The sequence below is a fragment of the Enterobacter sp. WCHEn045836 genome (assembly GCF_003965585.1).
GTDB lineage: Bacteria > Pseudomonadota > Gammaproteobacteria > Enterobacterales > Enterobacteriaceae > Enterobacter > Enterobacter dissolvens.
This window is the reverse complement of sequence record NZ_RXPT01000011.1, coordinates 56,435-171,777: the sequence shown is the minus strand read 5'-3', so window position 1 is coordinate 171,777 and position 115,343 is coordinate 56,435. Positions and strand designations below refer to the sequence as shown.

The following is a 115,343-nucleotide window of genomic DNA, read 5'->3' as shown; positions in this document are numbered from 1 at the left end:
GATCAGAAGCGGTATTGCAGACCCGCAGTAATGGTATAGTTGCGGTTTGAAATACCGGCAGCGTCTCCGCCAATAGAGCCCGATTCGCCAGTATTGGTATCAATAATCTGCGTACCGCCTTTACCTTCTTCGTAACTGCTATAGGTAAATTCTGCGAACACTTTGGCGTTCGGCGTGACGTAATAACCTGCGTCAACGGACGCACCGTAGTAGCGGGAATCCGAGGTCTTCTCACGGAAGGTCAGATCGCGCATATAGTGCTCATCGTTGTCGTGCGCGCGTACCCAGTCACTGAATTTAAACAGGGCATTGAATTCAAAATCATTGAAACGGTACTGACCCGCCAGGCCAATGTACGGCATGGAGAAGCGCTGGCTGTAACCAATACCGCGTTCACCCGCCGGGAAATTCCCCTGATAGGTGCCGTTGTCGTAATTGTAAGAGCCACCGGTCGCCGTCCAGCTGAAGCGCGTTTCCTGATAACCTGCGGTTACGCCAGCTTTATAGTTATCGCCCTGGAAGATCCAGCCTTTAACGTTGAGATCGTATTCATTGGCGTAATTGACGTTGGTCGAAGGATGGGATGAATGGTCTGTCCAGGAGGATTGTTTTGCATTCATCCAGTCATAGTCATCCATATGACCCGAGCCTGATGCCAGAGACGTCCAGCCGCGGGCGTTCAGTGTCAAAAACGAGTAAGCATCCCAGGAAATATCGCCTTTAAGGATGGCGACATTTTTTATTTTCCAGTCGAGCTGGCTAATTTTTCTTCCTGTGACTTCGTCATAAACCATTTCATGGGATTTTCCGCTCAGCATCCCGGCAGAGGCTGAAACCGATAAACTTTCTGGTGAAAAATCCGGTATGCCTTGTGCGGATCCTGCATATACTGCCCCTGAAAACGCGGCCATCATCATTCCCGCAACAATATTTCTTGTCATTTTTATTTCCCTAAATTAAATTTAATCAATGCCTTGCAGACAAATCTTAAAAGTCATGCAAATAAGAATCAACTGCCAGTTTTGGTATTTTTTTTATTATTTGACCTAGGGAGTGATATTTAACTTTGGGCCGCCTGAAGGAGGCGGCCATTGGTTTAAAAAAAGAATTACTGACCCGATGAAAAATAATAGTCACTGGCGGTTGAGAGCGTAACAAACGGGCCAGCCAGGGTTTTGTTGTGATGGGCAATAATGTCAGTTGCGGATAAAACGTCGTTATCCATGGTGGTATGTGCATCCGAAATTAGCACCGTTGCGAATCCTGACTCCGGCGCTGCCCGGCAGGTCGTATCTACACAAAACTCTGTTTTCATTCCGGCAATCACCAGCAGCTTAACGCCTCGCTGATTGAGCAAAACCTGCAGCCCTGTATCGCGAAAACAGCTGGGATATCTTTTGGTGAAAACGGTATCCACTTCGTTATTGACGTCGAGTTCAGGTATCAGCTGCGTTAACGGGCTCTGCTCTGAGAAGGGGGTGTTGTCAGGGCCGATATGGCGAGCAAAAAAGATGGGCGCCTGAGCCTGCCGAGCACGTGCTATCAACAAACAAATATTGCTCAGAACGGTGTCTGCGGAACAGGGTGAGGCCGGGCCCCTGAAAAGACCCTGCTGCATATCGATAATTAATAGTGCATTCTCAGATAAAACCATGATGAGTCTCCATTCAGCATGTTATGAACGGAGAATTATTCCCCGTCCGATTTGGCGGGGAATGAGGTTCTGTTTTGTCAGATGCCGGTTACAGATACGCTCACGCCGCCGCAGATGCCGGTGGTGGTGAGGGTGGTTGTAGGCTGGGCTGACATAAACATATTTTGACCTATGCGTATTCGTAAGAAAAGACTCATCTTTAATAACACCGGCTCAACATGACCGTCAACATAAGTTATGAGCTGAATGAATACTGGCTGCAGGCGCGACGGATAAGCCGGATATTCAAACCGGCGCCAGTCGCGAGGCATATGTTACCTCGCAGGACGGATCCTGAACCAGATCGCATACATCGCCGGCAGGAACACCAGGGTGATGATCGTTCCGCCCAGCGTCCCGCCAATCAGCGTATAGGCCAGCGTCCCCCAGAATACGGAATGGGTCAGCGGTATGAATGCCAGCACGGCGGCCAGGGCTGTCAGTAACACTGGTCGTGCCCGCTGGACGGTTGCTTCGACCACCGCATCGAACGGGGCGAGACCTGCCTTCTGGTTATGCGTAATCTGGCCGATAAGGATCAACGTATTTCGCATAAGAATGCCCGAAAGCGCAATCAACCCGACAAGCGCATTGATACCAAAAGGCTGATTGAACAGCAGCAGTGTGGGGACCACGCCGACAAGGCCCAGCGGGGCAGTCAGAAAGACCATCACCATCGCCGAGAGAGATCGCACCTGCACAATGATGATCAGTAACGTCAGGGCAATCATTATCGGGAACAACGGCACCATGGCCCGTGTGGCTTTACCGGATTCCTCAATCGATCCTGCCATCTCAATGCGGTATCCTGGCGGGAGCGTATCAATGATCGGTTTTAGCTGTTTCATGATCGCCACCGATACATCCGGTGGCTGAAGATTGTCGGCGATATCTCCGCGCACGGTAATGGTGGGCGTGCGGTCGCGACGACGCAGGAGCGGGTCTTCCATTTTGACCTCAATCTGACCGATTTGTGACAGCGGAACGCGCTGTCCCGTGCTGCCAACCAGGGTAAATCCTTCGATCTTCGCCGGATCCAGACGAATATCACCCGCAGCGCGTCCTGTAACCTGTACTGCACGAATATCTTCGCGCACGGCGGTAATCGGTACACCCGATAACAGGAACTGGAGCTGCTGAGCCACGCTATTTGAGGTCAAGCCGGTTGCCTGCAGACGGTTCTGATCGAGGGTAAAATGGAGTGTGGGAACCCGTGACCCCCAGTCGGTGTTGACGGTTCTCATCATCGGGCTGGCCTGCAGAACGCCTTTAACCTTATCGGCGATGTCGCGAAGCTTATCGACATCGGGCCCCATCACACGCCAGGCAACCGGGAAGGGGGAGTAGGGGCCAAACACCAGTTGCGTTACGCGCACGCGCGCTTCCGGCGCAAGTCCACCGGCGACCGCTTCCCGGAGTCGGAACTTGAGCGCCTCGCGTGACGTCTGGCTGTCCGTCATCACCACGATTTTTGCAAAAGAGGGATCGGGTAATTCAGGTGCCATGGCCAGGTAAAAACGTGGTGAACCCTGCCCGACGTAGGCGGTCACGATGCTGGCCTCCGGCTGCTGTTTTAACCACGCTTCGATTTTCGCCGTTGCGGCGCTGGTCTGCTCAATGGAGGTGCCATAAGGCATCTGCACTTCCACCAGCACTTCCGGGCGGTCGGACGTAGGGAAAAATTGTTTTTTTACCAGTCCCATACCCAACACGGCCAGGGTAAAAATGAAGACCACGGAACCGGCCACGATCCACTTTCTGGCAATCACTCGGGCCAGCAGCTGGCGAAAACGGTTATAGCGCGGGGTGTTATAGATGGCGGCATGACCCCCTTCGACTTTGGCGATATCTGGCAGGATCTTAACGCCAAGATAGGGCGTGAACACCACCGCAACCAGCCAGGAGGCAATCAGGGCGATGCCGACAATCCAGAACATATTGCTGGTGTATTCTCCGGCGGTCGACTGGGCGAACCCGTTTGGCATAAAGCCAATCGCCGTCACGAGGGTACCGGCCAGCATGGGGGCGGCGGTATGGCTCCAGGCGTAAGCGGAGGCTTTGATGCGATCGTAGCCTTCCTCCATTTTCACCACCATCATTTCAATGGCAATAATGGCATCGTCAACCAACAAACCCAGAGCAAGGATCAGCGAGCCCAGCGTTACGCGGTCAAAGTTTATCCCCGCCGCCTCCATCACCACGAAGACGACTGCCAGCGTCAGGGGAACCGCCGCCGCGACCACCACGCCCACGCGCCAGCCCATGCTGACAAAGCACACCACCATCACCACAAGCAGGGCGACGAAGAATTTGATCATAAATTCATCCACCGACGAGCGGATATTCACGGACTGATCGGTGACTTTGGTCAGGGTCATTCCCAGCGGCAGATTTTCGTTGATCTTAACCGTTTCGGCATCCAGCGCTTTCCCCAGCGCCAGACCGTTCCAGCCCTCCCGCATCACAATACCTAACAGCAGCGCCGGTTCACGCTGGTTACGGATCTGCAGCGTCGGAGGATCTTCATAACCGCGTTCAACCGTTGCCACATCAGACAGCCTGAGCGTTTTACCCTGAGCGACCAGTGGCGTATCGCGGATTTTCTGCAACGTATCAAAAGCACCATCAAGGCGAATAAAGATCTGTGCACCCTGTGTTTCTATGGAGCCTGCTGGCGTGAGAACGTTCTGATTGTTCAGCGCGTTGAAAATATCCTGCGGCGCCAGCCCCATCGTCGCCAGACGGTCATGAGAAAGGGCGATGTAAATCCGCTCGGCCTGTTCGCCGATGATGTTCACTTTTTTGACGCCAGGCACATGCAGAAGCTGCTGGCGCAGGCTTTCAGCATCACGCACCAGCAGACGCTGTGGTTCGCCCTTTGCCTTCAGCGCAAAGAGGGCAAAGGTGACATCCGCAAACTCGTCATTGATCATCGGGCCCGTCACGCCTGCCGGGAGATTTTTGCTCTCATCGCCAAGCTTTTTGCGCGCCTGATAGAACTCTTCCTGCACCTCGGAGGGGGGCGTCATGTCCTGTAAGGAGAGGGTGATAAATGCCATGCCCGGGCGGGTATAGGTTTCAGTGCGGTCATACCACTTGAGTTCCTGGAGCCGTTTTTCCAGCGGTTCAGCAACCTGATCCTGCATTTCCTGTGCGGTTGCGCCGGGCCAGACGGTAATCACCGTCATTTGCTTTACCGTGAACGGGGGATCTTCAGCCCGTCCTAATCCAAAGAAGGCGTAAATACCGGCAAGCGTCACCAGAATAATCAGAAACAACGTGACTGAGCGCTCGCGCACGGCAAGCGCTGATAGGTTGAAGCGTCCGTCGCTCATGGCTGACTCCCCGCCAGAGCCGTACCGCGTTGTTCAGCCAGACGGACAGCTTCACCGTCATGCAGAAGATGCGCGCCCAACGCCACAATTTTCTCGCCCGGCTTGACGCCGCCCGTCACCTGCGCGGCATCATCGCTCACGCTCAGCACGTTGACGGGCTGCCACATCACTTTTGCGGGCTGCGCGGAGATCCGCCACACGCCGGGCCCTTTGCCTGCATCGTACAGAGATGCCAGAGGAACCTGCATTACCTGACGTTCAGCATTTTGTTCGATATGCAGGGTGACGGTCGCACCCAGCGGCGCGTTAGCCAGCGAGCCTTCCAGTACATAGCGTGCTTCATAGGTGCGGGTGGCGGTATCGGCTGCATCAGAGAGCAGGCGCAGTGTCGCGGTAACAGGCTGTGCCTCGCTGCCATAGCGGGTTGCCAGCGCTTCACTACCGACGGCAGGGCGCAATGTCTCTGGCAACTGGACGAGCGCCTCGCGTTGCCCTGAGCTGGCCAGTCTGATCACCGCCTGACCCGCACTGACCACCTGACCGGGTTCAGCAAGCGTCTCCATGACCACGCCGTCGGAATCGGCCAGCAGCACGGCATAGCCGGTCGCGTTTTGCGCCACGCTGGCCTGCGCACGGGCGGCACTGAGTTCAGCTCTGGCGGCATCCGCTGCCGCTTTTATCTGGTCGTACTCCGAGGCAGAGACAGCACCTGTTGCCACCAGGCCGCGATAGCGCGCCTCATCGCTGGTGGCTTTTCTCGCCCGGGCCTGGGCGGCATCCACCGCCTGCTGTTGTGCTTGGGCCTGTAACTTCAGGTCAACGGGATCGAGGCGCATTAACGGCTGGCCCTGCTTAACGGTCTGCCCCGTATCAACAAGGCGTTCAAGGATTTTGCCCTGAACCCGGAAACCGAGATCGCTTTGCGTTCAGGCAACGACCACACCCGTAAACGCGCGGGACGCGTCGTTCGCCGGTTCAACGGAGGCGGATCTGACAAGCGGTGGCTGGGTGCGCGGATCGTCGGTGGCGGGGTTATCACCGCATGCCACCAGGGCGAAAGGGAGGAGACAAACGGCAAAACGGGCGGAATGAAGCCTGAGCATGGGGAAACCTTATCGTATCCAGAGACGGTTTCCGCATTCTCAGACTAGTGACCAATAAAGTCAATGGTCACAAATCAGGGGGCCAGGCTTCGTAAAATCAGGGAAGGGAGGAGGAGTGCTGCGGTCGGGGCGGTTTCGAGGTTATATTGCAACTGCACGGGGTTGATGAAAGGGCACATCACCATGTATATGGCGTAGGTCACCTCATCCAGGGGCGTTTTTCTTTCGAACTCCCCGCTTTGGCGGCCTTCAACAATGATGCTCTCAATCAGTTTCATCAGGCTCTCGGTATACCGCTCGGTAGACGGCCACTTATCCCGCGCGGCAACGGCGGCGATATCATAAAGTTTACGATCGTGGAAAAAGAGTTCGCTACCAGCCTCGGTTAACGCCCGGAAAAGACGGCGCATTTTTTCACTGGCCGACGGCGCGTCGGCGATAGCTGTTTCCACTGCCGTCATGATCAGCGCCAGGCGGTTAGCGCAGATAACCTCGCCAATTGCCTGTTTGGAATCGAAAAATTTATAGATATAGGCTTTTGAAAAACCGATGGATTTAGCCAGTTCTGCCACGGTGGTTTTTTCATAGCCATAATGGCCGAAGTGCTCAAACGCCGCTTCGACGATTTGCTCGCGGACAGAGTGATCAAGGGGACCACGCGTTGATGGGGTGTTCATATTTTTCGTCATTATTTCAGCTTAGCGCGACGGGCATCAGTTGACAACGGGTGACCATAGTATGATTTGGTCACTCCTTTAATCATGTATTTTTCAGTGCTGTGAGCCAGAGTGTATCACTCTTTACCAAGAGTTATTGCAGGCGACAACCGGTTGATTTATTGCATTTTAAGCCAGTCGATAAAAAACTGGCTAAATGCTGTTACCTGTAGCGGCTGCAGTTTTCGCTGGGGATAGACAAACTGAAGTCCGACATCTTTGCGGTCAAAACGACTGAAGCCGGTGAAGCTATCGGCAAACAGCACCTTTAACCTTCCATTCCCGACATCGTCCTGGACATCCCACCATGATTTGCCCGCTATGCCTGCCCCGTTGAGGGCCCACTGGCGAAGTAACGCGCCGTCGTCACAGACCATAGCTGGCTCCACGCGAATCACGCGTTCCTTACCCTCAACCTCAAACCGCCATTCATTCATCACCACGCCTAAAGACTCCAGCGCCAGGCATCTATGGTCAGCCAGCGCCTCCAGCGAGGAGGGGGTACCATGTTGGTTAAGGTAAGTCTCCGACGCCACCAACACCCGGTGATTCGGGCGGATATGTTTGATGACCAGGCTGCTGTCCGGCAGATTGCCGAAGCGGATACTCATATCCAGCCGGTTAGCCACCAGATCCTCAATATGTTCTCTTAAGTAAACGAAGAAATTGACCTCGGGATGAAGGCGGGAAAACTCAACAATGGCGGGGCTAAGGTACTGCCTGCCAAAGTCTGAGGGCGCGGAAAGGCGAATGTTACCGCTGAGCACACCCTCTTTTTGCGTCAGTAACGACTCGGCGTGGCGCATCTCCTCCAGCACGCGCAGTGCCGCGTGGTAGAACGCCTCGCCAGCTTTAGTCAGCGTGATGGCGCGTGTGGAACGATGAAACAGGCGGGTCTGATAACGTTCTTCGATGGCTTTCAGGCGGGCGGTCATGGTGGCGGGTGAGAGTGACAAGCGACGTCCGGCAGCAGAAAGCCCGCCCGCTTCGGCCACTTCAACCAGCAATGTCATGTCTTCAAGCTTGCCCATTATTCATATTTTCCGAAAAGTGAATCTGATTTCAGTGTAATTATCAAAGACAGATGCCGCCTGTAAAGTGATTTCACCAACACCAGAAGGGACGTCATCATGAGTAATACCTCACTTTTTGCAGGCTATAAAATCGGTCATCTGCATCTGAAGAACAGAATTGTTATGGCGCCGATGACCCGCGCCCGTTCCCTGCAACCGGGAAATATTCCCTCCGCATTAATGGCTGAATATTACCGACAGCGAGCCAGCGCAGGATTAATCATCACCGAAGCGACGCAGATCTCTCCCCAGGGGCAGGGATATTCATGGACACCGGGGATCCATTCGCCCGAGCAGGTTGCCGGATGGCAACTCACTACGGGTGCTGTACATCAGGCCGGAGGCGTGATTTTTTCCCAGCTCTGGCATGTAGGACGCATGTCGCACGCCAGTTTTCATCAGGATGGTAAGCCTGTTGCACCGTCAGCGCTGGCGCCGGACGCGAAGGTGTGGGTGGTTGATGAGACAGGTCGTGGTCAGATGGTGGAGTGTCCGCAGCCACGCGCGCTGTCGCGCAAAGATATTCAGACCATTATTTTGCAGTATCGTCAGGCTGCGTTGAATGCCATCCAGGCAGGGTTTGACGGCGTGGAAGTCCACGGCGCGAATGGTTATCTGATCGACCAGTTCCTGAGAAGCACCTCGAATATTCGCACGGATGAATATGGTGGCACGCTTGCCAACCGCATTCGTTTTGCGCAGGAGGTGCTGGAGACCATCGCTGATGCCATTGGCGGTGAGCGCACGGGGATTCGTCTGTCACCGTTTATCACACAGCGCGGGATGAACGATCCGCAGGTCACTGAGGCCATACTTATGCTGGCGGCCTGGTGCGAAGAGAAAGGCATTGCCTTCATCCACCTGGCAGAAGCCGACTGGGACGACGCTCCACAGGTTCCGGAACCTTTCCGTCAAACGCTGCGTGAAGCATTCAGCGGAACAATTATTGTGGCGGGGAATTACACCCCTGAAAAAACAGAGAAAATACTTGCGGCAGGCTATGCCGATCTCGTTGCATTCGGCCGTCCGTTTATCGCCAACCCTGATTTGCCGCACCGCCTTGCGCATCAGTTACCCCTGGCTGAGGTGAGCGATCCTGGCACGCTGTTTGGTGGTACCGGGGTGGGATATACCGATTACCCGCAATATCGCGCAACCCGTCAGTGAGGTTCAGCACAGTTAAACACCTTGAGGACTCTATGAAATATACACATTGTCTGCGCCCGGCTGTGATGGCGTTAATACTGGCTGGCATAACGGGAACCGCTTTTTCAGCAGAGAACGGACTGGTCAAACCGAATCAGCTTATTTTTGATAAGGCATTGTCAGCGAAGCAAATAGCGGCTAATGAATCTGTCGCCAGAAAATACGCCACATTCTGGGACACCGGAAAAGAGGCTTTAGCGCGGGACGCACTGGCGGAGGATTTTACTGATAAAACGCCTCCGGAAGGGCGAAAGCAGGGCCCCGATGGCGCGATTATGGCCTCCAGGGTGTTTCGCACGGCGGTACCGGATTTACGCTGTGAAGTGGAGCAGATGATTATTACCGGCGACCGCGTCGTTTCGCATCTGCATTTTCGCGGAAGCTTCACAGGCACATTTGGCAAACTGAAAGGACAGGGGCAAAAAATAGATTTTATCGCCACGGATATTTATCAAATCCGTGAAGGAAAAATAGTCGCCAACTGGCATATAGAAGATAACCTGACGCTGATGAAACAGTTGGGGGCGTTATAAATTCATCTCTCCGGGTAACCGACAGAAGCCCGGAGAGATGAAAGATCCTATAACCCCAGATCGCTCAGAGACGGGTGATCGTCCGGGCGTCTGCCCAGCGGCCAGTGAAAGAGCCGTTCAGATTCCTTGATGGGCATATCGTTGATACAGGCAAAACGCCGCTTCATGAGGCCGTCCGGCTCGAACTCCCAGTTTTCATTGCCGTAAGAGCGGAACCAGTTGCCTGAATCATCATGCCATTCATAGGCATAGCGCACGGCGATGCGGTTGTCGGTAAATGCCCAAAGCTCTTTTATCAGGCGATAATCCAGCTCTTTCTTCCATTTCCGCTCAAGGAACGCCTGCGCCTCCGCGCGGTTCGTGGCGAACTCCGCACGGTTGCGCCACTGCGTGTCCAGCGAATAGGCCAGGGCGATTTTTGCCGGGTCGCGGCTGTTCCAGCCATCTTCTGCCAGCCTGACTTTTTCAATGGCACTTTCACGGGTGAACGGCGGTAAAGGGGGGCGTGTATTCATCTCGGCTACCTCGGGTTGATAGTATGTAGACAGGTCTGTCTACTTGCGTTAATCTATGCCTGTAAAAATCGTCTGTCAACACACAGTTTGAGGCCTGATAAACGTGAATACGCTCATCATGAATAACGATCAAAAAGTCAGCGTCAGAGATAAAATATTGCTTACCGCGCACGAACTCTTTTATTCCACCGGCTTCAGAGCAACGGGCGTTGATACGCTTATCAGGCAGGCGAAGGTGACCAAAGTGACGTTTTATCGTCATTTCCCGAGTAAGAGTTTGCTTATTCTTGCCTATCTGCACTATCGGCACGAGCTGTGGATTAACTGGTTTGAAACCACACTTCGACACTATCTCGATGAGGGGCGGGCTGCATCGGATGCATTAGCTGCCACGCTGAATGCGTGGTTTATTTCTCCGCTATTCCATGGCTGTGCGTTTATTAACGCCAGCGCAGAAGCGAAATCAGAAGACAATGAAAGTGAAATAAAAGCCATTTGTCGCAATCATAAATCTGAAACCCGGGAAAAAATTGCCACCCTCACCGGTATTGCCGATGAGGCTATTAACACGCAAATTCTGATGCTTATTGACGGCGCCATCATACATGCGCAAATGGGAATGGCGACAGAGGAGGTGGTCAGCCAGTTGAGAAGAGGGCTTGAGACGCTGATGCCGCGCTAATCCCGGTTTTACGTGGTGCGCAGCCAAACCCGCAGGAATGGCTGCGCCGGATGACTCAGACAAGCTTATTGAGGCTTTGCAGAAAATCGTCCACCTGCTGAGGGGAGGCAGAATCGGCCTCATAGAGGATATCGAGCGTCACGTTCTTCAGACCACAGAAGCCAAACACCCCTTCAACAATCTGGCTCTGAATGGCAGCTGAATAACCGTGTTTATCAAACCCGGCGATATCGCTGCCGGCCGTTGCGACCAGGCGCACGGGCACATCACGTAAATTACCCACAATGCGGCCCTCTTCTCCCACTTTATAGGCCCAGTTCACCGTCAGTACCCGATCAAACCAGCCTTTCAGGAGGGCGGGAACAGACCACCAGTAGAACGGGAAAACGAATATCAGCATATCAGCCCGTTCGACGCGCTGCTGCTCGCGCAGAACATCGTCGGGCAACGCGCTGGCATCACCGTGGTACAGATCAAGATCGGCTCGGATCATCGCGGGAGAGAAGCCTTCAGCATGAAGGTCGGCTATTTCAACCTGCGTACCCTGTTCCTGTAACTTCCCGGCAATTCGCTGTGCAAGGGTATGGGATAACGACGTTTCGATCGGGTGAGCCGTCACGATCAGGGCAGTATTGATGACGTTTGATGCAGACATAGAGACCTCAACAAGGTGAGTGAAGAGGTCTCTATGTTACTATTGGTAACTTAGGTGTCAATCTGGCAGGGCACTCATTTTGTGCTGTCCATATAGGTATTCAGCACGCCAGTCATCGCACCGCTGAGCATCTCCTCGGCGACGTTACGCGCGAGGATCCCATTGCCGGCGGACGTACTGAGCGCATCCGCAGCCCCAATAATGGCCGTCAGGGCCGCTTCACCTGTCACCCCTTGCAGCACAATAAAAGGTGAAAGCGCCATCCGCAGGCAGTCTGCGCAGTCGGCCACGCAGGCCTCGCGGAAAATCTGCAGCGCCCGCGAGCCGGACAGGGCCGCCGCAATGGGGCCCGTTTCGGGGCCCGCAGAGATTGCGCAGTCGATGTACGCGGCGCTGAAAAAACGGATAGTCTGCGCCAGCGTTTTATTGTCTCTGCTCAACGTCTCGCGAAATTTCTTGAGCTGCCTGTCGCTGAAGTCCTGGTAGAGCGCCATCAGCAGCCCTTCACGATCGCCAAAATGATCGTAAGGAATGGGTTTGGTGACGTTGGCGCGCTCGGCCAGGAAACCCAGCGTAAGGGCCTCAGTGCCTTGCTGGCGCACAATTCCGCGCGCGACTTCCAGCAGCTGTGCGCGTCGTTCTTCTTTTCTTAAGCGCTTAACAACCATCTTTTCCTCAAATCAGTTAACTACTAAAGGTAGTTTACACGCCTTGCTGAACGGATGAGAAGCTCATTGCGCGGCGTTTTCCCGCTGAGCCATGTCGAGCACGCTGGCACTTGCCGGGTCGAACAGCGCAAGGCTCTCAATCTGGTTGAGCATAATCACCTTTCTGAAATCCATCGCACTTCTGGGCTCAGAGTCGAGGGTGATGTCATGTCCGTCATACCATTTGCTGTAGTTATTTTCGATGCGAAAATTCATCGTCTGGCGATCGCGATAGCCACTCAGCATGGGGATAAGCACGATATTGGCCGTTTTCTCGTATTCCAGCGTCGCTGTATGGATCATACCGACATAGATACGCCCCGAACGTAGCGTCACCTGCGCCAGCTCGCCTTGCTCCATGCACTGATAAAGCAGCTGTTCAATCCCGCTCGCCTGTGCCAGGCGCTTATAGAGTTTTTTCCTGCCTTCACCGTCCAGCCGGGCGCTGCCTGCCCAGTTTGAGCGGTAGAGACAAAACAGGATGGCGAAGGCCAGCATCACCACTACGGGCGCCTGAATGCCCAAAAAACTCCAGTTCATAAAGTCCATCTGCCAGTCGGCATAACGCTCTGACGTAAAATGGAAGGTATTGTCCGCCGCCGACAGTGCCAGCAGCAGCAGCCAGAGCAATCCGGTGGCGATCACGCCTTGCAGAACGAAGATCGAGCCGTAAAGGGCAACCAGAAAATAGACATCCCAGCCGAAAGATCGCTTGATTTTGAAGCGGGTAGAGAGGTCGCGGCTGGTGTACCAGTATCCGCAGACCATCAACACCATAAATATCGCCGTTCCCATATCACGCCCTCTTTAACGCGTTGACGTGGCGCAGAAAATCCTGACGAACCTCGTTGCTTTTGTAGTTCACCGAGGCGTTGCCATCCTGGTCGATAATAATCCGGTCGCCATCCTCAACGGCTTCAATAATTTCCTGCTGACTCATCACCTGAAGTAACGATTCCGGGCTGGAGAAAAGGGAGAGAAAGAAACGTCTCATCGCATGGCATCCTTATGAATAAAAAGGATAAGCCTGGAAGAGAACGGGGGAATTTACCTTAAGGTTAACCTGAAAAAAAAGCCCGATGGCGGTCAGACCTTATTTCGCCTCAGATCCTTGCAAGAAAGTGACTCGCTAACCTAATGATAATTAACTAAATAAAAATATATTTCTGGACAAACTTGGACAAATAACACGAATTGTGTAAGTTTTAAATATGTGCTTACGCTACGTTGTTTACCGCCAGGATGTGACCCATGAACCTTTTGCCTGACGTCATCAGTCGGTTTGTTGATTACTACACCGCGCTGGATTCGCAGCCGCCCTCGGCGCTGGCGGGGCTTTACCATCCCGATGCCACGCTTATCGATCCGTTTGGCGAGCACAACGGCCTGTTCGCCCTGCAACGCTATTTCACCCATCTGCTGGCGAATGTCGAACACTGCCGTTTCACGCTTGATTCCCCTTTGATCGGCGAGCAACGCTTTGTTGTCACCTGGGTCATGCACTGGTCGCACCCGCGCATTGCCGGTGGCGAGCCCCTCGAACTGCCTGGCTGCTCTGTGGTGGACGTGGAACAGGCTCGGATTATTCGCCAGCGGGACTACTACGATGCCGGAGAGATGATCTACGAACATCTTCCCTTGCTCGGCTGGGCGGTCCGCGGCGTGAAGCGGAGGGTGAAATCATGATGACGGTCTTGATCACCGGCGCCAGTTCAGGCATTGGGGCGGGGCTGGCGCAATCTTTTGCCCGTGACGGTCACCATGTCATCGCCTGCGGGCGGGATCCGGCGCGTCTGGAAGCCCTGCATCAGCACAGCTCAAACATTACGGTACGCCTGTTCGATATGACAGACAGGGACGCCTGTCGCCAGGCGCTGACGGGCTGCGCGGCCGACCTGGTGATCCTCTGCGCCGGAACCTGCGAATATCTTGAGCATGGCGTGGTAGACGCCGCGCTGGTAGAGCGGGTGATGACCACTAACTTTCAGGGGCCAGTCAATTGCCTCGCCGCGCTGCAGCCGCAACTTATGGCCGGTAACCGCGTGGTGCTGGTGAGCTCTATGGCGCACTGGCTGACGTTTCCACGCGCTGAAGCGTACGGCGCGTCGAAAGCCGCACTTACCTGGTTTGCTGACAGTCTGCGTCTCGACTGGGAGCCGAAAGGGGTTGCGGTCACGGTGGTGTCGCCCGGTTTTGTCGATACCCCGCTGACCCGCAAAAATGATTTCGCCATGCCGGGCAGGGTAAGCGTCGATGAGGCGGTAAAGGCCATTCGTCGCGGACTGGAAAAAGGGAAAAACCACATCGCGTTTCCAGCGGGATTCGGTCTGACACTGCGGCTGCTTTCCGGGATGCCTGCGTTTCTACAGCGCGCACTGCTGCGCAGGATGGTGCGCTCATGAATATCGCCATTATCGGCAGCGGCATTGCCGGGCTGACCTGCGCCTGGCGGCTTGCCGGGCATCATGAGGTTACCCTGTTTGAAGCCGGTGCCACCCCCGGCGGCCATACCGCCACGGTTGACGTGCCGACGCCACAGGGTACCTACGCCATCGACACCGGTTTTATCGTCTACAACGACCGCACCTATCCGCGCTTTATGGGGCTGCTCAGTGAGCTGGGCATCAGCGGGCAAAAAACGCAGATGAGCTTCTCGGTACACAACCCGCAGAGCGGGCTCGAGTACAACGGCCACACCCTGACGACGCTCTTTGCACAGCGTCGTAACCTGGTGAACCCGGCGTTCTGGCGTCTGCTTGGGGAGATTGTCCGTTTTAACCGCCTGGCGAAGCAGGCGCTGAAAGAGGACGTGGAGCCCGGCGCGACGCTGCAAACGTTCCTGGAACAGCACCGCTTTACGCCGTTCTTTGCGCGTCATTACATTCTCCCGATGGGGGCGGCCATCTGGTCGTCGTCGCTACAGGAGATGAAACGTTTTCCGCTGCCGCTCTTTTTACGCTTCTTTGAGAATCACGGTCTGCTGGATATCACCCGACGCCCGCAATGGTACGTAGTACCCGGCGGCTCGCGGGAGTACATCCGCGCCATTCTGCACCAGCTTGGCGACCGGTTAACGCTGCGCCTCAACGCGCCGGTGCAACGGGTAAGCCGTGATGCACAGGGGGGCACCCTCCATCTTGAAGAATCGAGTCACCGTTTTGATCAGGTGATTTTTGCCTGTCACTCAGCCCAGGCGCTGGCCATCCTCGACGAACCCACCGCGGCTGAACAGCAGGTTCTGGGGGAGATTGGCTGGCAGCGTAACGAGGTGGTGCTGCACAGCGATCCGCGCTGGCTGCCGGTGCGTCAGCGCGCCTGGGCCAGCTGGAACTACCGCCTGAGCGACCAGGATCAGGCCAGCGCCTGCGTAACGTACAACATGAATATTTTGCAGGGGCTGCCCGCCGGTAGCCCGCTGTTCTGCGTGACCTTAAACCCGGAAACGCCGGTGGACGAACGCTTCGTGCTGCGGCGCTTTGTGTATGAACATCCACTGTTTAACCCGCAAAGCTGGCGGGCACAGGCGCGCCGCAGCGAAATCAACGGTCACCGGCGGAGCTGGTTCTGCGGCGCGTACTGGTACAACGGTTTTCATGAAGATGGCGTGCGCAGCGCGCTGGACGTCGTCAATGCGATAACAGCCGGGGAGGGAAACCGATGAACAGTTGCCTCTATCACGGCGTATTACGCCACCGCCGTCTCCAGCCGAAAACGCATGAGTTCAGCTACGGGGTCTTTATGGCCTGGCTCGATCTCGATGAACTGGAGAAGTTGCCCACCGTTGGCGTGCGGCGCAACCGGTTTGCCGCCGCATCGTTCCATGATGCGGATTATCCGCTGGGTTCGCCGCTTAAAGAGAACGTGCTGAATCGACTGGAAAGCCTCACCGGAGAACGTCCGCAGGGGCGGGTGATGCTCCTGACGCAGCTACGCTACTTCGGCTTTCATTTTAATCCCGTCAATTTTTATTACTGCTATGACCCGGCAGAGACGCTGCGCTGGGTACTGGCCGAAGTGCGCAATACCCCCTGGAACGAACGTCATTATTACGCCGTCAATGGTCAGGATGCGCAGCCCACGAAGAAAGCCTTTCACGTTTCTCCGTTTAACCCCATGGACATGATTTACCACTGGCGCTTCAACAACCCGGATAACACGCTGCATATGCACATTGAAAATCATCAGGCGTCAAAGGTATTTGATGCCACGCTGGCGCTTCGCCGCGCGCCGCTGACCCGTCCGGCGCTGCGTGGACTGCTGCTGCGTATTCCGCTGATGACGCTCAAAACCGTTTTCGCGATTTACTGGCAGGCGCTGCGGCTGTGGCTTAAGCGCGTGCCTCTGTATAACCATCCTGTCAGCAGGAGTGAACGCTCATGACCGATCCCGTCTTTGCGCTTGAACCCGATATCCCGCGCAACGTTCGCGTCGCGCGCTGGCTGCTCTTTCGCGTGCTGAGCGGCCTTCGTGGCGGCTCGCTCACGCTACGTGAAGGGGCGCAGACCTTTCATTTCGGTGAGCTGTCTGCCGCGCTGCATGCCGACGTGCAGATCCTCAGCCAGGGCGTCTACTGGCGCGTCCTGACCGGGGGCAGTCTGGCCGCAGCAGAGGCCTGGATTGACGGCGAGTGGGAAACCACGCAGCTCACGCCCCTTCTGCAACTGCTTGCGCTAAACAGCCAGGTACTGGGGCGGCTTGAAAAAGGGTTCCGCCTGCTCGGCAGACCGCTGGAGCGGCTTCGTCACTGGACGCGGCGCAACTCCCGGGCGCAGGCGCGGGAAAACATTGCGGCGCATTATGATCTGGGTAATGCGTTTTATGCCCAATTTCTGGATAAGGAGTTGCTCTATTCCAGCGCGCTGTTTAGCGGGGAGGAGCAAGATCTTAGCGACGCGCAGCGGGCGAAAATGGCGCGTCTGTGCGAACAGCTGGCGCTGAACCCCAGCGATCATCTGTTGGAGATTGGCACCGGCTGGGGGGCGATGGCGGAATACGCGGCCCGTCACTACGGCTGCCGGGTGACCACTACCACGCTGTCGCAGGAGCAGTATCGCTGGGCGACAGAGCGGATCGTCCGCGCAGGTCTGCAGGATCGCGTTGAGGTACTGCTCTGCGACTATCGCGATTTAACCGGCGAGTACGACAAGCTGGTGTCGATTGAGATGATTGAAGCCGTCGGGCAACGCTATCTGCCAACGTTCTTCCGCACCTGTCAGGCGCGTCTGCGTCCGGGTGGGCGCATGGCGATTCAGGCCATCACTATTCAGGATCAGCGCTATGACGACTACAGCAAAAGCGTGGATTTTATTCAGCGGTATATCTTCCCCGGCGGCTTTTTACCGAGCATTACGGCGATGAATGCGCTGATGACGCGCCATACCGATTTTGTGGTGCGCAACCTGTTTGATATGGGGCCGGACTACGCGCGCACGCTGGCGCACTGGCGTCAGCGCTTTCTCCATGCCTGGCAGGAGATTGAAAAACTGGGATTTGATGAGCGGTTTCGCCGGATGTGGCTCTATTACTTTGGCTACTGCGAAGCCGGGTTTAACGCCCGCACCATTAGCGTGGTGCAGCTGACCGCCGAGCGCGTATGAAACGTTACGTGCAGGTTTTCGCCATGGCTATCGCGTTCGATCTCTACTGGACGCTGGTGGTGCTGTTTCGCGAACGTGGCCTGATTATCTGGTGCGCGCTGGCGATCTTCGCCTGCCTGATGTTGCCGCCTGCACACCGTGTTTATGCCATTCTGCTGGCCGCGGCGGGCAGTCTGCTGGATGCGCTCTGGGCGCTGACGGGGTTGATCGCCTTTAGCGGCGAGTCGCTGATGCCCCTGTGGATGGTTGCGCTGTGGTTGATGTTTGCTTCGGTCTGGACGCAGCTGACGCGCACCACAACGTTACCCGGCTGGCTGCTGATGCTGCTGGCCTCCGTGGGCGGTCCGGTGGCGTACCTGATAGGTGAGCGACTGGGGGCGATCACGTTTCTGGTGCCGACCTTTATCGTCGTCAGCTGGATGGCGCCGGGCTGGCTGGTGCTCATGCTGTTTTATCACCTGCTGATGGGGAGAGAACAATGAGAGCCGCACTCCTGTTCCTCTGGCTCATCACCCTGACGCCTTTGGCCCAGGCAGCCGACTGGCTTGGCTGGCGTAAGGTGGGGGATGCCACGCTGACCTGGGGTCCTTTCACCGTTTATACCTCCCAGTTGCGCACCCCTGAAGGGCGCTACACCGGCAAGATGCAGGATCAGGCGCTCATCATTACCTACGCGCGTGACATCGACAGTGACGATCTGGTCGAGGCAACCCGCGACCAGTGGCAAGCGCAGGGGGTTTTGCAGCAGGAGCCGCAGAGCGAAGCCTGGCTGCGGATGCTTGCCTCGCTGTGGCCGGATGTCCGGCCGGGCGCGCAGCTGGCGTTCGTGCTCAACGACAAGCAGGGACAGTTCTGGTACCGCGCGCCTGCCGCATCGGGCACTTTCAGACCCCTGGGTCCGCCTCAGTCGCAAGCGTTCAGTAGCCGTTTTCTGGGCATCTGGCTGGATCCCCGCACGCAATACCCTGAGCTGCGTCAGCAGTTAATCGGAGGACAACAATGAAACGTTTTTTGATCATGGCGCTGGGTGTGACGATGTTGCTGGCAGGCTGCAGTACGGACGTGACGGAGTACCGCCAGCAGCAGCCGCGGCTTGATATCTTCCACTATTTCCAGGGCAAAACGGAAGCGTGGGGGATGGTGCAGGATCGCAGCGGGAAGCAGATCCGCCGCTTCCACGTGGAGATTGCCGGGGACGTGATTGGCGACACGCTGACGCTGAATGAACATTTTGTCTACGACGATGGCGAAAAACAGCAGCGGGTATGGCATATCCGCCGCGTGGCGACCGATCGTTATGAGGGCACGGCGGGCGACATTGACGGCGTGGCGACGGGGCAGGCGGCGGGCAATGCCTTCAACTGGCGGTACAGCATGAACGTGAAGGCCAACGGCAGCACCTGGCTGCTGCACTTTGACGACTGGATGTACCTGCAGGATGGCACACACCTGTTTAATAAAACCGAGATGAAGAAATTTGGCGTCACCGTCGCCACGGTGACGCTGTTCTTTACCCGCAAGACGTAACGTTACTCGCGGGTTGGGACGGTTCTACTGCCTGAGTAAATGAAAAACAGCGCAATACCCAGGCAGAGGACGGCGGCCAGTCGGCTCATCGAAAACGGAATGGCCGCATTGCCCAGCCAGCCAAAGTTATCAATCAGCATACTCATGGTGAGCTGACCAAAGATCACCGCGACCGTGGCGACGGCGGTGCCGATTCGCTGTACCGCCACGACCATGATCACAATGTACGGCACGCCAAACATCGCCCCGAGAAGCTGCCATTTCGGCACGTCCAGCAGGCTGACCGACTGTTTTGGTTCAAAGAAGAAGATCAGCAGGGCGGTGACCAGCGCGCCAACGGAGAACGTCAGGAACGCGCTTTTGAATACGCCCACGCGGCTGCCAAGTTGTCCGTTGATCGCCGCCTGAATGCTCAGCGTCGCGCCGCCGCACACGGCCAGAATAATCATTATCAGTGTCATCGTCTTACCCCTGTGCAACCAGAATCAGTGCCGCAATAATAAAACCCAGCGCGACGATCCGTTTCGCGTTGATCTTCCTGTAGGGTGTGCCCAGCAGACCGTAATGATCGATCAGCAGGCTTTTAAAAACCTGACCCGCCAGAATGCCAATCATCGTCAGGGCGATGCCGATGGTCGGGGTGGCGAGGGTCAGGATCACCACGTAAACCGGGCCAAGAACCCCGCCGAGCAACTGCCAGCCGGGCTGGGCAAAAAACGACGGGCTGTTGCGCGGGCTGAAGAACAGCATCAGCAGAAACGTCAGTGCGGCGCCGACACCAAAAATGCTGAAGGTGGCCCATAAATCGCCGACTTTTCCACCCAGCGGCCCCAGCAGGCCAGCCTCCACGGAAAGCCCCATACCCCCGGCAATCACCAGTAAAATCAAAACAAACTGCATTGTTATTCCTCCTTTTGCAGGCGGAGAAGATTACGTCGGTCTGGTGGTGAGAAAAATGCCATAATGCAGGAAACACCTTTGCAGGATATGCACGAATGTACGACGCCGGGAGCATGAACCTCCGTTCGCTGAAGATTTTTATCGCGGTTTTTGAAGCCGAAAATTTTTCCGTGGTTGCGCGCCGCGAGGGCCTTTCCGCCTCGCAGGTTTCGCGTATTATCCACCAGCTTGAGGACGCGCTCGGCCAGCAGCTTTTTTACCGTAATACCCGGGCGGTGATCCCCACCGAAAGTGGTCATCTGTTTATCCGCTATGCCAGGGAGATGATGACGAGTTTTGAGGATGCGCGTCGGGAGCTGGATGCACGTTCAACGGAGCCTTCCGGCACGATTCGCATTAATGCTCCGGTCTTTTTCGGCCAGCGGCATATTGCGCCAGGGCTGCCTGGTCTGACGGCGCGCTATCCGCGGCTGAATATCGAGCTGACGCTGACCGATGATTTTATCGACCCGCACAAGAATGCCGCCGACGTGATCTTTCGCATCGGCGTGCTGACGGACTCGACCTTTCACGCGCGTATCTTTGGTCAGCAGCGCTACCATCTGGCCGCTTCGCCGGACTATCTGCGACAGCACGGCGCACCGCAAGGGCCGGACGATCTGGCTCATCATCAATGCCTGGTCTACCGGGGTTCGTCGGGTCCTAACCGCTGGCTGTTGCGCGGTGCGGGGGAGGCGTGGGTGCACTATCCGGTGGTGCCATTAATGACGTCAAATAATGCGGAATCGCTGCTTGCTGCCGCGCTGGGCGGGATGGGGATTGTGCTGTTTCCGGACTGGCTGATTGGGGACCGCGTGCAGCAGGGCGAACTGGTCGCACTCCTGCCACAGCTGGAGTGCGCCATTCATACGGAGCCCCTGAATATTGCGGCGATCTACCCGAACGCGCGTCATCCGCCCCTTAACGTCAGGGCGGTGATTGATCATTACGTCGGGTGTTTCGGTACGCCGCTCTACTGGCAAACGCAGGGCAGGTGATTACGCGCCCAGCTCGTTGCGGATAATCGCGGCTCCGGCGCTCAGCGCCTGCAGCTTACCGTTGGCAACCTGACGGGAAAGCGGCGCCATACCGCAGTTGGTTGACGGGTAAAGCTTGTCGGCATCGACAAACTGCAGCGCTTTACGCAGCGTGTCAGCCACTTCTTCCGCGGTTTCAATGGTGTTGGTTGCCACGTCGATGGCGCCTACCATCACTTTTTTGCCACGGATCAGCTCCAGCAGATCCATCGGCACGCGGGAGTTGTGACACTCCAGCGAGATAATGTCGATATTCGATGTCTGAAGCTTAGGAAACGCCTCTTCATACTGACGCCATTCTGAGCCAAGGGTCTTTTTCCAGTCGGTATTGGCCTTGATGCCGTATCCGTAGCAGATGTGTACCGCCGTTTCGCATTTCAGCCCTTCAATGGCGCGTTCCAGCGCGGCGATACCCCAGTCATTGACCTCATCAAAAAAGACGTTAAACGCCGGTTCATCAAACTGGATGATGTCGACACCCGCGGCCTCTAACTCTCTCGCTTCCTGATTGAGGATTTTGGCGAACTCCCAGGCCAGCTTTTCGCGGCTTTTATAGTGCGCGTCGTAAAGGGTGTCGATCATGGTCATCGGCCCCGGCAGGGCCCACTTGATTGGCTTATCCGTGAGCTGGCGTAAGTATTTTGCGTCGTCCACGAATACCGGTTTTTGACGCGCCACGGCGCTAACCACCGTCGGCACGCTCGCGTCGTAGCGGTTACGAATGCGCACGGTCTGACGGTTTTCAAAATCAACGCCGCTGAGGTGTTCAATAAAGGTGGTCACAAAGTGCTGGCGCGTCTGTTCGCCATCGCTGACGATATCAATCCCCGCACGGATCTGCTCATCAAGCGATAAACGCAGCGCATCCTGTTTGCCCGCCAGTAACTCCTGATCCTGTAATTTCCACGGTGACCACAGCGTTTCAGGTTGTGCAAGCCAGGTTGGCTTAGGCAGGCTGCCAGCCGTTGACGTCGGGAGCAATGTTTTCATATGTATAACCCTTTTAAATTCGATTAATTAACGCGCGTAGTTATCAGACCACTGCTCGAGTACGTGTTTGTAAGGCTTAATAAACTGTTCTTCCGTGAATTTACCCTGCTCAATGGCCAGCTGGCTGCGTTCGACACGGTCGTAAACAATTTTGGTTAATGAGTGATCCTGCTGATTCAGGTCGGGGCGATAGCAGTGTCCTGCCGCCGAGTTAGCGTTATAAATTTCCGGGCGATAGATCTTCTGGAACGTCTCCATCGTGCTGATGGTGGCGATCAGTTCAAGATTGGTGTAATCACTGAGCAAATCGCCGGTGAAGAAGAAGGCAAACGGCGCCACGCTGTTTTCAGGCATGAAATAGCGTACCTTCAGGCCCATTTTCGCGAAGTATTGCTCCGTCAATGACTCGCCATCCGGTGTGTACTCAATGCCCAGCACCGGGTGCTGGTTACCCGTGCGACGATACGTGTCTTTGCTGGACACACTCAGGCAAATCACCGGTGCTTTTTTGAAATTCTCACGGTATTCCGGTGAATTAACAAAATGGCGGAAGATATTGCCGTGCAAGACGCCAAACTTCTCCGGAATGGTGAATTGTGGCTGGTTTTTATTATGCTCCAGCAGCAGGACGCTGAAATCGTAATCGCGCACGTAAGAGGAGAAGTTATTGCCGACAATACCGTCGATGCGTTCGTTGGTTTTTTTATCGACGATTGTGGTTTGCAATATTTCAATGGCCGGGAAGGTTTTCTCGGCACCAATATTCAGATCCACAGAGACGATCTCAAGCTCGACTGCGTACCGATCGGCATTGGGGTTATCCCAGCACGCCAGGGCGTTAAAGCGGTTATTGATCATCACCAGGGTATTACGCAGGTTCTCCTGACGCTTTTCCCCGCGAGCGAGGTTGGCAAAGTTGGTGGTCGTACGCGTACTCTCTGACGGGTTATAATTTTCATCGAAGCAACTGCGCTTAAGGGTAAATGTAAAAGCTTTACTCATCTTGGTTATGCATCCTAAGTTCATGTTGCCAGGAAGTTATCAATGCATAATTTATGCCTGACGCGGTGGCGCAGGGGAAGTGACTTAATTTCACAGCAACATGAGCGAACTTCATGAAGGCTCAAGGGGCACGCGCCCCTTGATGTCAGGCTGAAGGGCGTTCGTTCCAGGCGTCGCTGTGCATGATGTTCCCATCGACGATACGCCAGGTAATTTTTTCATACTGCAGGCTTACGCTTTCAACATGGTTCATTTTATCGTTGGCCGCGATTTTCACGTTCGGCACGATGCAGTTAACACCGGTGACCTTTACATTCTCCATTAATACGGTGTAATAACAGACCTCCTGTCCAGCATCATTAATATGATAGAACTTAATTTCAGCACTTTTTAGCGCTTGCCGGTGATCTTACCGTTAGCACTATCTACCGGGAGATTTAGATCATGACTTAGCCCTATGATCTCAATGCTACCTTCACGGTCCTGAACGTCTACGGATCCTTTAATATGTGCTCCGCCATCGTCTTTTAGCTACATATAGGAGGTAATTGGCACTCTTTATTTCCTTATTTTATTGATTATCAGCATTGTTAATTGGTAAATAACCGTAGTAAGGGTAAATACAGTTAAAATATCGATATACGTATATGTGTCATATAGTGTTTCAGCATTAACATCACCATACATAAAATCACATACGGAAGAAGCCACGTCATGATTAAGATAGAATTCAGCAGGCTCCAGCGTGCGACCTACCATCAGGCTAATGAGTAGAAACCCGATCGTTTTGAATAGCCTGATGCACCATTTACGGGCAGGTATTGGTATAGCCACTTTCAATCACCTCAACCCAGCCGCGTGCCATAAGTGAACGCATACAGGGAACCTGAATAAGTTCGGTACTCATCAGAGCATTGCGGATCAATGCGTAATCAGAATTATGGGCAATCGTGATACATCCTTCTGATTGCGTACCCGGATGCAGACGAAATAATCCACGATGTACGTTATCAATCCAGGTTCCATCGTCGATACCCCAGTCATCCTTGTACAGAGCAAACCACTCATCACGGCCAAACTCTGCACCGGATCGGACTTTGTTCCACTGGTCCTGCAACTTAGCTTTTAACCCTGATATGAAGCCTCCGGTTCCTCTGTCAACTATCCAGTATTTTCCCGGAGGAATGGGTCCCGAGCCTTTAACAGCGCCACATAGTCCATTGTTTCGATAGATTCCCTGCCCGGAATGCGCCATAAACACGCCTACGCCGTGCAGGTTAAAAGGCGCATAGTCAGCACCGTTAAGCAGCATTGTTCCTTTTAAGGCCATATTTTCTACGCACCCTTATAATAAGAGAAAGGCAGCCTACGCCTGTAGAGGATACAGATACTGAACTCACATCATATTTATGAGTTGCTCATTTTTTTTAAGAAAATGACCTGACAATTTTTAATCACTCTTTAGGCGTTAACGTTAATAAATGCTGGATGAATAATGAACCAGCCTCAGGCAACTAAACGCCTGCCTACTTCTCTAACACACGCTCCGCAATTCCCGCTATAATCCCCAAAATTTCCAACCGGTTTAAACACACTCATGACAAAACTCACCTTACAAGAGCAGATGCTGAAAGCGGGCTTAGTCTCCAGCAAAAAAATGGCCAAAGTTCAGCGCACGGCCAAGAAATCCCGCGTGCAGGCGCGTGAGGCCAGAGAGGCGGTAGAAGAGAACAAAAAAGCGCAGCTTGAGCGTGACAAACAGTTGAGCGAGCAGCAAAAACAGGCCGTGCTCGCCAAAGAGTTTAAGGCGCAGGTGAAGCAGCTGATTGAGATGAACCGCATCACGGTGGCAAAAGGCAACATCACCTTTAACTTCACCGACGGCAACTTGATCAAAAAAATCGAGGTGGATAAGGCAACCCAGACCCAGTTGATTAACGGTCGTCTGGCCATCGCACGTCTGGTGATTAACGCTAACGGCGACTGCGAATATGCCATTATCCCGGCGGTGGTGGCGGATAAAATTGCCCAGCGCGATGCCGACAGTATCGTGTTAAACAGCGCCCTGAGTCAGGAAGAGCAGGATGAAGACGATCCGTATGCTGATTTCAAAATCCCTGACGATCTGATGTGGTAAGACGGTTCAGAACGGTGCGGCGTGACGGGCGTTAACCGGCTCGCCGCTCACCGGATGAATAAAATTCAACTGACTGGCATGCAGCATCAGCCTCGGCGTTGTTCCGCTGCCAGGCCACGCCCGTCCCCCATATAAATCGCAGCCTAAAATCGGGTGGCCCAGCAGCTGACAGTGAATGCGCAACTGGTGGGTTCGCCCTGTTTCAGGCGTCAGTTCTACCCGCGTGAGCGGCATCGCCGCGTGTTGATGCAGGCGTTCCACCACCCGATAGCGAGAACGGGCGGGTTTGCCGTTAACGGCACAGATCGACATCAGCGGAAACAGCGCCGGGTCTTTGGCAATCGGCGCATCAATCACCCCTTCATCGTTTTCCACGTGGCCGCAAAGCAGGGCGCTGTAGACTTTCTCCACGCTGCGCTGGCTGAACTGCTGGCACAGCGCGGCGTTGATGGCCTTATTACGCGCAATCACCATCAGGCCGGACGTGCCAAAATCCAGGCGATGCGCCAGGGTACAGCCAGGAAAGCTTTGAACCAGACGATAGTGCACCGAATCGAGATTTTGCGGATTTTTTCCCGAGAGGCTAAGCAGACCGGAAGGTTTATTGATCAGCAGCAGATGTTCATCCTGCCAGAGGATCTCAATGTCGTCGTGACACGGTGGGGCAATAAAAGAATCAATAATCGCAGACATCAGGCCGCCCGGCTGGAGAGTGGGAGCGGATGATAACGAAATGCGGGAGAAAAGAAAAACCCTCTCACCGGGCGGTGAGAGGGGGAAATCTTAGGCTGCCACCAGGCTGTCGATCGCGGCTTTTGCGTCGGTCTGTGCTTTGGTAGCTACTTCAGGACCGTAAGCGATACCTTCTGCGAACACGAAGTTCACGTCAGTGATACCGATGAAGCCAAGGAACAGGCTCAGGTACGGGGCAACCAGGTCGGTTGGGGTATCTTTATGAATACCGCCACGGCTGGTCAGCACGATGGCACGCTTGCCTTTGACCAGACCTTCCGGGCCATTTTCGGTATAACGGAAGGTAACACCAGCGCGAGCCACCAGGTCGAAGTAGTTCTTCAGCTGGGTTGGGATGTTGAAGTTGTACATAGGGGCGTTGATCACGATAACGTCGTGCGCCTGCAGTTCAGCAATCAGCTCATCAGAGAGCGCCAGGGCTTCCTGCTGACGTGGGCTCAGCGGTGCATCGCCTGGACGCAGCGCGCCAACCAGCTCACCATCCAGCACAGGAATTGGGTTTGCAGCCAGGTCACGCACGGTGATTTGATCTGCGGAATGCTGTTCACGCCACTGTTCAACGAAGTAATCAGACAGCTGACCAGACTGAGAGTACCCTGCCAGAATACTGGATTTCAAAACTAATACTTTGCTCATGGGTGATTCCTGTTTTTGCATTTGATTGAAGGGGGTTGCCCCGTTGCTTGTTGACACTCTATTCACAATCCTGCCACAGAGATAGCGCAATATATCGAAGCCTATGTTCGAATTTTTTGAATAAGGCACTGAAAGCGCTGATGTGGTACTCTATAGCAATCATTACAAAGAGATTTTATCCGGCAGTGCACTGCCCGTTAATGCTATGACAGAACAACAAAAATTGACCTTCCCGATGCTCCTGCAACAGCTTGATTCACTGATGCTGCGCGATAAACAGCGCTTTGCTCGCCGCTTGCACGGGGTGAAGAAGGTTAAAAATCCTGATGCACAACAGGCCATTTTCCAGGAGATGGCGAAAGAGATTGAACAGGCGGCAGGGAAGGTTGTGCTGCGCGAAGCGGCACGTCCGGCCATCACCTATCCGGAAAACCTGCCCGTCAGTCAGAAAAAGCAGGAAATCCTCAACGCCGTGCGCGACCACCAGGTGGTGATCGTGGCAGGGGAAACCGGTTCGGGGAAAACCACACAGCTGCCGAAAATCTGTATGGAGCTGGGCCGCGGGGTGAAGGGCCTGATTGGCCACACCCAGCCGCGTCGTCTGGCGGCGCGTACCGTGGCGAACCGTATTGCCGAAGAGTTGCAAACGGAGGCGGGCGGCTGCATCGGTTATAAGGTGCGATTCAGCGATCACGTCAGCGATAACACCATGGTCAAGCTGATGACCGACGGTATCCTGCTGGCGGAAATTCAGCAGGATCGTCTGCTGATGCAGTACGACACCATCATTATCGATGAGGCGCACGAGCGCAGTCTGAACATCGACTTCCTGCTCGGTTACCTGAAAGAGCTGCTGCCGCGTCGCCCGGATCTGAAAATTATCATCACCTCCGCGACCATCGACCCGGAACGCTTCTCAAAGCATTTCAATAACGCACCGATAATCGAAGTTTCCGGCCGTACGTACCCGGTAGAAGTGCGCTATCGCCCGATTGTCGAAGAGGCGGATGATACCGAGCGCGACCAGCTGCAGGCTATTTTTGATGCCGTTGACGAACTGGGCAATGAGAGCGCGGGCGACATTCTGATCTTTATGAGCGGCGAGCGTGAGATCCGCGATACCGCCGATGCGCTCAGCAAGCGCGATCTGCGCCACACAGAGATCCTGCCGCTTTATGCGCGCCTCTCCAACAGCGAACAGAACCGCGTGTTCCAGCCGCACAGCGGGCGACGCATCGTGCTGGCGACCAACGTAGCGGAAACCTCGCTGACCGTGCCGGGCATCAAGTATGTGATTGATCCGGGTACGGCGCGTATCAGCCGCTACAGCTACCGTACCAAGGTACAGCGTCTGCCGATTGAGCCGGTTTCACAGGCCTCGGCCAACCAGCGTAAAGGGCGCTGTGGACGTGTGTCGGAGGGGATCTGTATCCGTCTCTATTCGGAAGACGATTTCCTCTCCCGCCCGGAGTTTACCGACCCGGAGATCCTGCGGACCAACCTGGCCTCCGTCATCCTGCAGATGACCGCCCTGGGGCTGGGTGATATCGCCGCTTTCCCGTTTGTTGAAGCGCCGGACAAACGCAATATTCAGGACGGCGTGCGTCTGCTGGAAGAGCTGGGAGCGATCACCACCGACGAGCAGGCTACCGCGTATAAACTGACGCCGCTGGGGCGTCAGCTCAGCCAGTTACCGGTCGACCCGCGTCTGGCGCGCATGGTGCTGGAAGCGCAAAAACACGGCTGCGTGCGCGAGGCGATGATCATCACCTCGGCGCTCTCCATTCAGGATCCGCGTGAACGGCCAATGGACAAACAGCAGGCGTCGGATGAGAAACACCGTCGCTTCCACGACAAAGAGTCTGATTTCCTCGCCTTTGTGAACCTGTGGAACTACCTCGGCGAGCAGCAGAAGGCGCTCTCCTCGAACCAGTTCCGCCGTCAGTGCCGCGTGGATTTCCTCAACTACCTGCGCGTGCGCGAGTGGCAGGATATTTACACCCAACTGCGTCAGGTGGTGAAAGAGCTGGGTATTCCGGTGAACAGTGAACCGGCGGAGTACCGCGAAATTCACATCGCATTGCTGACCGGACTGCTGTCCCATATCGGCATGAAGGACGCCGAAAAGCAGGAGTATACCGGTGCGCGCAACGCCCGTTTCTCCATCTTCCCCGGCTCCGGGTTGTTCAAGAAACCACCCAAGTGGACCATGGTTGCCGAACTGGTGGAAACCAGCCGCCTGTGGGGGCGTATTGCTGCGCGTATCGATCCGGAATGGGTGGAGCCGGTGGCGCAACACCTGCTGAAGCGTTCGTACAGTGAACCGCACTGGGAGCGCGCGCAGGGGGCGGTGATGGCGACGGAAAAAGTGACCGTCTACGGTCTGCCGGTGGTGGCCGCGCGTAAGGTCAACTACAGCCAGATTGATCCGGCGCTGTGCCGCGAGCTGTTTATCCGCCATGCGCTGGTGGAGGGCGACTGGCAGACGCGTCACGCCTTCTTCCGTGAAAACCTCAAACTGCGTGCCGAAGTGGAAGAGCTGGAGCACAAATCCCGTCGTCGCGACATTCTGGTGGATGACGAGGCGCTGTTCGAGTTTTACGACCAGCGCATCAGCCACGATGTCATTTCCGCCCGTCACTTTGACAGCTGGTGGAAGAAGGCCAGCAAAGAGACGCCGGACCTGCTCAACTTTGAAAAGAGCATGCTGATTAAAGAAGGGGCGGAGTCGGTCAGTAAGCTCGACTACCCGAACTTCTGGCATCAGGGCAACCTTAAGCTGCGGCTGACCTATCAGTTTGAGCCGGGAACGGACGCGGATGGTGTCACCGTTCATATCCCGCTGCCGCTACTAAACCAGGTGGATGAGAGCGGATTTGAGTGGCAAATTCCCGGCCTGCGCCGCGAGCTGGTGATTGCGCTGATCAAATCGCTGCCTAAACCGGTGCGCCGTAACTTTGTTCCGGCCCCTAACTACGCTGAAGCGTTTTTAGGCCGCGTCACGCCGCTGGAGCTGCCGCTGCTGGATGCGCTGGAGCGTGAGTTCCGCCGCATGACCGGCACCACCATTGACCGCGAAGACTGGAACTGGGATCAGGTGCCCGATCACCTGAAAATCACTTTCCGCGTGGTGGACGATAAAAACAAGAAGCTGCAGGAAGGCCGTGCGCTCACCGCACTGAAAGAGGCGCTGAAAGGCAAAGTGCAGGAGACCTTATCCGCGGTGGCGGATGAGGGGATTGAGCAGAGCGGGCTGCACATCTGGAGCTTTGGTCAGCTCCCGGAAAGTTACGAGCAAAAACGCGGCAATTACAAAGTGAAGGCCTGGCCTGCGCTGGTGGATGAGCGCGACAGCGTGGCGATCAAGCTGTTTGATAACCCGCAGGAACAGCAGCAGATGATGTGGCGCGGGCTGCGCCGCCTCCTGCTTCTGAATATCCCGTCGCCGATTAAGTATCTGCACGAGAAGCTGCCGAACAAAGCCAAGCTCGGCCTCTACTTTAACCCGTACGGCAAAGTGCTGGATCTGATCGACGACTGCATCTCCTGCGGCGTGGACAAACTCATCCACGAGGCGGGCGGTCCGGTCTGGTCAGAAGAGGGCTTTGCTCAGCTACATGAAAAGGTGCGCGCGGAGCTCAACGACACCGTGGTGGACATTGCCAAACAGGTCGAGCAGATCCTCACCACCGTGTTCAATATCAATAAACGCCTGAAAGGGCGTGTGGATATGACCATGGCGCTGGGGCTGTCGGATGTCAAAGCGCAGATGGCGGGCCTGGTGTACCGGGGCTTTGTCACCGGCAATGGCTTCAACCGTCTCGGCGACACGCTGCGTTATCTGCAGGCGATTGAAAAACGGCTGGAGAAAATGGCCATCGATCCGCACCGTGACCGTGCGCAGATGCTGAAAGTGGAAAACGTGCAGCAGGCGTGGCAGCAGTGGTTGAACAAACTGCCACCGGCACGTCGTGACGATGAAGACGTTCAGGCGATCCGCTGGATGATCGAAGAGTTACGCGTCAGCTTCTTTGCCCAGCAGCTCGGTACGCCGTATCCGATTTCGGATAAACGTATTTTGCAGGCGATGGAGCAAGTTTCCGCTTAAAACCCTTGCCCGGTTTTCTCCCTCTCCCTGTGGGAGAGGGCCGGGGTTAGGGCACCAGGCCGCACAATTTTCACCCGTTCACAATTGCCAGCGTAAACCCATCCCACCCCTTAACCCCCACCGTTTGCAGCGCGGTGGCGGTTAAGCGCGGATTGTCCCCCATCATCCCGATAAACCGGCGAACACCCTGCACGCGCGCGTCGTCGCTTTGGCCGTTAATCACTTCACCCTCGCGCACCACGTTATCGCCAATAATCACCGTGCCGGGACGAGAATAGTGCAGCGCCCATTCGAGATAGCCGGGATTATTCGGTTTATCAGCATCAATAAAGATCAGGTCAAATGGCGGAATATCGCCGAAATTTTCCAGAGACGTCAGCGCAGGGCCTTCGATGAGTGCAATGCGATTGTTGAGACCGGCAAGCTGAATATTCTGCCGCGCCACGTCGGCATGCGTGGAATCGGCCTCAAGTGTAATCAGCTCTCCGTCCGGCGGCAGGGCGCGCGCCATCCAGATTGAACTGTAGGCACCCAACGTGCCAATCTCAAGAACACGCCGCGCCTGGGTCATGCGGACGAACAGCGCCAGCAGTTGCCCCTGATTGGCCGCAACATCGTGTTCGGGGAGTCCGGCGCGCTTGTTGTTTTCAAGAACCTGCTGGAGTACGTCATCTTCGGGAATAAGCGATGAAATCATGAAATTATCAACTGCAGACCACGGTTGTTGCATAAATTGTCTCCTGAGGGGGAATTGCCGGGTGGCGGCTACGCCTTACCCGGCCTGCGTGACGAAATCCAGGCCCGTTAAGCGCCTTCAGACATTGACCCAACCGCCGCCCAGCGCTTTATACAAATCAATCTGCGCCAGCAGCAGGTTATTTTTCACCTGCACCACATTTGTTTGCACCGAGTAGAGGGTACGCTGTGCGTCGAGCACATCCAGATAAGACGAGTAGCCGTTGCGATAGCGGTTCTGCGCAATGCGCAGGGTCTCCTGGGCCACATCCTGCTGGGCAAGCAACTCTGTCAGCTGTTCCTGATAACGCGTAATGGCGTCAAGGCTGTTGTTCACCTCCGCGAAGGCGTTGCGGACAGTTTTTTCATAGCTGTACAACACCTGATTGCGCTGGGACTGGGAGATATCCACCTGCGCATTTAGCGCCTGGCGGTTCAGCAGCGGGGCGAGAATGCTGCCGCCCACATTCCAGAGCTGTAAGGGGTTGTCCAACAGGCCAGAAAGGGTGCGATCCTGAATTGAACCGGTCGCTGTCAGGTTGATCGACGGCAGCAGGCTGGCGCGCGAGGCGGCCAGGCTGGCATCGGCCGCAATGAGCTGGCGCTCGGCCTGAACGATGTCAGGTCGTCGGTTAAGCAACGATGACGGCAGCTGTGAAGGCAGCCTGAGCGGGGTAAGCGTGCTGAAGCGCTCACTCCGGGTCACCTCGCCGGGGTTGCTTCCCAGCAGCAGACTCAGGGCGTTCTCTTGTTGCGCAATCTGATGCTGCAGCAGCGGCACCTGTGCCCGGGTGGCCCGCAGCTCGGAGTCGGACTGCATAAGCTCCAGGCGCGAACTGTAGCCCGTTTCAAACTGCCGTTTAGCAAGATTAAATGCCTCTTCGCGCGATTTCAGCGTGGATTCGGTGACGCGAAGCTGTTCGTCTAGCGAGAGCAGAGTGACATACCCGGAGGCCACCGACGATGCGACGGTTAAATCCGCGGCAGCGGCGGCGGCTTTTTGCGCTTCCAGCGAGGCCTGCGCGGCATTGGCCGTGCTGCGGTTGACGCCCCAGATATCCACATCATAGCTGGCAGTGAGGCTGCCTTTGTACAGCGTACTGTATACCGGTAAGCCGGTGGCGGCCGATTGCGTCCGGGCGCGGGTGCCGGTTACGCCCGCATCCAGCGACGGAAACAGGCTGCCGTCGGCGGCATACACCCTGGCCTGGTACTCATTAATCCGTTCGCGAGCGATCAGCACGTCGCTGTTATTTTTCAGCGCCTGATCCACGTAGCGGTTGAGGTTGTTGTCGTGAAAATTTCGCCACCAGAGCTGTTCAGGCGCGCTGGTGGGGCCAGTTGCCGCACGCCACTGCGCAGGAATGTGCAGTGACGATTGTGCAGGTTTTACATCCACCGACTGGCATCCGGTAAGCAGAACGGCAACCAGCAGGCTGGCAATCGGACGAAGGGTCATTGCTTCGCCTCCCGCGTATCAATGGTCACCTGTACCGACATGCCAGGACGCAGCAGCGCCGCCTCTTCAGGCTTACCCAGCACTTCGATACGCACCGGAATACGCTGGGCGATTTTAACAAAGTTCCCGGTGGCATTATCCGGCGTGATGGCACTGAATTCGACGCCGGTCGCCGGGGAGATGCTCTCCACGCGGCCCTGATAGGCTTTGTTGTCGAGCGCATCGACGGTAAATTTCACCGGCTGGCCAATGCGCAACTCCGCCAGCTGGGTCTCTTTGATGTTGGCGATTACCCAGTGCTGAGGCGGCACCAGGGTGGTGAGGTGTGTTCCGGCGGTCACATACGCGCCCAGACGCACCGCGATTTGTCCCAGCTGGCCGTCACGCGGCGCCACAATGCGGGTGTTTTGCAGGTCAATCTGCGCCAGTTCCAGCGCCGCTCTGGCATTTTCAACATCGGCCTCCAGCGCACCGCGGTTCACAATCACCGTTTGCAGATCCTGGCGCGACATCTCAAGCGTCGCTTTTGCCTGCTCAATATCGGCGCTGCCCTGGGCCGCGCTGGCCAGCGCCGCGTCGCGTTCGCGGATGGAGAGCGATCCGTCCGCCGTCAGATCTTTTACACGTTTTAAATCCGCCTGGGTTTTCAGATTTTGGGCGCGGGCGTTTTTCAGGGCCGCCTCGTTACGGGCAATCACCGCTTCTGCGCTTTTACGCTGCTGCAGATTGTTATTCAGGGCGGCAATTTTCATCGCCAGCTGCGCCTCGGCCTGATGCACGCGCTGGCGATAGATGCGGTCATCAATTTGCAGCAGCAGGTCGCCTTTTTTCACCTGCACAAAATCCTGCACCTTCACGTCGGTGATATAGCCATTGACCTGCGGACTGATGAACGTGGTCTGGCCGCGTACGTAAGCATTGTCAGTAAACTGCGCGTGGCGGGTGAACGGGGGGAGCTGCCACGCGTAAAGGATCACCAGCACGCCGACAATCCCGATGGCAGCGGCGGTGAAAATTGACACAATGCGTACATTTTTGCGGGTGTTGGCCTGCTCTTTGGCGGCATCCTGCTGACTCATAAACTCTCCAGAAATATCTCAATTATTTGTTGCCGGTGGCGTTCTTAAGCGCCATACGGGCAGTGATGCGCAGACGCAGTAAGCGCCATAAAATCCAGACCAGCGTGGCCGCGGCAATACTCGCGGTCAGCAAATAAGTATCGTTATAAGCCAGAATGTTTGCCTCAAGGGCAGTGACCGTCTGCAACTGGGTGATCGCCTGCGTGCCCAGCAGCGCACTGTCGCCAATCAGGCTCTTGTACATCTGGGTATAAAGCTGAATTCGCTCGTTGACCAGGGGATTGAGCGTCGTGAGCTGGTCCGCCAGCAGGCTGGAGTGGTACTTCTCGCGCCAGGTCTGGAAGGTTCCCAGGATCGCCGAACCCAGCAGGCCGCCGAGGTTCTGGCTCATGCCGAACATCACCGAGAAACTCACCAGATTACGTGGATCGGCAATCACGCCACCAATGGCGGCCAGCATCGCGGGGGCGAGGAAGAAGGCGCTGCCAAAGCCCAGCAGGAACTGGCTGAGCATCAGCTGATCCGGGCGGGTCAGGTTGTTTGACTGGCTGTCCAGCAACGAGGCGATAATCATCAGCACCAGGGAGGTAATAATCGGCCACGCCAGTTTCGTCGGCTTAATGGTCAGACAGCTGGTGACGATCCCGCAGACGATGCCGGCGAAAATGGACCACGCCAGATGTGTCATCTGCTCGTTCTGTAACCCTACATACTGCAGCCACCCGATGACGCCGGTGTTTTGCTCGGCCAGCACAATGCGGATCAGCAGCATGATCAGCCCCAGACGAACGATACTGCCGCTCGACAACCAGCGGGTATTCAGCAGCGGGTTAGTGCGGTTATGTTCAAACACGATGGCGGAAACAATCAGCACCAGCGATAGCGCCAGCGACCAGCCGATCCACGGCGCTTCGAACCACCAGTCCAGACGCCCCAGCGACAGCACCGCGCACAGCAACGCCATCCCCGGTGCCAGTAAAAAGAAGGTCACAAAGTCTTTCTTCTCAAAGACCTTACGCCGATCCCCCGGCGGCAGTTTCAGTGCGATCACACAGGCCAGCGAGATCAGCGCCAGCCCCAGTTCGAAGAAATAGAGTCCGCGCCACTCGTCCAACTGGAGAAGCTCAGTGGAAAACAGACGCGCCAACGGAATGGCGAGTGACGAACCGGTGATGCCAATGGTCAGCGCCTTCAGATGGTGCTTCGCCGGCCAGGCCTGGATCTGATAATAAATGCCCAGCGAACTGAGCGCGGCGGCCACCATTCCGTGCGCGGCGCGCACCATCAGCGCCGAACTGAGATCGTTAACGAACAGGTGGAAGAAGGTGACCAGCACATACAGCACCAGAAAGCCTTCCGTAAAGGCGCGCAGACCATACTGCTGGCGGAATTTCACCAGTAGCAGGTTAATGGAGATATTGGTCATCACATAGACCGCCGGTAGCCAGGCGATCTCGGTTGACCAGGCGCCAAAGGTGCCCTGCAAATTTTGCAGGTTGGCGGTGACCACCGCATTCCCCAGGGCGCCCGTCAGGCAGACCAGCAGACCCACAACGCCATAGGCAATCCGCTTTGGCGTGCTGTGCTCCGGCGTAGAGGGTGAACCCAGCAGGGCGGGTTTCTCGTGTGGCTGCCACTCGCGAGGAGCATAAGGATCGCGTTCGGGCAGGCGCATAACGTCGTTTACCTTTGAAAAAATTAAATAATTAGCGGGCTGGCGATTCTACGTCTGCCGTAAAACATAATACAAGTGAATATGATTTACGCATGTTAATCAAATGTTGAACTAAAGGTTTTAGGAAAAAGAGCGGCCCGCAGGGCGGGCCGGGAAAGGTCAGAGACGTTCGGGCTGTACCTGGAGGTGTGCTGCACGCTTAACGCGGCTGGCGCAGAAGATCGCGATTAAGGAGATGACCACCGTGACGGCAAGATACCAGGCCACCGGAACCCAGTCGCCGTCATATTTTGCCAGCAGGCCGGTAGCAATCAGCGGGGCGGTACCGCCAGCCAGCGCGGCACCCAGTTGGTAGCCGAGCGTAATGCCGGTGTAGCGCACGTTTGCGCTAAAGATTTCAGAGCACAGCGTTCCGAGTACCGCCGTTACCGGTGCCCACAGCACGCCAAAGGCGATGACCGTCGCGATCACAATGCCCCAGGTTGTTCCGGTATTGAGCAACATAAACCATGGCACGATAAACAAACCCAGGATAAAGACGCTCGTGGCATACATACGCTGACGGCCAATTTTATCCGAGAGCAACCCCATTAACGGAATCATTATCGTGGCCACCAGGGCTCCCAGCGTCACGGCTTCCAGCGCCTGCGATTTTTGGTAGGCCAGCGTGCTGGTGGCATAGCTCACCACAAACGTAGAGAAAATATAGAACGGCGCGGTTTCCACGACTTTGAGACCGGCGGCAATCAGCACTTCACGCCAGTGATGTTTCAGCGTATCGCGCAGGGGAGCCTTAGCCACCTGACCGGACGCTTTTACTTTCTGAAAATCAGGCGTTTCATCGATATCTTTTCGGATCCACAGGCCGAGCAACACCAGAACCGAACTCAGCAGGAACGGGATACGCCAGCCCCAGGAGAGAAAATCCTCCTCGCTGAAGAGGGTCATCAGCGAAACGATAAAAGTTGCCATCAGCATGCCGATGGTCACGCCCGCCTGCGGAATGCTGCCGAAGAACCCCTTACGTTTTTCGGGCGCGTATTCATAGGCCAGCAACAGCGCGCCACCCCATTCACCGCCTATGCCCATCCCCTGAATGATACGCATCAGGATCAGCAGAGCAGGCGCCCACAGGCCAATCATCTCATACGTGGGCAGCAGGCCAATCATAACGGTTGCACCTCCCATCAAAGAGAGGGTCAGTACAAGGGTTTTTTTACGGCCAATGCGGTCGCCGATATGGGCGAAAAGTACCCCGCCAATAGGACGTATAAAAAAGGTTAATGAGAAAGAGAGATACGAGAGTATGAGCCCGATCACCGGATCGACCATCGGGAAAAAGATCTTATTAAAGACCAGCGCGGCAGCTGTACCGTAGAGAAAATAGTCAAACCATTCAATGGCACTCCCGGTAAGGCTGGCAATTAGCACCTTCTTATTTTTTCGTAATACCGTCGTCGTACTTTCATGTTCTGTCATGATCTGCAACCCCGCCACGTTGATGATGTATGAGGTGTCACCTGGCGCGCTTCAGGTGCAACCTGTGATGATGAAAAAGGTTATTAAATTGTTAAGCAACTTAGGGTTGGATGGTGTATTTGGCAAGCGCAGGGGGGAGAAAACTGGTCAGATCACGGTGAAATTAGCAGCGTTGGGTGCTTTTTCAAACGGAATCGGCAACAGGATGTTTTGTACGACAGAAACTGGAAAGCATAATATGCAGGTGCAACCTAATTGTTTTTGGATGTTTCTGGTTATTTCAGAATAATGACAAAATCGGCAATAAAATACCGTTTAGTTTTCGGTGCTCACGTCAGCGTTTATAGTCTGAAGCCGCTACCCTGAAGAGAAACCGAGGAGGAGTTCATCATGGTTAAGCCCCATTTAACTGTTCTGCCGGACGCAACCCTGGCGGCCATCAATACCGTTGGCAAATGGCTGGCGCAGGACGACCTGAGCGCAGCCCGTCAGGCTGGGGACGCGGATGTGGTGATTCTGGCTGGCAACGCGGTGATCCCGACCATCGATGCGGCCTGCCGTATTGCCGCCGCGCAGAACGTGCCGCTTCTGATTAGCGGCGGCATCGGCCATTCGACCCCGTTTTTGTATGAAGCCGTTCGTCATCACCCGCAATATCACAGCGTACCGGTCGCCAGCCGGGCGGAAGCGAGCATTCTTGCCGACGTTGCGCGGGAGTTCTGGCAGATCCCCGAGGCGCACCTTTGGATTGAAGATCGCTCAACCAACTGCGGTGAAAACGCGCGTTTTAGCTGGAACATGCTGAAACAGCGTCAGCGGACAAGCGGGCAGATGCTGGTGGTGCAGGACCCGACGATGCAGCGCCGCACGATGGCGACTTTTACCCGCGTGTGCCGGGACGAGCCCGCGTCACCGCAGTGGGTCAGCTTTCCGGGGGTTACGCCGACGCTGCAAAACGGCACAGAGGGCGTGGAGTTTAGGGGGGATAATGCAGGGCTGTGGTCCGTTGAGCGCTACCTTTCGCTGGTTCTGGGGGAGCTGCCGCGGCTGTATGATGACGTTAACGGCTATGGCCCGGCCGGGCGGGATTTTATCGCTCACGTGCCCTTTCCGGAGGCGGTGACCGCCGCATGGAAACAGCTACAGCTGGATCCTGTCCTCAAGGGGGCACGTACAATAATCTAAGCACGGGACCATTCCCTCGCCCCGTTGGGGAGAGGGGGAGGGTGAGGGGAAAATCACAGCGCCGCAAACTTATCCAGCGTGCGCACCAGCTGCGTCACAAACCCATACTCGTTGTCATACCAGGCGACGGCTTTCACCAGCTGCAGATCGCCCGCCTCGGTCACTTCGGTCTGCGTGGCGTCAAACACCGAGCCAAAGTGCGAGCCAATCACATCGGACGACACAATCTCCTCATCCGTATACCCAAACGATTTATTCCCCTGCGTCGCTTTTTTCAGTGCGGCATTGATCTCCTCAACGGTGACCTTTTTACCCAGAATGGCGACCAGTTCGGTTACCGAACCGGTTTTCACCGGCACGCGCTGGGCGTGGCCTTTCAGTTTGCCGCTCAGGGCCGGGATCACCAGACCAATCGCTTTTGCGGCACCCGTGGTATGAGGAATAACATTTTCTGCCGCCGCGCGTGAGGCGCGCAGATCTTTGCCACGCGGACCATCCACCAGCGCCTGGGTACCGGTATAGGCGTGAATGGTGGTCATGGTGCCCACTTTAATTTCAAAGGCATCGTGCAGGGCTTTTGCCAGCGGGGCGAGACAGTTGGTGGTGCAGGAGGCGACAGAGATGATGGTATCACTGGCGTCAATGGTGTCGTCGTTAACGTTAAACACAATGGTTTTCATCTCACCGGCAGGTGCGGAGATCAGCACTTTTTTAGCACCTGCATCCAGATGTGCTCTGGATTTCTCTTCCGACGTATAAAAACCGGTGCATTCCACAACGATATCCACCCCTGCGGCTTTCCACGGAATATGTTTGGCCTCTTTCTCGGCGTACACCGCGATCGTCTTGCCATCCACAATCAGCGCGTCTTCGGTGAAATCCACACTCCACGGGAAACCCCCGTAGTTTGAATCATGCCTGAGCAGATAAGCCAGCACTTTGGGAGAGGTGAGGTCGTTGATGGCGACGACGGTGTTGCTGTCCTGGGTTTCAAGAAGGCGACGAAGTACGAGGCGTCCAATGCGTCCAAATCCGTTAATGCCAATTTTACTCATGGTGTTCTCCTGTAAACGTGTCGATGCGACAGTTTGAACTTATCCAGGCTTAGACCATGAGCGCCGGGGCGGCAATTGAAGATGCTTCATGCGCGAGGAAGTAATTGAAAACCCATACAGAAAAGTTAATGAATTTTTAAGGAAAGGTCGTTATGTTGGCCCGGTAACTGTTTTTTATCGGGAAATCACATGCGCACTAAATATACAAGCCTGCAAATCGGCATCCACTGGCTGGTGTTTCTGTTAGTCATCGTCGCCTACTGCGCCATGGAGTTCAGAGGCTTCTTTCCGCGTACCGACCGACCGGTGATCAATATGATCCACGTTTCATGCGGTATCACGATCCTGGTATTGATGGTGACACGTCTGCGGTGCGCCTGAAGTTCCGCGCGCCGCCGATTGAGCCGAAACCGAAAGCGATGATCACCGGGCTCTCCCATCTGGGGCATCTGGTGATTTATCTGCTGTTTATTGCTTTGCCGCTGATTGGCCTGGTGATGATGTATAACCGTGGAAACGACTGGTTTGCTTTTGGCATCGCCATGCCGCACGCGGCGGAATCCAACTTTGAGCTGGCTGATGGGCTAAAAGAGTGGCACGAGACGCTGGCGAACCTCGGCTATTTTGTCATTGGCCTGCACGCGGCGGCGGCGCTGATGCATCACTATTTCTGGAAAGATAATACGCTGCTGCGCATGATGCCGAAAAAGCGGCAGTAGTCCTCAATACTTTTGCCGCCTTTCTCGCCGGGTGGCGTTGCGCTTACCCGGCCTACAAAACCCGTTTTTTATTGCAGCAGAGCACGCTCATCAGCCGTTAACGCCAGCCCCTGGGTTGACCCGGCCTCTGACGATTTCACCGCCGCTTCCAGCACCGCCATCACCGCTAACGCTTCGACAGGATGAACCGGATTGGCAATCTTCCCGAGCAGAGCATCGCGCACATTCATGTAATACTGACGCTGATCGCCTTTCGGCGTGGAAATCGTCTGCGGCGCGCCGTCAGCCCCGAAGAACACCATACTGTCGCTGTCATCACCCCAGTTTTCGCTGCCCGGAACGACGCCGGCCAGCAGCTGCGCTTCCTGTTGATCGATACGGGCTTTCACTACGCTGCCCTTGTCGCCATGAACGGTAAAGCGCGCGGTGCCACCCGCGACCAGCATGCTGGCGTGCAAGATGACCTTATGCTGAGGGTAATTTAAAACCACATGCGCCCAGTCGTTAACTTCGGCACCGTCGCGCAGCGTCGCGATATTCCCCTGTACCGACTGAGGCAGACCAAAGAGCTGCAGCGTCTGGTCGATCAGATGCGGACCGAGGTCAAACCACAGTCCGCTTCCCGGTACGTTTTGTTCTCTCCAGCGCACGCGCACTTCCGGGCGGAAGCGATCGATGTGCGACTCAAACAGTTTCACCTTGCCGAGGGTGCCCTGCGCAATAACGTCCTTAATGCCGAGGAAATCACTGTCCCAGCGGCGGTTATGGAACACGGAAAGCAGAAGCTGCTTTTCATCCGCCAGGGCGATCAGATCGCGCGCTTCCTGCATATCGAGCGTGAAAGGCTTATCCACCACCACATGTTTTCCTGCGTTCAGGGCCAGCGTGGCCAGCGGCGCATGGGTCGCATTCGGGGAGGCGATCACCACCAGGTCGACGTCCGGATGCGTGATGGCCTCTTCCGGGGTGGCGACCACCTGCACGTCCGGCAGATCGCACGTGACCTTTTCCGCGTCGCGAGAAGAAACCACCGCCAGTTTAAGCCCGTCCACAGCCTGGATCAGCGGGGCATGGAAGGTTTTACCCACAAATCCATACCCGATCAGCGCAATGTTAATTGTCTTCATTTTACTCATGACCTTCTCCACGTTGATGCGCGCAAACCGTGACATGCACTGCGCTCTGGTCCCCAAGCTCAGGCCAGGGACGATCTAAAAACAGTTGATGAATTTCTTCTAACCCGCATACCAGGTACGGTTCACAGCGGTTGACTTTCAGATGGTCCGCGACGATCCAGTGCGCCTGGCTGGCGGCAAGCATCGCCCGTTTTACCTCGGCATCAGCCTCTGTACTGGCACTCAGACCGAGTGATGAATGAAGGGCGCAGGCGCCGAGAATGGCGATATCCGCCCGATACCGCGAAAGAAGGGAGAGGGTAGCACCGCCGGCAAACAGGCGTTGCTTCTGATCCCACTTCCCGCCGAGCAGGATCAGGTCGATATCCTCCCGGTCGCTAAAATAGTGGGCGATATCCAGCGAGGTGGTGATCACCGTCAGCGGCCCCTGAAGGAAAGTGGCCACCGCCATGACCGTGCTGCCCGCATCCAGAAACAACGTTGAACCCGCCGGTACAGACTGTGCCACCTGTTTTCCCAGCCGCTGTTTGGTGTCCGGCAGGAGCGTGTTTCTGCCCTGGCGATTCATGGCCGAGAGATTCAGCGCGATAGCGCCCCCGTGGTTCTTCTGCGCCAGCCCCTGTTTTTCGAGGTCTGTCAGATCCCGGCGAATGGTATCGGCTGAAACCTGCAGCTTTTCCGCCAACTCGGTGATACTGGCCTGTCCCTGCTCGCTGATGATCTCGAGCACATATTTTTGACGGGCGGTTTTGTGCATAGGATGAATTCTGCAAAATGTCGCAATAGTTTGCATAATACAGCATTTTGTCGCAGAGGGAAGGGGAACGTCTTTTTAGTTCAAAGCAGTGATTATTGATTTTATATTGATTAAATATAAGTGTACGGTTGCGAGGGGTAATCAGTATGTTATGACGATGTTTATTCTGACTGTTTGGTTTATGTAACCAGTTAGCAATCGTTTACCGGTGTTTTATTTTATTAGTAAATTAATTTAAGAGATAATGTGCCAAAATATTCCGTCTGTATAGCTTTTGATTCCAAAAGAGATGGGGCAGTTACTTAAATTGACAGTTCTTTGAAAATCTTTGTGTCTGACGCGCCATGAAATTAACGCAAAAATGTACATCCGACGAATTTCTAATTTCACTTAAATAACAAGGACTTTGTTTGTTTCACTTGAAAGGCCATTTTTAAGACTTTGTCCAGAAACCCCATGATTTTTCTTATTTGTAACACCACGATAACATTGTGGGTGTAGTTGCTTATACCACATTTTGTTATGCTGCCAACCAGTTTAAGAAGTAAGTAAATTCTTAATTTTATATAGGACACAGAACGGCTCTCATCTCCAATGGAAATGGGTATAGGGAGCTTTTACCCAAAATTTACGACGGGGGGTGAGTAATATTTGTCTGAATATCTATACCTCTTTTTGGGTAAATGGTTGAACAACACGTAAACTCAGGGAGATATAAATGACGATATGGCGAAATTATAAGTCGTTACGAATATCCGCAACGCTGATATTAATTTCGATAGGCATCAATACAGCCAATGCCAATAGCGGTGTGGTGGGTATTGCCCCGATTCCAAAGACAACGTTAAAAGAAAGTATCCTGTTTGCCATCGATCGCGATCCGTCGGTCAGCCAACAGGCGGCACAATTAGGTATTGGTCAGGCGCAAATAGATGAAGCGCGTAGCGGATGGATGCCGCAAATATCGCTGAACGGCAGTACAGGTCATAGCCAGACCACCGATTCCAGCGGATCGCTGAGAAATTCCGCGGCCTGGGGATTGAGCCTCACGCAGCTTATCTATGATTTTGGAAAGACGAATAACAGTATCAGCCAGTCTTCTGCGCGACGTGATAGCTATCGTTACCAGCTGATGGAGACGCTCTCAGCGGTGGCGGAAAAAACCGCGCTGAGCTATGTGGAAGTCAAACGCTACAGCGATCTGTTAGAGGCGGCTAAAGAGAATGTTCAGGCCCTCAAAAACGTGGAGCAACTGGCGAAACTGCGCGCGGATGCGGGCGTAAGTTCAACCTCCGATGAACTGCAGACTCGCACACGGATCGCCGGAATGCAGGCGACGGTTGAACAGTACAGCGCCGCGTTAAACAGTGCCCGCGCCAGACTGGCGGTATTGACGGGCATGCAGGCTGAATCCTATTCACCGGTGCCTGCGAAGCTCGCCGTTGAACAGGATGCCGTTAACCAGATTGATTATTCACTGATACCGGCGGTGATGGCCGCGCAGAATATGGAACGTTCGGCCCAGTATGGCGTGGAAACCGCAAAATCTCAGCACTGGCCAACCTTAAGCCTGAAAGGAGGACGCACGCGTTATGAGTCCGATAACCGTTCTTACTGGGATGACCAGATACAGCTAAATATCGATGCGCCCCTTTATCAGGGGGGAGCCGTATCCGCTCGCGTCCGTCAGGCTGAAGGGGCCAGGGCGATGGCGTCGTCTCAGGTCGATCAGGCGCGATTCGATGTGTTGCAAAAAGCCTCCGTCGCGCAGGCAGACTGGACCGGCGCGCGCGGAAGAATGGCCGCTGGAGCGTTGCAGCTGGAGAGTGCGTTACGTGCGCGCGAGGTCTACCGAAATGAATATACCCTGAGCAAGCGCAGCATTAATGATTTGCTCAGCGTTGAACAGGACGTCTGGCAGGCCACCTCCGCGAAAATAATCGCGGAATATGATGGCTGGAGTTCGGCAATTAATTACGCTGCCGCTGTTGATAATCTTATGCCGCTTATTGGAATTGAGAAAAACGCTGCCGCAAAATTACCCGATTTGAGTTGAAAAAATACGCGCATTGTTGCGCGAAATAAGTCTGAAAATAATGGGTGAATTTTCCCAGGGATAGCTACATCCATCTGGTGGACATATCCACAGGAATCCGTGCACCTGCAAGGAGAGAAATATGAGTAACATTAAAGTTGTTGATGTCATCATTCGCAAAACGGCGGAGAAAACGAAATTAACCGGCGAAGGTAATCTGTCGGTCTCCATTTCATCGCCGAGCGTGATTGAAATCCAGGGTTCTGCTCAGGACGTGGTGCGTTACGTCCGCCAGGGAAAAGACCTGCTCATTTATATGAAAGATGGCAGCGTTATTCGCTGCAATAACTATTTTGTTGAAGATCCTGAAACCCATAACCAGTCCGAACTGGTATTTAACGATAATCAGGAATTAACACATATTTCTTTTGCCGATGCCGGGGAAGCGTCAGGCGTAGCCGTTACCGAATTGACTGCACAGGCCACACCAATCAGCAGCATTGAACCCTTCTTTGAGCAGGGCAGTTTGCTGAGCGATGCACCGTGGGGCTGGATTGCGGGGGCGGCATTAGGCGGCGGTGCCATCGGTGCACTGCTTGCGCATGGGGGTGACGGCGAAACAAAAACCAAAGTCATTGATAATACGAAAGACGTTGAGAGCGCAACGCCGACCTTTTTGCTCACCGATAATGCGGGTGACAAGCAGGGTGTGTTGAGTGCAAAAGCGATCACTGACGATAACACGCCAACCTTTAGCGGTACCGGCCAGCCGGGTGCGACCATTCAGATCAAAGACAGCAGCGGCAGCACCATTGCCAGCGCCATGGTCAGTAAAGAGGGGACCTGGACAGTACAACTTCCCACCCAGGCTGACGGGGAGCATACCTGGTCAGTGGTGCAAATCGACGGCAGTAAAACCACCTCCGCAGGTAGCATCACGGTGACCGTTGACACTGCCGAGGCGAGCGTAACGCTGGCAACAACGGCGGGCGATAACGTCATCAACGCCAGCGAGCAATCTGCAGGCTTTACGCTCTCGGGTGCCAGCAAAAACCTGGCGCAGGGAACGGAACTGACCGTCACGCTGAACGGCAAAACCTATACCGCGAACGTGGGCACCCATGGCGCATGGAGCGTGAAGGTCCCTGCGGCAGACGCGCAGGCGCTGGGCGACGGCACCTGGACGGTCAACGTGAGCGGCAAAGACGCGGCGGGTAATATCGTGAGCGGCAGTCAGACGATTGGCGTGGATACCACGGCACCGACGATCGCTGTTGATACCGTCGCGCAGGACAACATTATCAATGCGGCTGAACACAATCAGCCGCTGACGCTGAGCGGTAAAACCACGGCGGAAGCCGGTCAGATTGTGACGGTCACGCTGAACGGTAAAAATCACACGGCGACCGTGGGCAGCGACGGCACCTGGTCCGTCACGCTTCCTGCCGGTGAAGTACAGGCGATGGCTAACGGCGAACACACCCTGACGGTGAACGTCAGCGATAAAGCCGGGAACGGTTCATCCACCCACGCTGATTTTACCGTCGATACCACTGCTCCGGTCATCACCATCAACACCGTCGCAGGCGACAATATTCTTAACACCGCCGAGCAGGGGCAGGCGCAGATTATTTCCGGCCAGGCGACCGGCGCGGCGGCAGGCGACGTGGTGACCGTGACCGTTGGCGGCCAGAGCTTTACCGGCGTGGTGCAGGCGAACGGCAGCTGGAGCGTAGGCGTACCGGCGTCAGTCATTGGCGCGCTGGGGGAAGGTAACCACAGCATTTCGGTTTCGGTGACCGATGCGGCGGGCAATACCGGTAACGCCACCCACGGCATTACCCTGAGCGGCAACCCGCCGGAATTCACGATTGACGCCATCAGCCAGGATAACGTCCTGAACGCGCAGGAGGCGATGCAGCCGCTGAGCCTGAGCGGCACCAGCAACCTGCCAGACGGCAGCGCCATCACCGTCACATTAAACAACGTTGACTATCAGGCCACGGTTGAAAACGGTATCTGGACGGTTCAGGTGCCGGTTTCTGACGTGCTGAATCTGGCGAACACCCTTTACACCGTGAGCGTCAGCGGCACCGACAGCGTGGGTAACAGCGGCTCTGCCGAGGCGAATCTGCTGGTGGACACCGTGCTGCCGCAGGTCATTATCAATACGTTTGCGGGCGACAACCTGGTCAATAACGCCGAAGCGGGCGTCGATCAAACCCTCAGCGGACGCGTTACCGGCGCGGCGGCAGGCGATACCGTCTCTGTCACCGTCGGCGGCAAGAACTACACCGCAACGGTTGGCAGCGATCTGACCTGGAGCGTGAAAATCCCGTCAGCGGATCTTCAGGCGTTCGGCGACGGCGATTTGACCTTCAGCGCCTCCGTCACTAACGCGCACGGCAATACCGGCACCGGCGAGCGTGATATCAATATCAACGCGGAGCTGCCGGGCCTGCGTGTGAACACCATTTCCGGCGATGACGTGATCAACGCCATTGAACAGCAGCAGGATCTGAGCGTCACCGGCTCCAGTACCCATCTGGCCGCGGGGACGCAGATTGTCGTCACCATCAACAACGTTGAGTACGTTACCGCGGTTAACGCCAGCGGCAACTGGCAGATCGGCGTTCCGGCGGCGGACCTGCAGGCCTGGGCGGCGGGCGGCATGACGGTTAGCGTCAGCGCGGTAGATGCCTGGGGCAATACCGTTGCGGCTGAACACCCGATTGAACTCGATCTGAACGCCGTGGCGGTCACCATTGATACCGTCTCCGGCGACGACCTGCTGAACGCGGCGGAAAAAGGCGCGGACTTAACCCTTTCCGGCCAGACGCAGGGCGTAGAAGCCGGGCAGACCGTGGTGGTGAAATTCGCCGACCAGACCTTTACCGCGCAGGTGCAGCAGGATGGCTCCTGGAGCCTGACCGTACCGGCCAGCGCCATGGAGACGCTGATCGACGGACGCGCGCAGGTCAGCGTCAGCGTGACGAACGTCAGTGGCAACAGCGCCGACGCGTCGCGCGTGGTGACCGTGGATACCTTACCGCCGTCCATTACGATCGATAACCTGACCGACGACAACATCATTAATGCGGCCGAAGCGCAGCAGGATCTGACCTTAAGCGGCAGCAGCAATGCTGAGGCGGGACAGACGGTTACCGTTACGCTGAATGGCAAGCACTATCAGACCACCGTCCAGAGTGACGGGACCTGGACGGTGAACGTACCGGCTGCGGATGTCGGCGCTCTGACCGACGGCACCGTCACGGTGACGGCAACCGTGAGTGACGTGGCGGGCAACAGCAGCAGCGCAGACCGCGTTGGGCTGGTGGATGCGACCGTCCCGCAGATAACCATCAACGACTTTGTCACCGATACCAATACCGTTAACCAGCTCGCGCATTCACAGGCGCAGATCCTGAGCGGCTCGGTCACCGGTGCGGCAGCGGGCGATCGGGTGACCATCACCATTAACAGCGTCGATTACACCACGGTGGTGGATGCGGCGGGCAACTGGAGCCTTGGCCTGCCCGCGTCCGTTGTGCAGGGTCTGACGGACGGTACCTGGACCATCGATGTCTCCGTGACCGACCGATCCGGCAATACCGGAAGCAGTTCACTGGATGTGGTGGTGAATACCGTGACGCCTGTTATCGCCATCAGCACGCTGGCGGCGGACGACGTGATTAACGCGACCGAGAAGGGTGAAGATCTGCTGCTCTCCGGCACAAGTAACCAGCCAGAAGGGACCAGCATCACCGTTAACCTGAACGGCATCAATTACAACGCCACTACTGACGCCAGCGGTAACTGGAGCGTGACCGTACCGGCCTCGGCCGTTAGCGCGCTGGGAGAAGCCCATTACACCGTGACGGCGAGCGTCACGGATAGCGTAGGCAACAGCGCCTCAACCTCACACAATGTGCTGGTGGACAGCTCGCTGCCGGTGGTGACGATCGACACCCTGGCGGGCGACAATATCGTTAACGCAGCGGAAGTGGCGGCAGGACAAACCCTGACCGGTAAGGTGACGAACGCGGCGTCAGGTGACACTGTCACTATTATCCTTGGCGGCCAGACGTATACCGCTACCGTGCAGGACGATCTCACCTGGAGCCTGCCGTTAAGCGAGAGCCAGCTTACCGCGCTCGGCAACGGCGACCTCACCGTATCCGCCAGCGTGACCAACGCGCACGGCAATACCGGCTCCTCTTCTCTCGACTTCAACATCGACGCCCAGCTCCCGGGATTGCGGATTGATACCGTCGCAGGTGATGACGTGATTAACGTGATTGAACACGCGCAGAACCTGATTGTGTCTGGTACCAGTAGCGATCTGGCGGCGGGCAGCACCGTGACCGTGACCATCAACGGCAAAGCCTATCCAGCAACGGTACTGGCGGACGGCACCTGGCAGGCGGCGGTGCCGGCGGCCGACGTGTCCCAGTGGGCGGACGGTTCGCTGGATATCAAGGCAAGCGCGCAGGATGCCTCCGGCAACCCGGTGGCTATCGGGACCATCGTGGACGTCGATCTCGCGCCTGTCGCCATCACCATCAGCAGCGTGACCGACGATAACGTGCTCAACGCGGCGGAAAAAGGCCAGGACCTGGTGCTTTCCGGCACCACGTCCAACGTTGAGGCGGGTCAGACCGTGACCATCACCTTCGCGGGTAAAACCTATACCACCACGGTGGATGCCAACGGCGACTGGACCTGGACCGTACCGTCAGCTGATTTGAGCAGCCTGAAAGACGGCGACGCCAGCGTGCAGGTCAGCGTCACCAACGTGAACGGCAACGCGGCGTCTTCGGCGCAGGAATTCAGCGTCGATACCACCGCGCCGACGGTGGCCATCAACACTATCAGCAATGACAATATGCTGAACGCGGCAGAGGCGGCGCAGGATCTGACCCTGAGCGGCACCTCTACTGCCGAAGCAGGCCAGACGGTCACCGTGACCTTCAACGGCAATCAGTACACCGCGCAGGTGCAGGCGGACGGCAGCTGGACGCTCGACGTTCCGGCGGCGGATATGGCAGGCATCACCGACGGCAGCGCGGCGGTAACGGCGAGCGTGTCCGATAAGGCAGGCAACCCGGTCAGCGCGGGCTCCTCGGTGCTGGTCGACACCACCGTACCGCAGATTTCGTTCAACATCGTTGCGGGCGACGACGTCGTGAATATTGCCGAGCACGGCCAGGCGCTGATCGTCTCCGGCAAGGTGACGGGTGCGCAGGCGGGCGACGTGATTACCCTGAGCCTGAACGGCAAAGACTACACCGCCATGCTGGATGCGTCCGGCAGCTGGAGCGTGGGCGTTCCGGCGACGGACGTGGGCGCGCTGGCAAACGGCGACCAGACGATTTCCGCGACACTCACCGATAAAGCCGGCAACAGCACCACCGCGACGCACGAGTTTGACGTCTCCCTGACCGCGCCGGTGGTTGCCATCAATACCCTGGCGGTTGACGACGTGATCAACGCGACCGAGAAAGGTCAGGATCTGCTGGTGTCCGGTACCAGCAACCAGCCGGACGGCACCACCATCACGGTGACCCTGAACGGCATCAACTACACCGCCACCACCGACGCCAGCGGCAACTGGAGCGTGACCGTTCCGGCTGCTCACGTGTCGGCTCTGGGGGAAGCGAACTACAGCGTGACGGCGAGCGTAACCGACACCGCAGGCAACAGTGCAAACACCAGCCATAACGTGCTGGTCGACAGCGCGCTGCCGCAGGTCACCATCAACCCTGTCGCCACGGACGATGTCATTAACGCAGCGGAAGTGGCTGCCGGGCAGACCCTGAGCGGCAAAGTGAGCGGCGCGGCGAGCGGTGACACTGTCACTATTTCAGTCGGCGGCAATACCTATACCACGACGGTTCAGGACGATCTGAGCTGGTCGGTCAGCGTGCCGTCCACGGTCTTAACCGCCATCGGTAACGGCGAGCTGACGGTGTCAGCCAGCGTCACCAACGGCCACGGCAACACCGGAACCGGCGAGCGCGACATCACTATTGACGCCAACCTGCCGGGCCTGCGCGTCGATACCGTGGCGGGCGATGATGTGATCAACAGCATCGAACACGCGCAAAACCTGATTATTACCGGCTCCAGCGACGGGCTGGCGAGCGGGTCTGCGCTGACGGTCACCGTCAACGGTAAAACCTACGCGGCTACCGTGCTGGCGGACGGCACCTGGACGGCGGCCATTCCGGCGGCAGACGTCAGCGCGCTGAATGCGGGCACGGTCACCGTGACCGTGGAAGGCCAGAGCGCGGCGGGCAATCCGGTTTCCATCAGCCACGACGTGAAGGTGGATCTGGCGACCGTTGCCATCAGCATCAACGCCATCGCCACCGACGACGTGATTAACGCGGCAGAGAAAGGCGCGGACCTGGTGCTGTCCGGCTCGACCACCAATGTGGAAGAAAACCAGACCGTTACCATCACTTTCGGCGGCAAGTCGTACACCGCGACGGTCGATGCCAGCGGCAACTGGACGGCGACCGTACCGTCTGCCGATTTGGGCAGCCTGAAAGACGGCGATGCCAGCGTGCAGGTGAGCGTCACCAACGTGAACGGCAACAGCGCGTCGGCAGGCCGCGAGTACAGCGTGGACGCCACCGCACCGACGGTGTCTATTGAGATTGTCAGCGATAACAACATCATCAACGCGGCCGAAGCGCAGCAGGATCTGGTCGTTAACGGCGTGACCAACGCCGAAGCGGGCCAGAGCGTCACCGTGACCCTGAACGGCGTGGACTACACCACCACCGTGCAGGCAAACGGCAGCTGGAGCGTGACCGTGCCGTCTGCAGACGTGGGCGCGATTACCGACGGCAACTACACCATCAGTGCCGCCGTCTCCGATAAAGCGGGTAACCCGGCCTCTGCGGATCGCGATGTGCTGGTGGATACCACAGTGCCACAGCTGACCATTAACACCGTGTCCGACGACGACGTGATCAACAGCGCCGAGCATGCACAGGCCCTGATTGTCACCGGCTCCGTAACCGGCGCGGCGGCGGGCGACGTGGTCACCGTTACCCTCAACGGCAAATCCTACACCGCCACCCTGGATGCCTCAGGCAACTGGAGCGTGGGCGTGCCTGCGGCGGACGTCACCGCGCTGGCCGCCGGGGATTACACTATTACCGCAGCGCTGACCGATAAAGCGGGCAACAGCAACAGCGCCACGCACGGCGTGGAGGTGAACCTGACCGCGCCGGTACTGACCATTGACACCGTTTCCGGTGACGATGTGATCAACAACACTGAGAAAACCCAGGATCTGACGATCTCCGGTACGGCTTCCGGCCTGGCGACAGGCGCGGTAGTGACCGTGATGCTGAACGGCAAAGCGTACAGCGCGATGGTCGACAGCAACGGGAAATGGACCACCACCGTTCCGGCGGATCAAGTCGGCGCGTTGGGTGAAGCGTTGTACACCGTTACCGCATCGGCAACGGACAGCGTCGGCAACAGCACCAGCACGTCGCACACCGTGAACGTGGAATCCGTACTGCCGGGGGTGATCATCAACACCATTGCTGGTAACGACGTCATTAACGCAGCGGAAGTGGCTTCAGGCCAGACCATCAGCGGTAAGGTGGTGAATGCCGAAGCGGGCAACACCGTGACCGTGACGATTGGCGGCAACACCTGGACCGCAACGGTGCAGAACGATCTGACCTGGTCCGTCGATGTGCCGGAATCGGTCCTGACGGCGCTGGGTAACGGCGAACTGACGGTGAGCGCCAGCGTGACCAACAATGTGGGCAACAGCGGCTCCGCTGAGCGCGATATTGCCATCGACGCCAGCCTGCCGGGTCTGCGCGTGGACACCGTTGCGGGCGATGATGTGATCAACAGCATCGAACACGGTCAAAACCTGATTGTGACCGGATCCAGCGATGGCCTGACCGCAGGTACCACCTTGACCGTCACCGTAAACGGTAAAACGTATCCGGCGACCGTGCTGGCCGACGGCACCTGGAACGCGGCGATCCCGGCAGCGGATGTCGGCGCACTGGCTGCAGGAACGGTCACCGTGACCGTTGAAGGGCAAAGCAGCGCAGGTAACCCGGTGTCCATCAGTCACAACGTGACGGTGGATCTGGCAAATGTTGCCATCAGCATCGACGCCATTGCCACAGACGATGTGATTAACGCAGTTGAAAAGGGCGCGGATCTGGTGCTCTCCGGCAGCACCAGCAACGTGGAAGAAAACCAGACCGTCACGATCACCTTCGCTGGCAAGCTCTACACTGCAACCGTGGGTGCTGACGGTAAATGGACCGCCACGGTGCCAGCGGCCGATCTGACTGGCCTGAAGGACGGCGGTGCCAGCGTACAGGTGAGCGTCACCAACGACAATGGCAACAGTGCCTCTGCGGGGCGCGAGTACAGCGTGGACACCACCGCGCCGTCCGTGACCATTAATACGATTGCCCTGGACGACATCCTCAACGCCACGGAGGCACAATCTGACCTGGCGATCTCCGGTACCAGCACCGCCGAAGCGGGCCAGACGGTGACCGTGTCGCTGAACGGCAAGGACTACACTGCAACGGTCGGTTCAGACGGTCACTGGACGCTGAACGTCCCGGCAGCGGATCTGGCGGTGCTCAGCGACGGCAGCGTGACCGTCACCGCATCGGTCAGCGACAAGGCGGGTAACCCGGCGTCGGTTGATCATAATCTGACGGTGGACATGACCGTTCCGGTGGTGACCATCAATACCATTGCCGGTGACGACGTGATTAACGTGGCCGAGCACGCGCAGGCGCAGATCGTCAGTGGCTCCGCCACCGGTGCGGCACCGGGTGATAAAGTCACCGTCACGATTGGCGGCCAGACTTACACCACCGTGCTGGACGCGGCGGGCAACTGGAGCGTGGGCGTACCGGCGAGCGTGATTTCCGGCCTCAGCGACGGCACAGTGACCGTCACGGCGTCAGTCACTGACACGGCGGGCAACACCGGTTCCGGCAGCCACAACGTGACCGTTGATACCGGCCTGCCTTCAGTCAATTTCAACGCTATCAGCGATGACAACGTCCTGAACGCGGTGGAGAAAGGTCAGGATCTGAACGTCAGCGGCACCAGCGCCAACCTGGCGGAAGGTACCGTGGTGACCGTGACCCTGAACGGTAAAAACTACACGGCCACCACGGCAGCGGACGGCACCTGGAGCCTGACGGTTCCGGCCGCCGATCTGGCGGGGCTGGGTCAGGCGAACTACACCCTGAATGCGACCGCCACCAACGGCGTGGGCAACAGCGTGAGCAACAGTGCGAACCTGCTGGTCGACACTGCGCTGCCGACCGTCACCATCAACACCGTGGCGGGCGATAACGTGATTAACGCAGCGGAAGTGGCGGCAGGCCAGACGATCAGCGGTACCGTGGCGAATGCCGAAGCGGGTAATACCGTAACCGTGACGATTGGCGGCAACAGCTACACCGCGACGGTGCAGAGCGATCTGAGCTGGTCCGTGAACGTGCCGTCCGACGTCCTGACCGCGCTCGGCAACGGCAGCCTGAGCGTCACCGCGACCGTTACCAACGGCCACGGCAATACCGGCTCTGGCGCACGCGACATCACTATCGACGCCAACCTGCCGGGCCTGCGTGTGGACACCGTGGGGGGCGATGATGTGATCAACACCATCGAGCACAACCAGAACCTGATTATCACCGGCTCCAGCGACGGGCTTACCCCTGGCACCGCGCTGACTGTGACCGTCAACGGGAAAGACTATTCCGCAACGGTGCTGGCGGACGGCACCTGGAGCGCGGCGGTCCCGGCGGCGGATGTGAGCACGTGGCCGGAAGGCACCGTGAAGATCAGCGTCACCGGCGACAGCACGGCGGGTAACCCGATTATCATCAGCCATGATGTCACCGTGGATCTGGCAACGGTTGCCATCAGCATCAACGCCATTGCCACCGACGACGTGATTAACGCGGCGGAGAAGGGCGCGGATCTGGTGCTGTCTGGCGCCACCACCAACGTGGAAGCCGGGCAGACCGTCACCCTGAGCATGGGCGGTAAAATCTATACCGCGCAGGTCGATGCCGACGGCAACTGGACCGCAACCGTGCCAGCGGCGGATCTGGCGGGCCTGAAGGATGGCGACGCCAGCGTGCAGGTGAGCGTCACCAACGTCAACGGCAACAGCGCCTCGGCGGGCCGTGAGTACAGCGTGGATGCCACCGCGCCGTCCGTGACCATCAACACCCTGGCGACGGACGACATTCTGAACGCCGCTGAAGCGCAGTCCGATCTGACCGTGTCCGGCACCACCACCGCAGAAGCGGGCCAGACGGTGACCGTGACGCTGAACGGCAAAGATTACACCACAACCGCAGGCGCGGACGGCAGCTGGACGCTGAGCGTTCCGGCGGCGGATCTGGCGGCACTCGGCGACGGCAGCGTCACCGTCACGGCGAGCGTCAGCGACAAGGCGGGCAACCCGGCATCGGCCGATCACAACCTGACGGTGGACGTGACCGTTCCTGCGGTAACCATCAACACCGTGGCGGGCGATGACGTGATTAACATCACCGAGCACGCTCAGGCACACATCATCAGCGGCAACGCTACCGGCGCGGCAGCGGGCGATAAGGTCACCGTCACCATTGGCGGCCAGACTTACACCACCGTGCTGGACGCGGCGGGCAACTGGAGCGTGGGCGTACCGGCCAGCGTGATTTCTGCTCTGCAGGACGGCACCGTGACCGTCACGGCGTCAGTCACCGACGCGGCGGGCAACACCGGCACCGGCACGCATAACGTGACCGTCGATACCGGTCTGCCGTCCGTGGCGTTCAACGCCATCAGCGGCGATAACGTGCTGAACGCGGTGGAGAAGGGTCAGGATCTGAGCGTCAGCGGCACCAGCGCCAACCTGGCGGAAGGCACCGTGGTGACCGTGACCCTTAACGGTAAAACCTACGCGGCCACGACGGCGGCGGACGGCACCTGGAGCCTGACCGTTCCGGCTGCGGATCTGGCGAGTCTGGGCGAAGCGAACTACACCCTGAACGCCGCCGCAACCAATGGCGTTGGCAATAGCGTCAGCAATACGGCGAACCTGCTGGTCGACACCGCGCTGCCGACTGTCATCATCAGCACCATTGCGGGTGATAACGTCATCAACGCGGCGGAAGTGGCCGCGGGCCAGACCATCAGCGGCAAAGTGGCGAACGCGGAAGCGGGGAATACCGTCACCGTCACCATTGGTGGTAACACGTACACCGCAACGGTGCAGAGCGATCTGACCTGGTCCGTTAGCGTGCCGGAAACGGTCCTCACCGCGCTGGGCAACGGCGAGTTGACCGTGTCGGCGACCGTCACCAACGGCCACGGCAACACCGGCGCGGGCGAGCGCGAAATCGTTATAGACGCCAGCCTGCCGGGTCTGCGCATTGATACCGTGGCGGGCGACGATGTGATCAACAGCATCGAGCATGGGCAGAACCTGATTGTCACCGGCTCCAGCGACGGGCTGGCGGCAGGCACCACGCTCACCGTGACCGTCAATGGCAAAACCTATGCGGCCTCCGTGCTGGCCGACGGCACCTGGAGTGCGGCGATCCCGGCGGCAGACGTCGGGGCCCTGGCGGCCGGTACGGTCACCGTGACCGTGGCAGGCCAGAGTACCGCGGGTAACCCGGTCTCCATTAACCACGATGTGAACGTGGATCTGGCAGCGGTCGCCGTGAGCATTAATGTGATTGCCACCGACGACGTGATTAACGCGGCGGAGAAAGGTGCGGATCTGGTGCTCTCCGGTAGCACCAGCAACGTGGAAGAAAACCAGACCGTTACCATCACCTTTGGCGGCAAGACGTACACCGCGAAAGTGGACGCCGACGGTAACTGGACGGCTACCGTACCGTCTGCAGACCTTGCGGGTCTGAAGGACGGCGATGCCAGCGTGCAGGTGAGCGTCACCAACGTCAACGGCAACAGCGCCTCGGCGGGCCGCGAGTACAGCGTAGATACGACCGCGCCAGGCGTAAGCATTGATACGGTCGCTGGCGATAACGTGATTAACGGCAGCGAAGCCGCTGCGGGCGTGACCATTTCCGGCACCACCACGGCGGAAGTCGGGCAGACCGTCACCGTGACGCTGGGCGGTAAGAGCTATACCGCGCAGGTACAGCAGGGGGGCCTCTGGAGCGTGAACGTACCGGGCACCGACCTGTCCGCACTGGCGGATAACGGCTACACCGTACAGGTTAGCGTGAGCGACGCCGCGGGTAACCCGGGCAGCGCGGGCAAAGCGATTACGCTTGATACCACGCCGCCGACCGTCAGCTTTAACGTCGTGGCGGGCGATAACGTCATCAACAGCGTGGAGCACGGTCAGGCGCAGATCGTCAGCGGCACCGCAACCGGCGCGAGCGTCGGCGATAAGCTGGTTATCACCATCGGTTCGAACCAGTACACCACCACCGTTGACGCCAGCGGCAGCTGGAGCGTGGGCGTTCCGGCCAGCGTGATTTCCGCACTGACCGACGGCACCGTGACCCTCAGCGCAACCATTACCGACAGCGCGGGCAACAGCAGCACCCAGACCCACGATGTGGTGGTGAACACCGCCTCCGTGGCGCTGACGGTGAACACCGTTAGCGGTGACGACGTCATCAACGCGGCGGAAGCCGGTTCGTCTCTGGTGATTAACGGCTCCAGCGCCCAGTTCGCCAGCGGCACGCAGGTTACCGTGACCCTGAACGGCAAGAGCTACACGTCCACTATTCAGAGCGACGGCAGCTGGACGACCACCGTTCCGGCCGCAGACGTGGGCGCCCTGGCCGATGGCGCGAGCTATCAGGTGTCCGTGTCGGCGCAGGACAGCGCGGGCAACAGCGCGTCGGCGACGCACGGCATCAGCGTGGATACCACCTCGCCGGTGGTAAGCATTGCCACGCTGTCCGGCGACGACGTTCTGAACGCGGCGGAAGCGCAGCAGCCGCTTACCGTACACGGCTCTTCCAGCGCGGAAGCGGGCCAGACGGTGACCGTGACGCTGGGCGGCAAAACCTACACGGCCACCGTGGCAAACGACGGTACCTGGACGCTGGACGTTCCGGCCGCCGATCTTGCCAGCCTGAGCGAAGGCGCGCTGACGGTCACCGCGTCGGTGAACGACAAGGCGGGTAATAACGGTCAAACCACGCATACCTTAACGGTAGACACCGTTGCGCCAACCGTGACCATCAGCACCGTGGCCGATGACGATATCGTCAACAACGCGGAACAGCTGGCGGGCCAGACCATTAGCGGCACCACCACGGCGGAACAGGGCCAGACGGTGATCGTCTCCTTCAACGGGCACAGTTATCAGGCGACCGTCGCGGCAGACGGTTCGTGGTCGGTCTTCGTGCCGGGCCGTGATTTCCTCGGCCTGAGCGACGGGGATTACACCATTACGGCTGCGGTGAGCGATAAGGCGGGCAACCCGGGCAGCGCAACGCACGACGTGACGCTGAACGGCGATGTCCCAACCATCACCATTAACACCTTTGCGCAGGACGATATCGTCAACGCCGCCGAGCACGGCACGCCGCTGACTGTCAGCGGCACCACCGACGCCCCGGCGGGCCAGACGGTGACCATTACGCTGAACGGCAAAACCTACAGCGCAACCGTGCAGAATGACGGCAGCTGGAGCTATACGCTCGGCAGCGCAGACGTGAGCGCGCTGGCGGACGGCGGTTCGTACGTGATTAACGCGCAGGTCAGCAATACCATCGGCAACAGCGCCAGCGACAACCACACCGTGACCGTCGATCTGACCGCGCCGTCGATGGGAATTATGATTGATTCCCTGCAAAACGATACCGGCCTGAGCGCGAGCGATTTCATCACCAACGACAGCCACGTTGTGGTCAACGGCTCCCTGACCGCGCAGCTCGGCAATAACGAGAAGGCGCAGATCAGCCTCGACGGCGGCACCACCTGGATTGACCTGACCGTGACCGGCACCACCTGGCGCTACACCGACGGCCGCACCCTGACCGACGGTACGTACCAGTACCAGGTACGTGTTGTCGATAATGCGGGCAACGTGGGGGCAACGGATAGCCAGGACGTGGTGATTGATCTGACCGCGCCTGCGGCCACGACGATCACGGTTGATTCCATCACCCAGGATACCGGCCTGTCCGGCAGTGACTTTATCACCAGCGACAACCAGATCAGCCTGAAAGGGACGCTGGGCGCGGCGCTGGGCAGCGGTGACCATGCACAGATTAGCCTCGACGGCGGCCTGACCTGGACCGACGTCAGCGTCAGCGGTTTGAGCTGGACCTATGTGGATGGCCGTACGCTGGTCGACGGGGATTACAACTACCAGCTGCGCGTCATTGACGATGCGGGGAACATTAGCGCCACCGTAAGCCAGGTGGTGACCATTGATACGGTTGCACCGGATGCCAGCAAAACGATCGCCATCGACAGCATCAGCGATGATACCGGCCTGAGCGGCAGCGACTTTATCACTAACGATACGTCCCTGACGCTGCACGGCTCGCTCGGCGCGACGCTCGCCGACGGCGAATATGCGCAGATCAGCATCGACGGAGGGGTGACCTGGCAGAACGTGAACGTCACCGGCAACACCTGGTACTACGTTGACGGCCGCACGCTGGGCAACGCCACCTATGACTACTATGTTCGCGTGGTCGATGCCGCCGGTAACGTAGGCGCCAGCGCCCATCAGCAGGTGACCGTCGACACGGTGGCCCCGGATGCGGCAATTACGGTGAGCGTGGATAACATCACCGTCGATACCGGCTTCGACAACAACGACTTCCTGACCAGTTCGACCTCGTACACCCTGCACGGCACGCTCGGTGCGGAGCTGGGGGCGGGTGAATTCGTTCAGGTGAGCATGGATGGCGGCACCACCTGGGTCTACGCCACCGTGAGCGGCACGCAGTGGAGCTATAACGATACGCGTACCCTGACTGACGGTAGCTACAACTACCAGGTGCGGGTTGTTGACCAGGCGGGTAACGTCGGAGCAACCACCTCGCAGGCGGTGACGGTGGATACCCAGGCGCCGCAGTACGGCGTCACCATCGACAGCATCAGCGAGGATACCGGGCAGTCCGGCAGTGATTTCATCACCATGGACACCACGCTGACCATCAACGGTTCGCTGGGCAGCGCGCTGGCGAGCGACGAGCGGGTGCAGATCAGCCTCGACGGCGGCAATACGTGGATTGACACCACGGTGACGAACCAGCGCTGGAGCTACACCGATACCCGCGATCTGCCTGACGGGGATTACACCTACCAGGTACGAATTATCGACCAGGCGGGCAACGTTGGCTCCACCGCGTCGCAGGTGGTGACGGTGGATACTACGCCGCCAACCACCGTGGGTAGCGTGGTGAGCTACACCGACGGTGAAGGCGAGCGTCAGGGCACTTACGGCGCGTCGGTGGCGACGGATGATACCTCGCCGCTGATCAACGGTACGCTGAACCGCGCCCCGGACGACGGCGAAATCGTACAGCTCTATCGCGACGGCATTCTGCTCGGTCAGGTGACCATGAACGGCAGCGCGAGCTGGTCCTTCCAGGACAACGGCCTGAGCGATGGCAACCACACCTACATTGTGCGCGTCACCGATAAAGCCGGTAACTACACGGAATCGGACGGGTTTGTGCTGAACGTCGATACCCGTGTGCCGACCACCACGGCGGCAATTACCGCCCAGACCACCTCCGATACCACGCCGATTGTCAGCGGTACGGTCTCCGCAGACCTGGTGAACGGGGAATATCTGGTGGTGATTGTGAACGGTAAAACCTACACCTCCCAGACGGGCGGTGCGGTCGTCGTCGACCCGGATCATAACACCTGGTATCTGCAGATCCCGGACAGCGATGCGCTGGGCGTGGCGAGCTATAGCGTCACAGCACAGGTGAAGAGCAGCGCGGGCAACGGTAACACCACCGGTATTGCCAATGGCAGCCTGGTGATTGATACCACCACCGTGAATACCGACTGGGCGACCACGGCGGGGAACAGCAACAACTCCACCATGACCGTCGGCACGAACAGCAGTGGCCTGTGGAATATCATTGCTAACGGCCAGTCTTACTCCAGTAGCGATAGCTCGACCTATGCTGGCAATACGCTGACCAACACCCGTGGCTATTACGTGGTGAGCCAGACTGCCGCCGACTTTGACCGTAACGGCACGCAGGATATCTTCGCGACGGAGAACACCTACGCGGGCTCTACGCAGGTGATGTGGACCTACGATGGCAGTACCTATAACGCCAGCCAGCTGGCGATGGGCACCACCATCTGGTACGGCGGCGTCATTGCGTACGACAAAACCGGGGATGGCTATCTGGATCTGGCGTATGGCGATGCGGGTATGGACTCATTGACCTATCTGGTGAACAACAACGGTGTCCTGTCGCCAGATGGCACCGGCGGTGAAGGCGGGTTCTACGGTCAGTTTGACTCCGGGCGTGAAATCTCGGGCGTTGACCTGAATAACGACGGTACGGTGGATATTGTTCAGCACACCAACCGCAGCGGCGCGTACTCGTTAACCGTGATCAACAACAACGGCAACGGCACGCTCTCCATTGGCCAGAACCTGACGAACGTGTTTGTGGCAAACGCCTCGAATACCACCACGGCAGCCTCCATGACGTGGGCAGACTTCAACGGCGACGGCTACATGGATCTGTACCTGGGCAGCAGCTACAACAACACCGGTGGGGTGATTTACTACAACAATGGCGCAGGACAGCTGTCCACGACCAAGAGCGCGGTAGAAGCCTCTAACGCCACGGCGGGGTACCTGTCGGTGGAGGTGGACTGGAACGGTGACGGGCAGATGGACATCATCAAGCTCAGCACCTACGGCGGCTCGCAGACGGCGACTCTGTTCACCAACAACGGCTACGGCTCAAGCTGGACATCAGGCCAGCTGGCGTCCGGTATTGCTTACGCGACCGGCGTGGCCGCGGTGGATTACAACTGGGACGGCGCGCAGGATCTACTGGTGTCGCAGCAGAACGGCAAGGTGGTGCTGGTACAAAACAGCAAAACCATTGCCGACGGCACGGCGATGCACCTGCACATTGTCGACAGCGAGGGCATCAACGCCTACTACGGTAACACGGTCAATCTGTACAACGCCGCGGGCGTACTGGTGGCGTCGCAGATCATCAATGCCCAGTCCGGTATTGGCTCGAACGATACTTCTGCCCTGGTGAGCTTCTACGGGCTGGATCCGAATGAAACCTATTCGGCCGAGATCGTCAAGATCACCAACGGCGTGTCGGATAACGTCACCTGGAGCGGTCTGGAAGCGGGTAACGGCAAAGAGGGCTACGTTCTCACGGCCGAAGCGGCGACCGGCGGCCACAGCGGGACGATCACCGGGACCGGGTATAACGACACCTTTATCGCAGAGGATGGCACCTATACCTATAACGGCTCCGGCGGCTGGAATACCCATTCCGACTACGACACCTGGAGCAACACCGGCGGGATGGACGTGGTGGATTATCGCAATGCGACCTCCGGCGTGACCGTTGACCTGCGCCTCTCTACCGCACAGGACACCGGGTTCGGTACGTCACGACTGCTCAACATTGAGGGAATTAACGGCTCGAACTTCGACGACGTCATTACCGGCAACAGCGGTGATAACCAGTTCGAAGGCCGCGGCGGGAACGACACCTTCAACATCGGCAGCGGCGGTCACGATACCTTGCTCTACAAGCTGATCAACGCGACGGATGCGACGGGCGGTAACGGGCACGACGTGGTGAACGGCTTTACGGTCGGTACCTGGGAAGGGACGGCGGACACGGATCGTATTGACCTGCGCGACCTGCTCTCCGGCAGCGGCTATACCGGCACCGGCTCGGCGAGCTACGTGAACGGCGTGGCCACGCTGGACAGCAGCGCGGGCAACATCACCGATTACATCCGCGTGGTGCAAAACGGCAGCAATACCGAGATCCAGGTTGACCTCGACGGGACGGGCGGTCAGTTCTCGCCCACCACGCTGGTGACCCTGAACGGCGTCCAGACGGATCTGGCAACGCTGCTGGCGAACCATCAGCTGTTAATTGCGTAAAACTACGCCGCGGGGAGCGATCCTCGCGGCCTTTTGCGTTTCTTTACATGAATAGCCATAACCCTATATTTCACAAGATTATTTTGCGGGCTCGTTTAGAAAGTGTTCGATTCTTAACCATCCCGTGAAGGTATCATTTCAGTGCGAAATTATCGCCCTGAACAGGACGTAGCATTATGAAGACACATCCACAGTACGAACCCTGGCTGCAGGGCATGCTCACCATCGCGAAGCACTATCGGCTGGACTTTTCGGCGGAGCACGTTCGGGTCACGATTAACCATGAAAGTCAGTCTCCGCGCCAGCTGGTGCTGGAGGAGATGGCGCGCCAGCTTGGGCTCGGGATGCGTGTGGTGGCGGCTGAAGCGGTATCCCTCGACCCGTGGCGTCTGCCGCTGCTGGCGGAGTTCACCGGTGGCCAAATCGCGGTCATTAACCGCATGGACAACGATGGCAACGTCAGCCTGCAATTCAGCGGCGACGGCGGGCTGGAGACAACGCTGACACGGGAAGCGCTCGGTTCGCGGTTGAAAACGCTGCTGGTGTTGCGCCCGCTGGAATCCACACCGGATGCCCGCGTGGATGACTACATCAAACCGTATGAGAAAAACTGGTTCTGGCAGCTGGCACTGAAAGACTGGCGGCGCTACAGCGATATCATGCTGGTGGCGCTGGTCGCCAACGTGCTGGCGCTTTCTGGCATGATCTTTTCCATGCAGGTCTATGACAGAGTGGTCCCGTCGCAGTCTGAAGCCACCCTGTGGGTACTGTTTGGCGGCGTGATGATCGCCATTGTGTTCGAGTTCATTATGCGCATGCTGCGCGTACATATTTCGGATGTGGTGGGAAAACGTGCTGACCTGCGGATCTCAGAGCGGGTGTTTGCCCACGCGCTGCGGATCAAAAACGGGGCCCGCTCCAAATCGACCGGCTCGTTTATCGCCCAGATCCGCGAGCTGGAGTCGGTGCGCGAGCTGATTACCTCCACCACCATCGCGGCGATTTCCGATCTGCCGTTCTTCCTGCTGTTTGTCTTTATTCTCTGGATGATTGGCGGTCCGCTGGTGCTGGTGGTTCTGCTCGCCGTACCGCTTCTGCTGATCCCCGGCCTGCTGGTGCAGCGCCCGCTGGGAAAACTCTCCAGCGAAGGGATGCGTGAATCCGCCATTCGTAACGCCACCCTGGTGGAGGCGGTGCAGGGCATTGAGGACATCAAGCTGATGCGCGCCGAACAGCGTTTTCAGAATCAGTGGAACAACACCAACGATGTGGCGGCCAGCGTCGGGATGAAACAGCGCTGGCTGACAGGGCTGCTCCTGACCTGGACCCAGGAGGTGCAGTCGATTGTCTACGCGGTGGTATTGCTGGTGGGGTGTTATCTGGTCATCAGCGGCGACATGACCACCGGTGCGCTGGTAGGGACCTCGATTCTGGCGTCGCGCACTATCGCGCCGCTGTCGCAGATCTCAGGCGTGCTCTCGCGCTGGCAATCGGCAAAGGTGGCGCGCAAGGGGCTGGACGACCTGATGCAGCGCCCGATTGACGATCCTCAGCAAGGCAAAAAGGTCCATAAAGCCCATCTGCGCGGGGACTATGCGCTTGAGGACGTGGGGTTCTGGTACGACGAAGAGGAAAAACTGACCGTGCTGAACATCAGCAAGCTGCAGATCCGCGCCGGTGAACGGGTGGCGGTGCTGGGGCGCAACGGCTCCGGTAAAAGCACCTTGCTGCAGCTTCTGGCCGGGATGCAGGAGCCGCAGGAGGGGAGCATTCTGCTGGACGATATCGCCTTAAACCATCTCGACACGGCCGACGTGCGCCGGGATATGCAGTTGCTCAGCCAGCAGGCGCGGCTGTTCTTTGGCTCCGTGCGCGACAATATTGTGATGGGCAATCCGCTTGCCACCGACGAGGAGATTCATCAGGCACTGGTCAACAGCGGTGCGCTGGAGTTTGTCCGCAAGCAGAAAATGGGGCTGAACTACATCATCAATGAAGGGGGGGCCGGGTTATCCGGTGGTCAGCGTCAGGCGTTACTGCTGGCGCGCGCCCTGATTACGTCGCCCAACATTCTCCTGCTGGACGAGCCTACCGCCTGGCTGGATGAGATGAGCGAAAAACAGTTTATACAGCACTTACAGCAATGGCTGGGCAAGCGCCGGACGCTGGTGGTGGCAACACACCGGCTGCCGATTCTGGATCTGGTTGACCGTATCATCGTGCTGGAAAACGGGAAAGTGGTCATGGACGGTCCGCGAGACGCGATCCTGCGTCAGCATGGGATGGCACCGCAAAAGGCGCCTCAGCGTACCGCGACCCTGAAACCGGCCGCAGTGGTCAGGGAGGGAATGGCATGAATGATGTATCCCGCTACAACAGCCGCCTGAAAGAGCCGCGTCTGCCGCGCTCCACGTGGGTGGCATGGTCCCTGTTCGCACTGCTTGCGGTATTTATCGCCTGGGCGAGCCTGTTCCAGCTTGATGAAGTCACCACCGGCAACGGCAAAGTGATACCGTCTTCCCACGAGCAGGTCATCCAGTCGCTGGAAGGGGGCATTATCCATAGCCTGCTGGTGCGCGAAGGTGACATCGTCGAACGTGGTCAGCAGCTGGCTCAGCTTGACCGGACCAAAACAGAGTCCAGCGTGCTGGAGAGTGAGTCGCGTCTGAACGCCGCGCTGGCAACGGCTGCCCGCCTGAAGGCGGAAGTCAACGACACGGAACTCGCGTTTCCGCAAGAGCTGGATGACGACGTTGAGCTGGTCAAACAAGAAACGGCGCTCTACCAGTCCCGCCGGGAAAGTCTTGAAAAAGGGCTGGCGGGTTTACGTCAGGGGGCTGAACTTGTTCAGCGTGAGCTGTCGTTAACCCGTCCGCTGGTCACCCAGGGGGCGGCGAGCAAGGTGGAGGTGCTACGTCTTGAGCGGCAAAAAAATGAGCTTGAGAACAAAATCACCGAAATGAAAAACCAGTATTACGTGCGCGCCCGTGAAGAGCTGGCGAAAGCGAATGCGGAGATCGAAGCCCAGCGCTCGGTGATGAAAGGGCGTGAGGATTCGCTGACCCGGCTGACCTTCAATGCACCGGTTCGTGGGATTGTGAAGGATATCGACGTCACGACCGTCGGCGGCGTCATCCCACCGAATGGTAAACTGATGAGTCTGGTGCCTCTTGACGATCAGATGGTGGTTGAAGCCAAAATTTCGCCGCGTGATGTGGCGTTTATCCATCCTGGTCAAAAAGCGCTGGTAAAAATTACCGCCTATGACTACTCGATTTACGGCGGGCTGGCAGGTGAGGTGACCATGATTTCACCGGATACCCTTCAGGATGAGGTCAAGAGAGACGTTTACTACTATCGCGTCTATATCCGTACCGACAGTAACCATCTGACCAATAAGCAGGGCAAAGATTTCCCTGTATTTCCGGGGATGATTGCGACGGTCGATATTAAAACGGGCAGTAAATCGATCCTCGATTATCTGTTGAAACCGCTGAACAAGGCAAAAGAAGCGTTGCGGGAACGTTAATGACAAGGGCGTTCGGGAAACCGAACGCCCAGTGGTTATACCGTGGATGTCACGTTGCCATTCGGGCGCCGCTCTTTGGGAAGAACGTTAATGTAGTGCGTGACGTAGGCAAAATATAGCCCGGCATAATTTTCAACGAGTTGAATAAATGCAGGGTAAATGGTCATACGGCCATCGCCTCTGTCTTTAAGATATCCTGCTTCCTGTGCGGCTTTAATAATACGGGCAACATGGATCCGGGAGACAAAAAATTCTTTTGCCAGCGTGCCAGGTGAATAATCGATTATCGCGCCATGGGCAGTTTGATTTTTAACAGCCTGTAAGTAAATATAAAGCATAATCATTCGACCGCCATCCTTATCAATAAACAATCCCACCTCAGGCAAAACAGCCCTGAACGTTAAACCACGAAACAGATACTCTGCCGCCCGCCGGAAAAAATTATTTCGTAACACATCATTATCTAACAGGTTAATGTTGATATTAAATGTCGGGTAAAGAATGCTGACGGGGATAAATGCGCCAGTCATGTAACGCTTGAGTTCATCCAGTCCTTTTTGCGTGGGGGCGATGCGTGTCTTGCGGCGATCTTCCGTACAGCGCCAGGTCTTAATACGCCCGGTGGTTCTCAGTAGGGTAATGATGGCGATGACGCTGTTTGGGCTGGCGATTTTGTATCGCGAACATAATTCCTTTATCTCTGATACGGATTCAGCCTGATTACCGAAAATAAAACAACACATGGAAAGGATGATATTGAACCGTGATTCCTGAAGCATGGTTTTGTAGAACAAGGGTTGTTTTTTATAGATGCTGTCATTAATTTTGTAGTGTTCTGTTATTGCCTCGCTAAACCGCGGGTTGTTCTTAATGACGTCCCTTCGATGTAGCAAGGCCCTGGATGAGATATGATTATCCATAGCGTTTTTTCTCTTTTTTGAGCAAGCCGATGTAATGAAGTATCCAGACTTCTTTTTCGGAATTTTCATTATACCCTGCGAGGAAAATATTTTCCGTCGTTATTTGCAAAGATTGTTATATTTGCTTTGCATATGGATGTGGACGGTGATTAACGCAAAGATGTTGCAGGGGGAAAGGTTGATAACAGTGTATTAACGTTCAGCGGTAAGATAAAATTAACCTGTTACGCAGGTTATATTCAGGCTTGTGACTTTTTCGAACGTGTTTAGTGTCGATTTGCTGGTCGTTATTGACCAGGGTAACGGTGTTTTTGTACCCAGGAGCGCATTATGATTCAAAACCAATCTCACAAGAATACTGATTGTCATGCACAGGTATTTGTAATTTCAGCCTGCAGTTTTACGTTCCAGGGGTATCAACTGTTACTTGAACAGCAGGGGATATCTGCGTCACATATACGTTTTGATGGCGACACCGCCAACCGGGAAGATGTCTATAATATTATCAGAAATCATGAAGCTACCATTTCGGTCTTTCCCGGCAAAGCGATCGTGGATCTTCTGGAGAGCCTGAAACGGCTTGCCGATATTCTCAATACGCTTCCCGTCATCCGCCAGGTCACCCTGTATGGTGATATTCCTGACAGCTGGCTGTACGGAACCCTGCGTAGCCTCTTGAATAGTAATCACAAACTTTCTCAGATACGCATCGCCACTCTGACTGCTATTGGTGATCATCACCAGAACGCTACCGGCGCGCACAAGGAGCGTTCTCGCTTATTACGGAATAGTCATCTGGATGGCAGTGATAAAGGGCATCAAAAAGGACTGACACAAAGAGAATTAGATGTTTTATTAAACTTCTACCGGGGAATGTCCGTTAATCAGCAGTGCGAAAAGCTCGGGCTGACGAATAAAACGGTCTATACCCACCGTAAGGAAGGTTTAAGAAAAATGCAATTAATTCACCTGTGGCTTAACGATCCTAAAGGCTATTCTTCTGAAGGAGCGGTAGGCAGACAGACTGAAAGAGAGCCGCTGTCCAGTACCGAGGTGGATGTTTTTAACGCGCTGCTTAAACGAGAAATATTCCCTGCCTATCAAATTATTACTGACAAATATAAAAAAGGTGTGGGTTTTGAAATTTTGTTACGCTGGAATAAAAACGGTAAAATCCTCAAGCCAGCCCATTTTTTGGCTGAGGTGAAAAATCGTGAATTATGGCTAAACATCACTGCGCTGGTGCTTCATGCTGCTATTTCTGGCATCAACAAATATAACGGGAAATACTATTTTTCGATCAATATTCCGCCACAACTTGCGGCCGGGAACGCCTTACCCGAAATGGCCAAAAAGGCCATAAAGATGCTACTTAACCCCCAGTGGGCCGGGAACCTGGTCTTTGAATTCGCTGAAGATATTGATGTCACAAAGGATAAAACCATCCCGGAAACCATGCGTCGCCTGCGCAGTACGGGCTGTAGGTTGTTTTTAGATGATTGCTTCTCCAGCCATCAGACTATGTTCCCGATAAGACAGGTTCATTTTGATGGCTTAAAACTTGACCGGGATATTGTCGGGCAGTTTGTTGCTAATGACAATGATTATAATCTTATTAAAGCGATTCAGATTTACAGTGACATGACCGGCAGCGAATGTATTGCAGAGGGAGTTGATAGTGCGGAAAAATTTGAAAAGCTGGTGGCGTTAGGTGTGAAAAGTTTCCAGGGATATTATCTTTCTCGTGCTGTAAAAGAAGAGGAGTTAGATCGTATGGTACGGATGTTTAGTTAGTGAAAAATAAGGCCCCGTGGGGCCTGAAATTATTTACGGCCGAGTAACAGGCCAAGAACAATACCCACTGCCCCAGCCGCAATCAGGCCGGTAAGCGGGTTATTTCTGACCGCTTCAGTGACATCAGAAACGGCATCACTGGCCTGCGCAGCATATTTACGTGCTGCACCTTTCACCTGATGTTTGGGGGAGTCAACGAATTCACCAAACTGCTGCTGTGCAGAGCCTGTCAGTTCGTCGAGTTTATTTTTCGCTTTATCACCAGCGTACTGTGCATTTTTATCAGCGTCGAAATCAGACATTGTTACCTCCTTTTGTGGATAACTTAAAGGATAGCCGCTATTTGGCCATCTGAGAGGCACAACGCTGATTCAGGCGCGTTTTCGGATATGTCTCCCCTGGAATGCTGTCTTACTCGTCGGATTCCTCTTTGCCGTAAAACAGTTTGCCGATTTTGATGAGAGGGCGTCCCTGAGACTTGCGGTGTAGGTTGCTGTCCCGCAGTGAATACACGCACCCGCAGTACTCCTGCTGATAGAACTGTTCGCGCTTGCTGATCTCAATCATGCGCGATGAGCCGCCTTGTTTGCGCCAGTTATAATCCCAGTAAACCATGCCCGGATAATGGGCTGCTGCACGATGACCGCAATCATTGATCTGCTGCATATTCTTCCAGCGCGAGATGCCAAGGGAGCTGCTGATCACGCTGAAACCATTTTCCGCCGCGTATAACGCCGTGCGTTCGAAACGCATGTCGAAGCACATGGTGCAGCGGACCCCACGCTCAGGCTCCCATTCCATCCCTTTTGCGCGTTCAAACCAGTTATCCGTATCGTAATCCGCATCGACAAAGGGCACGCCGTGTTTTTCAGCAAAACGAATATTCTCTTCCTTACGGATGAGGTACTCCTTTTGCGGGTGGATATTGGGGTTATAGAAGAAGATGGTGTAATCAATGCCCGAGGCCTGAATGGCCTCCATCACTTCGCCGGAGCAGGGCGCACAGCAGGAGTGCAGCAGCAGTTTGTCAGCGCCGTCTGGCAGGGTAAGTTGAGGACGAATGAAAGGGGCTGTGCTCATGGTATTCAACAATATGTTAATGAAATTTATGGAATTGTAGCATAGATCCCGCACAGCCGGGATCTATGCTCAGCGCGACGCGTTTATCCGGCGAATGTCCGCAGTGCTTCTCCATCCAGGCGATAGCGCACCCACTCGGACTGCGGCAGGGCGCCAATGCTCAGGTAAAAATCAATCGCTGGCTGGTTCCAGTCCAGTACGCTCCATTCCAGACGACCACACTGACGTTTTACGGCGAGCTGCGCGATGTGTTTCAGCAAGGCTCTTCCCGCGCCTTTACCGCGATAATCCGGGGATACATACAGGTCTTCCATATAGATACCGTTGCGGCCAAGCCAGGTTGAATAGCTGGTGAAGAACACGGCATAGCCAGCGATCTTACCTTCAAACTCTGCGATCAGCGCTTCGGTTTTACTGTCTGCGCTAAAGAGGGTTTCGCGGATCTCGTCCGGCGTGGTGATCACTTCTTCCGGCGCTTTTTCATAGACCGCCAGCTCATAAATCATGGCGTAAATGGCCGCCGCATCCTCGGGGCGGGCCTGACGAATAGTAATGCTCATGGTTGTTCCTGCATGTTTTGCGATTGATGGCGCTAAGCATACGGAGTATTGTCCGAAGAATTAAGTGCAATGAAATCAACAAATGATGAATATTATGCATCCGGCTCTGAGACGTCTTGATTTAAACCTGCTGCCCGTTTTCGACGCCATTTACCGTCACCGTTCGGTTCGCCTGGCAGCCGATGAGTTAGCGATGAGCACATCGGCACTGAGCCATGCGCTGTCACGTTTGCGAACGACGCTGAACGATCCGCTATTTTTTCGGGAAGGGCATCGCATGTCACCCAGCGTCTATGCCACACAGCTCGCGCCGTCCATTGCTTCCGCTTTGTCGTTCCTTAATCATGAGCTTACCCCGCAGCCGGAGTTTGACGCGGCCAAAAGTAGCGAGAGCCTGCACATTGCGATTACGGATTTTACCGCGCTTTGTATATTCCCGGCCCTGATGCACACATTGCAGGATGCCGCGCCGGGTTTGCGTTTTGAGTTGCGCTATCTGCCACACAGCCCCGCGCTGACGGAGCTGCTGGCGGGCGAAGTGGATCTGGCGCTCGGTTTCAGTACGGCGGAGGAGATCCGCCATCCTGAACTGGAGGAGATAAGCTGGTTTGAAGATGAGTATGTGGTCATCAGCAACACAAGCCGGACGCGTCTGACGCTGGAGGATTATCTCGCGGCCCGCCATCTGGTAGTCACCCCCTGGAATGAGAAGCAGGGCGTGCTGGATTTACGCCTGGAGGAGCTCGGCTATACCCGGCACATTGCGATCAAAACCCCGTCGATGCTCAGCGCACCGTTTATCGTGGCGCAAAGCGATCTGCTGATGGCCATTCCCCGCAATGCGGCCGAAAAGCTGAAGGCGGCAGTGAATATCAACATTTTTACCTTACCGTTCTCCATTCAAAAATTTGACGTGAAAATTTACTCCCATAAACGCAGCGGTCAGCGGGGTGCAACCCGCTGGCTGAAAGAAGAGTTGCAAGCGCTGGCGCAACGGGGTGATAGATGATTAATAAAATATATTATCCGAGATATGACCGTGCGCCTGCCGCAAGTCATCGACAGGCGCACGGATGCCGTAACTGATAGGGTTTCAGTTGGTATCTCAGTATAATAAATGTTAAGCATGCGGTCCCTGTAACAGGGGGCAGCGGATCCAAAAGCTAACTTATTAAATGATTAGCTATCGCGAGGCACGCTTATTATCAAAGGGGTTGTCTCAAATCCGTGCGGGCATTTGCGCGCATTGCAATGCTCAGCGTATGAGCAGTCTTCAGAATCCAGGTTTTTATTAAAAGGACAGGCCATTTTATTTTTTATTTCGTACCACAGGTTCTCATTGTATGGCGAGACGTTATAAAGGGAAATTTGGTTAAACACGCCATTTACAAAAATTCCATTTTTCGTTGTATGTATTCTGTCTCCGGGCAAAAGATAGATGTCACTCTCGTACCAAATTATTAATCTTAATAATTTCAGACCAACAATATGCGAATAAACGATTCCTGTGTTAGGGCAAATGACAGAACTTAATACTCGCCACGACATCATACTCTTCTCCATAAGATATTGTTACCTGGATTTAGGTTTAGCACGTGATCAGACATCAATCAATGTTGTAACTCATTGATATTGATCGTTATTTTAGGTCACCTTGCTTTTTATTCATATATAACAATGGCTTGCGTAATATGGTTTCGATAATTATTTAGAATTATTTATCTAATGAGTAAGTGGAGTGGTTTGATTTTGACCGTTTACAGGTTATGAATGCAAAAAAATAAGATTACGTAGAAGCCTTTATTATTAAGGAAAACTTAATCAAGCCGGAAATCATTTCATTTCAACCTGTTACAAGGTTTAAGGTTTAGAAGGCTTTTTGAATTATTATCAATGCTGCTAATCGATTCCAGCGAATAAAGGGGACTGGTGGCGCCTTTTTTTGGCTTAGCCATAGAAAATGGCTGAATTCGAATGTAGGGGCCAGCATTTCAAAGAGAAATTATTCAGAATTACTTATGTATGATAATGCGCTTCAAGAGCTTGATAACCCTATGAAAGCTATTGTTTACATAATGTTGCTTTAAAGGATGCCATACCCCCTAGTAGAGGGGTGTTCATTTACATGATTGATATTATTGGTTTAATTTTGATGATTTTGTTTTCAGGGGCATATTGGAAGCAAACCCTAACCGCTCGTTTAATAGCTCAACCTGCTCACCGTCAAACTCATTGATCCAGGCTGAATACATCCACACCATCTCAGCATCTTCGTGCCCGAGTTGGCTGGCGATGAACGGAGGGTTTGCCCCAGCCGCAAGTGACCACCATGCGTAACTGTGCCGTGACTGGTTGCGCTTAATAATATGTCAGCTAACTTTAAAAGGCATCCACTGGATGGAATGCCTTTTGAGTGATGAATCTCCCTAGCGGAGGGGCGAAAACAGCAAATTCTGAAAGTGATAAAGAGACGCGCGGGGCTGGTGGCTAACCAGATTCTCATCGGGAGGCACCCGACATCATACTCGTTACTTCCCTTATCTCCTTAAGGAGGCCTGTTCGTCCGAACAGGCTTTTTATTGGGATGAGTCATTCGGCTAGCTGGGTATTCTGTTGGGGGGTATGCACTGCGATGTGAGCTACTTAGCTTGAAGAATGTACCTTATAGGTTAAAATACTCAAAATCCTTTTATACCAATCGATTATGACAAATGCTTGCGACGATTTTTTCTGCTTAGTTAATTTAGATCCTAATGGACCTAAAATTTTCGGCTTTTCTGAGTTTTTAGCCGGATTAGCACTGATGGTTTTAGCGTGGACTATTGCTGATTTTCGGTATCGCTTTAGAATTAAAACTGCGCCAATACCCCTTGAGAAAATTACCTTTTGGGTGGTTTTGGTAGTAGGATTCATGACAATTCTAACAGATCTTTGGAGGGCTAATAGTCTTCCTGTCATAAGAGGTAATTTAATAAGCCCAGCTGGATGGCAAGCATCTTTAGCAGGAGTGTTTTTTATTACTTTCATTGGGTGGGTTTGGTTTGCATTCATAAAACCGTCAAAATATGGAAAGCTAACAAGCAAAAGATACATAGCGGTAGTTTATCAATGTATATTGCGGGGCTCAAAAACTGAACTCGCTATTCTTGCAGATGAGCTAGCTAGATCCTCTAAAAAATTAGTCTTTTACGCCACAGATTTCAAAGGTGAAGTTACTGATGAACATTTAGAAAATCTCCCTGATGTTGAAGCTATTGCAAATGATATGCTTTCTCTCATATCGGACAAGAGGTTTTGTAAGACGGTAATAGAGTCCTCACAGAATTTAGCTTTGATATTATTTACAGAGGTCGAAAGATCAAATAAGTATGGTATTCTTCTTGGTGTTTTTTCTAAGAACCTTCTTATCGAAGCTATAAAATATGAAGATTCTTTTTTATATCATGAGTCTGATTTCTACGAATCAGGATTTTTAGGTTCATATAGGCCGCTCAGCAGAGCTATGTTCGGAAACTCTAGGATGGTTGAAAAACTTGAGATCACATTTGATGTTGGTTGGAATTTAGAAAAAAAATGGACCACAAAAGAATTACAAGCTTACATAAGAGCTTTCTTGGTTTTTGTTAAGGCTTACATCAAAGACGGGGTTCCACGTCATTCATTTGTAATGAATAGAACCTTAAGAAGTATATCCGAAAAGTCTAATGAGTTACATAAAGTCAATGGCGTTGCGAATAGCTGGGATACCGAACCGGTTCAAAATCTTAGTGTTATTGTAAGTTTTTTTAAAGAACTTATTACGGAATTAGATAAAAGAGAAAAACCTTTCCATTACACTTTACGCATTAAGGATAAAAAACCAAATCCTAATCACAGCATCTATGACACGTTAGCAAAACAAATGTATGCAGTGATTCATAATGCATCCTACATAAATAATCCTTGGTGGGATTGCTGGTCCATTCATCATAATACTCTCCTTGATTCTTTCTTTGATGTTTACAAGATAACTGGCGCTGCTGGCAAAATAATTCAGCATAAATTGCGGCGTGAGATATATGATCAAATAAAAAGAATGGAGACTTTTCCAAACTTTCAAGGGGCAAGAATACTAGGTTTTTGCTTGTTTGCTATGGGATTTAAAGCTAGCAAGGAACTTTCCGGCAAGAATATATATGCTTTACATAAAGTAATTCTCAATTGGGTAAAGATTAATTTCAAAACATTACATGAGCGCAATGCAAAGGTAAGTTCAGCATGTTTGTTTACATCTATTTCATACAATGTGGAAACTAATTCGCTTGTTCGTGTTCATGAAGCAAGAGGACTTAGTGATAAAGATCAATATGAGTATTTTGTATTAGATGATTAAACATAAATTATTAAGCTAAGTTGCCTAACGGCGGTTTTTTATGCCTGCAATTTGGGAGGAATCATGCAGAACTACATCCAGCCAGGGACTGTGGTCCGGTATTTAATTTTTTACACGAGAACAGTATGGCGATACAGGGCGCATTAACGGCGTTCTTCATCGCTTTGCCGTTCTCTTTGTAAGTTGGAGTGGTCTTTTGTCATTGGAGCTAGTGTTGACCGTTACAGTGATTCTAACCTGATGATGAGAAGCTTTAACGTTGTCAAAGCTTGCTTAAGCTTCATCGTAAATGTTTGTAGTAGATTGGCCTTGAGTGGTACTGATATGATAACTACTTTACTAAGGAGTAGTTATGGATTGGCTGGGAATTCCTTTTCAATTAAACGGTAATGATGTGTTTTACCATGGCGATTTCGTTCTTAAGCAGATACCCAAGATCGTGGTTGAAAGCGATAGTGGCTGGATCATCTTTGCCAGCCTAGTGTCCGCACTTTTGGCTGGCGGTTTACCAGCAATTATGGCGTGGAAGGCATTAAGATCTACTGCAGAATCACTGCAAAAGCAAATGGCTCATCAAGAGCAGATGACAAAGCTTGCTTTGAAAACAGAAATTGAATCCAAAAATCAGACTGATTATATCGAAGAGTTGGTTAATGTAGCTGCGGAATGTGTCGCTGTCGCTGCCGCTGAAGCTGTGAAATTCATTATGCAGGATGCTACAAAGTCTTTTCGTAGAAATGATAGCCAAGAACGTCAAAATCATTTGTTGGATTTACAAAAAGAAAAAAGACATATTTTCTCTGTAGCTTCTTGGAAGATGCTTTTGCATCTTGAAAAAAGAGGAGTTGACTATTTATTGCTCAAGAAAGGGATGATTTCGATTTATAAAGTTCTAAATGATTTCGAATCGACAGATATTGAAATCGATCATGATACTTTTAATAGTGGTCTCAATACAGTAAGAGATGCTATGAAAGAAATCATAGCTGGCGAGTTTAGAAAGCTTCAAGAGCTAACAAATTATAAAGAAATATGATTTTAAGTAACTTATCAACCGCCTTATGGCGGTTTTGATTGTCACCCCTAAACCACCTCCTGGGGGTGACAATTCAAGTAAAATCCGCGTGAGCAGATTTTACTTTAAACTATTAATCAAGTTGGATTGATAGCTCAATCTGCGTTACAACTTCTTAACCATTAAGTTGTTAATATATAGTTTTTTATAACAAAGTTGAGAGCGCAGAAATGAATGGCGCGAAAACAGTAATGTGCGCAGATACATTTTGCATGAAATCTTTGTAAGCTTCCTTGAAACTACCGCTCTGATGACTCGAAGCAAGAGCTTGTACGTTATCTATTAATGTTCTTTCAGTTTCTTCGTCCAGTTGATTCGATTTGATGGCCTCTATCATGTCAGCGAAAATTGTTGGCTCGTTATAATTTGTTGCCACTGAAGCTGTAGCGCCTGCAGAATTGATATTTATACTAGATCCAGAAATGCCGCTTACGTTAATGGATGATTCTTGTTTCATAATAGGGATGCCGTTTTCCATTTTATAGAGGTCACTTTGTTCGAGCATATTAACGGTTACACGAATTGCAGCGAGAATTTGCTCTTGTTTTTTAAAAAGTGCAATCATTTGATTTACAGACCACAGATCGACATCGCATTCTTCACAAACTGCTTTTGCAACATCCGGAACGTTCGGATCATATCTACCAAAGGCCCATGAATTCTTCAAAACATTAATGATTGAAGTTAGGGTGGGGTATGAGCTGAAGTCACTATTGATATTACATAAAACTCCTGCTATGAACATAGCCATGCTGCGTCCATCGCTATAAAGAGCTTCAACTTTGCCTCTTTTTGTATGGGGGATTTTAGCAATATAACGGAAGTCTTCTTTATTTTTTAGATGGCTCCAATCTTTATCAAAGGAATGAAATTCTTCTCCAATAGAGACGAGTCTGGATATTTCTGCAGTTACTTGTGCGAGATCTTTTCTAATTTCCAAACTATTACTCCTTGTGTTGTGATTTTATTCATGCTGGTTTTCAATCAATAGTTAATGTATTGTTGAGCTAGAGAATAATTCCGTGTGTGAAATATCACGTAGTAAAAACAATGTGTTGAACGAGAGTATACCGCGTAACCCTTTGTTTTTAAATAATAAGAGATAAATCATTAAATTACAATGGGTTAACTCCGTTTTTTTCTGCTCTCTTAAAGAACGTAATTTTTCCGATAACATGGCTTAAAATATGATTGATATATTTAAGTGGCCAACTCAGATTTCACCAACCGCTACCGATACCATCAACCTCTACACCGCACAGTTCGGTGACGGGTACGAACAGGAGGCGATTAACGGCATCAACAATGTGGCGGAAGAATGGGAACTCACCTGAACGGGCAAGAAGAATGACGTGGCGGCTATCCGTGCGTTTCTTCATTCCCATGCCTATCAATCCTTCTGGTGGTCGAATCCGTGGGGTGAGAAAAAACTCTACCGGGTGAAACCTGACTCAATTAAACCAACGTTTATCTCATGTAAAGTTGTCTCACTGGCATTCACATTTAAACAGGCCTTTGCCCCATAATTTTTTATGAGTTTGGTTTATGACAGGTTTAGAAGTGACTGGTACCATGCGAGCCGCTTTAAAATAAAAATATGTGAATTAATTTAGGAACATATGTTAATGAAAAAGTTAACGCTTCTCGTTTTAAGTGTTGGATTCCTGTCTGCCTGTGCTACTAAGCAATATCCTCAGGCCCCTGCGGTCACAGGGGAAGAGACTTCTGCATTCGACTGTCAGGCGATCAAACAGGAAATTGCAAAAACGCACAGCATTCAGCAAGAAATCGAGTCAACAGGTGAATTTGATGGCAGAACAGTTCTTGGCGTGCTGGGTGATTTTGGCATTGGTAACGGCATGGCTAAAAGTGATGCCAGAAAAAAGGCACAGGCGCGACTCAATCAGCTTGAATCTTTGAAACAGGTCAAATGCCAGTAAAGTGTTCAGGTCAAAACACAAACCCGCTTCGGCGGGTTTTTTTATGGGTAAAATTAATGGGACTAAATGCTGATTTCCAGGCGCTGGAGCCTGGCGAAAAAATCCAGCTAATCGAGGTTGATGGAACATCCTTCGGGATGGATAAGGTGCTTCGCTTCCACGCATACAATATCCACTCTGAAGGCTGGGCATCGTTTGCCGCTGACAATCTACCTTCCATCATCTGGCAGGGTAACGAATACGATCCGCATCCCTACGAAGTGACGGGTCAGGATCTGGTTCGGGCCCACAGCCGACGCCGACTCTTTCTGTGGGAATATCTCTAACTACGTCACGGCGCTCTGTCTGCAGTATTACGACATGATGAAGGCTAAGGTTCGCATTCATACCTCGTTCGCTAAATATCTGGATGCCGCTAACTGGGTGCATGGCAATGGGAAGCGCGCACCTTTATGCTGTTCAATCCTAACGGGAGGCTTTGAGATGGGTTTCCCTTCACCGGCTACTGACTACATCGAAGAGCGGATTTCGCTGGATAAATTATTTATTTCTCACCCGAGCGCCTCATATTTCATGAAGTCGGCAAACACGTGCTGGCATGCCGGTATAACTCAGGGAGCGCTTCTTATCGTTGATTGCTCGGCTACCCCTTGCGATGGTTCGGTTGTCGTTTGCAAGCTTGCGGGGGATTTTCATATTCGGAGATTCAGAACTCACCCATATAAGCATCTGAAAAGCCTGGGAGATGACGGTCGAAAGGAACGGATAAACACTGATGATGACGGGATTTTTGGCGTGCTTATGCACGCGGTTAACGACATGCGAACGATGGAATTTGATGATAATCCGGTGATATGAGGGATAGGATCGAGGGTACATTTTTGGGGCGGTTTGGGGAAAATTTTGGGGGCAGTAAAAAGTCCTTTAATGTCCGATAGTGCCTTTTGACTACGTCGGGTAAATGCATGATAACCATAGAAAACTTAATGTTTACATAAGGTTGCTAAAAAAGGTACCATACCCCCCTATAGTATCAGGAGGCCGTATGCCGCACTCACCCGAAGATAAAAAACGTATCCTCACTCGCGTCCGTCGCATTCGGGGCCAGGTTGATGCCCTTGAACGCGCGCTGGAGTCGGGCGACCCCTGTCTGGCTATCCTGCAGCAAATTGCCGCCGTGCGCGGCGCTGCCAATGGCCTGATGGGCGAAATGGTCGAAATTCACCTCAAAGATGAGCTGGTGACGGGGGAAACCACGCCAGATCAGCGAGCCGTGCGCATGGCAGAAGTCGGCCATTTGCTGCGCGCTTATCTAAAATAAACCCACACACCACACAATAAGGGAAGACACTATGAAATCTCGCGCAGCCGTCGCATTTGGCCCAGGCCAGCCGCTCAAAATCGTTGAAATCGACGTTGCACCGCCGAAGAAGGGCGAAGTGCTGATCAAAATTACCCACACTGGCGTATGCCATACCGATGCCTTTACGCTGTCGGGTGACGATCCGGAAGGCGTTTTCCCGGCGGTGCTCGGCCATGAAGGGGGCGGTGTGGTGGTGGAAGTCGGCGAAGGCGTGACCAGCCTGAAGCCGGGCGACCACGTGATCCCGCTGTACACCGCAGAATGCGGCGAGTGTAAGTTCTGTAAATCCGGTAAGACCAACCTCTGCCAGGCGGTTCGCGCCACTCAGGGCAAGGGCCTGATGCCGGACGGTACCACCCGTTTCTCCTATAACGGCGAGCCGGTTTACCACTACATGGGCACCAGCACCTTCAGCGAATACACCGTTTGCGCGGAGATCTCACTGGCGAAGGTGAACCCGCAGGCGCCGCTGGATAAGGTCTGTCTGCTGGGCTGCGGCGTCACTACCGGGATTGGCGCGGTACACAACACGGCGAAAGTGAAAGAGGGCGACACCGTGGCGGTGTTCGGTCTTGGCGGGATTGGTCTGGCGGTGATTCAGGGGGCAGTTCAGGCGAAGGCCGGTCGCATCATCGCGGTGGATACCAACCCGGAAAAATTCAAACTGGCGGGTGAAATGGGGGCGACGGATTTCGTCAACCCGAAAGATCACGAAAAACCGATTCAGGAGGTCATCGTTGAGATGACCGACGGTGGCGTGGACTTCAGCTTCGAATGTATCGGCAACGTGAACGTGATGCGTTCCGCGCTTGAATGCTGCCATAAAGGTTGGGGCGAGAGCATCATCATCGGCGTGGCCGGTGCGGGTCAGGAGATCAAAACCCGTCCGTTCCAGCTGGTAACCGGGCGCGTATGGCGTGGCTCAGCGTTCGGCGGCGTGAAAGGGCGCACGCAGCTGCCGGGGATGGTGGAAGATGCGATGGCCGGGAAAATCCAGCTCGATCCGTTCATTACCCACCGTTTACCGCTGGAGCAGATCAACGACGCGTTCGATCTCATGCACGAAGGTAAATCCATCCGTACCGTCATTCATTTCGGCGACAAGTAACTCTTCTGCCAGCGGTTTTTCGCCGCTGGCGTTTCTTTAATAATCTTCTCTAAAGTGTGACCAGTGCGGCGTTTTTAGCCGTAATCTAAATCTCAGCCGTGCCGATGACTATCTAACAGGCGTGTTTTTACGCATCTTACCTACAAGAGAGTCGACGGTCATGGACAACACTACTTCGATGCCAGCGCAGCGCAAGCTGGGCTTCTTGCATCACATCAGGCTGGTTCCGCTGTTTTCCTCCATTCTCGGTGGCATTATTCTGCTATTTGCCTTGAGCGCAGGTCTGGCGGGTTATTTCCTTTTACAGGCCGACACCGATCAGCAGGATGTCACGTCTGAAATTCAGGTGCGTATGGGGCTATCAAACAGCTCTAATCATTTGCGCACCGCGCGTATCAATATGATCCACGCCGGGGCGGCGAGCCGTATCGCGGAAATGGATGCAATGAAGCAAAACATCGCGGAGGCGGAAAAACGGATCAAGCAGTCTCAGGAAGGGTTTAACGCCTACATCAATCGCCCGGTTCGTACGCCTGAGGATGAAGCGCTGGATGCCGATCTGAAAACACGCTATGACGCCTATATCGCAGGCCTGCAGCCGATGCTTAAGTTTGCTAAAAACGGCATGTTTGAAGCCATCATTAACCATGAAAACGAAAGCGCCCGCCCGCTGGATGACGCCTACAACGCCGTGCTGCTGAAGGCGATAAAGATCCGCACCGAGCGCGCGAACGCCCTGACGGTTAAGGCACACAGCCGCACACAGCTGGGCCTGATGTTTATGGTGGGCGCGTTTGCCCTGGCGCTGGTGCTGACGGCCATGACCTTTGTCGTGCTGCGTCGCACGGTGATCACCCCGCTGCAGCGCGCCGCGAAACGCATTGAAAATATCGCCAAAGGCGACCTGACCATGCCGGACGATGTGGCCGGACGCAGCGAAATTGGCCGCCTGACGCGCGACCTGCAAACCATGCAGCACTCGCTGGAGAATACCGTCGGTACCGTGCGTCAGGGGGCGGAAGAGATCTATCGTGGCACCAGCGAAATCTCCGCAGGCAACACCGATCTCTCTTCCCGTACCGAGCAGCAGGCCGCGGCCATTGAGCAGACGGCGGCCAGCATGGAGCAGCTCACCGCAACCGTGAAACAGAACGCCGATAACGCGCACCATGCCAGCAAGCTGGCGGAAGATGCTTCCGGTAAAGCCAGCCGGGGTGGCCAGATGGTCTCCGGGGTGGTTAAAACCATGGGCAATATCTCCACCAGTTCGAAGAAGATTTCCGAAATTACCGCCGTGATTAACAGTATCGCCTTCCAGACCAATATTCTGGCGCTCAACGCGGCGGTAGAAGCGGCGCGTGCGGGTGAGCAAGGGCGCGGGTTTGCCGTGGTGGCAAGCGAAGTTCGCACTCTGGCAAGCCGCAGTGCGAATGCCGCCAAAGAGATCGAAAGTCTGATCAACGAATCCGTTTCGCTGATTGACCAGGGCTCGGGTGAAGTTGTTGCCGCCGGTAACACCATGAATGAAATCGTCGAAGCGGTTAAACGCGTGACGGACATTATGCTGGAGATCGCCGCCGCGTCTGATGAACAGAGCCGCGGCATTGTACAGGTGAGCCAGGCGATTTCTGAGATGGATAAAGTAACCCAGCAGAACGCCTCGCTGGTGGAAGAGGCTTCCGCCGCGGCGGCGTCGCTGGAAGAACAGGGTGCACGTCTGACCGAGGCGGTGGGCGCATTTCGCCTGAGCGGCAAGACTCAGGGGCGTACTGAACCGCAGAGCTCTGCGGCAGTTAAACCTGCTGCACTACGTCCGGCGGTTGTGAATAACGGGGATAACTGGGAGACGTTCTGAGTCGCCACCGGGCATATAAAAGGGACCTTTCGGTCCCTTTTTTCATCCCTTACTTTTTATCGGGTAACGCATACGCGATAACGTAATCACCGCGATCCGGTGACTGGCGGGCGCCGCCAGCGTTAATGACGATGTACTGTTTACCGGTTTTCGGTGAAACGTAGGTCATTGGCCCGGACTGGCTGCCGACCGGCAGACGGTCTTTCCAGATCTCTTTTCCGGTGGCGGTATCGAACGCGCGCAGGTAGAAATCCTGAGTGCCGGCAAAGAACAGCAGGCCAGACTGAGTGGAGAGCGACGCGCCAAGAGTCGGCATCCCGATCGGGATCGGCATGTGCATGCGGATGCCCAGCGGGCCGGTATCTTCCACGGTGCCCACCGGAACCTGCCACACCAGCTTGCCGGATTTCAGGTCAACCGCGGACATCGTGCCAAACGGCGGTTTCTGGCACGGAATACCCAGCGGTGACAGGAAACGCTCGCGCATGGCGCCGAATGGCGTGCCGTCCATAGGCACAATACCCATCTCAATCCCGCTGGCGTCTTTCGCCACGCTGGCGCGCGGTACCATGTAGTTGGCCAGACCCAGACGCATATCGTTGACGAACATCAGGCCGTTGTTCGGATCGACCGAGACGCTGCCCCAGTTCATCCCGCCCAGTGAGCCAGGGAACTGCAGGGAGCGATCGAGACCCGGCGGGGTAAAGACCCCCTGATGGCGCATCTCTTTAAACTGGATGCGGCACAGCAGCAGGTCGACAGGCGTCGCGCCCCACATATCGGATTCGGTCAGGGTCTGGTTGCCAATCATCGGCATCCCAACGGAATACGGCTGCGTCGGGGAGTAGCGTTCGCCCTGCACGTTACCCACCGGGACCGGGCGTTCTTCCACTTTCGCCACCGGTTTGCCGGTTTCGCGGTTGAGCATAAAGATCATGCCCTGTTTACTGGTCTGCACCAGTACCGGCGTGGTTCCGCCTTTACCGTCTGGCAGATCGTACAGCAGCGGCTGGGAAGGCAGATCGAAATCCCACAGATCGTGGTGGGTGGTCTGGAAATGCCAGCGGACCTGGCCGGTGGTGGCGTCAACGGCCACGATGGAAGAACTGTATTTATCATCCAGCGCGGTACGTTCCCCGGCCCAGAAATCTGGCGTGGCGTTACCGGTTGGCAGATAGATCAGATTCAGTTTTGCGTCATACGACATCGCAGACCAGACGTTCGGCGTACCGCGCGTGTAGGTCTGGCCTTCCGGCGGCAGGCCAGTCAGGTTCGGATTACCCGGATCCCACGCCCAGGCCAGTTTACCGGTATGAACGTCATACGCGCGCACCACGCCCGGCGGTTCGCCGGTGGAGTAGTTATCCGCCACGCGTCCGCCGACCACCACCACATTTCCTGCCACCAGCGGCGTGGAGGTTTGCTGATAGTAGCCTGGTTTGATTTCACCCATGCCCACGCTCAGATCCACGGTGCCTTTGTCACCAAAGTCCTCGCAGGCTTTACCGTTATCCGCATTAATGGCAATCAGGCGCGCATCGGTGGTGGGCAGGAACAGACGACGCGGGCAGGCGGAAGGCTGTGTATTTGCCTGTGACGTTGTCACGTTTGCGTGATCGTCAAAATAGCCCAGACCGCGGCAGCGCTGCCAGTTCGGGGCCGTGGCTTTGGCGTCATAACGCCATTTCTCTTTACCGGAGTCCACGTCGAGCGCCAGCACTTTACTGTATGGCGTACAGACGTAGAGCGTGTCACCGATCTGCAGCGGCGTGTTCTGGTCTTCCGCACCGGAGCCGTTGCTCTGCGGGATATCCCCGGTATGGGCGACCCAGGCGACTTTCAGCTCGTTGACGTTCTGCTTGTTAATCTGATCAAGGGCCGCAAAACGATCCCCGTGAGTGGTGTTACCCCAGTGTTCCCAGTTCTTCTGCTGTTCCCCAGCCGCGACCGGTTTCACCGGCACCGGCTCATTCGCTGCCACCAGGGTTTGAGGTTTGAACATCCAGCCGAGGCTAACCAGCATTGCCACGGCGAGCAGCGCCGCCACGCCAAAGGCAGGGCCTTTTTTCACCGGCGTCTCACGGTTTGCCGCACGCAGGTACGGCCAGACGAGGGCACACAGGAACGCCAGAACCGCAAAGGTAAAGAGGCGTGAGAAGAGCGGCCAGAAATCCCAGCCGGCATCGCTTACCGCCCAGAACAGCGACGCGACAAACGCGATGCCATATAGCACGATCCCGCTGCTGCGGTTGATGAAAATCAGGATCGCGGCAATCACCATCACCACGCCCATGATCAGGAAGTATCCACTTCCGCCTACGGTGACGAGTTTAAAACCCAACCCGCCAACGGCCAGACCGATAATCGCCATCAGTCCGGCAAGGAGCCACTGCAGGATACGGGGTATCCCACGTGGCGCGTTGCCAAATGCCATCTCTATCTCCTTTAGATCCCCCGCTGCACGGCACAACGGTGTGCTGAATGTGTACCAGGTGGGTAATAAATGCAGCGGGGATAATGATTAATACGATTGAATTCGGGTCAAACAAATGATTTACGAACCATTTGGTGAATTCGCCGCTATGATAAAACTGTTAAATTGTTTTACGCAATTGTTAATGAATGATTTCGCATTAATTGATTAGAACGCAGGAATGACCCTCGCCCCGGGGGGAGAGGGTTAGGGCAAGGGGAAAGGAATCAGGCAGGCATCGACTTACGTATCGCGCTCAGCAGCGTCTGTGCACCTGAGGAGAGCGGCGTATCAACGCGGGTTAGAATGCCAATAGGTTCACCGGCACCGGGCGAGGTCACCGGCAGTGCGGTGAGCGTGCCCTGGCGTAAATCATCTTTCACCGCGCCGGAAGGCACGAACCAGACGTAGTCATAATCCACGGTGAGCTGGCGTGAAAGGGAAGCTGACAGGGTTTCAATACAGCCCGTCGGCAGCGTACAGCCCTGCATCTGCAGTAAGGTTTCGGCATTTTGCCGTGGAACCGTACCTTTTGGTGACACCACCACCGGCCACTCCATCACCCGGCTTAAGGTGACCGTATCCTGTAAAAGAGGATGGTTAGGGCGTACCACCAGCTTCAGGGATTCCAGGAACAAGAGTTCGTAATTCAGACCCACCATCAGTTCAGGATCCGACATTCGTCCGATACCCAGATCCAGCTCGCCGGATTTCAGTCCCGCAAGCAGCATGGTGTTATTCATGGTGGCGACCTGCAGGGTCGTATGCTTTTGCTGTTTGTGAAACTGACCAATCACCGGCGGCAGAATGCCCAGCGCCGCCGTAGGCAGGGCACCCACGCGCACAATCTCGTGCGTCTGCTCCTCTTTACGGTTCAGCGCCTGTCCGGCGGTATTGAGGGCATCAAGCACTTTCACCGCGTGCGTCAGGAACTGCTCGCCGACGAGGGTGAGTTGTGCCCCCAGGCGACCGCGATCGAACAGACGGGCGCCGGTCAGTTGTTCCAGCTCGTTAAGCGTTTTTGAGAGAGCAGGCTGGCTCAGGTTAAGGGTTTCAGCCGCACGCCCCAGCGTTCCCTGTTGAGCGACGGCCACAAATGTATGCAAATGGCGCAAGCGTATGCGCTGACTGAACAGACCATTTTTTTCCATAGGCGATGTTAAAAACAGAGCGATGCGGGTGACAAGCTAAGTTGTTTAATTTTGATAACTTGATAGCAAAATATTTTTAACATTTGATCTGTTTGAGTTACAACATGTTTTTGGCGGGGGCTGAACGTCCTTGTTCATTTATTGCACATTCGGGCAGGGAAACGTTAAATCACACCATCACCGCCGTCGGAACACCATACCTGGCCGGTCGTAAAGGAACACTCATCAGACGCCAGCGTGACGTATAAAGGTGCAATCTCCACCGGCTGGCCCGGACGGCCCAGCGGTGTGTCACCACCAAACTGCTTCACTTTCTCCATCGGCTGGCCACCGCTGGATTGCAGCACCGTCCAGTATGGCCCGGGTGCCACGGCATTAACGCGGATGCCCTTCGGCCCAAGCTGCTTGGCAAGGGATTTGGTAAACACTGCCAGGCAGGCTTTGGTCTGGGCATAGTCCAGCAGGACAGGACTCGGTTTTACCGCCTGCACGGAGGAGGTGTTAATAATTGCCGCAGGGGCTTTCAGATGGCGAAGCGCCGCTTTGGTGATCCAGAACGGGGCATACACGTTGGTTTTAAACGTGGCGTCGAAATCTTCGGTGGTGAGCTCTTCCAGCGATTCCCGGTACTGCTGACGACCGGCGTTATTCACCAGTATGTCCAGTCCGCCGAGTTTGGCCACGGCCTCTTCCACCAGGTTCTGGCAGAAGGTTTCGTCCCGGACATCCCCCGGCAGCGCGACGGCGTTACGTCCTTCGGCCTTGATCAGGTCGATGACTTCGGCGGCGTCTTTCTCTTCTTCAGGCAGATAGTTAATGGCCACATCCGCGCCTTCGCGGGCATAGGCAATCGCCACTGCGCGGCCAATACCGGAGTCACCGCCGGTGATCAGCGCTTTTTTTCCCGCCAGTCGACCGTGTCCTTTGTAACTCTTTTCCCCGTGATCGGGAACGGGTTGCATCTCAGAGGCCAGCCCCGGCGGCGTCTGCGGCTGTTCCGGGAAAGGGGGCTGCGGGTAAGCGTTCGTACGTTGTGTAATATCACTCATAGCTGACTCCTTACAGGTCAAGGGGTGAGATTTGATGGATAATTGCAGCGTTAACGCTTCGCTGAGTTATTTTTGCAGACGATCGACACGCACAACGGGAGGTGAGGATTTTTTATCCAGCGAACCGTTAATGCTGATCATCTGGTCAGGTTTGACCGTTCTGTCGTCAAAGACGGCTTGCGGAATAATAACGTCGATTTTTCCGGTTTTATCCTGAAATACATACTTATCGCCGCTGCCGTCAATAAGGTTGCCGCGTAATGAAATGGTTGCACCATCGTGCATTTGTTTAGCCTGGTCGATGGTCATAATGCGGGCATCATCCGTGCCGCGATAACCGCTGTCCAGCGCATGCGGAGGTGGGGGCGCTTCGCCTTTTTGTAACCCACCGTTATTATCAGCCCAGGCGGTTGGCACCAGAAATATCAAAAAAGCGGAAATAAGTGATAATTTCATCTGATATCCTTCATTTTAGGTGTCTTGACTTATTAAGTATTGTTGCTATTCCTTTATGTGGCAAATGTGATAAGTCTTAAAAACATTCGCCATACAAAACAGAACGTTTGGTAAATAAGCGAAACGGTGATAGCTGCCATGAATGATAAAAATGAAAAGTTACCCGGGATAAATGAGAGTTATCGCTTGCTGAGGTTTGAATATGCATTTCGGCAGGTGGGATTTATTGTGTTGCTGAGTATTATCATCGCGGCGATTGCCGGTCTGTTTTCAAGCGGGATGGTGAGTGATACGGAGAAAGCAAATTCAGCGAAATCGCTCAACCTCAACTATGAGCGCTTCGGACGGCGGCAAACCGAATCACGACTGGAACTTACCTTTCCGGTAACGACTGAGGGCAAATACACGGTCAGTCTGACCAGCGAGTCCGGCGACGCTTACGAGCCTGGCAGCATCTGGCCACAGCCAGACAGCATGTATAGCCGCGAGAACACCCTCTACTTCGTCTATAATCACCTTGAAATTTCAGAACATTTTTCGGTCTGGTTATTCATAACCCCCTCAAAAGCCGGCAAATGGAACAACGTCATCCGCGTAAACACCCTGCCGGAAATTCATTTCTGGCAATTTATTTACCCCTAGGAGGCTGCCATGGATATGGTCTTTCGGGCGTTGGCGATTTACCTGTTTCTGGTCGTGGTCTTTAAAGTAGCCGGGCGGCGTGCGCTGCTGCAGATGACCAGTTTTGACCTTATTCTTCTCTTAATTATCAGTGAAGCGACCCAACAGGCGCTGCTGGGGGAGGATTTTTCGGTCACGGGCGCGATGATAACGATCACCACACTGGTGGTGGTGGATATTATCTTCGGATTGATGAAAAAGTATTTTTCTCCGGTAGAGAATATTCTCGATGGCACCCCCGTTATTCTGGTGGAGAACGGTGTGCCGTTAGCGGATAAACTCAAGAAAGTCGATGTCTCATGCGATGATATTCTGGTATCGGCCCGACAGAATAATGGCATTACAGAACTCAGTGAAATTAAATATGCCATTCTGGAGCGTAATGGACATATCTCAATTATTCCTTATGAAAATTAAGAGGCACCTCTATGAGCAATCTTTACCACGACAACAATATTACCGTGGCGGAGTTGACGAAAAAGCTGGCGAGTAAATTAATCGATTCCGGGCTTCGCTTAACCACCGCCGAGTCCTGCACCGGTGGCAAGCTTTCGGTGGCACTCTGCGCGGAAGAAAACACCGCCGATTTTTATGACGTGGGGCTGGTCGTCTTCAGCGATAGCGCGAAGGAAAGGATCCTGGGCGTGAGCCCGGATACCCTCGCACGGTTTACCGCCGTAAGTGAACAGACCGTGACCGAGATGGCCGCCAGTATCCGCGACCTTGCCGAGGCCGATATCAGTATCGCCATCAGCGGGTATGCCGGACCAGAAGGGGGGGATGACGGCACGGCGGCGGGAACCGTGTGCTTTGCCTGGAATATCAACGGACGGACGGAAACGAGCAGGGTGCTCTTTTCCGGCGACTGCGAGGATGTGGTGGAAAAAGCGGTGCATTACTCGCTGGCTGAATTAGTAACGAAATTGTCGGGCTAAACTATCGCGGAGGTTTTATGGCTGTGATTGTCATTACTGGCGGGACGGCGGGTGTGGGAAAAGCCACGGCGCTGCACTTTGCAAAAGCAGGCTACGATGTGGGGCTTATCGCCCGGGATGAAGCCAGCCTGCACTCTACCCAGGAAGAGCTACGCCGTTTTGGCGTCAATGCGCTTGCCGTGCAGGCAGATGTGGCCGACAGCCAGGCGGTGGTGGATGCCGCCAACGAGATTGAATATCGCCTTGGGGCGATTGATGTGTGGGTCAATAATGCCATGGGGGCGGTACTGGCACCGTTTCGGACCCTCACGCCGGATGAATTTCGCCGCGTCACAGAGGTGACCTACCTCGGCTACGTGAACGGTACCCGTGCCGCCCTGGAGCTCATGGTGCCGCGCGATCGGGGCATTATTATTCAGGTTGGCTCCGCGCTGGCCTACCGTTCCATTCCATTGCAATCGGCCTACTGCGGTGCCAAAGCGGCGATCCGGGGATTTACCGATGCGGTGCGTACCGAGCTGATGCATGAGAACAGCCGGGTGCAGCTTTCCATGGTACAGATGCCGGGGCTCAATACGCCGCAGTTCGAATGGGCGCGGAATAAGTTTGCCTGGGCGATGCGCCCGGTGCCGCCAGTCTTTGAGCCAGAAGTCGCCGCCCGCGCGATTTATAACGTGGCGCAAAAACCCGTGCGCGAGTTGTGGGTGGGCAGCAGTACCATTCAGTCGATTGTGGGTCAGTTCCTCTTTCCCGGTTTCCTCGACCGTCTGATGGTGAAAAAAGCCTGGGAAGGGCAGATGACTGACACGCTGAACGCGGAAGACCGGCGGGATTATCTCGACCAGCCGGTCAACGACCTGCATAAAATCCACGGCCACTTCTCCAGTGAGGCGAAGGGGCGCGCCACGTCTGTGACCTCCGGTCTGCCAGGGAAAGTGCTGTTAGGCTCCCTGGCCGTTGCCGGGATCGTGGTAACGCGCCTGATGCGTAGCCGGAAAAAGTAGTCAGCGCAGCGCGCTACGGTTTGTCCAGAACCAGCGATAGCCGTAGCCGCCTATATTCAGCTTAACGGTTTTGCCGCAGACCAGCGCATCCTCGTAGCGTTTGTCTGCCAGACAGGCGGTCCAGGTGGCGTGGCGGATCCCTCTGGCGGTGAAGGTCACCGGTTTATCGCTAAAATTAACGAAGGTCAGAATACTGCGATCCTCAGCCTCGTAGTAAATCCCCAGCACCGCATCATCATCGATGGCGATAAGATGAAACGGCGCCACGGCAATCTCCGGGAATTCAGACCGCGTGTTGGCGATATCGATAATCCGGTGCAGCAGCGAGTTGCGGTGCAATAGCGAATCCGCCACGTTAATTTTCTGATAACGATAGGGCCCGTGGTCAATGATGGGCGCGATAAAGCTCTGCGGGTCTGCGTCAGAGAAGCCACCGCCCTGCGAGGGCGCCCACTGCATGGGCGTGCGCACGGCATAACGCTCCTCCAGGTCCAGATCATCACCCATGCCGATCTCGTCCCCGTAGCGCATAACAGGCACCCCGGGCAGGGAGAACAGCACGGCGTGGCACAGGGCCAGCCGCTTCTGGTCGCCGTTCAGCATCGGCGCCAGGCGACGGCGGATCCCACGCTGATACACGTTCATCTCTTCATCCGGGGCGAAGGTGTCGAGGACGAATTGTTTATCCTTTTTACCGATCCCCTCCAGATCCAGTTCGTCGTGGTTACGCAGCCAGTTGGCAAAGCAGCAGGAATCCGGCGGGACGATCATTTTCTTCACCGCGTTGCGCAGCGGGCGAGCGCTTTTCCTGGCCAGGCTGACGTAGAAATATTTGTTGAGCCAGAAATTGAGGACCAGATTCAGGCGGTCGTTGTTGCCGAAGTAGTCTTTGTAGGCCTCCACCTCAACATCCACTTCACCGAGCAGGATCGCCTGCGGGTTATGCTGCGTAATCAGGCGACGCAGATGTTCGAGGATCCACAGCCCCTTTTTCTCATCACCGTCTCCGGCCTGGGTGGTAAGATGCGACGCCGCGTCCAGGCGAAACCCCGAAACGCCGAGCTTAAGCCAGAAAATAATGATGTTCTCAATCTCTTTGATCACCGCAGGTGAGGTGAGGTTGAGGTCCGGCTCATGACGATAAAACATGTGCCGGTAGTATTGGCCCGCCTCGTCATCCCAGGTCCAGATGCTCTTTTCCACCCCGGGGAACATCGGGGGCGTATCGTCATCGTCATTATCTGACCACAGATAATAGTCGCGAAAGGGGGATTTCGGGTTGCGCCGGGCCTCCTGAAACCAGGGGTGCGCGTCCGACGTATGCTGGATCAACAGCTCGATAATGACCTGCATCCCCAGCTCACGTGCCTGTTCGATAAAGGCGATGATATCGGCCAGATTTCCGAAGCGGGGATCGACCTGCAGATGATCGCTGACATCATACCCCTCGTCCAGAAAGGGGGTGAGGTAAAACGGGGTGATCCAGATAACCGTCGCCCCCATGCGGCGGATATAACGCAGCTTGGCCATGATCCCGGCGATGTCTCCGCAGCCATCGCCGTTGAGATCATAAAACAGTGCGGTATCAATCTGATAAATAATGGCTCGTGTATGCCAGCCTGCCATCCTGCACCTCAGTGGTAACCTTCTGTATCAGAAACTTTTCCCCGGAAGACGTAGTAGCTCCAGGCGGTGTACACCAGAATCACCGGAATAATCAGTAACGTCCCCACCAGCATAAAGAGCTGGCTGGCGGGCGGGGCCGCGGCATCCCACAGGCTAATGCGCGGCGGAATTATGTTCGGCCACAGGCTGATGCCCAGTCCGCTAAAACCGAGGAAAATGAGCCCAAGCGTCAACAGAAACGGACGCGCGTGGCTGGCCGGGTTGCGGGTCAGTCGCCAGATCCACAGGCTAAAGACGCCTACCAGCAGGGGCACCGGCAGGAACCAGAAGAAATTAGGCAGGGTAAACCAGCGCTCGGCCACGTACTGCCAGCCAAGCGGTGTCCAGATGCTCACCACCGCGATGACCACAATCAGCGCCAGCAGCACGTGGCGTGTCAGCTCGCGCATGCGGTTCTGCAACGCACCTTCACTTTTCATGATCAGCCACGTGGTGCCAAGCAACGTGTAGGCCACCACAAGACCAACGCCGCAGAACAGGTTAAACGGTGTCAGCCAGTCGAGGGCGGATCCCACAAAACGCCGTCCTTCCACATTAAAGCCGTTAATCACTGCGCCGACGACAACACCCTGGCTGAAGGTGGCGAGTAACGAGCCCCCGGCGAAGGCGTAGTCCCAGAATTTGCGGTGGGAGGGCGTGGCTTTAAAGCGGAACTCAAAGGCGACGCCGCGAAAGATAAGACCGATCAGCATAGCGGTAAGGGGAATGGTCAGCGCATCAATGATCACCGCATAGGCCAGCGGAAAGGCGCCAAACAGTCCTGCGCCGCCCAGTACCAGCCAGGTTTCGTTGCCGTCCCAGACGGGGGCCACGCTGTTAACCATTACGTCACGCTCTCTGGCATCGCCCACGAAGTTAAACAGCAGACCGATCCCCAAATCAAAACCATCCATGATGATGTACATCAGGGTGGCAAAGACGATGATGGCAAACCAGATAACAGAGATATCGACGCCCATCAGTTTCTCTCCTGTTCCGGAACAGACTCAGCGGCAGACAGCGGACGGGCAGGGGTGCCCGAGGTGTTGGAGGTGAGCGTCTCGACTGGCTGCGGTCCTTTTTTAATCAGACGCACAAGGTATACGTAGCCCACGCCAAACACCGAGCAATAGACCACGATGAAGGCCAGCAGGCTGATGCTCATCTGCAGCGTACTGTGCAGGGAGACCGCGTCAATGGTGCGCAGATAGCCGTACACCACCCACGGCTGGCGACCCACTTCGGTGGTCACCCAGCCAGCAAGCAGTGCCAGCAGACCGGCAGGTCCCATACAGAGTGCAAACCAGTGGAACGGCCGGGAGTGATACAGCCGGTGGCGGTAGCGTAGCCACAGGCTCAGCACACCGAGGGCAATCATCAGCAGGCCCATGCCGACCATGATACGGAACGACCAGAAGACGATGGTGGAGTTCGGGCGGTCTTCTTTCGGGAAATCTTTCAGCGCCGGAACCTGTTTATCCAGGCTGTGGGTCAGAATCAGGCTGCCGAGGGCAGGAATTTCAAGGCCGTATTTGGTGCGCTCCTCCTCCATATCCGGCAAGCCAAACAGCAGCAGCGGGGTGGCTTCGCCAGGCGGGTTCTCCCAGTGCCCCTCGATGGCGGCGATTTTGGCTGGCTGATGTTCAAGCGTGTTCAGGCCATGCATATCCCCGACCACGGCCTGAACAGGGGCGACCAGCAGGGCCATCCACATGGCCATCGAAAACATTTTGCGAATGGCGGGGGTGTCGTTACCGCGCAGCAGATGCCAGGCACCTGACGCGCCCACAAACAGCGCGCTGCACAGGAACGCGGCAATTGACATGTGGATCAGCCGGTAAGGGAAAGAGGGGTTAAAGATCACCGCCAGCCAGTCTTCGGGGATCACCTGACCGTTCTGAATCGTGAAGCCTTGTGGGGTGTGCATCCAGCTGTTGGAGGCGAGGATCCAGAAGGTGGACATCAACGTCCCTAACGCCACCATGCAGGTTGCAAAGAAGTGCAGTCCCGGCCCCACCTTGTTCCAGCCGAACAGCATCACGCCGAGGAAGCCGGCCTCAAGGAAGAAGGCGGTTAACACCTCATAGGTCAGTAAAGGCCCGGTAATGCTGCCTGCAAACTGAGAAAATCCGCTCCAGTTGGTGCCAAACTGATAAGCCATAACCAGCCCGGACACGACGCCCATACCGAAGTTGACGGCAAAAATTTTCAGCCAGAAGTGGTACAGCGAACGCCAGACGTCATTTTTGGTGCGCAGCCACATGCCCTCAAGCACCACCAGATAGCTGGCAAGCCCGATGGTGATCGCCGGGAAGAGGATATGAAACGAGACGGTAAAAGCGAACTGAATTCTCGCCAGATGAAACGCATCGAGTTCGAACATGGTCCGTACCTCTGGAACGTTGGGGCACGAGGATCACCAGGCAGCCGGGGCTGCCTGGCAAAACCGATTACGGTTTTTTCTTACCGGCGCCAAGTTCGGCACCTGTCAGCGGGTCGGAATGTGGATCGGATTTGGTGCGGGCTGACATCGCCTTCACCAGGGTTGCCTGTTCGGTCGTGAGCGTCACGCTGGCACTGCCATCTCCGCCATCAACCGCAGGCTGGGGGGACTCAACGTAATCGAAATGCTTATCGCTGTTCCAGCTTCCGCGCACCTCTCCACCTTCAGACATATTGTAGTACTTGTTGGTGAATTCCTCGATTGGCGGCAGTTTTCCCGGCGGAAAATTGTTGCGGATAGACTGAAGCGCCTTCTCGAAAGAAAGTTGATGCGCTGCTTCACGCGTCATCAGAAACGCCAGCGCATCCTTCACGCCCGGATCGTCCGTCACATTGATGAGCCGTTCATAGATGATTTTTGCCCGGGCCTCTGCGGCGACGTTCGAGCGCAAATCAGCCGTGGGTTCACCTATGGTGTCGACGTAGGCCGCCGTCCAGGGGACGCCCGCGGAGTTGGTGAGCGGGGTACCGCCGCCATAGAGAAGGGAAGTGATGTGACTGTCGTTGCCGTTTTCGGTCATGGACCGGTACAGCTCCGCTTCGTTTTCAACCCCTTCCGCCAGCGCGCCTTTGGCTCCTTTATTCAGCATGCCAACCAGCGTCCCGATGATTTCGAGGTGGCTTAGCTCTTCGGTCGCGATGTCCATCAGCATATCTTTACGGCCGGGATCGTCATCACTTAGCCCCTGCGTAAAGTAACGGCAGGCGGCAGCCAGTTCGCCCTGCGGTCCGCCAAATTGTTCCAGTAAAAGATTGGCGAGGCCGGGATTCGGTTCAGCAACGCGAACCGTATATTGCAGCTGTTTGACGTGTCGAAACATACACTCTCCTGTGGGTTATTTTTTCGCTTCAACACCTGAGGCATCAGAACGCAGCAGGAACTGTTCCGTCGTTTGCGGAATATGACGAATTAACCAGTCGGCCATCTCGCGCTCTTCAGCAAGAATGGTCTCAATGGCGGGTACAGAGGCGGTATCGCCCGCTTTTTTGGCCGCCGCCAGCAGGGAGGTGTAGCAGGCGATTTCAAACTGTTCGAAAACATAGCCGCTGATTGAGCCTTTCACGATCTCATCAGACGGGAACATGCCGCCAATGGACTGACCGAGCGCTGCCATTTTGCTCATTGAGTCTTTCAAAACCGAACGAGAAATATCATTACGATCGAGGATTTCCTCCAGCAATGTGATTTGCCGTTTTGTCTCATTTATATGCTGCTCAATACGGGCGCGAACATCAGGATAATTATCGATACGGCTGGCCATGGACTCCAGCATAGATTCGGCTTGCTTTTCCATTGCATGGGCATCGCGTAGCCAGTCATGATAGTGTTCTACGTGATTCATAATATTTTCCTCTATGGGTTCGCTTATTTGTTCTCACTTTCAGCAGCCTGATCGGCACGTGCGGCACTGTAGCCAGATAAATGGCCGACAATATTGGCGTAAATACTGATAATAATGACCCACAACACGCTGTTCTTCCACCATATAACGGAAGGGATAGCGAGAATGAACCATATAATGGCTGCCGTTAAATGGCACCGTTTAATTGTCCTGGGACTGATGCTCATTTTATTTAACCTGTGTTAAAGCGTTATTTTTGCGCTTTTTGGTTAATATTTCCAACGGCCAGATCGGTGAGTTTAAGATCGGTCTCTTTTTCTTCTTCCAGCGTTTCGGCAAGAAGTTTAACGGCTTTTTTATAGCCCAGTTGTTCTGCTAAAGTGGCAAGGGTACCGTAACTGGCAATTTCGTAATGCTCCACCTTTTGCGCGGCGGCAATTAACGCAGCATCACGGACTTCATTTTTTTCCGTGCTTTCGATGACCTCGTTGGCCTCTTCGATTAAGCCTTCCATTGCGACGCATTTCATGCGCTTAAGCTTGATACCGTCTTCCTGTTCGATGATCTGATCGATACGTTCGATCTGACCCTGCGTCTCCTCAAGGTGCGCGGTAAAGGCGGCGCTCAGCTTTTCACTGGAGGCGGCCCGGGCGAGTTTGCTCAGGGCGCGGGTTAGCTGCTTCTCAGCGCTGTAGGTATCGGACAGGAGATGAATAAAGACATCTTCGATACTTTTCATATTCATATATTATGCTCCGGTTAATACGTAAAGGGGGTACTGCGAGCCTGTCGGCCCGCAGCATGCTCTCTGGTATTATTAAGACTGTTAAATAAGATCAGGAGTTATCAGATTTACGGCCTCCGCCGTGACTGTTTTGACCCCCTTTCTTACCCGCTTCAGATGCGCGTTGCGGATCGTTTTTAAAATTACCACCGCTGTGCTGGCCGCCTTTACGTCCAGCTTCTGATGCTTTTTCACGGTCTTCAGCGAAATTACCGGAACCACCACGATGCTCTGCCATATTAAACCTCATATTCATATATTGGTTATGTCAGTACGATACAGAAATATTCCGTATCACTCGTCGTTCGATTAATAACTGTAGTCGCTGTGTGGCATGCGTCAAATGCCTTTCGCTATTAGCGGTTGCGTTATTTTGAAATATCGGAGGGTTTACGCTTCGCTTGACGCAAAAATATGGATGAGTGGGAGGTACTTGTAAGCAAGCGCTAAGATTAATCCTAACTTCGCGATAAAAACCTGAAAGCTCAGGATAAAAATAAGACACGTGGCGATTCGTTTATTTCTTAGTCAGGATGGCGCGGCAAATTACTCCTTTATAGCTAGAAAACAGTCTCATAAATAATTATAAGGAAAATCCTGGTCAAATTGACGAGACGAAAAGGGCATCCGCGACGGTCTGATCAGGGTCAGTAGCACACGGTTTGACCACTGTCGTCTTAAGATCACAAATCGTAAATTCTTCCCCCCGGAAGGAACGGGTTTCTCTACACTCCAGGTAATATTCACTGGAGGCATGACACCATGGCGAACACCATCACGGCTGATGATATTCGGGAACACTTTTCGCAGGCTATGTCGGCGATGTACCAGCAGGAAGTTCCGCAGTACGGCACCTTGCTTGAGCTGGTCGCGGACGTAAACCTGGCGGTTCTGGAAAATAATCCACTCTTACACGAACAACTGGCCAATGCAGATGAACTGGCGCGCCTGAATGTGGAGCGTCACGGAGCCATCCGCGTTGGCACCGCGCAAGAGCTTTCTACCTTGCGTCGCATGTTTGCCATCATGGGCATGTACCCGGTCAGCTACTACGACCTCTCGCAGGCGGGCGTCCCCGTTCATTCAACGGCATTCCGTGCGGTGGATGATGCGGCGCTGTGCCGCAACCCGTTTCGTATCTTTACCTCACTGCTGCGCCTTGAGTTGATTGAAAACGTCGCCCTGCGCGAGCGGGCGGCGGAGATCCTCTCTCACCGCAACATCTTTACGCCGCGCTGTCTGGAACTCATCGAACTGCATGAAAAAGAGGGGGCGTTCACCGGGGCGCAGGCGCGGGAGTTTGTTCAGGAAGCCCTGGAAACCTTCCGCTGGCACCGTCATGCGACGGTCGATCAGGAGACCTATCTGGCGCTGCATAATGAACATCGCCTGATTGCGGATGTGGTCTGCTTCCAGGGTTGCCATATTAACCATCTTACGCCACGCACGCTGGATATTGACCGGGTGCAGGAGCTGATGCCGAAATACGGTATTGAACCCAAAATTCTGATTGAAGGGCCGCCGCGTCGCGAAGTGCCGGTATTATTGCGCCAGACCAGCTTTAAGGCACTGGAAGAGCCGGTGCTGTTTGCCGGAGAGCATAAAGGCACCCATACCGCGCGCTTTGGTGAAATTGAACAGCGCGGGGTCGCGTTAACGCCGAAAGGTCGCGAGCTTTATGACAGGTTGCTCTCCGAGTCCGGCACCGGCAAAGACAACCTGACACACCAGCTTCATCTGCGTGAAGTGTTCAGCGCCTTCCCGGACAGCGAGCTGATGATGCGCCGGCAGGAACTGGCGTATTTCCGCTATCGCCTGACGCCAGCCGGTGAAGCGCATCGCCAGGCGTTTCGCCCCGGTGACGATCCGCAGCCGTTGATTGAGCGCGGATGGGTGGTTGCGCAACCGATCACCTACGAAGATTTCCTGCCGGTCAGCGCCGCAGGGATTTTCCAGTCCAATCTCGGGAATGAAACCCAGGCGCGCAGCCACGGTAACGCCAGCCGCGATGCCTTTGAAGCGGCGTTGGGCTGCCCGGTCTATGACGAGTTCGCACTGTATCAGGAGGCGGAAACGCGCAGCAAACAGCGTTGCGGTTTGCTCTGAAATCGTTACTCTTCAGGGGTGTGATGGAAAAAGAAGGTGGTTATGCAATATCCCTCCGCCCCTGTGGTTGAAACGCGCTGTGGCGCACTGGCTGGTTTTACTGATGATAATGTTCATGCGTGGTACGGCATTCCCTACGCCGCACCACCCGTCGGCAACGGGCGCTGGCGCTCTCCGCGTCCGCCCGAGCGCTGGGATGGCGTTCGCCAGGCGTCGGCGTTCTCTTCCTCAAGCTGGCAAAGTAGCGAATATTGTCAGGAGCTGGGTGGGGGCGATCCCGGCCAGTTTTCTGAAGATTGCCTGTATCTGAACGTCTGGTCGCCGGTTAACCGTGCTGAGCCGCTCCCGGTGATGGTGTGGCTACACGGGGGCGGGTTCACCATCGGCGCGGGTGGCTTGCCACCCTACAATGGCAAAGCGCTGGCAGGACGCGGCGTGGTTATTGTCACCATCAATTACCGTCTCGGCCATCTCGGCTTTTTCGCCCATCCTGCGCTGGAGGGGGAAGAAGATCGCGTGGTGCATAATTTTGCCCTGCTGGACCAGATCGCCGCCCTCGAATGGGTGCGGGATAATATCGCGGCCTTCGGGGGCGATCCTGAGAACGTCACCCTGTTTGGCGAATCCGCTGGCGCACGCAGCGTGCTGTCTCTGCTGGCATCGCCGCTGGCGAAGGGGTTATTCCATAAGGCGATTGTGCAAAGTGGCTATACCTTGCCGGATACTCCGCGCGAGCAGGCCCTGAAAAAAGGGGAAGCGGTGGCCGCGCATCTGGGGCTGGAGAACGCCTCAGCAGCGCAACTGCGTGCTATTCCACCGGAGGCATTCTGGCCACTGACCGCGCCGCTGAATATCGCCCCGGCGCCTGTCGTCGGGGATTGTGTTCTGCCAGAGGCGATGCTGGATGTCTTCTTCGCTGCCCGCCAGCATCCTGTTCCGGTCATGATTGGCTCGAACAGCGACGAGGCCAGCGTGATGGCGGTGTTTGGCATCGATCTCGCCGGGCAGATTCAGAAGCTTCGCCGGGAGCGACGTTTTGGTCTGGGGCTGATTAAGCTGCTCTATCCGGGCGTGAAAGGCGACGAAGAGCTGGGACGGCAGGTGTGCCGGGACATGGCGTTTACCACGATGGGGTACGTGGTCATGCAGGCCCAGCAGCGCGTTGGCGCGCCGTGCTGGCGCTACTGGTTTGACTATGTGGCCGAAGAGGAACACGCCACCTATGTCAACGGTGCCTGGCACGGCAATGAGGTGCCGTATGTGTTCGATACCCTTGCAGAGGTGGAACCATCCCGCCACTACGTTAACGATCGGGATCTACAGTTCGCGGCCCAGGTGGCCGACTACTGGGTGAGCTTTGCCCGGGATGCCGGCCATCGTGACAGCCTGCCCGGGCCGACGCACTGGCCAGCCTGTCGCAAAGGACGGGACGTGTTGTTACGCATAGGTGTGAATAAACATGCAGGTTTTAAGCTTGAAAACCGCTTTATGCGCGCCCGCATGAGTCTCTTTAAACGGGTAATGAAGCACCACGTCAGCCTCGATTAAGCAGACAGGCACGAAATGCCGCCAGGCCATTTTCAGTGCCTGGCGATTCACGCAGCACCAGCCGGTAGCTCGCGCCGGTTTTAATACTGGTCGCAAAAGGCCGCGTCAGCCTTCCGGCGCGGACATCCTCTGCCACCAGCGTTTCGTCAGCAATGGCGACGCCCAGCCCCTGAATCGCCGCCGTAATAGCGAGATCCATCGTGTCGAAGTGTTGATTTTTGTGCATAACAACGCCCGGCTCATCCTGTTTTGCCAGCCACAATGACCAGTCTGTCTTGTCCCGTGTCGGGTGAAGAAAGGTTAATGAGCTCAGTGCAGCGCCTGCCCGTAGCGGACTCAGCACCGGGGTTAACGCCTCTTCAAACAACAGATCGCCTGCGCTCATGTGGGTGCCAAACACAATGGCCGCATCATAGGATTCGGTTTTGAAATTGACGTTGTGATCGGTGGTGGTGGTCAACGCAATTTGCAGATCGGGCTGCTCGCGTTCAACGTCCAGCAGCCGCGGTACCAGCCAGCGCATCGCGCAGGTAGGCGCTTTCAGACGGATCACCGTTTGCTGAGCGCGCGCCTGATCGGCCACGGTCAGGAGATGTTCGAAGGCGGATTGCAGTTCCGGAAGCAGGGCGCTGCCCTGGGAAGAAAGGCGCAACCCGCGCGCATGACGCTCAAACAGCGGAAAGCCAAACCACGCTTCCAGGGCGGCGATTTTACGGCTCACGGCACCCTGGGTCAGACACAGCTCTCTGGCGGCATGGGTGAGATTCAGATGACGCGCGGTAACCAGAAAGGCGTCGATGGCATTAAGGGGGAGCGAACGGCGCGACATACAAACACCTCAGCTATGCGTTTTTCTCATGGCTATTATGACAACAATTCGATTGTCGCGACAACAGAGTTGTTGTTTGAATAGTTATGCAATCTCCATGAGAAAGGACAGATGATGACCCTGAAGACCGCGGTGCAAACCCGTTCCAAATTACCTGATGTGGGCACCACCATTTTTACCGTAATCGGCCAGCTTTCTGCTCAGCATAACGCCATTAATCTTTCTCAGGGCGCACCGAATTTTTCCTGCGACCCGAAACTGGTCGCGGGCGTCACCCGCGCGATGGAGGCAGGGCATAACCAGTATGCGGCGATGACCGGCCTGCAGCCTTTGAAGGAGCGTATCGCGGAAAAAATTGCCACCCTCTACGGCACCACGTATGACCCGGGTCGCGAGGTGCTGGTCACCGCCAGCGCCAGCCAGGGGCTCTATTCCGCCATCAGCGGGCTGGTGCATCCGGGGGATGAAGTGATCTACTTCGAGCCGTCATTTGATAGCTACGCGCCGATTGTCCGCCTGCAGGGCGCCACCCCGGTCGCCATCAAACTGACGGTACCGGATTTTGCCGTCAACTGGGATGAAGTCCGCGCGGCCATCACCCCCAAAACGCGCATGATCATCATCAATACGCCACATAACCCCAGCGGGCAGGTGTTCTCGGCGAATGACCTGCAGCAACTGGTGGCCGTGACGCGCAATACCGATATCATTATTTTGTCTGACGAAGTGTACGAGCACGTCGTTTTTGACGGTGAACCACACCACGGTATGGCCACACATCCGCAACTGGCGGAGCGTAGCGTCATTATCTCTTCCTTCGGAAAAACCTATCACGTCACCGGCTGGCGCGTGGGTTACTGTGTTGCGCCAGCGGCGCTGATGGAAGAGATTTGTAAAGTGCATCAATTTTTGATGTTTTCTGCCGATACGCCAATGCAACATGCGTTTGCCGAACATATGACCGATCCGCAAACCTGGCTGTCGCTGGCGGCGTTTTATCAGCGCAAGCGCGATCTGCTGCAAACTTTGCTGGCTGAGTCGCCGTTTAAACTGCTGCCGAGCGCGGGCTCGTTCTTCCTGCTGGCAGATTACAGCCATTTCAGCGACGAGCCCGACAGTGAGATGGTGAAACGGCTGATCGTCGAATGCGGTGTCGCGACCATTCCGCTGTCCGCTTTCTATACGGACGGTACGGACAATAAATTGATTCGTCTCTCTTTTGCCAAAGATGAGGCGACGTTACGGGCAGGTGCCCAGGCCCTGTGTCGGGTTAAACCACGCTAAGGAGTTTGAGATGAAATTACGCGCGTTAGTTGTCGGCATGGGATTGCTGTGTACGTTTTCTTCCTTCGCGGCCACCGAACTGCGGTACGGACTGGAAGCGGAATATCCGCCGTTTGAGAGCCGCAATGCCTCCGGCGAACTGGAAGGGTTTGACGTTGAGCTGGGGAATGCCATTTGCAAAGCCGCAGCGCTGAAATGCACCTGGGTGGAAACGTCTTTTGATGCGTTGATCCCTGGTCTGGTGGCGAAAAAATTTGATGCCATTAATTCGGCGATGAACATCACCGAACAGCGGCGTAAAAGTATTGATTTTACCCAACCAATCTATCGCATCCCTTCGCAGTTAGTGGGCAAGGCCGGTACCGCGGTAGAGGCGACACCTGAAGGGCTGAAGGGCAAAACCATTGGCGTGTTGCAGGGTTCCATTCAGGAAACCTATGCCAAAGAGCACTGGGAAAAGCAGGGTGTCACGGTAGTGTCGTATAAAGATCAGAACATGGCGTGGGGCGATTTGCTGAATGGCCGTATTGACGCCTCGCTGGTGATGTCCGCGGCCGGGCAGGCAGGGTTCCTGAGCAAGCCGCAGGGGAAAGGGTTTGGCTTTATCGGCAAACCGGTGTCTGACGACACCATCCTCGGCAGTGGTATCGGTTTTGGGTTGCGTAAAGGGGATGAGGCTACCAAAAAGCAACTTGATGCCGCGATTGATAAAGTACGTGCCGACGGCACGATCGCAAAACTCGCTGATAAGTACTTCCCGGGTATCGATGTCAGCGTAAAATAACCACCTCATTTCGCCCCGGTTGTCGATGTCGCACCGGGGCATTTTTATACACATTATCCAGGCTTTCTTTACACCACTTTCGGGCCGTTCTGGTCGACATAAAATATTTCTTACTTTGTGCATATAATCACCGGCCAACAATTGGATTCTTAACCATTTTTGTTTAGGCTGTGCGTTCTTTCTTGCCGTCATTTCGCCGAGCGCGAAACACATTCACACGACCATAAGGACGTTTTTCCAGGCATGAATCGCAGACGTTTTTTACAAGGTTCGCTGGCAATGGCAGCCCTGAGCGGCACATCTGGCCTTGCTTCACTGTTCTCCAGAGCGGCCTATGCCGCTGACTCTGACATCGCTGATGGTCAGAGCCGTCGTTTTGACTTCTCCGTACTGCAATCCATGGCCCATGACCTGGCGAAAACCCCATGGGGTGGTGCGCCGCGTCCGCTGCCGGACACGCTGGCAACCATGACGCCGCAGGCCTATAACGCCATCCGGTACGATGAAAAGCAGTCCCTGTGGAATAACATCGACGGCCGTCAGCTGGACGTGCAGTTCTTCCATATGGGGATGGGGTTCCGCCGCCGCGTGCGGATGTTCTCCCTGGACCAGGCGACCTCCCAGGCGCGTGAGATCCACTTCCGCCCGGAGCTGTTCAGCTACGGGGATACCGGGGTGGATACCAAACAGCTTGAAGGGCAGAGCGACCTTGGTTTTGCCGGTTTCCGCGCCTTCAAAGCGCCAGAGCTGGCGCGCCGCGATATTGTCTCTTTCCTCGGCGCGAGCTATTTCCGTGCGGTTGACGACACGTACCAGTACGGCCTGTCGGCGCGCGGTCTGGCGGTGGATACCTTCACCGACACGCCGGAAGAGTTTCCTGATTTTACCGCCTTCTGGTTTGAAACCGTCAAACCGGGCGACACCACCTTTACCGTTTATACGCTGCTGGACAGCCCGAGCATTACCGGTGCCTATAAGTTTGTGATCCACTGCGAGAAGAGCCAGGTGATCATGGAGGTGGAAAACCATCTCTATGCGCGTAAAGCGATCAAACAGCTTGGCATCGCGCCGATGACCAGTATGTTCAGCTGCGGCAATAACGAACGCCGCATGTGCGACACCATTCATCCGCAGATCCATGACTCTGACCGTCTGGCCATGTGGCGGGGCAACGGCGAGTGGATTTGTCGTCCGCTGAACAACCCGCAAAAGCTGCAGTTCAATGCCTTTGTCGATAAAAACCCGAAAGGGTTTGGTCTGTTGCAGCTTGACCGGGATTTCTCACACTATCAGGACGTGATGGGCTGGTATAACAAACGCCCAAGCCTGTGGGTGGAGCCGCGTAACGACTGGGGTAAAGGTGCCGTTGGCCTGATGGAGATCCCGACCACGGGTGAAACGCTGGATAACGTGGTCTGCTTCTGGCAGCCGGAAAAAGCGGTTAAAGCGGGCGATGAGCTGGACTTCAAATATCGCCTGTACTGGAGCGCTATGCCGCCGGTGCGTTCGCCGCTGGCCAATGTCTTCGCCACCCGTACCGGTATGGGCGGGTTCCCGGAAGGCTGGGCGCCGGGTGAACATTACCCGAAAGTGTGGGCCCGTCGCTTTGCCATCGACTTTGTGGGCGGCGATCTGAAAGCGGCTGCGCCGAAGGGAATTGAGCCGGTGATCACGCTCTCCAGCGGTGAAGCGAAGCAGGTTGAAATCCTCTACGTTGAGCCGTTTGATGGATACCGCATTCTGTTTGACTGGTACCCGACGTCGGATTCGACAGAGCCCGTGGATATGCGCCTGTTCCTGCGCTGCCAGGGCGACGCCATCAGTGAAACCTGGCTGTACCAATATTTCCCGCCGGCGCCGGACAAACGTAATTACGTTGACGACCGGGTAATGCGCTAACGATCGATTCCCTCTCCCTGTGGGCTGAGGGATCCCCATAAATAATGCCTGCACAGACGGCCCCCTTTCCCTTTGGGAGAGGGCTGGGGTGAGGGGGAACATACGGCTGGATGTAACGTCCCTGTAAAGCCGCCCTCTCGGCGCATCCATGCGCCTCGCCCCGGCCTTCAGGAAACGCCTCAGCGATTTACAGCCGGACCAGGGCGTCGCTGAATGCCCACAGTTATTTGAGGGCAGCGTTGCTGCTTCTGTTTATGAATTACTGGGGATCCGCCCTCCGGGAGAGGGCTTGGGTGACGGGCAATGACCGCAGCAAAATCCGAAATTATCCCGGTATCTTCCCCCTATAGCGCGCCCAGCAGGGGCGTGCGGGTGATCCGACTCTCGCCGTTTACCACTTTTTCGCCGCGCAGATGAATGCTCTCGCCGTCAAAGGCTTCAATAACCGCATCGTCGGTGATTTCAACCTGGTGCTCGATAAGCACATTGCCACTGATCCGCGCCCGCCCCTGAATGACCACCTTGTCATCAATCATGATGGGGCCGCCGCGAAGCCACGCCTGACCGCCAATCAGCACATGATGTTTAATCACGCAGTTGCCTTCCACAACGGCATTCTCAGCCACCTGAGAGCTGTAACGCACGGTAGGGATGGCATCCTCGTCAAACCCGGCAATCAGGCGCGCGTTGCCGTACACTTTTGCACAGTCGCACACCCACACGTTGTTGAGATCGTTGCCTTCAAGAATGGCCTTGTCGAAGACCTCGGCGCGGTGCTCGATAAACGCATAATTGACGATGGCTTCGCCGTAGATTTGCGCCTGGTGCACCACGCGCGACTGGCTGACGGTGGCGTTATCGTAGATTTTAAGGATCTGCTCCTGGTCTGGTGTCAGGCCTTTGGCCGCGATAATCATGCTGTTATGCAGCACACGGGCATTACCGTAAATATGGCATTCACCCCGCACGCTGGAGTTCTGAATGGTGACGTTGTCACTTATGCGCGCACCATGACTCACTTCCGCGCCGTCCAGCCAACTGTTCCCACTGATATGAGCGTGATGGCTGACCACACACGGCAGGGTGAGTCGGGCATTACCGGAGATGGTCGCACCGGCGAAGACCACGCTGTTTTCGTCGTAGATCCAGCACTGGCCGTCCTGCGCCAGAGCGCGCTCATCCTCAACCCATCCGCCTTTCGTGCCGCAAAGCACGTCGTTAAAATCGGTGGTGGCGATGATTTGCCTGAGGGGGGTGACGGATTTGGTTTCCCCATTTTGCCAGTGCCACAGGCGTGTTTCGTCGCTAAGGCGATATTTGTTCATGCTGTTCTCTCTGATAAGCGTCCTGTTAAACGTAGCAAACTTTTCGCCTGTCGAAAGGGTGGCAACCGCAGGGCAAACTCCTTAAAATGGTATCCATAATACATCTTAATACTGGCGCACTCAGGAAAAACAATGACAGTTGATGAGAATTACTTCACAGAGAAATATGGACTCACCCGTACCCACTCAGAGGTGCTGTACAGCGCAGGGATCGTTAAGCCAGGCAAAACGCTCGATCTCGGCTGCGGCAATGGCCGCAACAGCCTTTACCTGGCCGCCAACGGTTACGATGTGACAGCGTGGGATAAAAACCCAATGAGTATCGATAACATCGAGCGCATCAAAGCGGCAGAAGGGATTGCGAATCTGCAGACGGCAATCAAAGACCTGAATAACCTCAGCTTTGACGGTGCATACGATTTCATCCTCTCCACCGTGGTGCTGATGTTCCTTGAAGCGAAAACCATCCCTGGTTTGATCGCCAATATGCAGCGCTGTACGCAACCGGGCGGCTACAACCTGATTGTGGCGGCGATGGACACCGCGGATTATCCCTGCACCGTCGGCTTCCCGTTTGCGTTTAAAACCGGCGAACTGAGCCGCTATTACGAAGGCTGGGATCTGCTTAAGTACAATGAAGATCCCGGCGAACTTCACCGCACCGACGCGAACGGTAACCGCATCAAGCTGCGCTTCGCCACCCTGCTGGCGCGTAAACCCGCTTAACGGGCGGCCAGCAGACAGAGTTGCAGGGCGGTGTGGTAAGAGGCCTCGAACGACGACAGCGGCAGAAACTCAAATCTGGAGTGGAAGTTATGCGCGCCGGTGAAGAAGTTCGGGGTGAGTAACCCTTTTGCGGACAGCGCTGCGCCATCTGTACCGCCGCGCATCGGGATGGGTTTCGGCGTGATCCCGAGGGATTCCATTGCCGCAAACATCAGATCGATGGCGCGGCGATCTTCCCCAATCGCATTGCTGATATTGCTGTAGGTATCCTCAATGTGAAACTCAACGTTTGCGGTGGGGTGTCGGGCGGCAATCAGCGCCGCGACGTCGGCAATCTGCTGCTTACGGGCGGTAAAGCTTGCCTGATCGAAGTCGCGGATATTCGCTCTCAGTACGGCCTCGTTTTGCCCGGCCTGAATGCCGTTGAACCAGATATAGCCCTCACGCCCCTCGGTGCACTCCGGGGTTTGCTGGCGGTCAAAATGGTTAATGAAATCCGTCGCCATCAGCAGCGGGTTCACCAGCACGCCTTTGGCAGACATGGGGTGCGCGGTGACGCCGGTAAAACGGATCTCTGCCGCCGCCGCGTTAAAGTTTTCATAGACAATTTCACCCAGCTCGCAGCAGTCAATCGTCCAGGCAAAATCAACGTCGAAGCGCTTCAGGTCCAGCGCTTTTGCACCATTCAGGCCAATTTCTTCATCCGGCACAAACGCGACCACGATATCACCGTGCTGATGCGCCGACGTCAGGTTTTCCAGCAGGGTCATGACCACGGTCACGGCAGCTTTATTATCTGCGCCTAATACGCTGGTTCCATCGCTGAAAATAATCTCTTCGCCAGGATAGGCCAGAATTTCCGGATGCTCCTTAACGCGAAGCCAGATCTCTTTCTCTTTATTCAGACAGAGGTCTTCACCACGGAACGTTAATATTTGTGGATGAATATCCGGTGATAAACCTACGTCGACGGTATCAATATGGGTAATAAATCCGATCCGTGGTGCGCCGGGTACATTGCCTTTTTTTACCGCGGTGACCGTGGCGAATTCATCAATCACAATGTCGTCTAAGCCCAGCTGTGTCAGCTCTTTCGCCAGTTCCCGCGCCATCTCGTGCTGGCCTGGTGTGGAAGGGAGAGTGCTGACTTTTGGATCGCTCTGGCTGGTGATGGCGAGATAACGGAAAAAGCGTTGTGTTAATTGTCTGGAAAGCGACGAGCCCATAGTGTTTTCTTCCTTATTTATTTTTCGGGTGTTTGCCACATCACTTTAATGTTATTTATGAAATGGCAAAAGAATTAATTAGCCGTCGAATTAAAAGACAGGAATAAATGATGAAAAGCAAACTCACAACGTTAACGCTGGCACTCGCTGCGCTCACGGTCAGTTCCACCGTGGCCGCGAAAACGCTGGTGTATTGCTCCGAAGGGTCACCGGAAAACTTTAATCCTCAGTTATACACCTCGGGTACCAGCGTGGACGCCAGCGCAGTGCCGGTCTATAACCGGCTGGTCGATTTCAAACCCGGCACCACTGAGCTGGTGCCGAGCCTGGCAGAGCGCTGGGACGTGAGCGATGACGGCAAGGTCTATACCTTCCATCTGCGCAAAGGGGTGAAATTCCAGAGTAACAAGTCCTTTACGCCGACGCGCGACTTTAACGCCGATGACGTGATCTTCTCGTTTATGCGCCAGAAGGATGTTAATCATCCGTACCACAACGTCTCTAACGGCAGCTATTCCAACTTCGAAAGTCTGGAGTTTGGCAGCTTGATCACGGCAATTGATAAAGTGGATGACCATACCGTGCGCTTTACCCTGGCGCACCCGGAAGCGCCGTTTATCGCCGATCTGGCGTGGTATTTTGCCTCCATTCTTTCGGGGGAATATGCCGACGCGATGCTCAAGGCGGGCACGCCGGAGAAGGTGGATATGGAGCCCATCGGCACCGGCCCCTTTAAGCTGGCGCAGTATCAGAAAGACTCCCGCATCCTGTTCACCGCCTTCCCGGACTACTGGCAGGGGAAATCGAAGCTGGATCGACTGGTGTTTACCATTACGCCGGATGCGTCGGTCCGTTTTGCCAAAATCGGGAAAAACGAATGTCAGGTGATGCCGTTCCCGAACCCGGCCGATTTGCCGCGGATGAAGGCGAACAACGATATCAATCTCATGAGCAAGGCGGGGCTGAATACCGGCTTCCTGGCCTTCAATACCCAGAAGCCTCCGCTGGATAATGTGAAAGTGCGCCAGGCGCTGGCGATGGCCATCAACAAACCGGCCATTATTGACGCCGTGTTCCACGGCACCGGCACGGCGGCGAAAAACCTGCTGCCGCCGGGGGTATGGGGGGCCGACAGCGAGCTGAAGGATTACGAATACGATCCCGAAAAAGCCAAAGCGTTGTTGAAAGCGGCCGGCTTTGCCAACGGCATCAGCATCGATTTATGGGCGATGCCGGTGCAGCGACCCTATAACCCGAATGCGAAACGCATGGCGGAAATGATTCAGGCGGACTGGGCGAAGGTGGGCGTGCAGGCCAAAATCGTCACCTACGAGTGGGGCGAGTACCTGAAGCGGGTGAAGGGCGGTGAGCACCAGGCCGCGCTGATGGGCTGGACAACGGCCACCGGCGATCCGGACAACTTCTTTGGTCCGCTCTTTACCTGCACCTCGGCAAACGGCGGTTCTAACTCGGCCAAATGGTGCTACAAGCCGTTTGATAACATCATCGCCGAGGCTAAATCGATAACCGATCATGATAAACGCGTGGCGCTGTATAAACAGGCGCAGCAAATGATGCATGACCAGATGCCTGCGGTGATGATTGCCCACTCCACGATTTTCGAACCGGTGCGCAAAGAGGTGACAGGCTACGAAATCGATCCGTTTGGCAAGCATATCTTCTGGCAGGTGGATATTAATCAGTAATTTTTCACTGCCCGGACCGTCTCCGGGCAGACTTTTCGCAATTTGTGCTCTCAGCATCATTTTTTGTCACAACGCACCCACCAGACTTTTGCTATAACTTCAAATGCATACTTGCAGATAACATGGAAAACCATCATGCGTACTCACACTTTTTTTAAAGTTGCAGTGCTTTCTGGTCTGTTGGCGTTGGCGGGGTGTTCATCAAAAGTCGCCGCGCCAGAGCAGTATTCTGGCTTTTTGAAAGACTATTCAGGATTACAGCAAACGACATCCGCAACGGGTAAACCAACCCTGCGTTGGGTTGATCCTGCTTATAACGAGGCGAATTACGACAGTATTATCTGGACGCCAATTACCTATTATCCGGCACCAAAACCGACGACTCAGATTGGTCAAAAAACGCTGGATGAGCTTCTGGCCTATACCAACACCAAAATGAAAACGGCTATTGGCCAACGTAAGCCTATTGTGACGACGCCGGGCAAACACAGCCTGATTTTCCGCGGGGCGATCACCGGGGTGAGCTCGCAGAAAGAAGGTCTGCAGTTCTATGAAGTGGTGCCTGTTGCGCTGGTGGTGGCAGGTACGCAGATGGCAACCGGCCATCGCACCATGGATACCCATCTCTTTTTCGAGGGTGAGTTGATTGATGCGGCGACCAACAAACCGGTCATGAAGGTGGTTCGTAAAGGTGAGGGCAAAGAACTGGCGAACGAAAATACGCCAATGGGCTTTGCGACGCTGAAACAGGTTGTGGATGACATGGCGACGGACGCCACCATGTTTGATGTGCATAAAACAGCGAAATAATCACGTACGGCCTGCAAGCGCAGGCCGTTTTTTTATGCCGTCCGCAACCGTCTGAACCAGGTTTCCGGTCTGGTAAACATCACCATATTCCCGCCCAGAATCAGCAGTAACCCGATAATGCCGTTAATGTGCCAGACGTAGCCTTCATACACCGTGGAGATGGAGAGCGCCACCAGCGGGAAGAGCAGGGTACTGTAGGCCGCTTTGCCCGGACCAATGCGTCCGACCAGGGTGAAGTAGGCGCCAAACGCTATCACCGAGCCAAACAGGGCCAGATAGACCAGCGCCCCCATGTAGCTCATGGTCCATTGCGGCGCGAAGCTGTCGCCTCTGAACAGCGCAATGCAGCCCATCACCAGCGTGCCGTAGAGCATCGCCCAGGCATTGGTGGTCATGGTCTCAAGCCCTCTGCGCTGATGACGCATGCTGATCATATTGCCCAGCGAGAAGCCATAGGTGCCGAGTGCGGAAAGGCCAATGCCCGTCAGCAGCGATACGCTCCAGCCGCTGGCCAGCAGATCGTCCCAGAAGAGGGTGATGATCCCCACCAGACCGAGTGCGGCTGCCGTCCAGAAACGTGCCGGCGGGCGTTGCCCGAAGAAAATAAAGCTGTTGATGGCGTTATAGAGCACCGCCATGGAAAATATCACCGACTCCAGGCCAGTGTTGATATGCGCCGCGGCCGTGTAAAAACACCAGAAGTTGAAGCAAAACACGCAGCATCCCTGCAGCACGCAGAACAGATGATCCCGCAGCGCCAGTTTACGCAGGCGACGCAGCGCAAGCAGAACCACCATCATCGTGGCGCTGGCCAGCGCGAAACGCCAGAAAATGGACACCGGAGCCGCCACGGGACCCTGCTGCAGAAAAATCGCAATCCAGGTCGTCCCCCAGATAACCACCACCAGTCCGTATAACAATGCGTTCATGTTTGCTCTCTTCTCAAACCACGGAAACCCAGAGTATGGCGACGGGGGCAACGACACGCTTTCACCGTCCTGCGGTGGACTTGCAAAATCTTGCGCTTTTTTCTGTTCCGGGGTCTGGCAACGGAAGACAACAATTCTTAGACTGACAGTCTGATTCACAGACGCGCTAACGGTTATGTCACACGCTTACGATACCTTTGAAACGCTCCGCCAACAGAACGCCGTGCTGCGGGAAACCGTTGCGCTCAATTCCGGTATCCAGCTGGCGGCGTGGTACAACAAGCGCGACACGATCACCGTAAAAAGCAATCATCACACCCTGAGCCTGTACGTGGCGGACGGTTACGAAAGCTATCAAAAAACGCCGGGCGGCTGGAAAAACGGCGGTGGGCCGGATCGTTTTTGTCTGATGCCGAAAGAGAGTGAATCGACGTGGGATATTCGCGATGACCTGTCGTTTGTCCATCTCTACTGCACCGATGACCATCTGCGCGATGTGGGTGAAAAAATCTGGGACAAACGCCCGCTGTCGTTGACGCTGGATGAAAAAATCTTTGGCAGCGATGCAAAAATTACTGCGCTCTATCGTCAGTTTTTGCTCGGCTGCGACTGGCAGCAAAAAGCCAACCAGCTGACGCTCAGCACGGCCTCAACGCTGCTGCTGACCCATCTGCTGCAGAACTATTCGAATGTGCAGTGGAAGCTGCCGGTGGTCACCGGCGGGCTGTCGCCGTTTGTGCTGCGCAACGTGCTGGCCTTTATCGAAGAGAACCTGGCGCAGCCGCTGACGCTGGCTGAACTGGCGGCGCAGGCCGCGCTCAGCGAGTACCATTTCGCCCGCATGTTCCGCCAGTCAACCGGGCTGGCACCGCACCAGTACGTGATGCAGCGCCGCATGGAGAAAGCCAAAACGCTGGTGCAGCATACGGCGACGCCGCTGACGGACATTGCGCTCGCCTGTGGCTTTAACTCCGCCAGCCATTTCAGCAACCGCTTTCGCAGCGTGATGGGGATGACGCCTTCCCAGCTACGCGCGGCGAAGGCGTGATAAAACGGCGAAGCACACGCCCCCCAGCACCAGCCCCCAGAATGCCGAGCCAATCCCGAGCAGCGTCACGCCGCTGGCGGTCATCAGAAACGTGACAATCGCCGCGTCACGCTCCGTTTCGTTATGCAATGCCTGATACAAACTCCCGCTGATGGTGCCCAGCAGCGCCAGGCCTGCCAGCGTCTGGATCCAGCTCGGCGGCAGGGCCGCCATCAGCCCGGTAAGGGATCCACCGAATACGCCCGCCAGCAGGTAAAAGCCGCCTGCCGCCATCGCTGCCAGCCAGCGTTTACTGGCATCCGGATGTGCATCCGGGCTCTGGCAAATGGCGGCGGTAATGGCTGCAATGCAGATGGAGTAGACGCCGAAGGGCGAAAGCAGCAGCGCCAGCCCGCCGGTCGCGATCATCAGCGGAGATACCGCCAGTGGATAGCCCGACGCTTTCATCGTGGCAATGCCTGGCGCATTCTGCGATGCCATGGTCACCAGAAAAAAGGGCACGCCAATACTGACCAGGCTGGTGAGGCTAAACGCCGGTGCAATAAACTGTGGCATGACGAGGGAGAGGGTGAGATTGTTTGTGACAACGTCACCGCTCGCCCAGGCCACCACGCTCCCGGTGACCAGCGTCGCCACAATGGCGTAGCGTGGAGCCAGCGCTTTTGCGACCAGCCATGCCGCAATCATGCTGCCGCAGAGCAGAAAATGGCCGTCAAGGTGACTGAACGTCTGCAGGCCAAAGCGCAGCAATACGCCTGCCAGCATCGCGGCGGCAAGCGAATGGGGAATGAGTTTCATCAGGCGGGCGAAGAGTCCGGTCAGGCCGCACAGTAAGATCAGCCCATTGGCGAAAATGAAAATGCCGATGGTTTCTGCAAGTGTTATCCCGTGCAGACTGGTAGCCAGTAGTGCCGCGCCGGGGGTTGACCAGGCGGTGAGCACCGGGGCTTTATACCACCATGACAGGGCGAGCGTACTGATCCCCATGCCGAACCCCAGCGCGGTCATCCAGCCGGCGATCTGCTGTGCGCTCGCGCCTGCCGCGGCAGCAGCCTGCCAGATGATAGCGGCCGAGCTGGCATAACCGACCAGAACGGCAACGAATCCGGCAAGAATGGCGGGAAAAAGAGGGGCTGACTGGTGCATAAAATCTCCGTTGTGCGTTATAACGTCCGCACTAAGGTAACACTGTGCGTTATAGCGTACAAGTGGTATGCTTATCTGCCTCGGGAGGAATCATGGACATCACACAACATCTTGCTACAACACTGAAGACGCAGCGCCAGGCGCGCGGCTGGAGCCTGTCAAAGCTGGCAGAAGAGACGGGGGTGTCAAAAGCCATGCTGGGACAGATCGAGCGTAATGAATCCAGCCCAACGGTGTCGACGCTGTGGAAAATTGCCACGGGGCTGAATGTTCCGTTCTCGGCGTTTATCACGCCGGAAGCAGACCGGCAGGCGGTGTTCGCTCCGCAGCAGCAGGCGATGGTGGTGAAACCGCTGTTCCCGTGGGACGAGACGCTGAAGTTCGATCATTTCTCCATCACCCTGGCGCCCGACGCCCTGAGTGAATCCACGCCGCACGAGGCGGGGGTGATTGAACACGTGGTGGTGATAAGCGGTGAACTGGAGATGAAAATTGACGGCGAATGGCGAACCCTTTACGCCGACCAGGGCGTGCGTTTTGCCGGGGATAAACCGCATGCCTACCGCAACAGCAGCAGCCGACCGGTGCATTTTCACTCCCTGATTCATTATCCCCGCTAAAGCCTCGCAAAACTGTTTCGCTGATGCATACTTCTGACTACAATAGCCGCCATTTTGACCATAACGGATAACGACGAAGTATGCGCCTGCAATCCCATCATCTTGAACTTTTAAGCCCGGCCCGCGACGCCGCCATCGCCCGTGAAGCGATCCTTCATGGGGCTGATGCCGTCTACATTGGCGGTCCTGGCTTCGGTGCCCGCCATAACGCCAGCAACAGCCTGAGCGATATTGCCGAGCTGGTGCCGTTCGCCCACCGTTTTGGGGCGAAAGTGTTCGTAACCCTGAACACCATTCTTCATGATGATGAACTGGAGCCTGCGCAACGTCTGATCACCGATCTCTACCAGACCGGCGTGGACGCCCTGATTGTCCAGGACATGGGCGTACTGGAGCTGGATATTCCGCCGATTGAACTGCACGCCAGTACCCAGTGCGATATTCGCACCGTCGAGAAGGCGAAGTTTCTCTCCGATGCGGGCTTTTCCCAGATCGTGCTGGCGCGCGAGCTGAACCTGAATCAAATCCGCGATATTCACCAGGCGACGGATGCCACCATTGAGTTCTTTATCCACGGTGCGCTGTGCGTGGCGTATTCCGGGCAGTGCAATATCTCCCATGCGCAGACGGGCCGCAGCGCCAACCGCGGTGACTGCTCTCAGGCCTGCCGTCTGCCGTATACCCTGAAAGACGATCAGGGCCGCGTGGTCGCGTTCGAAAAACACCTGCTGTCCATGAAGGACAACGATCAAACCGCCAACCTGGGCGCGCTGATTGATGCGGGTGTGCGTTCCTTCAAGATTGAAGGGCGCTACAAAGATATGAGCTACGTGAAGAACATTACCGCCCATTATCGTCAGATGCTGGACGCCATCATTGAAGATCGCGGTGACCTGGCGCGCGCGTCTGCCGGTCGCACCGAGCATTTCTTTATTCCGTCGACGGATAAAACCTTCCACCGTGGCAGCACAGACTACTTCGTCAATGCCCGCAAAGGCGATATTGGCGCGTTTGATTCACCGAAGTTTATCGGTTTACCGGTGGGTGAAGTGCTGAAGGTTGCCAAAGATTATCTCGACGTGTCGGTGACCGAACCGCTGGCGAACGGGGATGGTCTGAACGTGATGATCAAACGTGAAGTCGTGGGCTTCCGTGCTAATACGGTCGAAAAGACCGGTGAAAACCGCTATCGCGTCTGGCCAAACGAGATGCCTGCCGATCTCTATAAAGCACGTCCTAACGCCGCGCTGAACCGTAACCTCGATCACAACTGGCAGCAGGCGCTGCTGAAAACTTCCAGCGAGCGTCGCAT

The 115,343-nt window shown here is 55.4% G+C and carries 95 protein-coding genes and 5 pseudogenes (1 of these 100 cut by a window edge); 48 read left to right on the top strand and 52 right to left on the bottom strand.

Features of this window, described 5'->3' with window-relative positions; genetic code table 11:
• Positions 1-2 precede the first annotated feature (2 nt).
• The 7 genes and pseudogenes from EKN38_RS16240 to EKN38_RS16210 form a co-directional block, all read right to left on the bottom strand.
• Positions 3-941, bottom strand: coding sequence for an omptin family outer membrane protease (locus EKN38_RS16240; protein ID WP_014831798.1), 939 nt, complete (start codon positions 939-941; stop codon positions 3-5).
• A gap of 167 nt (positions 942-1,108) precedes the next feature.
• The gene (locus EKN38_RS16235) at positions 1,109-1,654 is read right to left on the bottom strand and encodes a cysteine hydrolase family protein (RefSeq protein WP_014831799.1); all 546 of its coding nucleotides are present in this window, start codon (positions 1,652-1,654) and stop codon (positions 1,109-1,111) included.
• A gap of 77 nt (positions 1,655-1,731) precedes the next feature.
• A complete protein-coding gene (locus tag EKN38_RS16230) occupies positions 1,732-1,965 on the bottom strand; it encodes a hypothetical protein (RefSeq protein WP_126522428.1) in 234 nt (77 codons plus the stop codon).
• A 3-nt stretch (positions 1,966-1,968) separates the two neighbouring features.
• A complete protein-coding gene (locus EKN38_RS16225; RefSeq protein WP_014831800.1) occupies positions 1,969-5,028 on the bottom strand; it encodes an efflux RND transporter permease subunit in 3,060 nt (1,019 codons plus the stop codon).
• Positions 5,025-6,131: pseudogene (locus EKN38_RS16220) on the bottom strand (efflux RND transporter periplasmic adaptor subunit). Before EKN38_RS16220 ends, EKN38_RS16225 begins: the two are co-directional and overlap by 4 nt.
• A gap of 74 nt (positions 6,132-6,205) precedes the next feature.
• Positions 6,206-6,820 carry a TetR/AcrR family transcriptional regulator gene (locus tag EKN38_RS16215; RefSeq protein WP_014831802.1) on the bottom strand — a complete coding sequence of 205 codons (615 nt, stop codon included), beginning with the start codon at positions 6,818-6,820 and terminating at the stop codon, positions 6,206-6,208.
• 146 nt (positions 6,821-6,966) lie between these two features.
• Positions 6,967-7,878 (bottom strand): LysR family transcriptional regulator, encoded by a 912-nt coding sequence (locus EKN38_RS16210; protein ID WP_014831803.1) that lies wholly within the window; start codon positions 7,876-7,878, stop codon positions 6,967-6,969.
• Between the two features lie 99 nt (positions 7,879-7,977).
• Between EKN38_RS16210 and EKN38_RS16205 the strand changes: the two genes are divergently transcribed.
• Together EKN38_RS16205 and EKN38_RS16200 are read left to right on the top strand one after the other, a co-directional pair.
• Positions 7,978-9,087, top strand: coding sequence for an alkene reductase (locus tag EKN38_RS16205; protein ID WP_014831804.1), 1,110 nt, complete (start codon positions 7,978-7,980; stop codon positions 9,085-9,087).
• Positions 9,088-9,119: 32 nt separating this feature from the next.
• On the top strand, positions 9,120-9,659 hold the full coding sequence (locus tag EKN38_RS16200; protein ID WP_014831805.1) for an ester cyclase: 540 nt from the start codon (positions 9,120-9,122) through the stop codon (positions 9,657-9,659).
• Between the two features lie 47 nt (positions 9,660-9,706).
• Here the strand turns inward: EKN38_RS16200 and EKN38_RS16195 are convergent, their stop codons facing one another.
• The gene (locus tag EKN38_RS16195; protein WP_013096727.1) at positions 9,707-10,174 is read right to left on the bottom strand and encodes a DUF1348 family protein; all 468 of its coding nucleotides are present in this window, start codon (positions 10,172-10,174) and stop codon (positions 9,707-9,709) included.
• 118 nt (positions 10,175-10,292) lie between these two features.
• Here EKN38_RS16195 and EKN38_RS16190 point away from each other — a divergent pair, with 118 nt between their 5' ends.
• A complete protein-coding gene (locus EKN38_RS16190; RefSeq protein ID WP_043951762.1) occupies positions 10,293-10,856 on the top strand; it encodes a TetR/AcrR family transcriptional regulator in 564 nt (187 codons plus the stop codon).
• 55 nt (positions 10,857-10,911) lie between these two features.
• Here the strand turns inward: EKN38_RS16190 and EKN38_RS16185 are convergent, their stop codons facing one another.
• The 4 genes from EKN38_RS16185 to EKN38_RS16170 form a co-directional block, all read right to left on the bottom strand.
• Complete coding sequence (locus EKN38_RS16185; protein ID WP_014831807.1) at positions 10,912-11,511, bottom strand: NAD(P)H-dependent oxidoreductase; 600 nt, start codon at positions 11,509-11,511, stop codon at positions 10,912-10,914.
• A gap of 74 nt (positions 11,512-11,585) precedes the next feature.
• On the bottom strand, positions 11,586-12,179 hold the full coding sequence (locus EKN38_RS16180) for a TetR/AcrR family transcriptional regulator (protein WP_014831808.1): 594 nt from the start codon (positions 12,177-12,179) through the stop codon (positions 11,586-11,588).
• Positions 12,180-12,242: 63 nt separating this feature from the next.
• Positions 12,243-13,013, bottom strand: a complete 771-nt coding sequence (locus tag EKN38_RS16175; RefSeq protein ID WP_014831809.1) for a hypothetical protein — start codon at positions 13,011-13,013, stop codon at positions 12,243-12,245.
• Position 13,014: 1 nt separating this feature from the next.
• The gene (locus EKN38_RS16170) at positions 13,015-13,212 is read right to left on the bottom strand and encodes a hypothetical protein (protein ID WP_013096722.1); all 198 of its coding nucleotides are present in this window, start codon (positions 13,210-13,212) and stop codon (positions 13,015-13,017) included.
• 257 nt (positions 13,213-13,469) lie between these two features.
• On the opposite strand from EKN38_RS16170, the gene EKN38_RS16165 reads away from it, so the two are divergent.
• The 8 genes from EKN38_RS16165 to EKN38_RS16130 are packed head-to-tail and all read left to right on the top strand — an operon-like array spanning position 13,470 to position 19,342.
• Positions 13,470-13,904, top strand: coding sequence for a nuclear transport factor 2 family protein (locus tag EKN38_RS16165; RefSeq protein ID WP_014831810.1), 435 nt, complete (start codon positions 13,470-13,472; stop codon positions 13,902-13,904).
• Complete coding sequence (locus EKN38_RS16160; RefSeq protein ID WP_014831811.1) at positions 13,901-14,620, top strand: SDR family NAD(P)-dependent oxidoreductase; 720 nt, start codon at positions 13,901-13,903, stop codon at positions 14,618-14,620. The genes EKN38_RS16165 and EKN38_RS16160 overlap by 4 nt, the downstream gene beginning before the upstream one ends.
• Positions 14,617-15,879, top strand: coding sequence for an NAD(P)/FAD-dependent oxidoreductase (locus EKN38_RS16155; RefSeq protein WP_014831812.1), 1,263 nt, complete (start codon positions 14,617-14,619; stop codon positions 15,877-15,879). The genes EKN38_RS16160 and EKN38_RS16155 overlap by 4 nt, the downstream gene beginning before the upstream one ends.
• Positions 15,876-16,598 carry a DUF1365 domain-containing protein gene (locus EKN38_RS16150; protein ID WP_014831813.1) on the top strand — a complete coding sequence of 241 codons (723 nt, stop codon included), beginning with the start codon at positions 15,876-15,878 and terminating at the stop codon, positions 16,596-16,598. The genes EKN38_RS16155 and EKN38_RS16150 overlap by 4 nt, the downstream gene beginning before the upstream one ends.
• Positions 16,595-17,815, top strand: a complete 1,221-nt coding sequence (locus tag EKN38_RS16145; protein ID WP_014831814.1) for an SAM-dependent methyltransferase — start codon at positions 16,595-16,597, stop codon at positions 17,813-17,815. Before EKN38_RS16150 ends, EKN38_RS16145 begins: the two co-directional genes overlap by 4 nt.
• Complete coding sequence (locus EKN38_RS16140; protein WP_014831815.1) at positions 17,812-18,297, top strand: DUF2878 domain-containing protein; 486 nt, start codon at positions 17,812-17,814, stop codon at positions 18,295-18,297. The genes EKN38_RS16145 and EKN38_RS16140 overlap by 4 nt, the downstream gene beginning before the upstream one ends.
• Positions 18,294-18,818: a hypothetical protein gene (locus tag EKN38_RS16135; protein WP_014831816.1), complete on the top strand. Its 525-nt coding sequence runs from the start codon at positions 18,294-18,296 to the stop codon at positions 18,816-18,818. Before EKN38_RS16140 ends, EKN38_RS16135 begins: the two co-directional genes overlap by 4 nt.
• Positions 18,815-19,342 carry a DUF3833 domain-containing protein gene (locus tag EKN38_RS16130; protein ID WP_014831817.1) on the top strand — a complete coding sequence of 176 codons (528 nt, stop codon included), beginning with the start codon at positions 18,815-18,817 and terminating at the stop codon, positions 19,340-19,342. Before EKN38_RS16135 ends, EKN38_RS16130 begins: the two co-directional genes overlap by 4 nt.
• A 2-nt stretch (positions 19,343-19,344) precedes the next feature.
• On the opposite strand, the gene EKN38_RS16125 is transcribed toward EKN38_RS16130, so the two are convergent.
• Positions 19,345-19,803 carry a DMT family transporter gene (locus tag EKN38_RS16125; RefSeq protein ID WP_014831818.1) on the bottom strand — a complete coding sequence of 153 codons (459 nt, stop codon included), beginning with the start codon at positions 19,801-19,803 and terminating at the stop codon, positions 19,345-19,347.
• 4 nt (positions 19,804-19,807) lie between these two features.
• Entirely contained in the window at positions 19,808-20,242 is a 435-nt protein-coding gene (locus EKN38_RS16120; RefSeq protein WP_014831819.1) for a DMT family transporter, read from the bottom strand.
• Positions 20,243-20,337: 95 nt separating this feature from the next.
• On the opposite strand from EKN38_RS16120, the gene EKN38_RS16115 reads away from it, so the two are divergent.
• Positions 20,338-21,279 (top strand): LysR family transcriptional regulator, encoded by a 942-nt coding sequence (locus tag EKN38_RS16115; RefSeq protein ID WP_014831820.1) that lies wholly within the window; start codon positions 20,338-20,340, stop codon positions 21,277-21,279.
• Here EKN38_RS16115 and EKN38_RS16110 read toward each other — a convergent pair whose 3' ends face one another.
• The 4 genes and pseudogenes from EKN38_RS16110 to EKN38_RS16090 form a co-directional block, all read right to left on the bottom strand.
• Entirely contained in the window at positions 21,280-22,308 is a 1,029-nt protein-coding gene (locus EKN38_RS16110) for a methionine synthase (protein WP_014831821.1), read from the bottom strand.
• A gap of 27 nt (positions 22,309-22,335) precedes the next feature.
• Positions 22,336-23,310 carry a DUF1852 domain-containing protein gene (locus tag EKN38_RS16105; RefSeq protein WP_014831822.1) on the bottom strand — a complete coding sequence of 325 codons (975 nt, stop codon included), beginning with the start codon at positions 23,308-23,310 and terminating at the stop codon, positions 22,336-22,338.
• 145 nt (positions 23,311-23,455) lie between these two features.
• Positions 23,456-23,817, bottom strand: a pseudogene (gene tssD / locus EKN38_RS16100) (type VI secretion system tube protein TssD).
• 301 nt (positions 23,818-24,118) lie between these two features.
• Positions 24,119-24,640, bottom strand: a complete 522-nt coding sequence (locus EKN38_RS16090; protein ID WP_043951625.1) for a DUF2778 domain-containing protein — start codon at positions 24,638-24,640, stop codon at positions 24,119-24,121.
• Positions 24,641-24,907: 267 nt separating this feature from the next.
• Here EKN38_RS16090 and EKN38_RS16085 point away from each other — a divergent pair, with 267 nt between their 5' ends.
• Entirely contained in the window at positions 24,908-25,447 is a 540-nt protein-coding gene (locus EKN38_RS16085) for a DUF2058 domain-containing protein (RefSeq protein ID WP_013096708.1), read from the top strand.
• A 6-nt stretch (positions 25,448-25,453) separates the two neighbouring features.
• Here EKN38_RS16085 and EKN38_RS16080 read toward each other — a convergent pair whose 3' ends face one another.
• Entirely contained in the window at positions 25,454-26,140 is a 687-nt protein-coding gene (locus tag EKN38_RS16080) for an RluA family pseudouridine synthase (protein ID WP_014831825.1), read from the bottom strand.
• 90 nt (positions 26,141-26,230) lie between these two features.
• Entirely contained in the window at positions 26,231-26,836 is a 606-nt protein-coding gene (azoR, locus tag EKN38_RS16075) for an FMN-dependent NADH-azoreductase (RefSeq protein ID WP_014831826.1), read from the bottom strand.
• Between the two features lie 205 nt (positions 26,837-27,041).
• Between azoR and hrpA the strand changes: the two genes are divergently transcribed.
• Entirely contained in the window at positions 27,042-30,944 is a 3,903-nt protein-coding gene (gene hrpA, locus EKN38_RS16070) for an ATP-dependent RNA helicase HrpA (protein ID WP_043951763.1), read from the top strand.
• A gap of 70 nt (positions 30,945-31,014) precedes the next feature.
• Here the strand turns inward: hrpA and EKN38_RS16065 are convergent, their stop codons facing one another.
• From EKN38_RS16065 to EKN38_RS16045, 5 genes are all read right to left on the bottom strand, one after another.
• Positions 31,015-31,674: an O-methyltransferase gene (locus EKN38_RS16065; RefSeq protein WP_014831828.1), complete on the bottom strand. Its 660-nt coding sequence runs from the start codon at positions 31,672-31,674 to the stop codon at positions 31,015-31,017.
• Between the two features lie 84 nt (positions 31,675-31,758).
• On the bottom strand, positions 31,759-33,138 hold the full coding sequence (locus EKN38_RS16060; RefSeq protein WP_126522426.1) for an efflux transporter outer membrane subunit: 1,380 nt from the start codon (positions 33,136-33,138) through the stop codon (positions 31,759-31,761).
• Entirely contained in the window at positions 33,135-34,217 is a 1,083-nt protein-coding gene (locus EKN38_RS16055; protein WP_014831830.1) for an HlyD family secretion protein, read from the bottom strand. The genes EKN38_RS16060 and EKN38_RS16055 overlap by 4 nt, the downstream gene beginning before the upstream one ends.
• A 22-nt stretch (positions 34,218-34,239) precedes the next feature.
• Positions 34,240-35,892 (bottom strand): MFS transporter, encoded by a 1,653-nt coding sequence (locus tag EKN38_RS16050; RefSeq protein ID WP_126522423.1) that lies wholly within the window; start codon positions 35,890-35,892, stop codon positions 34,240-34,242.
• A 159-nt stretch (positions 35,893-36,051) separates the two neighbouring features.
• The gene (locus tag EKN38_RS16045; RefSeq protein ID WP_014831832.1) at positions 36,052-37,371 is read right to left on the bottom strand and encodes an MFS transporter; all 1,320 of its coding nucleotides are present in this window, start codon (positions 37,369-37,371) and stop codon (positions 36,052-36,054) included.
• A gap of 64 nt (positions 37,372-37,435) precedes the next feature.
• Here EKN38_RS16045 and EKN38_RS16040 point away from each other — a divergent pair, with 64 nt between their 5' ends.
• Both EKN38_RS16040 and EKN38_RS16035 read left to right on the top strand, forming a co-directional pair.
• Positions 37,436-37,660, top strand: coding sequence for a hypothetical protein (locus tag EKN38_RS16040; RefSeq protein WP_125365129.1), 225 nt, complete (start codon positions 37,436-37,438; stop codon positions 37,658-37,660).
• 101 nt (positions 37,661-37,761) lie between these two features.
• A complete protein-coding gene (locus EKN38_RS16035; protein ID WP_126522420.1) occupies positions 37,762-38,556 on the top strand; it encodes a YdcF family protein in 795 nt (264 codons plus the stop codon).
• A gap of 53 nt (positions 38,557-38,609) precedes the next feature.
• Here EKN38_RS16035 and gap read toward each other — a convergent pair whose 3' ends face one another.
• Positions 38,610-39,611 carry a type I glyceraldehyde-3-phosphate dehydrogenase gene (gene gap / locus EKN38_RS16030; RefSeq protein WP_014831835.1) on the bottom strand — a complete coding sequence of 334 codons (1,002 nt, stop codon included), beginning with the start codon at positions 39,609-39,611 and terminating at the stop codon, positions 38,610-38,612.
• A gap of 189 nt (positions 39,612-39,800) precedes the next feature.
• Between gap and cybB the strand changes: the two are divergent.
• A pseudogene (gene cybB / locus EKN38_RS16025) lies at positions 39,801-40,330 on the top strand (cytochrome b561).
• Between the two features lie 68 nt (positions 40,331-40,398).
• Here the strand turns inward: cybB and EKN38_RS16020 are convergent.
• Positions 40,399-41,466 carry an oxidoreductase gene (locus tag EKN38_RS16020; RefSeq protein ID WP_014831837.1) on the bottom strand — a complete coding sequence of 356 codons (1,068 nt, stop codon included), beginning with the start codon at positions 41,464-41,466 and terminating at the stop codon, positions 40,399-40,401.
• Positions 41,459-42,223, bottom strand: coding sequence for a DeoR/GlpR family DNA-binding transcription regulator (locus tag EKN38_RS16015; protein ID WP_014831838.1), 765 nt, complete (start codon positions 42,221-42,223; stop codon positions 41,459-41,461). Before EKN38_RS16015 ends, EKN38_RS16020 begins: the two co-directional genes overlap by 8 nt.
• Before the next feature lie 718 nt (positions 42,224-42,941).
• Between EKN38_RS16015 and EKN38_RS16010 the strand changes: the two genes are divergently transcribed.
• The 5 genes and pseudogenes from EKN38_RS16010 (at position 42,942) to EKN38_RS15995 (ending at position 65,935) form a co-directional block, all read left to right on the top strand.
• Positions 42,942-44,279 (top strand): TolC family outer membrane protein, encoded by a 1,338-nt coding sequence (locus EKN38_RS16010; RefSeq protein ID WP_043951626.1) that lies wholly within the window; start codon positions 42,942-42,944, stop codon positions 44,277-44,279.
• A 121-nt stretch (positions 44,280-44,400) separates the two neighbouring features.
• A pseudogene (locus EKN38_RS26250) lies at positions 44,401-46,614 on the top strand (Ig-like domain-containing protein); the annotation flags it as partial.
• A 108-nt stretch (positions 46,615-46,722) separates the two neighbouring features.
• Positions 46,723-62,406, top strand: coding sequence for an Ig-like domain-containing protein (locus EKN38_RS16005; protein WP_409449469.1), 15,684 nt, complete (start codon positions 46,723-46,725; stop codon positions 62,404-62,406).
• Between the two features lie 176 nt (positions 62,407-62,582).
• Complete coding sequence (locus EKN38_RS16000) at positions 62,583-64,763, top strand: type I secretion system permease/ATPase (protein WP_014831842.1); 2,181 nt, start codon at positions 62,583-62,585, stop codon at positions 64,761-64,763.
• On the top strand, positions 64,760-65,935 hold the full coding sequence (locus EKN38_RS15995) for an HlyD family type I secretion periplasmic adaptor subunit (protein WP_014831843.1): 1,176 nt from the start codon (positions 64,760-64,762) through the stop codon (positions 65,933-65,935). The genes EKN38_RS16000 and EKN38_RS15995 overlap by 4 nt, the downstream gene beginning before the upstream one ends.
• A 35-nt stretch (positions 65,936-65,970) precedes the next feature.
• Here the strand turns inward: EKN38_RS15995 and EKN38_RS15990 are convergent, their stop codons facing one another.
• Positions 65,971-66,855 carry a hypothetical protein gene (locus tag EKN38_RS15990; protein ID WP_014831844.1) on the bottom strand — a complete coding sequence of 295 codons (885 nt, stop codon included), beginning with the start codon at positions 66,853-66,855 and terminating at the stop codon, positions 65,971-65,973.
• A gap of 330 nt (positions 66,856-67,185) precedes the next feature.
• On the opposite strand from EKN38_RS15990, the gene EKN38_RS15985 reads away from it, so the two are divergent.
• On the top strand, positions 67,186-68,649 hold the full coding sequence (locus tag EKN38_RS15985) for an EAL domain-containing protein (RefSeq protein WP_014831845.1): 1,464 nt from the start codon (positions 67,186-67,188) through the stop codon (positions 68,647-68,649).
• Between the two features lie 29 nt (positions 68,650-68,678).
• Here EKN38_RS15985 and EKN38_RS15980 read toward each other — a convergent pair whose 3' ends face one another.
• The 3 genes from EKN38_RS15980 to EKN38_RS15970 all read right to left on the bottom strand — a co-directional run bounded on the left by EKN38_RS15980 (position 68,679) and on the right by EKN38_RS15970 (position 70,289).
• Positions 68,679-68,951, bottom strand: a complete 273-nt coding sequence (locus EKN38_RS15980) for a YqjD family protein (RefSeq protein WP_013096686.1) — start codon at positions 68,949-68,951, stop codon at positions 68,679-68,681.
• Between the two features lie 109 nt (positions 68,952-69,060).
• Complete coding sequence (locus EKN38_RS15975; RefSeq protein ID WP_014831846.1) at positions 69,061-69,729, bottom strand: epoxyqueuosine reductase QueH; 669 nt, start codon at positions 69,727-69,729, stop codon at positions 69,061-69,063.
• Positions 69,730-69,812: 83 nt separating this feature from the next.
• Positions 69,813-70,289 (bottom strand): GNAT family N-acetyltransferase, encoded by a 477-nt coding sequence (locus EKN38_RS15970; protein ID WP_014831847.1) that lies wholly within the window; start codon positions 70,287-70,289, stop codon positions 69,813-69,815.
• A gap of 82 nt (positions 70,290-70,371) precedes the next feature.
• On the opposite strand from EKN38_RS15970, the gene EKN38_RS15965 reads away from it, so the two are divergent.
• Entirely contained in the window at positions 70,372-71,298 is a 927-nt protein-coding gene (locus EKN38_RS15965; RefSeq protein WP_014831848.1) for a LysR family transcriptional regulator, read from the top strand.
• 170 nt (positions 71,299-71,468) lie between these two features.
• Here the strand turns inward: EKN38_RS15965 and iraM are convergent, their stop codons facing one another.
• Positions 71,469-71,837 carry an anti-adapter protein IraM gene (iraM, locus tag EKN38_RS26245; RefSeq protein WP_014831849.1) on the bottom strand — a complete coding sequence of 123 codons (369 nt, stop codon included), beginning with the start codon at positions 71,835-71,837 and terminating at the stop codon, positions 71,469-71,471.
• Between the two features lie 587 nt (positions 71,838-72,424).
• Positions 72,425-72,649 (bottom strand): annotated as a pseudogene (locus EKN38_RS26060) (integrase); the annotation flags it as partial.
• Between the two features lie 344 nt (positions 72,650-72,993).
• On the opposite strand from EKN38_RS26060, the gene EKN38_RS25800 reads away from it, so the two are divergent.
• The gene (locus EKN38_RS25800) at positions 72,994-74,661 is read left to right on the top strand and encodes a hypothetical protein (RefSeq protein WP_185812852.1); all 1,668 of its coding nucleotides are present in this window, start codon (positions 72,994-72,996) and stop codon (positions 74,659-74,661) included.
• A 352-nt stretch (positions 74,662-75,013) separates the two neighbouring features.
• The gene (locus EKN38_RS15950) at positions 75,014-75,697 is read left to right on the top strand and encodes a hypothetical protein (protein ID WP_126522415.1); all 684 of its coding nucleotides are present in this window, start codon (positions 75,014-75,016) and stop codon (positions 75,695-75,697) included.
• 184 nt (positions 75,698-75,881) lie between these two features.
• Here the strand turns inward: EKN38_RS15950 and EKN38_RS15945 are convergent, their stop codons facing one another.
• The gene (locus EKN38_RS15945; protein WP_014831852.1) at positions 75,882-76,676 is read right to left on the bottom strand and encodes a hypothetical protein; all 795 of its coding nucleotides are present in this window, start codon (positions 76,674-76,676) and stop codon (positions 75,882-75,884) included.
• A gap of 247 nt (positions 76,677-76,923) precedes the next feature.
• Between EKN38_RS15945 and EKN38_RS26170 the strand changes: the two genes are divergently transcribed.
• From EKN38_RS26170 to EKN38_RS15915, 7 genes are all read left to right on the top strand, one after another.
• Positions 76,924-77,070: a phage tail protein gene (locus EKN38_RS26170; RefSeq protein ID WP_312024364.1), complete on the top strand. Its 147-nt coding sequence runs from the start codon at positions 76,924-76,926 to the stop codon at positions 77,068-77,070.
• 291 nt (positions 77,071-77,361) lie between these two features.
• On the top strand, positions 77,362-77,676 hold the full coding sequence (locus EKN38_RS15935; protein WP_014831854.1) for a hypothetical protein: 315 nt from the start codon (positions 77,362-77,364) through the stop codon (positions 77,674-77,676).
• 56 nt (positions 77,677-77,732) lie between these two features.
• Positions 77,733-78,002 carry a putative phage minor tail protein L gene (locus EKN38_RS26055; protein WP_014831855.1) on the top strand — a complete coding sequence of 90 codons (270 nt, stop codon included), beginning with the start codon at positions 77,733-77,735 and terminating at the stop codon, positions 78,000-78,002.
• Between the two features lie 34 nt (positions 78,003-78,036).
• Entirely contained in the window at positions 78,037-78,534 is a 498-nt protein-coding gene (locus tag EKN38_RS26050; protein WP_014831856.1) for a S24 family peptidase, read from the top strand.
• A gap of 187 nt (positions 78,535-78,721) precedes the next feature.
• The gene (locus EKN38_RS15925; RefSeq protein WP_013096678.1) at positions 78,722-78,997 is read left to right on the top strand and encodes a metal/formaldehyde-sensitive transcriptional repressor; all 276 of its coding nucleotides are present in this window, start codon (positions 78,722-78,724) and stop codon (positions 78,995-78,997) included.
• 31 nt (positions 78,998-79,028) lie between these two features.
• A complete protein-coding gene (locus EKN38_RS15920; RefSeq protein WP_014831857.1) occupies positions 79,029-80,147 on the top strand; it encodes an S-(hydroxymethyl)glutathione dehydrogenase/class III alcohol dehydrogenase in 1,119 nt (372 codons plus the stop codon).
• A 160-nt stretch (positions 80,148-80,307) separates the two neighbouring features.
• Positions 80,308-82,002: a methyl-accepting chemotaxis protein gene (locus EKN38_RS15915; RefSeq protein ID WP_014831858.1), complete on the top strand. Its 1,695-nt coding sequence runs from the start codon at positions 80,308-80,310 to the stop codon at positions 82,000-82,002.
• Between the two features lie 49 nt (positions 82,003-82,051).
• Here EKN38_RS15915 and EKN38_RS15910 read toward each other — a convergent pair whose 3' ends face one another.
• The 4 genes from EKN38_RS15910 to EKN38_RS15895 all read right to left on the bottom strand — a co-directional run bounded on the left by EKN38_RS15910 (position 82,052) and on the right by EKN38_RS15895 (position 87,131).
• Positions 82,052-84,436 carry a glucose/quinate/shikimate family membrane-bound PQQ-dependent dehydrogenase gene (locus EKN38_RS15910; protein ID WP_014831859.1) on the bottom strand — a complete coding sequence of 795 codons (2,385 nt, stop codon included), beginning with the start codon at positions 84,434-84,436 and terminating at the stop codon, positions 82,052-82,054.
• Between the two features lie 266 nt (positions 84,437-84,702).
• The gene (locus tag EKN38_RS15905) at positions 84,703-85,626 is read right to left on the bottom strand and encodes a LysR substrate-binding domain-containing protein (protein WP_014831860.1); all 924 of its coding nucleotides are present in this window, start codon (positions 85,624-85,626) and stop codon (positions 84,703-84,705) included.
• Between the two features lie 164 nt (positions 85,627-85,790).
• The gene (locus EKN38_RS15900) at positions 85,791-86,675 is read right to left on the bottom strand and encodes an SDR family oxidoreductase (protein WP_014831861.1); all 885 of its coding nucleotides are present in this window, start codon (positions 86,673-86,675) and stop codon (positions 85,791-85,793) included.
• A gap of 66 nt (positions 86,676-86,741) precedes the next feature.
• A complete protein-coding gene (locus EKN38_RS15895) occupies positions 86,742-87,131 on the bottom strand; it encodes a YdeI family stress tolerance OB fold protein (protein WP_014831862.1) in 390 nt (129 codons plus the stop codon).
• A 138-nt stretch (positions 87,132-87,269) separates the two neighbouring features.
• Between EKN38_RS15895 and EKN38_RS15890 the strand changes: the two genes are divergently transcribed.
• From EKN38_RS15890 to EKN38_RS15875, 4 genes are read left to right on the top strand one after another with little or no spacing between them, the layout of a single operon-like run.
• On the top strand, positions 87,270-87,773 hold the full coding sequence (locus tag EKN38_RS15890) for a hypothetical protein (RefSeq protein ID WP_014831863.1): 504 nt from the start codon (positions 87,270-87,272) through the stop codon (positions 87,771-87,773).
• Positions 87,774-87,782: 9 nt separating this feature from the next.
• Complete coding sequence (locus EKN38_RS15885; protein ID WP_014831864.1) at positions 87,783-88,229, top strand: DUF421 domain-containing protein; 447 nt, start codon at positions 87,783-87,785, stop codon at positions 88,227-88,229.
• 11 nt (positions 88,230-88,240) lie between these two features.
• Positions 88,241-88,747 (top strand): 2-oxo-tetronate isomerase, encoded by a 507-nt coding sequence (locus EKN38_RS15880; protein WP_014831865.1) that lies wholly within the window; start codon positions 88,241-88,243, stop codon positions 88,745-88,747.
• 17 nt (positions 88,748-88,764) lie between these two features.
• Positions 88,765-89,751, top strand: coding sequence for an SDR family oxidoreductase (locus EKN38_RS15875; RefSeq protein WP_014831866.1), 987 nt, complete (start codon positions 88,765-88,767; stop codon positions 89,749-89,751).
• Here the strand turns inward: EKN38_RS15875 and EKN38_RS15870 are convergent, their stop codons facing one another.
• From EKN38_RS15870 to EKN38_RS15835, 8 genes are all read right to left on the bottom strand, one after another.
• On the bottom strand, positions 89,752-91,377 hold the full coding sequence (locus tag EKN38_RS15870) for an alpha-amylase family protein (protein WP_014831867.1): 1,626 nt from the start codon (positions 91,375-91,377) through the stop codon (positions 89,752-89,754).
• Positions 91,378-91,385: 8 nt separating this feature from the next.
• Positions 91,386-92,396, bottom strand: coding sequence for a cytochrome d ubiquinol oxidase subunit II (gene cydB, locus EKN38_RS15865; RefSeq protein ID WP_014831868.1), 1,011 nt, complete (start codon positions 92,394-92,396; stop codon positions 91,386-91,388).
• Complete coding sequence (locus EKN38_RS15860; protein WP_014831869.1) at positions 92,396-93,799, bottom strand: cytochrome ubiquinol oxidase subunit I; 1,404 nt, start codon at positions 93,797-93,799, stop codon at positions 92,396-92,398. Before EKN38_RS15860 ends, cydB begins: the two co-directional genes overlap by 1 nt.
• Positions 93,800-93,866: 67 nt before the next feature.
• Positions 93,867-94,739 carry a manganese catalase family protein gene (locus EKN38_RS15855; RefSeq protein WP_014831870.1) on the bottom strand — a complete coding sequence of 291 codons (873 nt, stop codon included), beginning with the start codon at positions 94,737-94,739 and terminating at the stop codon, positions 93,867-93,869.
• A gap of 15 nt (positions 94,740-94,754) precedes the next feature.
• On the bottom strand, positions 94,755-95,261 hold the full coding sequence (locus tag EKN38_RS15850; RefSeq protein ID WP_014831871.1) for a ferritin-like domain-containing protein: 507 nt from the start codon (positions 95,259-95,261) through the stop codon (positions 94,755-94,757).
• Positions 95,262-95,284: 23 nt separating this feature from the next.
• Positions 95,285-95,488, bottom strand: a complete 204-nt coding sequence (locus EKN38_RS15845; RefSeq protein ID WP_043951627.1) for a hypothetical protein — start codon at positions 95,486-95,488, stop codon at positions 95,285-95,287.
• Positions 95,489-95,511: 23 nt separating this feature from the next.
• Entirely contained in the window at positions 95,512-96,006 is a 495-nt protein-coding gene (locus tag EKN38_RS15840; protein WP_014831873.1) for a ferritin-like domain-containing protein, read from the bottom strand.
• A 91-nt stretch (positions 96,007-96,097) separates the two neighbouring features.
• On the bottom strand, positions 96,098-96,283 hold the full coding sequence (locus EKN38_RS15835; protein ID WP_004150795.1) for a general stress protein: 186 nt from the start codon (positions 96,281-96,283) through the stop codon (positions 96,098-96,100).
• Positions 96,284-96,807: 524 nt separating this feature from the next.
• Here EKN38_RS15835 and EKN38_RS15830 point away from each other — a divergent pair.
• Positions 96,808-98,151 carry a VOC family protein gene (locus EKN38_RS15830; RefSeq protein ID WP_014831874.1) on the top strand — a complete coding sequence of 448 codons (1,344 nt, stop codon included), beginning with the start codon at positions 96,808-96,810 and terminating at the stop codon, positions 98,149-98,151.
• Between the two features lie 42 nt (positions 98,152-98,193).
• Positions 98,194-99,699, top strand: coding sequence for a carboxylesterase/lipase family protein (locus tag EKN38_RS15825; protein ID WP_014831875.1), 1,506 nt, complete (start codon positions 98,194-98,196; stop codon positions 99,697-99,699).
• Here the strand turns inward: EKN38_RS15825 and EKN38_RS15820 are convergent.
• The gene (locus tag EKN38_RS15820; protein WP_014831876.1) at positions 99,686-100,528 is read right to left on the bottom strand and encodes a LysR family transcriptional regulator; all 843 of its coding nucleotides are present in this window, start codon (positions 100,526-100,528) and stop codon (positions 99,686-99,688) included. The two genes, EKN38_RS15825 and EKN38_RS15820, sit on opposite strands and share 14 nt — an antisense overlap.
• A 114-nt stretch (positions 100,529-100,642) precedes the next feature.
• On the opposite strand from EKN38_RS15820, the gene EKN38_RS15815 reads away from it, so the two are divergent.
• The 3 genes from EKN38_RS15815 to EKN38_RS15805 all read left to right on the top strand — a co-directional run bounded on the left by EKN38_RS15815 (position 100,643) and on the right by EKN38_RS15805 (position 104,495).
• Positions 100,643-101,812, top strand: coding sequence for a pyridoxal phosphate-dependent aminotransferase (locus EKN38_RS15815; RefSeq protein ID WP_014831877.1), 1,170 nt, complete (start codon positions 100,643-100,645; stop codon positions 101,810-101,812).
• 10 nt (positions 101,813-101,822) lie between these two features.
• Entirely contained in the window at positions 101,823-102,596 is a 774-nt protein-coding gene (locus EKN38_RS15810; RefSeq protein WP_014831878.1) for an ABC transporter substrate-binding protein, read from the top strand.
• Positions 102,597-102,839: 243 nt separating this feature from the next.
• Complete coding sequence (locus EKN38_RS15805) at positions 102,840-104,495, top strand: glucan biosynthesis protein D (RefSeq protein WP_014831879.1); 1,656 nt, start codon at positions 102,840-102,842, stop codon at positions 104,493-104,495.
• 344 nt (positions 104,496-104,839) lie between these two features.
• On the opposite strand, the gene ydcK is transcribed toward EKN38_RS15805, so the two are convergent.
• On the bottom strand, positions 104,840-105,820 hold the full coding sequence (gene ydcK, locus EKN38_RS15800) for a YdcK family protein (protein WP_014831880.1): 981 nt from the start codon (positions 105,818-105,820) through the stop codon (positions 104,840-104,842).
• A gap of 132 nt (positions 105,821-105,952) precedes the next feature.
• Here ydcK and tehB point away from each other — a divergent pair, with 132 nt between their 5' ends.
• The gene (gene tehB / locus EKN38_RS15795) at positions 105,953-106,546 is read left to right on the top strand and encodes a tellurite resistance methyltransferase TehB (protein ID WP_014831881.1); all 594 of its coding nucleotides are present in this window, start codon (positions 105,953-105,955) and stop codon (positions 106,544-106,546) included.
• On the opposite strand, the gene pepT is transcribed toward tehB, so the two are convergent.
• Positions 106,543-107,772, bottom strand: coding sequence for a peptidase T (gene pepT, locus EKN38_RS15790; protein WP_014831882.1), 1,230 nt, complete (start codon positions 107,770-107,772; stop codon positions 106,543-106,545). The two genes, tehB and pepT, sit on opposite strands and share 4 nt — an antisense overlap.
• Positions 107,773-107,882: 110 nt before the next feature.
• On the opposite strand from pepT, the gene EKN38_RS15785 reads away from it, so the two are divergent.
• A complete protein-coding gene (locus tag EKN38_RS15785) occupies positions 107,883-109,478 on the top strand; it encodes an ABC transporter substrate-binding protein (RefSeq protein WP_126522436.1) in 1,596 nt (531 codons plus the stop codon).
• A 135-nt stretch (positions 109,479-109,613) separates the two neighbouring features.
• Positions 109,614-110,288, top strand: a complete 675-nt coding sequence (locus EKN38_RS15780) for a DUF3313 domain-containing protein (protein ID WP_014831884.1) — start codon at positions 109,614-109,616, stop codon at positions 110,286-110,288.
• A 32-nt stretch (positions 110,289-110,320) separates the two neighbouring features.
• On the opposite strand, the gene EKN38_RS15775 is transcribed toward EKN38_RS15780, so the two are convergent.
• Positions 110,321-111,217, bottom strand: coding sequence for a DMT family transporter (locus EKN38_RS15775; RefSeq protein ID WP_014831885.1), 897 nt, complete (start codon positions 111,215-111,217; stop codon positions 110,321-110,323).
• Positions 111,218-111,392: 175 nt separating this feature from the next.
• Here EKN38_RS15775 and EKN38_RS15770 point away from each other — a divergent pair, with 175 nt between their 5' ends.
• Positions 111,393-112,265, top strand: coding sequence for a helix-turn-helix domain-containing protein (locus EKN38_RS15770; RefSeq protein ID WP_013096645.1), 873 nt, complete (start codon positions 111,393-111,395; stop codon positions 112,263-112,265).
• On the opposite strand, the gene EKN38_RS15765 is transcribed toward EKN38_RS15770, so the two are convergent.
• Entirely contained in the window at positions 112,245-113,411 is a 1,167-nt protein-coding gene (locus EKN38_RS15765; protein ID WP_014831887.1) for a benzoate/H(+) symporter BenE family transporter, read from the bottom strand. The two genes, EKN38_RS15770 and EKN38_RS15765, sit on opposite strands and share 21 nt — an antisense overlap.
• A 92-nt stretch (positions 113,412-113,503) precedes the next feature.
• On the opposite strand from EKN38_RS15765, the gene EKN38_RS15760 reads away from it, so the two are divergent.
• On the top strand, positions 113,504-114,031 hold the full coding sequence (locus EKN38_RS15760) for a helix-turn-helix domain-containing protein (RefSeq protein WP_014831888.1): 528 nt from the start codon (positions 113,504-113,506) through the stop codon (positions 114,029-114,031).
• A gap of 80 nt (positions 114,032-114,111) precedes the next feature.
• Positions 114,112-115,343, top strand: the 5' portion of a protein-coding gene (locus EKN38_RS15755) for a peptidase U32 family protein (RefSeq protein WP_014831889.1). Its footprint extends 733 nt past the window's final position; 1,232 of the gene's 1,965 nt are visible here — the first part of the coding sequence; the start codon lies at positions 114,112-114,114; the stop codon falls past the right edge of the window.

What these genes read in the sequence shown, in the direction of transcription:
- EKN38_RS16240 (WP_014831798.1), bottom strand. Translation starts at nt 941, where the DNA reads ATGACAAGAAATATTGTTGCGGGAATGATGATGGCCGCGTTTTCAGGG.
- EKN38_RS16235 (WP_014831799.1), bottom strand. Translation starts at nt 1,654, where the DNA reads ATGGTTTTATCTGAGAATGCACTATTAATTATCGATATGCAGCAGGGT.
- EKN38_RS16230 (WP_126522428.1), bottom strand. Translation starts at nt 1,965, where the DNA reads ATGCCTCGCGACTGGCGCCGGTTTGAATATCCGGCTTATCCGTCGCGC.
- EKN38_RS16225 (WP_014831800.1), bottom strand. Translation starts at nt 5,028, where the DNA reads ATGAGCGACGGACGCTTCAACCTATCAGCGCTTGCCGTGCGCGAGCGC.
- EKN38_RS16215 (WP_014831802.1), bottom strand. Translation starts at nt 6,820, where the DNA reads ATGACGAAAAATATGAACACCCCATCAACGCGTGGTCCCCTTGATCAC.
- EKN38_RS16210 (WP_014831803.1), bottom strand. Translation starts at nt 7,878, where the DNA reads ATGGGCAAGCTTGAAGACATGACATTGCTGGTTGAAGTGGCCGAAGCG.
- EKN38_RS16205 (WP_014831804.1), top strand. Translation starts at nt 7,978, where the DNA reads ATGAGTAATACCTCACTTTTTGCAGGCTATAAAATCGGTCATCTGCAT.
- EKN38_RS16200 (WP_014831805.1), top strand. Translation starts at nt 9,120, where the DNA reads ATGAAATATACACATTGTCTGCGCCCGGCTGTGATGGCGTTAATACTG.
- EKN38_RS16195 (WP_013096727.1), bottom strand. Translation starts at nt 10,174, where the DNA reads ATGAATACACGCCCCCCTTTACCGCCGTTCACCCGTGAAAGTGCCATT.
- EKN38_RS16190 (WP_043951762.1), top strand. Translation starts at nt 10,293, where the DNA reads ATGAATAACGATCAAAAAGTCAGCGTCAGAGATAAAATATTGCTTACC.
- EKN38_RS16185 (WP_014831807.1), bottom strand. Translation starts at nt 11,511, where the DNA reads ATGTCTGCATCAAACGTCATCAATACTGCCCTGATCGTGACGGCTCAC.
- EKN38_RS16180 (WP_014831808.1), bottom strand. Translation starts at nt 12,179, where the DNA reads ATGGTTGTTAAGCGCTTAAGAAAAGAAGAACGACGCGCACAGCTGCTG.
- EKN38_RS16175 (WP_014831809.1), bottom strand. Translation starts at nt 13,013, where the DNA reads ATGGGAACGGCGATATTTATGGTGTTGATGGTCTGCGGATACTGGTAC.
- EKN38_RS16170 (WP_013096722.1), bottom strand. Translation starts at nt 13,212, where the DNA reads ATGAGACGTTTCTTTCTCTCCCTTTTCTCCAGCCCGGAATCGTTACTT.
- EKN38_RS16165 (WP_014831810.1), top strand. Translation starts at nt 13,470, where the DNA reads ATGAACCTTTTGCCTGACGTCATCAGTCGGTTTGTTGATTACTACACC.
- EKN38_RS16160 (WP_014831811.1), top strand. Translation starts at nt 13,901, where the DNA reads ATGATGACGGTCTTGATCACCGGCGCCAGTTCAGGCATTGGGGCGGGG.
- EKN38_RS16155 (WP_014831812.1), top strand. Translation starts at nt 14,617, where the DNA reads ATGAATATCGCCATTATCGGCAGCGGCATTGCCGGGCTGACCTGCGCC.
- EKN38_RS16150 (WP_014831813.1), top strand. Translation starts at nt 15,876, where the DNA reads ATGAACAGTTGCCTCTATCACGGCGTATTACGCCACCGCCGTCTCCAG.
- EKN38_RS16145 (WP_014831814.1), top strand. Translation starts at nt 16,595, where the DNA reads ATGACCGATCCCGTCTTTGCGCTTGAACCCGATATCCCGCGCAACGTT.
- EKN38_RS16140 (WP_014831815.1), top strand. Translation starts at nt 17,812, where the DNA reads ATGAAACGTTACGTGCAGGTTTTCGCCATGGCTATCGCGTTCGATCTC.
- EKN38_RS16135 (WP_014831816.1), top strand. Translation starts at nt 18,294, where the DNA reads ATGAGAGCCGCACTCCTGTTCCTCTGGCTCATCACCCTGACGCCTTTG.
- EKN38_RS16130 (WP_014831817.1), top strand. Translation starts at nt 18,815, where the DNA reads ATGAAACGTTTTTTGATCATGGCGCTGGGTGTGACGATGTTGCTGGCA.
- EKN38_RS16125 (WP_014831818.1), bottom strand. Translation starts at nt 19,803, where the DNA reads ATGACACTGATAATGATTATTCTGGCCGTGTGCGGCGGCGCGACGCTG.
- EKN38_RS16120 (WP_014831819.1), bottom strand. Translation starts at nt 20,242, where the DNA reads ATGCAGTTTGTTTTGATTTTACTGGTGATTGCCGGGGGTATGGGGCTT.
- EKN38_RS16115 (WP_014831820.1), top strand. Translation starts at nt 20,338, where the DNA reads ATGTACGACGCCGGGAGCATGAACCTCCGTTCGCTGAAGATTTTTATC.
- EKN38_RS16110 (WP_014831821.1), bottom strand. Translation starts at nt 22,308, where the DNA reads ATGAAAACATTGCTCCCGACGTCAACGGCTGGCAGCCTGCCTAAGCCA.
- EKN38_RS16105 (WP_014831822.1), bottom strand. Translation starts at nt 23,310, where the DNA reads ATGAGTAAAGCTTTTACATTTACCCTTAAGCGCAGTTGCTTCGATGAA.
- EKN38_RS16090 (WP_043951625.1), bottom strand. Translation starts at nt 24,640, where the DNA reads ATGGCCTTAAAAGGAACAATGCTGCTTAACGGTGCTGACTATGCGCCT.
- EKN38_RS16085 (WP_013096708.1), top strand. Translation starts at nt 24,908, where the DNA reads ATGACAAAACTCACCTTACAAGAGCAGATGCTGAAAGCGGGCTTAGTC.
- EKN38_RS16080 (WP_014831825.1), bottom strand. Translation starts at nt 26,140, where the DNA reads ATGTCTGCGATTATTGATTCTTTTATTGCCCCACCGTGTCACGACGAC.
- azoR (WP_014831826.1), bottom strand. Translation starts at nt 26,836, where the DNA reads ATGAGCAAAGTATTAGTTTTGAAATCCAGTATTCTGGCAGGGTACTCT.
- hrpA (WP_043951763.1), top strand. Translation starts at nt 27,042, where the DNA reads ATGACAGAACAACAAAAATTGACCTTCCCGATGCTCCTGCAACAGCTT.
- EKN38_RS16065 (WP_014831828.1), bottom strand. Translation starts at nt 31,674, where the DNA reads ATGCAACAACCGTGGTCTGCAGTTGATAATTTCATGATTTCATCGCTT.
- EKN38_RS16060 (WP_126522426.1), bottom strand. Translation starts at nt 33,138, where the DNA reads ATGACCCTTCGTCCGATTGCCAGCCTGCTGGTTGCCGTTCTGCTTACC.
- EKN38_RS16055 (WP_014831830.1), bottom strand. Translation starts at nt 34,217, where the DNA reads ATGAGTCAGCAGGATGCCGCCAAAGAGCAGGCCAACACCCGCAAAAAT.
- EKN38_RS16050 (WP_126522423.1), bottom strand. Translation starts at nt 35,892, where the DNA reads ATGCGCCTGCCCGAACGCGATCCTTATGCTCCTCGCGAGTGGCAGCCA.
- EKN38_RS16045 (WP_014831832.1), bottom strand. Translation starts at nt 37,371, where the DNA reads ATGACAGAACATGAAAGTACGACGACGGTATTACGAAAAAATAAGAAG.
- EKN38_RS16035 (WP_126522420.1), top strand. Translation starts at nt 37,762, where the DNA reads ATGGTTAAGCCCCATTTAACTGTTCTGCCGGACGCAACCCTGGCGGCC.
- gap (WP_014831835.1), bottom strand. Translation starts at nt 39,611, where the DNA reads ATGAGTAAAATTGGCATTAACGGATTTGGACGCATTGGACGCCTCGTA.
- EKN38_RS16020 (WP_014831837.1), bottom strand. Translation starts at nt 41,466, where the DNA reads ATGAGTAAAATGAAGACAATTAACATTGCGCTGATCGGGTATGGATTT.
- EKN38_RS16015 (WP_014831838.1), bottom strand. Translation starts at nt 42,223, where the DNA reads ATGCACAAAACCGCCCGTCAAAAATATGTGCTCGAGATCATCAGCGAG.
- EKN38_RS16010 (WP_043951626.1), top strand. Translation starts at nt 42,942, where the DNA reads ATGACGATATGGCGAAATTATAAGTCGTTACGAATATCCGCAACGCTG.
- EKN38_RS16000 (WP_014831842.1), top strand. Translation starts at nt 62,583, where the DNA reads ATGAAGACACATCCACAGTACGAACCCTGGCTGCAGGGCATGCTCACC.
- EKN38_RS15995 (WP_014831843.1), top strand. Translation starts at nt 64,760, where the DNA reads ATGAATGATGTATCCCGCTACAACAGCCGCCTGAAAGAGCCGCGTCTG.
- EKN38_RS15990 (WP_014831844.1), bottom strand. Translation starts at nt 66,855, where the DNA reads ATGGATAATCATATCTCATCCAGGGCCTTGCTACATCGAAGGGACGTC.
- EKN38_RS15985 (WP_014831845.1), top strand. Translation starts at nt 67,186, where the DNA reads ATGATTCAAAACCAATCTCACAAGAATACTGATTGTCATGCACAGGTA.
- EKN38_RS15980 (WP_013096686.1), bottom strand. Translation starts at nt 68,951, where the DNA reads ATGTCTGATTTCGACGCTGATAAAAATGCACAGTACGCTGGTGATAAA.
- EKN38_RS15975 (WP_014831846.1), bottom strand. Translation starts at nt 69,729, where the DNA reads ATGAGCACAGCCCCTTTCATTCGTCCTCAACTTACCCTGCCAGACGGC.
- EKN38_RS15970 (WP_014831847.1), bottom strand. Translation starts at nt 70,289, where the DNA reads ATGAGCATTACTATTCGTCAGGCCCGCCCCGAGGATGCGGCGGCCATT.
- EKN38_RS15965 (WP_014831848.1), top strand. Translation starts at nt 70,372, where the DNA reads ATGATGAATATTATGCATCCGGCTCTGAGACGTCTTGATTTAAACCTG.
- iraM (WP_014831849.1), bottom strand. Translation starts at nt 71,837, where the DNA reads ATGTCGTGGCGAGTATTAAGTTCTGTCATTTGCCCTAACACAGGAATC.
- EKN38_RS25800 (WP_185812852.1), top strand. Translation starts at nt 72,994, where the DNA reads ATGACAAATGCTTGCGACGATTTTTTCTGCTTAGTTAATTTAGATCCT.
- EKN38_RS15950 (WP_126522415.1), top strand. Translation starts at nt 75,014, where the DNA reads ATGGATTGGCTGGGAATTCCTTTTCAATTAAACGGTAATGATGTGTTT.
- EKN38_RS26170 (WP_312024364.1), top strand. Translation starts at nt 76,924, where the DNA reads ATGATTGATATATTTAAGTGGCCAACTCAGATTTCACCAACCGCTACC.
- EKN38_RS15935 (WP_014831854.1), top strand. Translation starts at nt 77,362, where the DNA reads ATGAAAAAGTTAACGCTTCTCGTTTTAAGTGTTGGATTCCTGTCTGCC.
- EKN38_RS26055 (WP_014831855.1), top strand. Translation starts at nt 77,733, where the DNA reads ATGGGACTAAATGCTGATTTCCAGGCGCTGGAGCCTGGCGAAAAAATC.
- EKN38_RS26050 (WP_014831856.1), top strand. Translation starts at nt 78,037, where the DNA reads ATGATGAAGGCTAAGGTTCGCATTCATACCTCGTTCGCTAAATATCTG.
- EKN38_RS15925 (WP_013096678.1), top strand. Translation starts at nt 78,722, where the DNA reads ATGCCGCACTCACCCGAAGATAAAAAACGTATCCTCACTCGCGTCCGT.
- EKN38_RS15920 (WP_014831857.1), top strand. Translation starts at nt 79,029, where the DNA reads ATGAAATCTCGCGCAGCCGTCGCATTTGGCCCAGGCCAGCCGCTCAAA.
- EKN38_RS15915 (WP_014831858.1), top strand. Translation starts at nt 80,308, where the DNA reads ATGGACAACACTACTTCGATGCCAGCGCAGCGCAAGCTGGGCTTCTTG.
- EKN38_RS15910 (WP_014831859.1), bottom strand. Translation starts at nt 84,436, where the DNA reads ATGGCATTTGGCAACGCGCCACGTGGGATACCCCGTATCCTGCAGTGG.
- EKN38_RS15905 (WP_014831860.1), bottom strand. Translation starts at nt 85,626, where the DNA reads ATGGAAAAAAATGGTCTGTTCAGTCAGCGCATACGCTTGCGCCATTTG.
- EKN38_RS15900 (WP_014831861.1), bottom strand. Translation starts at nt 86,675, where the DNA reads ATGAGTGATATTACACAACGTACGAACGCTTACCCGCAGCCCCCTTTC.
- EKN38_RS15895 (WP_014831862.1), bottom strand. Translation starts at nt 87,131, where the DNA reads ATGAAATTATCACTTATTTCCGCTTTTTTGATATTTCTGGTGCCAACC.
- EKN38_RS15890 (WP_014831863.1), top strand. Translation starts at nt 87,270, where the DNA reads ATGAATGATAAAAATGAAAAGTTACCCGGGATAAATGAGAGTTATCGC.
- EKN38_RS15885 (WP_014831864.1), top strand. Translation starts at nt 87,783, where the DNA reads ATGGATATGGTCTTTCGGGCGTTGGCGATTTACCTGTTTCTGGTCGTG.
- EKN38_RS15880 (WP_014831865.1), top strand. Translation starts at nt 88,241, where the DNA reads ATGAGCAATCTTTACCACGACAACAATATTACCGTGGCGGAGTTGACG.
- EKN38_RS15875 (WP_014831866.1), top strand. Translation starts at nt 88,765, where the DNA reads ATGGCTGTGATTGTCATTACTGGCGGGACGGCGGGTGTGGGAAAAGCC.
- EKN38_RS15870 (WP_014831867.1), bottom strand. Translation starts at nt 91,377, where the DNA reads ATGGCAGGCTGGCATACACGAGCCATTATTTATCAGATTGATACCGCA.
- cydB (WP_014831868.1), bottom strand. Translation starts at nt 92,396, where the DNA reads ATGGGCGTCGATATCTCTGTTATCTGGTTTGCCATCATCGTCTTTGCC.
- EKN38_RS15860 (WP_014831869.1), bottom strand. Translation starts at nt 93,799, where the DNA reads ATGTTCGAACTCGATGCGTTTCATCTGGCGAGAATTCAGTTCGCTTTT.
- EKN38_RS15855 (WP_014831870.1), bottom strand. Translation starts at nt 94,739, where the DNA reads ATGTTTCGACACGTCAAACAGCTGCAATATACGGTTCGCGTTGCTGAA.
- EKN38_RS15850 (WP_014831871.1), bottom strand. Translation starts at nt 95,261, where the DNA reads ATGAATCACGTAGAACACTATCATGACTGGCTACGCGATGCCCATGCA.
- EKN38_RS15845 (WP_043951627.1), bottom strand. Translation starts at nt 95,488, where the DNA reads ATGAGCATCAGTCCCAGGACAATTAAACGGTGCCATTTAACGGCAGCC.
- EKN38_RS15840 (WP_014831873.1), bottom strand. Translation starts at nt 96,006, where the DNA reads ATGAATATGAAAAGTATCGAAGATGTCTTTATTCATCTCCTGTCCGAT.
- EKN38_RS15835 (WP_004150795.1), bottom strand. Translation starts at nt 96,283, where the DNA reads ATGGCAGAGCATCGTGGTGGTTCCGGTAATTTCGCTGAAGACCGTGAA.
- EKN38_RS15830 (WP_014831874.1), top strand. Translation starts at nt 96,808, where the DNA reads ATGGCGAACACCATCACGGCTGATGATATTCGGGAACACTTTTCGCAG.
- EKN38_RS15825 (WP_014831875.1), top strand. Translation starts at nt 98,194, where the DNA reads ATGCAATATCCCTCCGCCCCTGTGGTTGAAACGCGCTGTGGCGCACTG.
- EKN38_RS15820 (WP_014831876.1), bottom strand. Translation starts at nt 100,528, where the DNA reads ATGTCGCGCCGTTCGCTCCCCCTTAATGCCATCGACGCCTTTCTGGTT.
- EKN38_RS15815 (WP_014831877.1), top strand. Translation starts at nt 100,643, where the DNA reads ATGACCCTGAAGACCGCGGTGCAAACCCGTTCCAAATTACCTGATGTG.
- EKN38_RS15810 (WP_014831878.1), top strand. Translation starts at nt 101,823, where the DNA reads ATGAAATTACGCGCGTTAGTTGTCGGCATGGGATTGCTGTGTACGTTT.
- EKN38_RS15805 (WP_014831879.1), top strand. Translation starts at nt 102,840, where the DNA reads ATGAATCGCAGACGTTTTTTACAAGGTTCGCTGGCAATGGCAGCCCTG.
- ydcK (WP_014831880.1), bottom strand. Translation starts at nt 105,820, where the DNA reads ATGAACAAATATCGCCTTAGCGACGAAACACGCCTGTGGCACTGGCAA.
- tehB (WP_014831881.1), top strand. Translation starts at nt 105,953, where the DNA reads ATGACAGTTGATGAGAATTACTTCACAGAGAAATATGGACTCACCCGT.
- pepT (WP_014831882.1), bottom strand. Translation starts at nt 107,772, where the DNA reads ATGGGCTCGTCGCTTTCCAGACAATTAACACAACGCTTTTTCCGTTAT.
- EKN38_RS15785 (WP_126522436.1), top strand. Translation starts at nt 107,883, where the DNA reads ATGAAAAGCAAACTCACAACGTTAACGCTGGCACTCGCTGCGCTCACG.
- EKN38_RS15780 (WP_014831884.1), top strand. Translation starts at nt 109,614, where the DNA reads ATGCGTACTCACACTTTTTTTAAAGTTGCAGTGCTTTCTGGTCTGTTG.
- EKN38_RS15775 (WP_014831885.1), bottom strand. Translation starts at nt 111,217, where the DNA reads ATGAACGCATTGTTATACGGACTGGTGGTGGTTATCTGGGGGACGACC.
- EKN38_RS15770 (WP_013096645.1), top strand. Translation starts at nt 111,393, where the DNA reads ATGTCACACGCTTACGATACCTTTGAAACGCTCCGCCAACAGAACGCC.
- EKN38_RS15765 (WP_014831887.1), bottom strand. Translation starts at nt 113,411, where the DNA reads ATGCACCAGTCAGCCCCTCTTTTTCCCGCCATTCTTGCCGGATTCGTT.
- EKN38_RS15760 (WP_014831888.1), top strand. Translation starts at nt 113,504, where the DNA reads ATGGACATCACACAACATCTTGCTACAACACTGAAGACGCAGCGCCAG.